Source organism: Cupriavidus sp. 01L43 (assembly GCF_056399925.1).
On the sequence record NZ_JBFTSH010000001.1, the window covers coordinates 223656 to 336628 of the forward strand.

The 112973-nt window shown below is 66.5% G+C and carries 101 protein-coding genes and 2 tRNA genes (2 of these 103 cut by a window edge); 50 read left to right on the plus strand and 53 right to left on the minus strand.

Annotated features, from left to right (window positions below):
- Both ggt and AC1DP9_RS01090 read right to left on the minus strand, forming a co-directional pair.
- Positions 1-1241, minus strand: partial view of a gamma-glutamyltransferase gene (ggt, locus tag AC1DP9_RS01085; protein ID WP_441590593.1) — the 5' portion only. Its footprint begins 385 nt before the window's first position; 1241 of the gene's 1626 nt are visible here — the first part of the coding sequence; it begins with the start codon at positions 1239-1241; the stop codon falls past the left edge of the window.
- Between the two features lie 13 nt (positions 1242-1254).
- Positions 1255-2232, minus strand: a complete 978-nt coding sequence (locus tag AC1DP9_RS01090; RefSeq protein WP_092290426.1) for a Bug family tripartite tricarboxylate transporter substrate binding protein — start codon at positions 2230-2232, stop codon at positions 1255-1257.
- Positions 2233-2379: 147 nt separating this feature from the next.
- On the opposite strand from AC1DP9_RS01090, the gene AC1DP9_RS01095 reads away from it, so the two are divergent.
- Positions 2380-3264, plus strand: coding sequence for a LysR substrate-binding domain-containing protein (locus tag AC1DP9_RS01095; RefSeq protein WP_477106390.1), 885 nt, complete (start codon positions 2380-2382; stop codon positions 3262-3264).
- Between the two features lie 13 nt (positions 3265-3277).
- Here the strand turns inward: AC1DP9_RS01095 and AC1DP9_RS01100 are convergent, their stop codons facing one another.
- The 3 genes from AC1DP9_RS01100 to AC1DP9_RS01110 all read right to left on the minus strand — a co-directional run bounded on the left by AC1DP9_RS01100 (position 3278) and on the right by AC1DP9_RS01110 (position 7126).
- Positions 3278-4915 carry a hypothetical protein gene (locus tag AC1DP9_RS01100; protein WP_477106391.1) on the minus strand — a complete coding sequence of 546 codons (1638 nt, stop codon included), beginning with the start codon at positions 4913-4915 and terminating at the stop codon, positions 3278-3280.
- A 233-nt stretch (positions 4916-5148) separates the two neighbouring features.
- On the minus strand, positions 5149-6651 hold the full coding sequence (locus AC1DP9_RS01105; protein ID WP_092290420.1) for a tripartite tricarboxylate transporter permease: 1503 nt from the start codon (positions 6649-6651) through the stop codon (positions 5149-5151).
- Positions 6652-6664: 13 nt separating this feature from the next.
- Positions 6665-7126, minus strand: coding sequence for a tripartite tricarboxylate transporter TctB family protein (locus AC1DP9_RS01110; RefSeq protein ID WP_092290418.1), 462 nt, complete (start codon positions 7124-7126; stop codon positions 6665-6667).
- Between the two features lie 384 nt (positions 7127-7510).
- On the opposite strand from AC1DP9_RS01110, the gene AC1DP9_RS01115 reads away from it, so the two are divergent.
- Positions 7511-9283: a potassium/proton antiporter gene (locus tag AC1DP9_RS01115; protein ID WP_477106392.1), complete on the plus strand. Its 1773-nt coding sequence runs from the start codon at positions 7511-7513 to the stop codon at positions 9281-9283.
- A gap of 15 nt (positions 9284-9298) precedes the next feature.
- Here the strand turns inward: AC1DP9_RS01115 and AC1DP9_RS01120 are convergent, their stop codons facing one another.
- The 3 genes from AC1DP9_RS01120 to AC1DP9_RS01130 form a co-directional block, all read right to left on the minus strand.
- Entirely contained in the window at positions 9299-10327 is a 1029-nt protein-coding gene (locus AC1DP9_RS01120) for a tripartite tricarboxylate transporter substrate binding protein (protein ID WP_092290414.1), read from the minus strand.
- 31 nt (positions 10328-10358) lie between these two features.
- Entirely contained in the window at positions 10359-10814 is a 456-nt protein-coding gene (locus tag AC1DP9_RS01125) for a DUF2214 family protein (RefSeq protein ID WP_092290412.1), read from the minus strand.
- Positions 10815-10902: 88 nt separating this feature from the next.
- Positions 10903-12123, minus strand: a complete 1221-nt coding sequence (locus tag AC1DP9_RS01130; protein ID WP_477106393.1) for a CaiB/BaiF CoA transferase family protein — start codon at positions 12121-12123, stop codon at positions 10903-10905.
- 251 nt (positions 12124-12374) lie between these two features.
- On the opposite strand from AC1DP9_RS01130, the gene alaS reads away from it, so the two are divergent.
- On the plus strand, positions 12375-14999 hold the full coding sequence (gene alaS / locus AC1DP9_RS01135; RefSeq protein ID WP_092290408.1) for an alanine--tRNA ligase: 2625 nt from the start codon (positions 12375-12377) through the stop codon (positions 14997-14999).
- A 99-nt stretch (positions 15000-15098) separates the two neighbouring features.
- Here the strand turns inward: alaS and AC1DP9_RS01140 are convergent, their stop codons facing one another.
- The 3 genes from AC1DP9_RS01140 to AC1DP9_RS01150 form a co-directional block, all read right to left on the minus strand.
- Positions 15099-15842, minus strand: coding sequence for a slipin family protein (locus AC1DP9_RS01140; RefSeq protein ID WP_092290406.1), 744 nt, complete (start codon positions 15840-15842; stop codon positions 15099-15101).
- A gap of 1 nt (position 15843) precedes the next feature.
- Positions 15844-17271 carry an NfeD family protein gene (locus tag AC1DP9_RS01145; protein ID WP_477106394.1) on the minus strand — a complete coding sequence of 476 codons (1428 nt, stop codon included), beginning with the start codon at positions 17269-17271 and terminating at the stop codon, positions 15844-15846.
- 107 nt (positions 17272-17378) lie between these two features.
- Positions 17379-18257 (minus strand): LysR substrate-binding domain-containing protein, encoded by an 879-nt coding sequence (locus AC1DP9_RS01150; RefSeq protein ID WP_477106395.1) that lies wholly within the window; start codon positions 18255-18257, stop codon positions 17379-17381.
- A gap of 121 nt (positions 18258-18378) precedes the next feature.
- On the opposite strand from AC1DP9_RS01150, the gene AC1DP9_RS01155 reads away from it, so the two are divergent.
- The 6 genes from AC1DP9_RS01155 (at position 18379) to AC1DP9_RS01180 (ending at position 22624) form a co-directional block, all read left to right on the plus strand.
- The gene (locus tag AC1DP9_RS01155; RefSeq protein ID WP_454757233.1) at positions 18379-19626 is read left to right on the plus strand and encodes a YbfB/YjiJ family MFS transporter; all 1248 of its coding nucleotides are present in this window, start codon (positions 18379-18381) and stop codon (positions 19624-19626) included.
- A gap of 101 nt (positions 19627-19727) precedes the next feature.
- Complete coding sequence (locus tag AC1DP9_RS01160; protein ID WP_477106396.1) at positions 19728-20501, plus strand: class II aldolase/adducin family protein; 774 nt, start codon at positions 19728-19730, stop codon at positions 20499-20501.
- Positions 20502-20535: 34 nt separating this feature from the next.
- Positions 20536-20724 carry a 4-oxalocrotonate tautomerase gene (locus tag AC1DP9_RS01165; RefSeq protein ID WP_092290396.1) on the plus strand — a complete coding sequence of 63 codons (189 nt, stop codon included), beginning with the start codon at positions 20536-20538 and terminating at the stop codon, positions 20722-20724.
- 10 nt (positions 20725-20734) lie between these two features.
- Positions 20735-21766 carry a threonine aldolase family protein gene (locus AC1DP9_RS01170; RefSeq protein ID WP_092290394.1) on the plus strand — a complete coding sequence of 344 codons (1032 nt, stop codon included), beginning with the start codon at positions 20735-20737 and terminating at the stop codon, positions 21764-21766.
- Positions 21767-21785: 19 nt separating this feature from the next.
- Positions 21786-22382 carry an NUDIX domain-containing protein gene (locus tag AC1DP9_RS01175; RefSeq protein ID WP_477106397.1) on the plus strand — a complete coding sequence of 199 codons (597 nt, stop codon included), beginning with the start codon at positions 21786-21788 and terminating at the stop codon, positions 22380-22382.
- A 14-nt stretch (positions 22383-22396) separates the two neighbouring features.
- Entirely contained in the window at positions 22397-22624 is a 228-nt protein-coding gene (locus AC1DP9_RS01180; RefSeq protein WP_092134760.1) for a sulfurtransferase TusA family protein, read from the plus strand.
- Positions 22625-22695: 71 nt separating this feature from the next.
- On the opposite strand, the gene galU is transcribed toward AC1DP9_RS01180, so the two are convergent.
- Positions 22696-23565: a UTP--glucose-1-phosphate uridylyltransferase GalU gene (gene galU / locus AC1DP9_RS01185; protein ID WP_092290390.1), complete on the minus strand. Its 870-nt coding sequence runs from the start codon at positions 23563-23565 to the stop codon at positions 22696-22698.
- Positions 23566-23734: 169 nt separating this feature from the next.
- Positions 23735-26602, minus strand: coding sequence for a valine--tRNA ligase (locus tag AC1DP9_RS01190; protein WP_477106398.1), 2868 nt, complete (start codon positions 26600-26602; stop codon positions 23735-23737).
- Positions 26603-26842: 240 nt separating this feature from the next.
- On the opposite strand from AC1DP9_RS01190, the gene AC1DP9_RS01195 reads away from it, so the two are divergent.
- Entirely contained in the window at positions 26843-29239 is a 2397-nt protein-coding gene (locus AC1DP9_RS01195; RefSeq protein ID WP_477106399.1) for a UvrD-helicase domain-containing protein, read from the plus strand.
- A 44-nt stretch (positions 29240-29283) separates the two neighbouring features.
- On the opposite strand, the gene AC1DP9_RS01200 is transcribed toward AC1DP9_RS01195, so the two are convergent.
- From AC1DP9_RS01200 to AC1DP9_RS01215, 4 genes are all read right to left on the minus strand, one after another.
- Positions 29284-30084, minus strand: a complete 801-nt coding sequence (locus AC1DP9_RS01200; RefSeq protein ID WP_477106400.1) for a BPSS1780 family membrane protein — start codon at positions 30082-30084, stop codon at positions 29284-29286.
- A gap of 6 nt (positions 30085-30090) precedes the next feature.
- On the minus strand, positions 30091-31077 hold the full coding sequence (locus tag AC1DP9_RS01205) for a homoserine kinase (RefSeq protein WP_092290382.1): 987 nt from the start codon (positions 31075-31077) through the stop codon (positions 30091-30093).
- A gap of 146 nt (positions 31078-31223) precedes the next feature.
- Positions 31224-31592: a DUF2782 domain-containing protein gene (locus tag AC1DP9_RS01210; RefSeq protein ID WP_092290380.1), complete on the minus strand. Its 369-nt coding sequence runs from the start codon at positions 31590-31592 to the stop codon at positions 31224-31226.
- 196 nt (positions 31593-31788) lie between these two features.
- Entirely contained in the window at positions 31789-32736 is a 948-nt protein-coding gene (locus AC1DP9_RS01215) for an LOG family protein (RefSeq protein WP_441590580.1), read from the minus strand.
- 4 nt (positions 32737-32740) lie between these two features.
- On the opposite strand from AC1DP9_RS01215, the gene polA reads away from it, so the two are divergent.
- The 4 genes from polA to AC1DP9_RS01235 all read left to right on the plus strand — a co-directional run bounded on the left by polA (position 32741) and on the right by AC1DP9_RS01235 (position 39208).
- Complete coding sequence (gene polA / locus AC1DP9_RS01220; protein WP_477106401.1) at positions 32741-35563, plus strand: DNA polymerase I; 2823 nt, start codon at positions 32741-32743, stop codon at positions 35561-35563.
- A gap of 204 nt (positions 35564-35767) precedes the next feature.
- Positions 35768-37240 (plus strand): NAD(P)/FAD-dependent oxidoreductase, encoded by a 1473-nt coding sequence (locus tag AC1DP9_RS01225; RefSeq protein WP_477106402.1) that lies wholly within the window; start codon positions 35768-35770, stop codon positions 37238-37240.
- Positions 37241-37345: 105 nt separating this feature from the next.
- Complete coding sequence (locus AC1DP9_RS01230) at positions 37346-38221, plus strand: dienelactone hydrolase family protein (RefSeq protein ID WP_477106403.1); 876 nt, start codon at positions 37346-37348, stop codon at positions 38219-38221.
- Between the two features lie 177 nt (positions 38222-38398).
- Complete coding sequence (locus AC1DP9_RS01235; protein WP_255370686.1) at positions 38399-39208, plus strand: ZIP family metal transporter; 810 nt, start codon at positions 38399-38401, stop codon at positions 39206-39208.
- Between the two features lie 21 nt (positions 39209-39229).
- Here the strand turns inward: AC1DP9_RS01235 and AC1DP9_RS01240 are convergent, their stop codons facing one another.
- The 6 genes from AC1DP9_RS01240 to AC1DP9_RS01265 form a co-directional block, all read right to left on the minus strand.
- On the minus strand, positions 39230-40105 hold the full coding sequence (locus AC1DP9_RS01240; protein WP_477106404.1) for a sulfurtransferase: 876 nt from the start codon (positions 40103-40105) through the stop codon (positions 39230-39232).
- Between the two features lie 53 nt (positions 40106-40158).
- Positions 40159-40437 (minus strand): hypothetical protein, encoded by a 279-nt coding sequence (locus AC1DP9_RS01245; protein ID WP_477106405.1) that lies wholly within the window; start codon positions 40435-40437, stop codon positions 40159-40161.
- Positions 40438-40442: 5 nt separating this feature from the next.
- The gene (locus AC1DP9_RS01250) at positions 40443-40715 is read right to left on the minus strand and encodes a hypothetical protein (RefSeq protein WP_477106406.1); all 273 of its coding nucleotides are present in this window, start codon (positions 40713-40715) and stop codon (positions 40443-40445) included.
- The gene (locus tag AC1DP9_RS01255) at positions 40712-41170 is read right to left on the minus strand and encodes a DUF2778 domain-containing protein (protein ID WP_477106407.1); all 459 of its coding nucleotides are present in this window, start codon (positions 41168-41170) and stop codon (positions 40712-40714) included. Before AC1DP9_RS01255 ends, AC1DP9_RS01250 begins: the two co-directional genes overlap by 4 nt.
- A gap of 98 nt (positions 41171-41268) precedes the next feature.
- A complete protein-coding gene (locus AC1DP9_RS01260; protein ID WP_092290365.1) occupies positions 41269-42189 on the minus strand; it encodes a DMT family transporter in 921 nt (306 codons plus the stop codon).
- A 199-nt stretch (positions 42190-42388) separates the two neighbouring features.
- Positions 42389-43492 carry an aromatic ring-hydroxylating oxygenase subunit alpha gene (locus AC1DP9_RS01265; protein ID WP_477106408.1) on the minus strand — a complete coding sequence of 368 codons (1104 nt, stop codon included), beginning with the start codon at positions 43490-43492 and terminating at the stop codon, positions 42389-42391.
- Positions 43493-43981: 489 nt separating this feature from the next.
- Between AC1DP9_RS01265 and AC1DP9_RS01270 the strand changes: the two genes are divergently transcribed.
- The 4 genes from AC1DP9_RS01270 to folE2 all read left to right on the plus strand — a co-directional run bounded on the left by AC1DP9_RS01270 (position 43982) and on the right by folE2 (position 48048).
- Positions 43982-44284 carry an exodeoxyribonuclease VII small subunit gene (locus AC1DP9_RS01270; protein ID WP_149135484.1) on the plus strand — a complete coding sequence of 101 codons (303 nt, stop codon included), beginning with the start codon at positions 43982-43984 and terminating at the stop codon, positions 44282-44284.
- Positions 44281-45165 carry a polyprenyl synthetase family protein gene (locus AC1DP9_RS01275; RefSeq protein ID WP_092290358.1) on the plus strand — a complete coding sequence of 295 codons (885 nt, stop codon included), beginning with the start codon at positions 44281-44283 and terminating at the stop codon, positions 45163-45165. The genes AC1DP9_RS01270 and AC1DP9_RS01275 overlap by 4 nt, the downstream gene beginning before the upstream one ends.
- A gap of 44 nt (positions 45166-45209) precedes the next feature.
- Positions 45210-47129, plus strand: coding sequence for a 1-deoxy-D-xylulose-5-phosphate synthase (gene dxs, locus AC1DP9_RS01280; protein WP_092290356.1), 1920 nt, complete (start codon positions 45210-45212; stop codon positions 47127-47129).
- A 112-nt stretch (positions 47130-47241) separates the two neighbouring features.
- Positions 47242-48048, plus strand: a complete 807-nt coding sequence (gene folE2, locus AC1DP9_RS01285) for a GTP cyclohydrolase FolE2 (protein ID WP_092290354.1) — start codon at positions 47242-47244, stop codon at positions 48046-48048.
- A gap of 159 nt (positions 48049-48207) precedes the next feature.
- On the opposite strand, the gene tsaD is transcribed toward folE2, so the two are convergent.
- Entirely contained in the window at positions 48208-49251 is a 1044-nt protein-coding gene (gene tsaD, locus AC1DP9_RS01290) for a tRNA (adenosine(37)-N6)-threonylcarbamoyltransferase complex transferase subunit TsaD (protein ID WP_477106409.1), read from the minus strand.
- Between the two features lie 153 nt (positions 49252-49404).
- Between tsaD and AC1DP9_RS01295 the strand changes: the two genes are divergently transcribed.
- From AC1DP9_RS01295 to dnaG, 4 genes are all read left to right on the plus strand, one after another.
- Complete coding sequence (locus AC1DP9_RS01295) at positions 49405-50658, plus strand: BaiN/RdsA family NAD(P)/FAD-dependent oxidoreductase (RefSeq protein WP_477106410.1); 1254 nt, start codon at positions 49405-49407, stop codon at positions 50656-50658.
- A gap of 125 nt (positions 50659-50783) precedes the next feature.
- The gene (gene rpsU / locus AC1DP9_RS01300; RefSeq protein WP_092290348.1) at positions 50784-50996 is read left to right on the plus strand and encodes a 30S ribosomal protein S21; all 213 of its coding nucleotides are present in this window, start codon (positions 50784-50786) and stop codon (positions 50994-50996) included.
- Positions 50997-51134: 138 nt separating this feature from the next.
- Positions 51135-51584 carry a GatB/YqeY domain-containing protein gene (locus AC1DP9_RS01305; RefSeq protein ID WP_477106411.1) on the plus strand — a complete coding sequence of 150 codons (450 nt, stop codon included), beginning with the start codon at positions 51135-51137 and terminating at the stop codon, positions 51582-51584.
- 216 nt (positions 51585-51800) lie between these two features.
- Positions 51801-53642, plus strand: a complete 1842-nt coding sequence (dnaG, locus tag AC1DP9_RS01310) for a DNA primase (protein ID WP_092290344.1) — start codon at positions 51801-51803, stop codon at positions 53640-53642.
- Between the two features lie 162 nt (positions 53643-53804).
- On the opposite strand, the gene AC1DP9_RS01315 is transcribed toward dnaG, so the two are convergent.
- Positions 53805-54137: a hypothetical protein gene (locus AC1DP9_RS01315; RefSeq protein WP_255370671.1), complete on the minus strand. Its 333-nt coding sequence runs from the start codon at positions 54135-54137 to the stop codon at positions 53805-53807.
- Here AC1DP9_RS01315 and rpoD point away from each other — a divergent pair.
- Positions 54136-56445, plus strand: coding sequence for an RNA polymerase sigma factor RpoD (gene rpoD, locus AC1DP9_RS01320; RefSeq protein WP_477106412.1), 2310 nt, complete (start codon positions 54136-54138; stop codon positions 56443-56445). The two genes, AC1DP9_RS01315 and rpoD, sit on opposite strands and share 2 nt — an antisense overlap.
- A 9-nt stretch (positions 56446-56454) precedes the next feature.
- Positions 56455-56533 (plus strand) — tRNA-Ile (locus AC1DP9_RS01325).
- Positions 56534-56822: 289 nt separating this feature from the next.
- On the opposite strand, the gene AC1DP9_RS01330 is transcribed toward AC1DP9_RS01325, so the two are convergent.
- Positions 56823-58379, minus strand: a complete 1557-nt coding sequence (locus AC1DP9_RS01330) for a methyl-accepting chemotaxis protein (protein ID WP_477106413.1) — start codon at positions 58377-58379, stop codon at positions 56823-56825.
- 195 nt (positions 58380-58574) lie between these two features.
- Between AC1DP9_RS01330 and AC1DP9_RS01335 the strand changes: the two genes are divergently transcribed.
- Positions 58575-59183: a glutathione S-transferase gene (locus AC1DP9_RS01335; RefSeq protein WP_477106414.1), complete on the plus strand. Its 609-nt coding sequence runs from the start codon at positions 58575-58577 to the stop codon at positions 59181-59183.
- 183 nt (positions 59184-59366) lie between these two features.
- Here AC1DP9_RS01335 and AC1DP9_RS01340 read toward each other — a convergent pair whose 3' ends face one another.
- The gene (locus AC1DP9_RS01340; protein ID WP_441590574.1) at positions 59367-60176 is read right to left on the minus strand and encodes an IclR family transcriptional regulator domain-containing protein; all 810 of its coding nucleotides are present in this window, start codon (positions 60174-60176) and stop codon (positions 59367-59369) included.
- 176 nt (positions 60177-60352) lie between these two features.
- On the opposite strand from AC1DP9_RS01340, the gene AC1DP9_RS01345 reads away from it, so the two are divergent.
- Entirely contained in the window at positions 60353-61996 is a 1644-nt protein-coding gene (locus AC1DP9_RS01345; RefSeq protein WP_477106415.1) for an acyl CoA:acetate/3-ketoacid CoA transferase, read from the plus strand.
- A gap of 74 nt (positions 61997-62070) precedes the next feature.
- Positions 62071-63069 (plus strand): Bug family tripartite tricarboxylate transporter substrate binding protein, encoded by a 999-nt coding sequence (locus AC1DP9_RS01350; RefSeq protein WP_092290332.1) that lies wholly within the window; start codon positions 62071-62073, stop codon positions 63067-63069.
- A 167-nt stretch (positions 63070-63236) separates the two neighbouring features.
- Here AC1DP9_RS01350 and AC1DP9_RS01355 read toward each other — a convergent pair whose 3' ends face one another.
- Positions 63237-64850 (minus strand): alkaline phosphatase D family protein, encoded by a 1614-nt coding sequence (locus tag AC1DP9_RS01355; protein WP_477106416.1) that lies wholly within the window; start codon positions 64848-64850, stop codon positions 63237-63239.
- Between the two features lie 260 nt (positions 64851-65110).
- On the opposite strand from AC1DP9_RS01355, the gene AC1DP9_RS01360 reads away from it, so the two are divergent.
- The gene (locus AC1DP9_RS01360) at positions 65111-66625 is read left to right on the plus strand and encodes a DEAD/DEAH box helicase (protein ID WP_092290328.1); all 1515 of its coding nucleotides are present in this window, start codon (positions 65111-65113) and stop codon (positions 66623-66625) included.
- Positions 66626-66703: 78 nt separating this feature from the next.
- Here the strand turns inward: AC1DP9_RS01360 and gluQRS are convergent, their stop codons facing one another.
- Both gluQRS and AC1DP9_RS01370 read right to left on the minus strand, forming a co-directional pair.
- Positions 66704-67573, minus strand: coding sequence for a tRNA glutamyl-Q(34) synthetase GluQRS (gene gluQRS / locus AC1DP9_RS01365; protein ID WP_477106417.1), 870 nt, complete (start codon positions 67571-67573; stop codon positions 66704-66706).
- Positions 67574-67584: 11 nt separating this feature from the next.
- Positions 67585-68511, minus strand: coding sequence for a LysR family transcriptional regulator (locus AC1DP9_RS01370; protein WP_144199677.1), 927 nt, complete (start codon positions 68509-68511; stop codon positions 67585-67587).
- Between the two features lie 155 nt (positions 68512-68666).
- On the opposite strand from AC1DP9_RS01370, the gene AC1DP9_RS01375 reads away from it, so the two are divergent.
- Entirely contained in the window at positions 68667-69365 is a 699-nt protein-coding gene (locus tag AC1DP9_RS01375) for a pirin family protein (RefSeq protein ID WP_441644036.1), read from the plus strand.
- A 192-nt stretch (positions 69366-69557) separates the two neighbouring features.
- Positions 69558-70538, plus strand: coding sequence for a CobD/CbiB family protein (locus tag AC1DP9_RS01380; RefSeq protein WP_092290320.1), 981 nt, complete (start codon positions 69558-69560; stop codon positions 70536-70538).
- 77 nt (positions 70539-70615) lie between these two features.
- Here the strand turns inward: AC1DP9_RS01380 and AC1DP9_RS01385 are convergent, their stop codons facing one another.
- From AC1DP9_RS01385 to AC1DP9_RS01395, 3 genes are read right to left on the minus strand one after another with little or no spacing between them, the layout of a single operon-like run.
- A complete protein-coding gene (locus AC1DP9_RS01385) occupies positions 70616-70921 on the minus strand; it encodes a putative signal transducing protein (RefSeq protein ID WP_441590569.1) in 306 nt (101 codons plus the stop codon).
- A 15-nt stretch (positions 70922-70936) separates the two neighbouring features.
- Entirely contained in the window at positions 70937-71902 is a 966-nt protein-coding gene (gene rsgA / locus AC1DP9_RS01390) for a ribosome small subunit-dependent GTPase A (protein WP_477106418.1), read from the minus strand.
- Positions 71899-73149, minus strand: a complete 1251-nt coding sequence (locus AC1DP9_RS01395; RefSeq protein ID WP_092290865.1) for a M48 family metallopeptidase — start codon at positions 73147-73149, stop codon at positions 71899-71901. The genes rsgA and AC1DP9_RS01395 overlap by 4 nt, the downstream gene beginning before the upstream one ends.
- A 167-nt stretch (positions 73150-73316) precedes the next feature.
- Here AC1DP9_RS01395 and orn point away from each other — a divergent pair, with 167 nt between their 5' ends.
- Entirely contained in the window at positions 73317-73943 is a 627-nt protein-coding gene (gene orn, locus AC1DP9_RS01400; protein WP_092290314.1) for an oligoribonuclease, read from the plus strand.
- Positions 73944-74021: 78 nt separating this feature from the next.
- On the plus strand, positions 74022-74903 hold the full coding sequence (locus AC1DP9_RS01405; protein ID WP_477106419.1) for an AEC family transporter: 882 nt from the start codon (positions 74022-74024) through the stop codon (positions 74901-74903).
- Between the two features lie 25 nt (positions 74904-74928).
- On the opposite strand, the gene mog is transcribed toward AC1DP9_RS01405, so the two are convergent.
- Both mog and yjgA read right to left on the minus strand, forming a co-directional pair.
- On the minus strand, positions 74929-75564 hold the full coding sequence (gene mog / locus AC1DP9_RS01410) for a molybdopterin adenylyltransferase (RefSeq protein WP_477106420.1): 636 nt from the start codon (positions 75562-75564) through the stop codon (positions 74929-74931).
- On the minus strand, positions 75561-76178 hold the full coding sequence (yjgA, locus tag AC1DP9_RS01415) for a ribosome biogenesis factor YjgA (RefSeq protein ID WP_304441446.1): 618 nt from the start codon (positions 76176-76178) through the stop codon (positions 75561-75563). Before yjgA ends, mog begins: the two co-directional genes overlap by 4 nt.
- A gap of 69 nt (positions 76179-76247) precedes the next feature.
- Between yjgA and pmbA the strand changes: the two genes are divergently transcribed.
- Positions 76248-77615, plus strand: a complete 1368-nt coding sequence (gene pmbA / locus AC1DP9_RS01420) for a metalloprotease PmbA (RefSeq protein ID WP_092290863.1) — start codon at positions 76248-76250, stop codon at positions 77613-77615.
- Between the two features lie 78 nt (positions 77616-77693).
- Here the strand turns inward: pmbA and AC1DP9_RS01425 are convergent, their stop codons facing one another.
- The 3 genes from AC1DP9_RS01425 to AC1DP9_RS01435 form a co-directional block, all read right to left on the minus strand.
- Positions 77694-78194 carry a dihydrofolate reductase gene (locus tag AC1DP9_RS01425; protein ID WP_477106421.1) on the minus strand — a complete coding sequence of 167 codons (501 nt, stop codon included), beginning with the start codon at positions 78192-78194 and terminating at the stop codon, positions 77694-77696.
- Entirely contained in the window at positions 78191-78985 is a 795-nt protein-coding gene (locus AC1DP9_RS01430) for a thymidylate synthase (RefSeq protein WP_477106422.1), read from the minus strand. Before AC1DP9_RS01430 ends, AC1DP9_RS01425 begins: the two co-directional genes overlap by 4 nt.
- 148 nt (positions 78986-79133) lie before the next feature.
- A complete protein-coding gene (locus tag AC1DP9_RS01435; RefSeq protein ID WP_092290303.1) occupies positions 79134-79838 on the minus strand; it encodes a TerC family protein in 705 nt (234 codons plus the stop codon).
- 564 nt (positions 79839-80402) lie between these two features.
- Here AC1DP9_RS01435 and egtD point away from each other — a divergent pair.
- Positions 80403-81491, plus strand: a complete 1089-nt coding sequence (egtD, locus tag AC1DP9_RS01440) for an L-histidine N(alpha)-methyltransferase (RefSeq protein ID WP_477106423.1) — start codon at positions 80403-80405, stop codon at positions 81489-81491.
- A 141-nt stretch (positions 81492-81632) separates the two neighbouring features.
- Positions 81633-82889, plus strand: a complete 1257-nt coding sequence (locus tag AC1DP9_RS01445; protein WP_477106424.1) for an SUMF1/EgtB/PvdO family nonheme iron enzyme — start codon at positions 81633-81635, stop codon at positions 82887-82889.
- Positions 82890-82986: 97 nt separating this feature from the next.
- Here the strand turns inward: AC1DP9_RS01445 and AC1DP9_RS01450 are convergent, their stop codons facing one another.
- The 4 genes from AC1DP9_RS01450 to AC1DP9_RS01465 form a co-directional block, all read right to left on the minus strand.
- Positions 82987-84909 (minus strand): DEAD/DEAH box helicase, encoded by a 1923-nt coding sequence (locus AC1DP9_RS01450; protein ID WP_092290300.1) that lies wholly within the window; start codon positions 84907-84909, stop codon positions 82987-82989.
- Between the two features lie 845 nt (positions 84910-85754).
- Positions 85755-85982 (minus strand): hypothetical protein, encoded by a 228-nt coding sequence (locus AC1DP9_RS01455; protein WP_255370669.1) that lies wholly within the window; start codon positions 85980-85982, stop codon positions 85755-85757.
- A gap of 136 nt (positions 85983-86118) precedes the next feature.
- The gene (locus AC1DP9_RS01460; RefSeq protein WP_092290299.1) at positions 86119-86391 is read right to left on the minus strand and encodes a hypothetical protein; all 273 of its coding nucleotides are present in this window, start codon (positions 86389-86391) and stop codon (positions 86119-86121) included.
- 30 nt (positions 86392-86421) lie between these two features.
- A complete protein-coding gene (locus tag AC1DP9_RS01465) occupies positions 86422-86700 on the minus strand; it encodes a hypothetical protein (protein WP_092290298.1) in 279 nt (92 codons plus the stop codon).
- A gap of 370 nt (positions 86701-87070) precedes the next feature.
- Between AC1DP9_RS01465 and AC1DP9_RS01470 the strand changes: the two genes are divergently transcribed.
- Positions 87071-89227 carry a serine/threonine protein kinase gene (locus AC1DP9_RS01470; RefSeq protein ID WP_477106425.1) on the plus strand — a complete coding sequence of 719 codons (2157 nt, stop codon included), beginning with the start codon at positions 87071-87073 and terminating at the stop codon, positions 89225-89227.
- An 18-nt stretch (positions 89228-89245) separates the two neighbouring features.
- Here AC1DP9_RS01470 and AC1DP9_RS01475 read toward each other — a convergent pair whose 3' ends face one another.
- Positions 89246-90496 carry a formylglycine-generating enzyme family protein gene (locus AC1DP9_RS01475; protein ID WP_092290296.1) on the minus strand — a complete coding sequence of 417 codons (1251 nt, stop codon included), beginning with the start codon at positions 90494-90496 and terminating at the stop codon, positions 89246-89248.
- A gap of 286 nt (positions 90497-90782) precedes the next feature.
- Here AC1DP9_RS01475 and AC1DP9_RS01480 point away from each other — a divergent pair, with 286 nt between their 5' ends.
- From AC1DP9_RS01480 to AC1DP9_RS01520, 9 genes are all read left to right on the plus strand, one after another.
- A complete protein-coding gene (locus AC1DP9_RS01480; RefSeq protein WP_477106426.1) occupies positions 90783-91223 on the plus strand; it encodes a DUF4399 domain-containing protein in 441 nt (146 codons plus the stop codon).
- Positions 91224-91263: 40 nt separating this feature from the next.
- On the plus strand, positions 91264-91782 hold the full coding sequence (locus tag AC1DP9_RS01485) for a DUF4399 domain-containing protein (RefSeq protein ID WP_255370667.1): 519 nt from the start codon (positions 91264-91266) through the stop codon (positions 91780-91782).
- Positions 91783-92085: 303 nt separating this feature from the next.
- Positions 92086-92355, plus strand: coding sequence for a hypothetical protein (locus AC1DP9_RS01490; RefSeq protein WP_092290290.1), 270 nt, complete (start codon positions 92086-92088; stop codon positions 92353-92355).
- Positions 92356-92551: 196 nt separating this feature from the next.
- Complete coding sequence (locus tag AC1DP9_RS01495) at positions 92552-94024, plus strand: efflux transporter outer membrane subunit (protein WP_092290288.1); 1473 nt, start codon at positions 92552-92554, stop codon at positions 94022-94024.
- A gap of 198 nt (positions 94025-94222) precedes the next feature.
- Entirely contained in the window at positions 94223-96793 is a 2571-nt protein-coding gene (locus tag AC1DP9_RS01500) for an FHA domain-containing protein (RefSeq protein WP_477106427.1), read from the plus strand.
- The gene (locus AC1DP9_RS01505; RefSeq protein WP_092290284.1) at positions 96790-98172 is read left to right on the plus strand and encodes a beta-barrel domain-containing protein; all 1383 of its coding nucleotides are present in this window, start codon (positions 96790-96792) and stop codon (positions 98170-98172) included. Before AC1DP9_RS01500 ends, AC1DP9_RS01505 begins: the two co-directional genes overlap by 4 nt.
- A gap of 30 nt (positions 98173-98202) precedes the next feature.
- Positions 98203-98955, plus strand: coding sequence for a peptidylprolyl isomerase (locus AC1DP9_RS01510; RefSeq protein ID WP_477106428.1), 753 nt, complete (start codon positions 98203-98205; stop codon positions 98953-98955).
- The gene (locus tag AC1DP9_RS01515) at positions 98936-102061 is read left to right on the plus strand and encodes an ABC transporter transmembrane domain-containing protein (protein ID WP_477106429.1); all 3126 of its coding nucleotides are present in this window, start codon (positions 98936-98938) and stop codon (positions 102059-102061) included. Before AC1DP9_RS01510 ends, AC1DP9_RS01515 begins: the two co-directional genes overlap by 20 nt.
- Positions 102058-103374: a sigma-54 interaction domain-containing protein gene (locus tag AC1DP9_RS01520; protein WP_092290278.1), complete on the plus strand. Its 1317-nt coding sequence runs from the start codon at positions 102058-102060 to the stop codon at positions 103372-103374. The genes AC1DP9_RS01515 and AC1DP9_RS01520 overlap by 4 nt, the downstream gene beginning before the upstream one ends.
- Before the next feature lie 15 nt (positions 103375-103389).
- Here AC1DP9_RS01520 and AC1DP9_RS01525 read toward each other — a convergent pair whose 3' ends face one another.
- Positions 103390-104169: a PP2C family protein-serine/threonine phosphatase gene (locus tag AC1DP9_RS01525; RefSeq protein WP_092290276.1), complete on the minus strand. Its 780-nt coding sequence runs from the start codon at positions 104167-104169 to the stop codon at positions 103390-103392.
- Positions 104170-104272: 103 nt separating this feature from the next.
- Positions 104273-104563 (minus strand): hypothetical protein, encoded by a 291-nt coding sequence (locus tag AC1DP9_RS01530; protein WP_092290275.1) that lies wholly within the window; start codon positions 104561-104563, stop codon positions 104273-104275.
- Between the two features lie 409 nt (positions 104564-104972).
- On the opposite strand from AC1DP9_RS01530, the gene AC1DP9_RS01535 reads away from it, so the two are divergent.
- From AC1DP9_RS01535 to AC1DP9_RS01550, 4 genes are all read left to right on the plus strand, one after another.
- Positions 104973-105434 carry a lecithin retinol acyltransferase family protein gene (locus tag AC1DP9_RS01535; RefSeq protein WP_477106430.1) on the plus strand — a complete coding sequence of 154 codons (462 nt, stop codon included), beginning with the start codon at positions 104973-104975 and terminating at the stop codon, positions 105432-105434.
- A gap of 256 nt (positions 105435-105690) precedes the next feature.
- Positions 105691-105765: transfer RNA gene (locus AC1DP9_RS01540), tRNA-Arg, on the plus strand.
- A 166-nt stretch (positions 105766-105931) separates the two neighbouring features.
- Entirely contained in the window at positions 105932-107128 is a 1197-nt protein-coding gene (locus tag AC1DP9_RS01545; RefSeq protein WP_477106431.1) for a tyrosine-type recombinase/integrase, read from the plus strand.
- Between the two features lie 8 nt (positions 107129-107136).
- Positions 107137-107802: a hypothetical protein gene (locus AC1DP9_RS01550; protein WP_477106432.1), complete on the plus strand. Its 666-nt coding sequence runs from the start codon at positions 107137-107139 to the stop codon at positions 107800-107802.
- Here the strand turns inward: AC1DP9_RS01550 and AC1DP9_RS01555 are convergent, their stop codons facing one another.
- From AC1DP9_RS01555 to AC1DP9_RS01565, 3 genes are read right to left on the minus strand one after another with little or no spacing between them, the layout of a single operon-like run.
- Positions 107803-108015: a Lar family restriction alleviation protein gene (locus AC1DP9_RS01555; RefSeq protein ID WP_477106433.1), complete on the minus strand. Its 213-nt coding sequence runs from the start codon at positions 108013-108015 to the stop codon at positions 107803-107805.
- Positions 108016-108029: 14 nt separating this feature from the next.
- Positions 108030-108557 (minus strand): DUF1643 domain-containing protein, encoded by a 528-nt coding sequence (locus tag AC1DP9_RS01560; protein ID WP_477106434.1) that lies wholly within the window; start codon positions 108555-108557, stop codon positions 108030-108032.
- 5 nt (positions 108558-108562) lie between these two features.
- Complete coding sequence (locus tag AC1DP9_RS01565; protein WP_477106435.1) at positions 108563-108997, minus strand: ASCH domain-containing protein; 435 nt, start codon at positions 108995-108997, stop codon at positions 108563-108565.
- 31 nt (positions 108998-109028) lie between these two features.
- Between AC1DP9_RS01565 and AC1DP9_RS01570 the strand changes: the two genes are divergently transcribed.
- Complete coding sequence (locus tag AC1DP9_RS01570; RefSeq protein ID WP_477106436.1) at positions 109029-109571, plus strand: hypothetical protein; 543 nt, start codon at positions 109029-109031, stop codon at positions 109569-109571.
- Between the two features lie 14 nt (positions 109572-109585).
- Here the strand turns inward: AC1DP9_RS01570 and AC1DP9_RS01575 are convergent, their stop codons facing one another.
- The 5 genes in view from AC1DP9_RS01575 to AC1DP9_RS01595 are tightly spaced (each overlapping or abutting the next) and all read right to left on the minus strand, a layout consistent with a single transcriptional unit that may run on beyond the window.
- Positions 109586-111370 (minus strand): DNA cytosine methyltransferase, encoded by a 1785-nt coding sequence (locus AC1DP9_RS01575; RefSeq protein ID WP_477106437.1) that lies wholly within the window; start codon positions 111368-111370, stop codon positions 109586-109588.
- On the minus strand, positions 111367-112422 hold the full coding sequence (locus AC1DP9_RS01580) for a hypothetical protein (protein WP_477106438.1): 1056 nt from the start codon (positions 112420-112422) through the stop codon (positions 111367-111369). Before AC1DP9_RS01580 ends, AC1DP9_RS01575 begins: the two co-directional genes overlap by 4 nt.
- Complete coding sequence (locus tag AC1DP9_RS01585; RefSeq protein WP_454763319.1) at positions 112419-112553, minus strand: hypothetical protein; 135 nt, start codon at positions 112551-112553, stop codon at positions 112419-112421. Before AC1DP9_RS01585 ends, AC1DP9_RS01580 begins: the two co-directional genes overlap by 4 nt.
- The gene (locus tag AC1DP9_RS01590; protein ID WP_149135672.1) at positions 112553-112756 is read right to left on the minus strand and encodes a helix-turn-helix transcriptional regulator; all 204 of its coding nucleotides are present in this window, start codon (positions 112754-112756) and stop codon (positions 112553-112555) included. Before AC1DP9_RS01590 ends, AC1DP9_RS01585 begins: the two co-directional genes overlap by 1 nt.
- Positions 112753-112973: the 3' portion of an AAA family ATPase gene (locus AC1DP9_RS01595; RefSeq protein WP_454763320.1), read on the minus strand. Its footprint extends 1522 nt past the window's final position; 221 of the gene's 1743 nt are visible here — the last part of the coding sequence; the start codon falls outside the window, past its right edge — the gene reads right to left on this strand; the stop codon is at positions 112753-112755. The genes AC1DP9_RS01590 and AC1DP9_RS01595 overlap by 4 nt, the downstream gene beginning before the upstream one ends.

Consider the following 112973-nt stretch of genomic DNA (forward strand, 5'->3'; position numbering starts at 1 on the left):
TTGCCGCCAGCCACCACGTTGGCGGACTTCGGATCCATCGAGAAACCCACGCCACGGTTCTGCAGGCTGATGCCGGTGTTCGGCACCACCACGCCCGAGCCGAAGCCCATGTAGTTCGACTGGATGAACGAGATCATCATGCCGTTCTCGTCGGCGGCGGTCAGGTAGATCGTGCCGCCGGTCTTCGGCATGCCAGGCGTGAACGGCGTGGCGCGCTGCATGTTGATCAGCTTGGCGCGGGACTTCAGGTAGGCCGGATCCAGCATCTGCTCGGGCGTGACTTCCATCGTGCGCGGGTCGGCCACGTAGCGGTAGAGGTCGGCGAAGGCCAGCTTCATCGCCTCGATCTGCAGATGCTGCGAGTCCACCGAGTCCACCGGCAGCGAGCCGACGTCGAACTGGTCGAGGATGCCCAGCGCGATCAGCGCGGCAATGCCCTGGCCGTTCGGCGGAATCTCGTGCACGTCGTAGCCGCGATAGGACTGGCTGATCGGCTTGACCCAGTCCGGGCGATAGTTGCGCAGGTCGTCCATCGTCATCGCCGCGCCGCATTCCTTGCTGAAGGCGGCGATCTTCTCGGCGATCTCGCCCTCATAGTAGGCGCGGCCCTTGGTGGCGCCGATCTTGCGCAGGGTGTCGGCGGCGGCCTTGAAGACGAACTTCTCGCCCACGTTCGGCGCGCGGCCATGCGGCATGAAGGTGTCGGCGAAGCCCGGCTGGGTCTTCAGGTCCGGCACGGCGGCGGCCCACTTGTGCGCTACCACGGGCGGCACGGCGTAGCCGCGCTCGGCGATCTCGATCGCCGGCTCCATCAGGTCTTCGAACGGCAGCTTGCCGAACTTCTCGTGCAGCGCGGCCCAGCCGGCCACCATGCCCGGCACGGTGACCGCATCCCAGCCGCGGATCGGGCGATTGGCTAGGCCGTTGCCGTCCACGCCGTACTTGTTCTTGAAGTACTCGGGGTTCCAGGCGGCCGGGGCCACGCCCGACGAGTTCAGGCCGTGGAGTTCCTTGCCGTCCCAGAGAATCGCGAAGGCGTCGCTGCCCAGGCCGCACGAGACCGGCTCCACCAGCGTGATGGCGGCGGCAGCGGCGATGGCCGCATCGACGGCATTGCCGCCCTTGAGCAGCATGCGCAGGCCGGCCTGCGCCGCCAGCGGGTGCGAGGTGGAGACCACGTTGCGCGCGAACAGCGGAATGCGCACGGTGGGGTAGGGGTTGGTCCAGTTGAAGTTCTTCATGGTTGTCTCTCTCTTAGTCCACCTGAATCTTGCGATCCTTGATCAGCTTGCCCCAGCGGGCGCTGTCCTTCTTGACCATGGCCGCGAACTGCGCTGGCGTGCCGCCGACCGGTTCGGCGCCGAGCTTGCCCAGGCGGTCGCGCACGTCCTGCGACTGGATCGCCTTGTTGAACTCGGCGTTGAGCCGGGTGACCACGTCAGCCGGCAGCCCCTTGGGGCCGTAGATGCCGAACCACGTGTCCGACTCGAAGCCCGGCAGGCCCGATTCGCTGGCCGTCGGCAGGTCCGGCGCCAGCGGCGAGCGCTTGAGGCTGGTCACGGCCAGCGCCTTGAGCTTGCCGTCCTTCACGTGCGGCATGCCGGAGACGATGCTGTCGAACAGCACCTGCACCTTGTTCGAGATCAGATCCGGCACCGCCAGCGCCGTGCCGCGATACGGGATATGGGTGATGAACACGCCGGCCTGCGCCTTGAACGCCTCGGCGGTCAGGTGCACCACGGTGCCGTTGCCGCTGGAGGCGTAGTTCAGCTCGCCCGGATGCTTCTTGGCGTAGTCGATCAGCTCCTTCACATTCTTCACCGGGAGCTGGTTCGGCACCACCAGCACGTTGGTGGCCACGGCTACCTGGCCGATCGGCGTGAAGTCGGTCTCGGTGTTGTACGGCAGGTGCGTATTGATATAGGGGCCGATCGAGTGCGTGCTGGTCGTGGCGATCAGCAGCGTGTAGCCGTCGGCGGGGGCCTTGGCGGCCATGTCGGAGCCGATGGCGCCACCCGCGCCCGGACGGTTATCCACCACGATCTGCTGGCCCATGTTGGTGCCCACCTTCTGGGCGATCGCGCGCGCCAGCAGGTCGGTGGCGCCGCTGGCCGGGAACGGCACGATCAGCCGGATCGGCTTGGACGGATACGTATCCGCGTGCGACGGCGCGGCAACCAGGGTCAGGCTCGTGGTAAGGCCGATGCCGAGCAGGCGTAGCCAGGAAGTCATTCTTCTTCTCCGATGCGGATAACGGGCAGGCAGGCAGGAAAAACCGAGCCAAATCAAGGCTCGCCCATCATTATTCCGCGCGCCGGGTCACAATGAAAGCTAATATTCCTTTTGTGATCAACAAGAAAACCTTGTGAATCGACTCCCATGAGTACCATCCGATTTCTCCGCACCTTCGTCGCCGTGGCCGAGCAGGGCTCGTTTGCCGCCGCCGCCGGCCGCGTGGCGCTGACGCAGGCGGCGGTCAGCCTGCAGATGCGCTCGCTCGAACAGGAACTGCGTCGTGAACTGTTCGACCGCAGCGGGCGGGTGGCCGTGCTGAACGCGGACGGCCGCGAACTGCTGCCGCAGGCGCGCCGGCTGCTGGCGCTGTACGAGGAAATGCGCCTGCCACAGGGGGGCGCCGAGGATATGGCGGGCGCCGTGGCGGTGGGGGCGGTGGTGTCGGTGATGGGCGGGCTGTCGCACGTGGTGGCGCGGCTCAAGCGGGCCTATCCGGCGCTGGACGTGCGGCTGGTCGGCGCCAAGTCCATCGATCTGGCCGAGCAGGTGGAAAGTGGCGAACTGGACGCCGCGTTCCTGGTGGAGGGCGCGGGCCGGCCCGCCGGCACGCTGCGCTGGACGCCGCTCTACCAGGAGCCGCTGGTGGCGATTGCCGCGCGCGGCAGCCCCGGCGAGACCGCGCGCGAGGCGCTGGCCGCCAATCCCTTCCTTCGGTTCGACCGGGGCCAGCGCACCGGCGCGCTGGTGGAGCGGGCGCTGCGGCGCGCGCACCTGCGCACCAACGAGTTCCTCGAACTGAATTCGATCGAGGCGCTGGTGGAACTGGTGCGGCAGGAGGTGGGGGTGACGGTGGTGCCGCTGCTGCGGCTGGCGCGCTGGCACGAGGATCCCGCGCTGCGCCTGCTGCCGCTGCATGCGGGCGGCGAGCCCGTGGTGCGCACGCTCGGCATGCTTGAGCGGCGCGACCACGGCCGCGCCCATGTCACGGAGGCGATCCGGTCAGCCTGCGAGGCGCTGTTCGCGAGCTAGGCGTAGTGGGCGGCTATGGCCGGTCGGCGCCCGCGCGACGGGATGCCTGATGTGTCGATGGCTGCACATGCGCCGGGGTGGCTGCCATCCCGCGTGGGGATGACCCCGGCCGCCGCGGCGGCGCCGTCGCGGCCAGGATATGCCGTAGCGACAGCAGCATCCCGGCCAGGAACAGCAAGGTCCAGAGCGTGCCCGCCGCCTTGCCGGCCGGGGACAGCTCGACCAGCCGCATCGCGAAGAGGTCCGGGAAGCGCCGCGCGGCATCGGTCATGGCGGTCTTGGGGTCGTTGGTCTTGGGGAAGACCAGCGGCTCGCCGGCCAGGCTCATCTGGATGCCGGTCCAGACGCCGATGTGCTGGTAGGGCAGGGCCGAGTTCTGCGGCCGCGCGCCGGGAAACTCGCCCACGATCACATGCCAGTTGATCAGCGTGGGCGCCAGGTTGAGCAGGAACGAGATGACCAGCAGCGGCACCGCCGTGCGCCGGGCGTGCTGCCACATCCATTGCAGCGCCGGGGCCGCCGCGAAGAACAGCACCGGCAGCAGCGGCACCATGTAGCGGGGGCCCCAGCCGAAATGCCCCCAGTTCTTCATGTGCGCGATCATCAGCAGGTAGCAGACCCCGGACGCCAGCGCCGCGTACAGCAGGTGCTTCTGGCGCGCGGGCAGCGTGTGGCGCATTTTGAACACGAACAGGGCCAGCAGCAGCACCGGCGCGAACAGGAACAGGCCCATGTTGGGGCTGGCCAGCAGGCCGAGCAGGCCGGTCAGCGGGTTGCCGTTGAGCGCGAGGCTGTCCGAGAGGTGCAGGTCGGCGGCGATGGCGGGGCGCAGGAACAGGCCGGTGCGGATGTGGTTGTAGTAGAAGGCGGGCAGCATGGTGATGCCGAGCGCCACCAGCAGCACCGCAAAGCCGGTCTTGTGGCGCGCGCGCTCCATCCACAGCAGCCAGAGCACGCCCATGCCGAAGAACGGCAGCAGTGAGTAGCGGAACGAGCAGGCCAGCCCGAGGGCCACGCCGGCGGCCACGAAGACCCACAGCGACGTGGGCGGCCGTAGCGCGCGGGCCATGAAGTACAGCCAGGCGCAGAGGCTGGCCGCAGCCGGGGTCACATCCCAGGCCGTCTTGGCGTAGGGCATGAAGGTCGTGCCGGCGTAGAACACCAGCGCCAGCCCGAAGGCCGCGCGGGCGGAGCAGAACTCGCGCATCAGCAGGAACATGAAGATCACGCCGAGCGTGTTGTACGCCGCGTAGACGAACGAGGTGATCAGCTTGCCATACGTGCGGCCAACGTAGCGGTCGCGTACCAGGTGGTAGGAGTCGATATCGTCGAGCGCCTCGTCGATCAGGGCGCCGGGCATCATCAGCAGCAGCGCGCCCACGTCGTGGGGTTCGTAGTAGAGGCCGTCAGGGCCCTTGTTCCAGTACGTCAGCAGGGGCGGATTGACCGGACTGCCGAGCTGCCCCGTGGCCGCCAGCAACTGCGCTGAACGGTATTGCTCGCCCGCGTCGCCGCTAGCCAGCCGTCCGCTGGACAGCAGCATGGCGAGGCTGAAGAAAAACACAATGACCAAGGCGGTGACCATCCCGGCGGGCGTCGTACCAGACCCGTGGGACAACCCGTGCGGTCGATGGCTTGCGGTACGCATCATGGCAAGTCCTCTGGGCGCATGTAAGGGAGGGAATACACGCGCATGTTGCCGGGACGCCGGGGCACCTTATGTACGTTCCGACACCAATCGCACCATTGCCATTGCCGCCAACAATGACCATCGCGCATGCCGCATGGCCATTGGCGTTTCAGGAAGAAAGCGCATAAAAAAAGGGCGCCATAAGGCGCCCTGAGCTTGCGTTGTGTGGCCGGTACCCCCGGCCAGGGTAAGCCTTATTCTTCCTGGAACGCTTCTTCGCGCTTGGACTTGATCGACGGCATCGCCACGATCGCCACCAGGATCGCCGCGGCGATCAGCAGGCCCATCGACAGCGGGCGCGTCACGAACACGGTGAAGTCACCACGCGACAGCAGCAGCGAGCGGCGGAAGTTCTCTTCCATCATCGGTCCGAGCACGAAGCCGAGCAGCAGCGGCGCCGGTTCGCACTTGAGCTTGATGAACAGATAGCCGATCACGCCGAAGGCCGCGGTCTGGAACACGTCGAACGTGGTGTTCTGGACCGAGTACACGCCGATGCAGCAGAACGTCAGGATGGCCGGGTACAGGAAGCGGTACGGCACCTTGAGCAGCTTGACCCAGATACCGATCATCGGCAGGTTCAGGATGATCAGGATGAAGTTGCCGATCCACATCGAGGCGATCAGGCCCCAGAACAGCGCCGGGTTGCTGGTCATGACCTGCGGACCGGGCTGGATGTTGTGGATGGTCATCGCGCCCACCATCAGCGCCATCACGGCGTTGGGCGGAATGCCCAGCGTCAGCAGCGGGATGAAGGAGGTCTGTGCCGCGGCGTTGTTGGCCGATTCCGGACCCGCCACGCCTTCGATGGCGCCCTTGCCGAACTCATGCGCGTACTTCGAGGTCTTCTTCTCGAGCGAGTAGGCTGCAAACGAGGCCAGTGCCGCACCGCCGCCCGGGAGGATACCCAGCGCCGAACCCAGTGCCGTGCCACGCAGGATGGCCGGGATCATGCGCTTGAAGTCTTCCTTGGTCGGGAACAGGTTGGTCACATGATCCGTGAACGTCTCGCGGTGTTCCTTCTGCTCCAGGTTCGCGATGATTTCCGCGAAACCGAACACACCCATGGCCACCGACACGAAGTTCAGGCCGTCGGTCAGCTCGGGGACGTCGAACGAGAAGCGCGCCGCGCCCGAGTTCACGTCGGTACCGACCAGGCCCAGCAGCAGGCCCAGCACGATCATCGAGATGGCCTTTACCAGCGAGCCCGAAGCCAGTACCACGGCACCGATCAGGCCGAGCACCATCAGCGAGAAGTATTCGGCGGGACCGAACTTGAACGCCAGTTCCGACAGCGGGGCGGCGAAAGCAGCCAGGATCAGCGTGGCCACGCAACCAGCGAAGAACGAACCGAGACCGGCAGTGGCTAGCGCCACCCCGGCCCTGCCTCGCCTCGCCATCTGATAGCCATCGATGGTGGTCACCACCGACGACGATTCACCCGGCAGGTTCACCAGAATTGCCGTGGTGGAGCCACCGTACTGGGCGCCGTAGTAGATACCGGCCAGCATGATCAGCGCCGCCACCGGGGGCAGCGTGTAGGTCACCGGCAGCAGCATGGCGATCGTGGCCAGGGGCCCGAGGCCCGGCAGCACGCCGATCAGGGTCCCGAGAATACAGCCCGCGAAGGCGTATGCCAGGTTCTGGAAGGTCAGGGCGGTGGAGAAGCCCAGACCAAGGTTGGTCAACAGTTCCATTTCGGCCGTCTCCTCAGTTCGCCAGGAAAGCCGGCCACACCGGCATCTGCAGGTTGATGCCGTACACGAAGGCGCCCAGGCTGATCACCACGAGGATGATCGAGTTGAGGATAGCTCCCTTCCAGCTGAATTCATGGCTGGCCATCGAGGAGACCAGCACCAGTACGAGCACCGACAGCACCATGCCAAGCGGCTTGAGCAGCAGGCCGAACAACACCACGGCACCCAGGATCCACAGCAGGCTCTTGATATCCCAGCGGGCCAGCTGGTCTTCCTCGCCCTTGGACGACAACGATCCCCACAGGACTAGCGCGCCAAGTATGGCGAGCACGATGCCGAGCCAGAACGGGAAGTATCCCGGTCCCATCTTGGCGGCCGTTCCCATGGAATAGCCACGGGCGACGAAGGAAAAGCCGAATCCGACCAGGACAAACATCAGGCCGGAGGCAAAGTCCTTTTGGCTACGTATGCGCAAAATGATTCTCCTCGATATAAAGCTTGAAATCCGCGTGCGGTGATTGGTGTACGCGCGTTGCGCACCGTCCCGAAGGGACAGCTCCCCCCAACCCCGTCACGAGCAGGGTGGAAGTTAAAAGCGCATCCTTTCAGCTACCTTTCATATGTCTGCAATCAGGGTCAACTTCAGGGTATCTCCCTACGCAGACGTCTGAAAGTCAGGCGAAAGTTGTCCGAAAGCCGAACGTAAGTCGTTGACAAGGCAAGGGAAATTGCGCGGAAGGGGTGTCGCGGCGAGGTGCCGCCGCCGGTACCGGGCGGGGCGGCGGGAGGGCGGCGGAGGGGCGTGCGCTATCATCGGTCGCACTCCCCCGGCCCAGCGTGGCGCAATGAAAGGAATCGATTGGAAAGTATCGACCATGCCATCCTGATCGGCGCCGTGGTGATGACGCTGGGCATCCTGCTCGGCGTGTTCTCGGCACGCTTCGGCGTGCCGTTCCTGCTGGTGTTCCTGGCGGTCGGCATGCTGGCCGGCGTGGACGGGCCCGGCGGCATCCGCTTCGCCAATACCTGGCTCAGCTTCCTGGTGGGCAATATCGCGCTGGCCGTGATCCTGCTCGACGGGGGCCTGCGCACGCGCTTCGCCACCTTCCGCGTGGCGTTGCGGCCATCGCTGTCACTGGCGACGGTTGGGGTGGGGATTACGGCGGTGCTGGTCGGGCTGTTCGCGGCGTGGATGCTCGGCATCGACTGGAAGCTCGGCCTGCTGCTCGGCGCCATCGTCGGCTCCACGGACGCCGCGGCGGTGTTCTCGCTGCTCAACGGCAGCGGCATCCGGCTCAAGGAGCGGGTGGCGAGCGTGCTGGAGATCGAGTCGGGCATCAATGACCCCATGGCGATTTTCCTGACCCTGACGCTGATCGAATGGATCACGGCGCCGGACGGCCTGACCGCCAGCGCGCTGGCGTGGCGGCTGGTGGTGCAGTTCGGCGTGGGCGGGGTGCTCGGCGTGGTGCTGGGCCTGGGCGTGGCGCGGGTGATGGAGCGCATCCATGTGGCCGAGGGCCTCCAGGCCATCCTGGTCTGTGCGGCCGGCTGCATGGTCTTCGCGCTGGTCCAGTCGGCGCACGGCAGCGGCTTCCTGGCGGTCTACCTGACCGGGATGATCGTTGGCAATCGCGAACGGGCCGTGACCGACGACACCATGCGCGCCATGGACGGCATGGCGTGGCTGGCGCAATCGGTGATGTTCCTGCTGCTCGGCCTGCTGGTCACGCCGAGCCGGATCTGGGAGGTGGCGCTGCCGGCGGGCGCCGTGGCGCTGTTCCTGATGGTGGTGGCGCGGCCCGTGGCGGTGTGGATCGCGCTGCTGCCGTTCCGCTTCAATGGGCGCGAGAAGGGGTTCCTGGCGTGGATGGGCCTGCGCGGCGCGGTGCCGATCGTACTGTCGCTGTTCCCGCTGCTGAAGGGCATGGAGGACTCGGGGCTGCTATTCCGGGTGGCATTCGCCGTGGTGCTGTTCAGCCTGCTGTGCCAGGGCACGACAGTGGCGCTGGCGGCGCGGCTGGCCCGGGTGCTGCGGCCGGCGTACAACGACCCGGTCTCGCGGGAGCGCCTGCAGGGCACCCGCTCGCCGGCGCTGGAATTGATGCAGTTCTCCGTGGCGGCCAACGCGCCGGTGGTGGACCTCCGCGCCGACCAGCTCGAACTCCCTCCGCGCAGCCGCCTGATGACCGTGGCGCGCGACGGCGCGCTGGTGCCGCTGGAGCAGGTGGTGCTGCGCGCGGGTGATGCGGTCTCGGTACTGGCCCCCGGCGGCTCCGTGCCGCTGCTGTCGCGGCTGTTCCAGAGCGCGGCGCGCGCCCCGGCCTGGGCGCAGCTCTCGCACGACTTCCTGCTGTCCGGCGATGCCCTGCTGCGCGACGTGGCCGCCCTCTACGCCACCCGGCCCCTGACCGCCGACGAAGCGGCGCGCACCCTGGAAGACGCGATGCTTGCCGTCTTCCCCTCGCCCCCAGTGGAGGGCGACGCCCTGGAAATCGCCGGCCTCCGCCTGACCGTGACCCGCATGGAAGGCCCGAAGATCGTCCAGGTCGGCCTGCTCCTGCCACGCGGCCCGGCCACCGAGGACACGATCAAGGACAAGATGTGGCAGTTACGGCGCAAGGCGCCTTGACAGGTCGTCCGCCCCTCAATCCACCTTCGCCCCCGACACCTTCACCACCTGCCCGTACTTCTTCAGTTCGCGCTGGATCAGGGCGCCGAACTGCTCGGGGGTGGTGGGGGCCGGCTGGGCGCCGATGCGGGCCAGGCGGGCTTTCATATCGTCGGTCTTGAGGATGGCCACGATGTCGTGGTTGAGGCGGTCGACGATCTCGCGCGGGGTGCCGGCCGGGGCCAGGACGCCGAACCACGTCGAGATGTCGAACCCTTCCAGCCCGAGGCCCTTGCCGGCTTCGGCGATGGTCGGCAGTTCCGGGAACGCGGCGGCGCGGGCCGGCGTGGTCACGGCGAAGGCCTTGAGCTTGCCGGCCTTGATATTGGCCGATGCCGAGGCGAGGTTGTCGAAGATCAGGTCGGTCTGGCCCGACAGCACCGACAGCTGCGCCGGCGACGCCCCGTTGTACGGGATATGGACCATGCTGACGCGGGCCATGCTCTTGAACAGTTCGCCCGACAGGTGGCCGGCGCTGCCGTTGCCGCCCGAGGCGTAGTCGAGCTTGCCCGGATGCTTGCGCGCGTACTCCACGAGGTCACGCACCGTATTGATATGCAGCTCGGCGGCCTTGCCCGGGTGCATGACCAGCACGTTCGGCACGTCGGCGACCAGCGTGATCGGCGCGAAGTCCTTCACCGGGTCGTACGGCATCTTGGCGAACAGCGTGGGATTGATGGCGTGCGTGGCCACGGCGCCCATGACGATGGTGTAGCCGTCGGCCGGTTGCTTGGCGACGTAGTCCGCGCCGAGGTTGCCGCCCGCGCCGGGTTTGTTCTCGACGACGACCGGCTGGCCCAGGCTTTCGCGGAGCCGTTCGCCGATGGCGCGCGCCACGGTGTCCAGCGGGCCGCCGGCGGGGTAGGGCACCACGAACTTGATCGGCTTGGTCGGCCAGTTTGCCGGGGCCGGGGCAGCGGCATGGGCCGGCGTGGCCAGGGTGGCCGCCGCCAGCGTGGCGGCGGAGGCGGCCATCTTCGTGGCCGTCAGCAGGGTCTTCAGCATCTCAGGAGTCTTCAACGGATCGATGAAAAGGTCAGCGCGCGCCGATGCCGCGCGCCATCATCACGGCGCAGAGCGGCAGCAGGATGAACACATGGGCCTCGATCATGACCCAGCGGCGGGCGCGCTTGATCTCGTCCGGCATCGGCACGAAATCGGGCAGCTTGCGCGCCTGCTTGCGCCAGCGTGCGATGGCGAGCGTCGGCGGCAGCGAGCACAGGGCAATCAGCACGAACACGGTCATCTTGGCGTGGAACCACGGGTTGTGCAGGTAGAAATCCACGCCCTTGGCGCCGTAGAACAGCCGCAGCAGGCCGGTGGCGAGCACCACCATGGCCGACAGGAAGTAGAGCAGGTCGTACAGCGACAGCCGGCGCACGATGGCCGGCGTCATCCCGGGGCGCAGCACCACGGCCTCGGCGGCCAGCAGCGTGACCAGGAGGAAGATCGCCAGAAAATGGAAAAACGCCAGGAAGGCATCAGTCAGCATGCATGCTCCTAATTAGTCAGGGGACGCAAACAGAAAATCTCGCCTTCGGCTGCGGCCGGCGTGGCTCCCGAGTCGGGGGGAATCGGGGTCAGACCACGCCCTTGGCGCGCAGTGCGGCGATGTGCTCCGCACTGTAGCCGAGTGTCTCGCCCAGCACCACCTCCGTGTGCTCTCCGAGCAACGGGGGATGGCGCAGCGCCTCGGGCGGCGTGGCGCTCATCTTCATGGGGCTGCCCACCAGCTTGACCTCGCCGGCCGTCGGGTGCGGCAAATCGACGCGCAGGCCGCGCGCCAGCACCTGCTCGTTCTCGAAGACCTCGTCGAGCGTGTTGATCGGGCCGCAGGGCACGCCGGCCTTTTCCAGATCCAGGATCCACTGCTCGCGGGTGCGCGGCAGGATCATCTCGGCCAGGATCGGCACCAGCACGTCCCGGTGCGCCACGCGCTGCGGGTTGGTGGCGAAGCGCGGGTCGTCGGCCAGTTCCGGCCGGCCGCCGGCCGTCACGAACTTGCGGAACTGCCCGTCGTTGCCTACCGCGACGATGATCCAGCCGTCGGCGGCCTGGAAGGTCTGGTAGGGCACGATGTTCGGGTGGGCGTTGCCCCAGCGGCGCGGCGCCTCGCCGCTGGCGAGGTAGTTGGTATTCATGTTTGCCAGCATCGACACCTGCACGTCCAGCAGCGCCATGTCGATGTACTGGCCCTCGCCGGTCCGGTCGCGGTGGGCCAGGGCAGCCAGCACGGCGATGGTGGCGTACTGGCCGGTCATCAGGTCCGAAATGGCCACGCCGGCCTTCTGCGGGCCGCCGCCGGGCAGGTCGTCCCGCTCGCCGGTCAGGCTCATGAAGCCGCCCATGCCCTGGATGATGAAGTCGTAGCCGGGACGCTGGGCGTACGGGCCGGTCTGGCCGAAGCCGGTGACCGAGCAATAGATGATGTCCGGCTTCACCGCCTTGAGCGATTCGTAGTCGAGGCCATACTTCTTGAGTTGGCCGACCTTGTAGTTCTCGAGCACCACGTCGCTCTGGGCGGCGAGGTCGCGCACCAGCTGCTGGCCCTCGGGCGTGCTGATGTCGCAGGTTACCGAGCGCTTGTTGCGGTTGGCGGCCAGGTAGTAGGCGGCTTCGGCCGTGTCCCGGCCATCCTCGGTCTTGAGCCAGGGCGGACCCCATGTGCGCGTATCGTCACCTGCGCCGGGGCGCTCGATCTTGATCACGTCGGCGCCGAAGTCGGCGAGGTTCTGGGCGCACCATGGCCCGGCGAGGACGCGGGTCAGGTCGAGGACGCGGAGATGGCTCAAGGCTCCCATGGCAGTGGCGGCTCGGTAGATATAGTGGGGGAGCACTCTACCACCGGCCCGCCGCGCCGATGTACCCGCACGGGGCGGCGCCAGGCCAACGGTGGGCGATATTCGGCCATCGCCAGCCCGCCCGGTGCGCGCCGCCGGGCGGCCGCCCGCGAGAATGCCCCGGGAGGGGGCTTGCCCCGTATAATCAACGGTTTGCAAATCCAACCTGACTGACTGCGCCCTGCCACGATGCGGGATGCGCCCGATACAACATGAAAGTCTCCGACATTCGCAGCAAGTTCCTGCAGTACTTCGAGTCGAAGGGCCATTCCGTGGTCCGCTCGTCCAGCCTCGTGCCGGCGAACGACCCGACGCTGCTGTTCACCAATTCGGGCATGGTGCAGTTCAAGGACGTGTTCCTGGGCACCGATAAGCGTCCCTACTCGCGCGCTACATCGTCCCAGCGCTCCGTGCGCGCCGGCGGCAAGCACAACGACCTCGAAAATGTGGGCTATACGGCACGTCACCACACGTTCTTCGAGATGCTGGGCAATTTCTCGTTCGGCGACTACTTCAAGCGCGAAGCCATCCAGTACGCCTGGGAACTGCTGACCAAGACCTACCAGCTGCCGGCCGAGAAGCTCTGGGTCACGGTCTACGCCGAGGACGACGAGGCCTACGACATCTGGGCCAAGGAAGTCGGCGTGCCGGCCGAGCGCATCGTGCGCATCGGCGACAACAAGGGCGCGCGCTACGCCTCGGACAACTTCTGGCAGATGGCCGACACCGGCCCGTGCGGCCCGTGCTCGGAAATCTTCTATGACCACGGCGCCGATGTCTGGGGCGGCCCCCCGGGATCGCCCGAGGAAGACGGCGACCGCTACATCGAGATCTGGAACCTCGTGTTCATGCAGTTCAACCGCGACGAGCAGGGCAACATGACGCCGCTGCCCAAGCCGTGCGTGGACACCGGCATGGGCCTCGAGCGGATTGCCGCCGTGCTCCAGCACGTGCACAGCAACTACGAGATCGACCTGTTCCAGGCGCTGATCAAGGCCGCCGCGCGCGAGACCCATCTGGACGACCTGAACCAGAACTCGCTGAAGGTGATTGCCGACCATATCCGCGCGTGCTCGTTCCTGATCGTCGACGGCGTGATCCCGGGCAACGAAGGCCGCGGCTACGTGCTGCGCCGCATCGTGCGCCGCGCGATCCGCCACGGCTACAAGCTGGGCCAGAAGACGCCGTTCTTCCACAAGCTGGTGCCGGACCTGGTGGCGCAGATGGGCGAGGCCTATCCGGAGCTGGCCGAGGCGCAGTCGCGCGTGGTGGAAGTGCTGAGGGCCGAGGAAGAGCGCTTCTTCGAGACCATCGAGAACGGCATGACCATTCTCGACACCGCCGTGGCCGACCTCAAGGCCAAGGGCGGCAAGGTGCTTGACGGCGAACTGGCGTTCAAGCTGCACGATACCTTCGGCTTCCCGCTCGACCTGACGCAGGACGTGGCGCGCGAGCAGGAGATTGCGGTGGACGAACCCGCGTTCGACGCCGCCATGAACCGCCAGCGCGAGCAGGCCCGTGCGGCCGGCAAGTTCAAGATGGCCGCCGGCCTGGAGTACACGGGCGACAAGACCGTGTTCCACGGCTATGACGAACTGGGCTTCGAACGCGCCCGCGTGACGGCGCTGTACGTCGACGGCGCGTCCGTCGACACCATGCAGCCGGGCCAAACCGGCGTGGTGGTGCTGGACAACACCCCGTTCTACGCGGAGTCCGGCGGCCAGGCGGGCGACCAGGGCACGCTGGTGGCGGGTGCGGCCGTGTTCAACGTGGCCGACACGACCAAGGTGCAGGCCGATGTGTTCGGCCATCAGGGCACGCTGACCAACGGCCCGCTGAAGGTGGGTGACACCGTGGCGGCGCAGGTCGATGCCATCCGCCGTGCACGCACGGTACGTAACCACTCGGCGACCCACCTGATGCACAAGGCGCTGCGCGAGGTGCTGGGCACCCACGTGCAGCAGAAGGGCTCGCTGGTCGATGCCGACAAGACGCGTTTCGACTTCTCGCACAACGCGCCGCTGAGCGACGCCGAGATCCGTCAGGTCGAGGAAATCGTCAACGCCGAGATTTTGGCCAACGCGCCGACGCATGCCGAGATCATGCCGTTCGACGACGCGGTGAAGAGCGGCGCGATGGCGCTGTTCGGCGAGAAGTACGCGGACGATGTGCGCGTGCTGTCGATCGGCACCTCGAAGGAACTCTGCGGCGGCACGCACGTGACGCGCACCGGCGACATCGGCTTGTTCAAGATCGTGGTGGAAGCGGGCGTGGCAGCCGGGATTCGCCGCGTGGAAGCGATTACCGGCGACAACGCGCTGCATTACCTGCAGTCGCTCGACGCCCGCCTGAACGAAGCCGCCGCCGCGCTGCGCGCGCAGCCGTCGGAACTGGTGCCGCGTATCGGCCAGGTGCAGGAGCAGGTGCGGGCGCTCGAGAAGGAACTCGAGAAGCTCAAGAGCAAGCTCGCGGCATCGCAAGGCGACGAACTCGCCGAGCAGGCCATCGACATCAACGGCCTGAAGGTGCTGGCCGCCCAACTCGACGGCGCCGACGTGAAGACGCTGCGCGAGACCATGGACAAGCTCAAGGACAAGCTCAAGAGCGCGGCCATCGTGCTGGGGGCAGTGTCGGATGGGAAGGTTTCGCTGATTGCTGGTGTGACCGCCGATGCGACGGGCAAGGTCAAGGCTGGGGAGCTGGTGAACTTTGTGGCCCAGCAGGTGGGCGGCAAGGGCGGCGGCCGGCCGGATATGGCGCAGGCTGGGGGGACGGAGCCGGCGAATCTGCCGGCGGCGCTGGCTGGGGTTAAGGAGTGGGTGGCTGGTAAGGTTTGAGGGATTTACTAGCTGTTGAGAAGGGCGCTCTGGGGTTTGGGGCGCCCTTTTTGTTTTTGTTGCGCTCAACAGCCAACACCACAGAACCAAACCCAAAACCTACTTCATCAACCCCCTAACCAAATCCATCGGCAACGGAAACACAATAGTAGAACTCTTATCCCCAGCAATCTGCGTCAGCGTCTGGAGATACCGCAGTTGCATGGCCTCAGGCTGCTGCGCCAGCATCTGTGCCGCCTCCAGCAGTTTCACCGAAGCCTGCAATTCCCCTTCCGCGTGGATGATCTTGGCCCGCCGCTCTCGCTCGGCCTCCGCCTGGCGGGCGATGGCCCGGATCATGGTCTCGTTCAAATCCACATGCTTGATCTCGACATTGGACACCTTGATGCCCCACGCGTCGGTCTGGGCGTCGAGCACCTTCTGGATGTCGAGGTTGAGCTTTTCGCGCTCGGCTAGCATTTCGTCCAGTTCATGTTTGCCGAGCACGGACCGCAGCGTGGTCTGGGAGAGCTGGCTGGTGGCCTCGAGGAAGTTGGCCACCTGGATGATGGCCCGCTCGGGGTCCACGACCCGGAAATAGACCACCGCGTTGACCTTGACCGACACATTGTCGTGAGAGATCACGTCCTGTGGTGGCACGTCGAAGACGACCGTGCGCAGGTCCACGCGGACCATCTGCTGTATGCCGGGGATGAGCAGCACCAGCCCGGGCCCCTTGACGCCCCAGAATCGCCCGAGCATGAAGACAACCCCGCGTTCGTATTCGCGCAGCACGCGGATCGCGGCCACCACGAGCAATGCCAGCAGGAAGATCAGCCCACCAAAACTGAATCCGAATGCCATATCACGCTCCGTTGTGTTCCAGGGATGCGGCCATGTCGGCCACGACTTCCAGTACCAGCCCGCGCCGCCCGGTCACGCGTACCCGCTGGCCGCGCGCGAGCGGGCCGTCGCCATGAATTCGCCACTGTTCGCCGTGCACCATCGCCCAGCCGTCGGCGGGCGTATCGTCGATGACCGTGGCAAGGCTGCCGACCAGCGTGTCCGCGCCGCTGACCACGGGGCGCTTGCGCGAGCGCATCAGCATCGCGGACATGCCGACCAGGAACAGCGCCGACACCCCGGCCAGCGCCGCGATCACCGTGAGCGGCACGCCGAAGCCGGGCACGTCGGTATCGATCAGCATGACCGCGCCAAACGCGAAGGCGACGATGCCGCCCACCCCGAGCGCGCCGAACGTCGGCAGGAAGAATTCGGCCACCATGCAGCCGATGCCCAGCGCGATCAGCGCCAGCCCCGCATAGTTGACGGGCAGCATTTGCAGCGCAAACAGGCCGATCAGCAGGCAGATGGCGCCGACGATGCCCGGCACGACCATGCCCGGCGTGGAGAACTCGAACATCAGCGCGTAGATGCCGATCATCATCAGGATCAGCGCCACGCTGGGTTCGGTGATGACGGCGAGCAGCCGCGCTCGCCAGTCCGGCGTGACCGTGACGATGGGCGCATCGGTGGTGTGCAGCACGCGCGATACGCCGGCCGCCTGCAGGCGCTTGCCATCGACCTGCCGCAGCAGTGCTGGCAGGTCCGGCGCGACGAGGTCGGCCACGTGCTGGGCCACTGCCTCGTCGGCGGAGAGGCTCACGGCCTCGCGCACCGCGCGCTCGGCCCAGTCGGCGTTGCGCTGGCGCAGCTGGGCCAGCCCGCGCAGGTAGGCGGAGGCATCGTGCATCTGCTTGCGTGCCATGGTGTCTTCGGTGCCGGGCGCGCTGGCTGGTGCACTGGCGGGGGAAGATCCGGGCGAGGCACCCGGCTTCGGGCCGCCGACACCGATGGCAACCGGACTCGCCGCGCCCACATTGGTCCCGGGCGCCATGGCGGCGATGTGGCTGGCATAGAGGATGTAGGTGCCGGCGCTCGCGGCCCGCGCGCCGCCCGGGTAGACGAAGGTCGCCACGGGTACGGGGGAGGCGAGGATGGCCTGGATGATGTCGCGCATGGCCACGTCGAGCCCGCCGGGCGTGTCCATCTCCAGCACGATCAACTGCGCGTTCTGCTTCTGCGCCTGCGCCATGCCGCGCGTGGCGAAGCTGGCGCTGGCTGGCCCGATGGCGCCCTTGATCGGGATGACATAGACGGGGGCCACGCCAGCCTTGGCGGCTGGGGCCGAGGCGCCTTGGGCGTAGACCATCGCGGGCAGGGCGAGGAGCATGGCCAGCCCCATCGCCATCCGGCAAACCAAAGATCGTAGCGACGCGAAGACGAATGTCATGGCGGGGCGCGGCCCGCGAGTATGCCGTGGCAGCGCCACTTTCAGTGTAGGCGACCGGCCACATCTTGCACGCCGCAGCGCGGGCAAGGAATCCGAAGCGGAAGGGGTCAGGCAGCCTTTTGCGTGATGTCCGATACACCCGGCAGCATGTCGGCCAGCGCTGCCAGCGCCGCGCTGCCCATCGCCGGATGCCACGCCAGCACGGTGGTCACGGCGCCTTCGTCGCCGAGCGGATGGACGCTGATCTGCGGCAGGTCGCGGTATAGCGTCAGCACCGAGCGCGGCATGATCGCCACGCCGATACCGGCCGCCGCGCAGGCGACGATGGCATGGTAGGAGCCCAGTTGGATCACCCGCCCCGCCGCGTGGCCGTCGCGATTGCACCACTGCTCGAAGCGCGTGCGGTAGTTGCAGCCGGCCTCGAACGCGAGCAGCGTGTGGCGCTCCAGGTCGGCGGCGGAGTGGATCGGCGCATGCTGCGCGCTGGCGATGATCACCAGCTCCTCGGTAAAGGCGGGCCGGGTGACCAGTTCGGCATCGCCGAGCGGCTCGGCGACGAAGGCGCAATCGACCTCGAAGCGGCGCAGGGCGTCCAGCGCCTGTCGGGTTGGCAGCGTCACGAGTTCCAGTTCGACGTCCGGCCACGCCTGGTGATAGCGCGCCAGTACCGTCGGCAGCCGGCTGGCCGCCGTGCTTTCCATCGACGCCACCCGCAGCCGCCCGTGCGGCCGCGCCGGCTGCACCGCGTGGCGAGCCTCGTCGGACAGTTGCAGGATGCGCCGCGCGTAGTCGAACAGCGTCTGCCCGGCCGGGGTGAGCACCATGCGCTTGCCGTCGCGCAGGAACAGCTCCACGCCGAGCGACTGCTCCAGTTGCCGGATGCGCGTGGTCACGTTCGACTGCACGCGGTGCAGCCGCGTGGCGGCGCGTGTGATGCCTCCGGCCTCCACCACGGTGCGGAAGATTTCGAGTGCGGCGAGATCCATGATCGGCTTCCTTCTTGAATTGAGATTGATGCTATCTCAATAATTCATTTTATGTGATGGATGAATGCGACTAGGATAGTCAGGAATCCCGCTGGCCGCCAGCCGAACCCGCCCCCCGATCATGTCTCTCGTGAATACCGATGTCTCCGCCGCCCGCGCGGCCCCGCAAACTGCCGGACCCTGGGCGGTGGCCATGGCTGGCTTCGTGTCGCTGGCGCTGGCGATGGGCATCGGTCGGTTCGCCTTCACGCCGCTGCTGCCGATGATGTTGCATGACGGCACCGTCACGCTGGCCGAGGGCGGGGCGCTGGCCACGCTGAACTACATCGGCTACCTGCTGGGGGCGCTGCTGTGCCTGTTCATCCGCCCCGATCCCGTGCGGATGGTGCGCGTGTCGCTGGTGCTCACCGTGGTGCTCACGCTGGCCATGGCGCTGCCGGGCGGCATGCCCGCGTGGCTGGCATGGCGCACGATTGCGGGCATCGCCAGCGCGCTGGTGATGGTCTACGCCACCGCGTGGTGCATGCAGCGACTGGCCGAACTGGGCCATCCCACGCTGGGCGGGCTGATGTTCTGCGGTCCCGGCGTGGGGATCGTCGTGACCGGGCTGTCGGCGTTCGGCATGGTCGGCGCGCACTGGCTGGCGAACTGGGGCTGGATCGCCTTCACGGTGCTCGGCGCGTTGATGCTGGCGCCGGTCTGGCGCGTGTTCGGCGCGCCGCCGCCGGCCCTGCAGGCGCGGGCCGGACAGCCGGGGAGTGCAGGGCATGCGGAGGCAGTCGCCCCGACACCCCGGCTGGACCTCGAAACCTGGGCCCTGACCGTGGCCTACGGCCTCGCCGGCTTCGGCTACATCATCACCGCGACCTTCCTGCCCGTGATCGCCCGCCAGGCCATGCCCGGCACGGTCTGGGCGGACCTGTTCTGGCCGATCCTGGGCGCTGGCGTGGCCATTGGCGCCTTCCTGGCCACGCGCGTGGGCATGCATCACGACAACCGCCGGCTGGCGATGATCCTGTACGCGGTGCAGGCGGTTGGCGTGGCCGTGGCGGCATTCTGGCCGACCGTGCCGGGCTTCGCGCTGAGCAGCCTGCTCGTCGGCCTGCCGTTCACGGCGCTGGTGTCGTTCCTGATGCGCGAGGCGCGCCGGCTGTGGGGCAGCGCCGCCCCGAAGCTGATCGGGCTGATGACGGCCGCCTACGCGCTCGGGCAGATCGCCGGCCCGCCGCTGGCCACCACGCTGGTGGCGCGCACGGGCGGCTTTGCGGCATCCCTGGCCACCGCCGCCGCCGCGCTGCTGGTGGGGGCGGGCATCCTCGGCTGGATGGTCCGCGCCATGCCGTTGCGGGACGCTGCCGCCCCGCGCTGACTGCGCTACAGTTACGCCTGCGCCGCCTACTCGACCGGGACTGAACCCGCACGTGTCTGGAGCACGCCTCGCAGCAGGGCGGCCGCGGAGCGAATGTCCCCATGTCTTTTGCCTTGCAGCCCGCGCGTGCCGCGGGCCCGGCCGTTCCCGTCAGCGCCGAGGAGGCGCGCGTGCGCACCGACCTCGCCGCCGCCTACCGGCTGGCCGCGCTGGAGCGCTGGGACGACCTGATCTACACCCATATCTCGGCCACAGTGCCCGGTGAGCCGGACCACTTCCTGATCAACCCGTTCGGCTTCGCGTTCGACGAGATTCGCGCGTCGGACCTCGTCAAGATCAATGGCCGGGGCGAGGTGGTCGGCGAGACCGTGCACCCGGTCAACGTGACCGGCTTCGCCCTCCACGCCGCCGTGCACGCCGCGCGGGCCGATGCGCACTGCGTCATGCACCTGCACAACACCGCCGGCATCGCGGTCTCGGCGCAGGCGGACGGACTGCTGCCGCTGTCGCAGCACGCCATGCGCTTCCACGGCCGCATCGGCTATCACGACTACGAGGGCCTGGCGTTCACCCCGGCCGAAGGGGCCCGGCTCACGGTGTCGCTGGGCCAGCACCCGGCCATGCTGCTGCGCAACCACGGTACGCTGACGGTGGGCCGCACCGTGGCCGAGGCCTACGTGCTGATGGCCACCCTGATCAAGGCCTGCGAGATCCAGCTCGGCGCGCAGGCGGGCCGCGCCACAGTGCAGCCGCCGGCCGGGGTGGCCGAGCGCACCTCGATGCAGCTGTACGACAACGGCGCCGTCGAGGGCGAGATGGAATGGCCCTCGCTGCTGCGCAAACTCGATAGAATCGATCCCTCTTACCGAGACTGAGTCTCGCAAAATCCCTAAAAACGGAGTCAGCAGCATGCCCACGTTTCACGTCGAGATGTTCGAAGGCCGCACGGTCGAGCAAAAGCGCAAGTTTGTCGAGGAAGTGACGCGCGTCACCTGCGAGACGCTGGGCTGCTCGGTGTCGGCAGTGGACATCATCATCACCGATATCAAGCGCGAGAACTGGGCCACCGGCGGCGCGCTCTGGATCGACAAGAAGTAAAGACCCGCCCATGCAGCACTTCGCCTCCGACAACTACGCCGGCTTCTGCCCGGAATCGCTGAAATACTTCCTCGAGGCCAACGCCAGCGGCCACGAGAAGGCCTATGGCGACGATTCCTGGACCCAGCAGGTCTGCGACCGCATCCGCAACCTGTTCCAGACCGACTGCGAGGTCTTCTTCGTCTTCAACGGGACGGCGGCCAACTCGCTGGCGCTGTCGTCGCTGTGCCAGTCGTACCACTCGGTGATCTGCCATGAACTGGCGCACATCGAGACGGACGAGTGCGGCGGGCCGGAGTTCTTCTCGAACGGCTCCAAGCTGCTCACGGCGCCCGGCGTCAACGGCAAGCTGACCGCCGATGCGGTGGAGGCGCTGGTCACGCGGCGCACCGACATCCACTATCCGAAGCCGCGCGTGGTCTCGCTCACGCAGTCGACGGAAGTCGGCACGGTCTACACGGTGGAGGAGGTGCGCGCCATTGCGGCCATCGCCAAGCGGCGGCAACTGCGCGTGCACATGGACGGCGCGCGCTTCGCCAATGCGGTGGCGGCGCTGGGCGTGCATCCGTCCGAGATCACCTGGCGGGCTGGCGTGGATGTGCTGTGCTTCGGCGGCACCAAGAACGGCCTGCCGGTGGGCGAGGCCGTGGTGTTCTTCGACCGCCGCCTGGCCGAGGACTTCGCCTACCGGGTGAAGCAGGCCGGGCAGTTGGCCTCGAAGATGCGCTTCATTTCCGCGCCGTGGCTGGGCATGCTCGAGAACGATGTCTGGCTGTCCAACGCCCGCCATGCCAACGCGATGGCGCAACTGTTGCACCAGCGCATCGTCGACATTCCCGGCGTGCGCATCATGTTCCCGACCGAATCGAACGCGGTCTTCGCCGAACTGCCGCTGCCGGCCATCGAGGCCTTGCGCGCCAAGGGCTGGCTGTTCTACACCTTCATCGGCGCGGGCGGTTGCCGGCTGATGTGTTCGTGGGACCTGCAGCCCGAGACCGTGGAAGCGTTCGCCGCCGATATCCGCGCGGCCTGCGCCCTCTGAACCCCTGGAGCCCCCTCCGATGCAACCGTACCGTTTCTGCCCCCAATGCGGGGCGCCGCTGGAGCACCTGCCGATGTCCGGCCGCTATCGCCATGCCTGCGTGCAGGACGGCTGCGGCTTCGTGCACTGGAACAACCCGCTGCCGGTGCTGGCGGCGGTGGTCGAGTACGAGGACAAGCTGCTGCTGGCGCGCAACGCGGTATGGCCGGAGGGGATGTTCGCGCTGGTCACCGGCTTCATGGAGCGCGACGAGACGCCCGAGCTGGGCGTGGCGCGCGAACTCAAGGAGGAGACCAATCTCGACACGGAATCCGCGTCGCTGATCGGCGTCTACGAGTTCATGCGCAAGAACGAGCTGATCATCGCCTATCACGTGAAGGCGACGGGGCGCATCGAACTGTCCGAGGAACTGGCCGAATACAAGCTCGTGGCGCCCGAGAAGATGCGGATCTGGAACGCCGGCACCGGCTTTGCCGTGGCCGATTTCCTGGAGCGGCGCGGGATGCCCGTGCGCTTCTTCGACCGCGCCTCGGGCGAGGRCATCCCCGACCCGCGCCGGCCGACGGACTTCAGCCTCGTCGCCGCTTCGTTACAATACGGCATCGACCAAAAATAAGTGGGATGAGAGGAATGGACTTCCAGAAAGAAGTGGACGCGCGCGGCCTGAACTGCCCGCTGCCGATCCTGCGGACCAAGAAGGCGCTGGCGGACATGGCCAGCGGCGACGTGCTCAAGGTGCTGGCCACCGACCCGGGCGCCACGCGCGACTTCCAGGCCTTCGCCAAGCAGACCGGCAACGAGCTGCTGTCGCACGCCGAGGTGGACAAGGTGTTCGTGTTCTACATGAAGCGCCGCTAAGACCGCCTGGCCCCCGGCCATAAAAAAAGCCGCCTCGATCGAGGCGGCTTTTTCATGCCGGGGCGGAACGCTTATCCGCGCTGGGCCAGATAGGCGCTGAACTCGTCGCGCACTTCCGGGTGCTTCAGGGCGAACTCGACAGTGGCCTTCAGGTAGCCGAGCTTGCTGCCGCAGTCGTAGCGCACGCCGTTGTAGCGGTAGGCCAGCACCTGCTCCTGGTCGAGCATCGACTGGATGGCATCGGTCAGTTGGTACTCGCCGCCGGCACCTGGCTTCAGTTCACGGATGTGGTCGAAGATGCGCGGCGTGAGGATGTAGCGACCCACCACGCCAAGGTTCGACGGGGCGTCCTCGGGGGCCGGCTTCTCGACGATGCCGGACATCTTGATCACGCGCTCGTCCCATTCGCGGCCTTCCACCACGCCGTAGGAGCGGCTTTGTTCCGGCGCGATCTCTTCCACGCCCAGGACCGAGCAGTTGTAGTGGTTATAGACGTCGACCATCTGCTTCATGATCGGCACGTCGCCGTCGAGCAAGTCGTCCGCCAGCATGACCGCGAACGGCGTGTCGCCGACCAGCTTGGCCGCGCACAGCACGGCGTGGCCCAGGCCCAGGGCCTCGGGCTGGCGCACGTAGTAGCACTCCACGTGCGCAGGCTTGATCGAACGCACCACATCGAGCAGGGCCTGCTTGTTTTTGGCCTCCAGCTCCATTTCCAGTTCGTACGCCTTGTCGAAATGGTCCTCGATGGCGCGCTTGGAGCGGCCCGTGACAAAGATCATTTCCGTGATGCCGGCGGCCATGGCTTCTTCCACGGCGTACTGGATCAGCGGTTTGTCCACCACTGGCAGCATTTCCTTGGGACTCGCCTTGGTCGCGGGGAGGAATCGGGTACCTAGCCCAGCGACCGGAAAGACGGCCTTGGTGACGCGGTTTTCCATTTCAGCTTTCCTTTTCAATCCGGTGTAACACCGTGCCGTACAGGGAGGGCGCCGTCTGTCCGGCTTCGTCCGACGCTGACGTAACAGTCACATGTCGTTACACATGAACGAGGCCGGATACCAGTCGAGTTGCAACTTTCGTGCCGGTGGCGCAGAAGTGGCGAACCCGTCAGGCGGGCAGACGCTGTAGTTGATCCTGGAGCTTGGCCAGCGTCTGTTCGAAATCCGACAAACGCTGTGTTTCCTGCGCCACAACCGCGGGCGGCGCCTTGGCCACGAAGGCTTCGTTGGTCAGCTTGCCCCGGCATTTGCCGATTTCATTGCTGATCCGGTCGATCTCCTTGCCCAGGCGCACGCGCTCGGCTGCGACGTCGATCTCGATCTTCAGCAGCAGGTGATTGCCGCCGACGATGGCCACCGGCGCCCCGGCGCCTTCCTTCTGGAGGGCGACCTCGTCTTCGAACACCTTCACCTCGGAAAGTTTCGCCAGCGCCTGGATTTGCGCCGCCGCGGCGTTCAGGAAGGTGCTGTCGCCGTGCGTGTAGAGCGGAATGCGCTGGGCCGGCGAGATGTTCATCTCGCCCCGCAGGTTGCGGCAGGCGTCCACCACGGCCTTGAGCTGGGCCACCCAGGCTTCGGCGGCTTCGTCGATCTTGGCGGCGGCCGGCAGCGGGTAGGCCTGCAGCGCGATGGTCTCGCTGCCGTCACCCTTGGCGCGGCCGGCCAGCGGGGCCACCTTCTGCCAGAGTTCCTCGGTAATGAACGGGATGATCGGGTGCGCCAGGCGCAGTACCGTCTCCAGCACGCGCAGCAGCGTGCGGCGCGTGGCGCGTTGCTGGGCCTCGGTGCCAGTCTGGATCTGCACCTTGGCGAGTTCCAGGTACCAGTCGCAATACTCGTCCCAGACGAACTTGTAGATTGCGCTGGCGATATTGTCGAAACGGTATTCGTCAAAGCCCTTTTCGACTTCGCCTTCCACGCGCTGGAGCAGCGAGACGATCCAGCGGTCTGCCTGCGAGAAGTGCAGGTAGCCGTCCGGGCCGCAGTCGTTGCTGCACGGGCCCATGCCGCAATCATGGCCCTCGGTGTTCATCAGCACGAAGCGGGTGGCGTTCCAGAGCTTGTTGCAGAAGTTGCGATAGCCCTCGCAACGGCCCGTGTCGAAGTTGATATTCCGGCCCAGCGTGGCCAGCGAGGCGAAGGTGAAGCGCAGGGCGTCCGCGCCGAACGCGGGAATGCCGTCCGGGAACTCCTTCTTCGTCTTCGATTCGATGCGCGGCGCGTCCTTCGGGCGGCGCAGGCCCGTGGTGCGCTTCTTGAGCAGCGGGGCCAGCTCGATGCCGTCGATCAGGTCCACCGGGTCGAGGGTGTTGCCCTCGGACTTGCTCATCTTCTTGCCTTCGGAGTCACGCACCAGGCCGTGCACGTACACGGTGTGGAACGGCACCTGGCCGGTGAAGTGCTTGGTCATCATGACCATGCGCGCCACCCAGAAGAAGATGATGTCGTAGCCGGTGACCAGCACCGACGACGGCAGGAAGTGCTCCAGTTCCGGCGTCTGCTCGGGCCAGCCGAGTGAAGAGAACGGCACGAGCGCGGACGAGAACCACGTGTCGAGCACGTCTTCCTCGCGGCGCAGCGGGCCGGTGCTGCCGGCCGCCTGCGCCTTGGCGCGGGCGTCTTCCTCGGTGCGGGCGACGAAGCAGTTGCCGGCGTCGTCGTACCAGGCCGGGATCTGGTGGCCCCACCAGAGCTGGCGGCTGATACACCAGTCCTGGATGTTGGCCAGCCACTGGTTGTAGGTGCTGTTCCAGTTCTCGGGCACCAGCTTGATCTCGCCGTTCTGCACGGCGTCCAGCGCCACTTCGGCGATCGAGCGACCCGGATAGAACGTGCCCTCGGGGGCCGGCTTGCTCATGGCGACGAACCACTGGTCGGTCAGCATCGGCTCGATCACGCTGCTGGTGCGCTCGCTGCGCGGCACCATCAGCTTGTGCTTCTTGACCTCGCCCAGCAGGCCCTGTTCCTTCAGGTCGGCCACCATCTTCTCGCGGGCCTCGAAGCGGTCCATGCCGGCGTAGGCGGCCGGCGCGTCGGCGACGATCTTGGCGTCCAGCGTCAGGATCGAGAGCTGCGGCAGGTTGTGGCGCTGGCCCACCGCGTAGTCGTTGAAGTCATGGCCCGGCGTGACCTTGACCACGCCCGTGCCGAAGGCGCGGTCGACGTATTCATCGGCAATGACGGGGATCTGGCGATCGGTCAGCGGCAGGTGCACGAACTTGCCGATCAGGTGCGCGTAGCGCTCGTCCTCGGGGTGGACCATCACGGCGGTGTCGCCGAGCATGGTTTCCGGGCGCGTGGTGGCCACGGTCAGGTGCGTCAGGCCGTGCACGGCGTCCGGCTCGGCCAGCGGGTAGTGGATGTGCCAGAGCGAGCCTTCCTCCTCCACGCTGTCCACTTCGAGGTCGGACACGGCCGTGCCCAGCACCGGGTCCCAGTTGACCAGGCGCTTGCCGCGATAGATCAGGCCCTGTTCGAACAGGCGGACGAATACCTCGGTCACGGCCTGCGACATCTCGGGCGACATCGTGAAGTACTCGCGCGTCCAGTCGATCGACGCGCCCATGCGGCGCACCTGGCGCGTGATGGTGGAGCCCGACTCTTCCTTCCACTCCCAGACCTTCTCGACGAACTTCTCGCGGCCGAGGTCATGGCGCGACACGCCCTGGGCTTCCAGCTGGCGCTCCACCACGATCTGCGTGGCGATACCCGCATGGTCGGTACCCGGCACCCACAGCGTATTGGCGCCGCGCATGCGCGCGTGGCGCGTCAGGCCGTCCATGATGGTCTGGTTGAACGCGTGGCCCATGTGCAGCGTGCCGGTCACATTGGGGGGCGGCAGCTGGATGGCGAAATCGGGACGATTGGCATCCATCGTGGGCTGGGCGATGCCGCGGCGCTCCCATTCGGGGCCCCATTTCTCCTCGATGGCGGCGGGTTCGAAGCTCTTGGCAAGGGACTGGTCTTGGGCGGTCATGCTGGGGATGTCGAGGTATGCGGGTCGGGGCTGGGCGGTGGGCGGACTGATCGAAATCCATCGAAAACAGTCGGCGCGCCACGGCGTCGGGCCGGGAAAACGTCAAATTATAGGGGAGGCGGGGGTGCCGGTGCGCATTTGCCGACGCCGACGGCTGCCGGGTGCCGCTGGCGGCCCCGGTCCCCCCGGTATAATTGCCGCCATTCCCCGGCCCCACGCGGCCAAAAGGCCCCTTCCCCGATGTCCAGCCTGCTTGCCAATCTCAACGCCGAACAACTCGCCGCCGTCACGTTGCCCGATGAACCGGCCCTGATCCTGGCGGGGGCGGGCAGCGGCAAGACCCGCGTGCTGACCACCCGCATCGCCTGGCTGATCCAGAACGGCCGGGTGTCGCCGGCCGGCGTGCTGGCCGTGACATTTACCAATAAGGCGGCCAAGGAGATGCAGACCCGCCTGTCGTCCATGCTGCCCATCAACACGCGCGGCATGTGGATCGGCACCTTCCACGGGCTCTGCAACCGGATGCTGCGCGCGCACTTCAAGGACGCCGGGCTGCCGCAGACCTTCTCGATCCTGGACACCCAGGACCAGCTTTCCGCGCTCAAGCGGCTGCTGAAATCGCTGAATGTCGATGACGAGAAGTATCCGGCCAAGAACGTCCAGTACTTCATCAATAACGCCAAGGAGCAGGGGCTGCGCCCCCGCGACGTGGAGGCGAACGACGATTTCAACCGTCGTTTCGTCGACCTGTACGCCGCCTACGACGAGCAGTGCCAGCGCGAAGGCGTGGTCGATTTCGCCGAGTTGCTACTGCGCTGCTACGAACTGCTGCGCTACAACGACGCCATCCGCCAGCACTACCAGCACCGCTTCCGCCACGTGCTGGTGGACGAGTTCCAGGACACCAACGTGCTCCAGTACCAGTGGCTCAAGCTGCTGGCCGGCTACGGCACGGGTAGCGCGGCAGCCGTGTTCGCCGTGGGCGATGACGACCAGAGCATCTACGCGTTCCGGGGTGCCAACGTCGGCAATATGCGCGACTTCGAGAGCGAATTCCGCGTGCGCCACCTGATCAAGCTGGAGCAGAACTACCGCTCGCATGGCCACATCCTCGATTCGGCCAACCACCTGATCGCCCACAACGCGCGGCGGCTGGGCAAGAACCTGCGCACGGACGCGGGCCACGGCGAGCTGGTGCGGGTGTTCCAGGCCGGCTCGGACGGGCAGGAGGCCTCGTGGATCGTCGAGGAGAGCCGCGACCAGATCGCCCAGGGCATGTCGCGCTCCGAGATCGCCATCCTGTATCGCAGCAATGCGCAGTCGCGGGTGATCGAGCACGCGCTGTTCTCGTCCGGCATCGCCTATCGGGTGTATGGCGGCCTGCGCTTCTTCGAACGGGCCGAAGTGAAGCATGCACTCGCTTATCTGCAGTTGATCGAAAACCCGCGCAACGACGCGGCGTTCGGGCGGGTGGTCAACTTCCCGACGCGCGGCATCGGGGCGCGTTCGCTGGAGCTGCTCCAGGACGCCGCGCGCCAGTACAACGTCTCGCTCTCCGAGGCCGTGGCCTACGTGCCGGGCAAGGCGGGCAGCACGATGGGCGCGTTTATCCGCCTGATCGAGCAGATGCGGGCCGAGACGCGGCGCATGACGCTGCCGGAGACGGTGGAGTATGTGATCAACACCAGCGGTCTGATCCAGCACTTCCAGAACGAGAAGGAAGGGCAGGACCGCATCGAGAACTTGCAGGAACTGGTCACCGCCGCGCAGGCTTTCGTGGTGGAAGAGGGCTATGGGCTCGACGCGCTGGCCAGCGTGCTGCCCGCCAACCGGATCGGCGACGCCGCGCCAGTGCTGGCCGATGGCGACCAGGTGCTCCAGGTGCTCGATCCCGAGCAGTTGCCGGTGGTGATGACGCCGCTCGTGGCCTTCCTGACCCATGCCTCGCTGGAGGCCGGCGACAACCAGGCCCAGGCTGGCCAGGACGCGGTGCAGATGATGACCGTGCACGCGGCCAAGGGCCTCGAATTCAACGTGGTGTTCATTACCGGGCTGGAAGAGGGCCTGTTCCCGCACGAGAACAGCGCGATGGAGGCCGATGGGCTCGAGGAGGAGCGCCGCCTGATGTACGTGGCGATTACCCGGGCGCGCGAGCGGCTCTATATGTCCTTCGCCCAGAGCCGCGTGCTGCACGGCCAGATGCGATATCACATCCGCTCGCGCTTCTTCGAGGAGTTGCCCGAGGCGTCGCTGAAGTGGATCACGCCGCCGGCACAGGCCTACGGTGCGTACGGCGGCGGCGGCGGCGGTGGTGGCGGCTATGGCCGCAACCGCCAGGGCGGCGGGGAGCGGGAAAGCGGCTGGGGCCGCGACTGGTTCAAGAAGCCCGAGGACGTGCCCTACAGCGGCACCCGGCCCACGGGCGGCATGGACACCGGCAAGAACTACGCCGAGGAAAAGCGCGCGGCCGACACCGGCTTCCGGGTCGGCCAGAACGTGTTCCACAACAAGTTCGGGGAAGGCAAGATCACGGCGCTGGAAGGCGAGGGCGCCGATGCGCGCGCCAATATCAACTTCAAGCGCCACGGCGCCAAGTGGCTGGCGCTGGCGGTGGCCAAGCTCGACACCATCGACTAAAGCCGGGCCCTGGCCGGGGTAGCCCCGGCCAAGTGCCTAATACGTCATGGATTGACGTTCTGGGTGTCGGTGGCCTCGGCCGGCACGATGTTGAAGCAGCCGCGATAGGTGGCGTAGAAAGAGCAGTACAGGATCGCCAGCATCAGCAGCGAGTACGGCGTGACCAGGAACGACAGCACCGTCTCCGCGCCGATCGCGGCGAAGATCACCTCCAGGAACAGCGGCAGCGCCACGATCAGGACGGCGAACAGGCCGGCGTAGGCGAAGAACGCGCCCCGGTTGCGCCAGCAGGCCGTCCAGCTGAAGAACAGCGCCTTCACCGGCGGCACGCCGTGCCAGGCAGTCAGCATCGGCGCGAACCAGAACAGCATCGCGATCGGCGTGTAGAGCGCCGCCCCGGCCAGCATCGCCAGGTAGAGCTGGCGCATCGCGTCCGGCGTGGGCTCCTCGCCCTTCAGCACCACCTGCGCCAGCGCGCCGATATCAACCAGCGACGTGGCGATCAGGCTCAGCAGGAACACCAGCGCCGCATAGATGCCGCCCAGCACGAACAGATGCCGCATGGCCTGCTTGCCATTGCTGCGGAACCCCGCCAGTAGCACGGTCGGTAGCACGCGCTTGCTCTGGATGACATCGCGGCAGGCCGTCATCACCCCCACGTTGATGCCCGGCGTGACCACCAGCAGCGCGATGATGCCGAACAGCGGCACGAAGATCGCGAGCTGCGCGGCAATCAGGTAGATGAACAGCAGCATCAGGAACGCGAGCGGGTTCTTGCGGAACAGCCAGATACCCTGGCGGAACCAGACGTAGCCTTCCTTGGCGGGAACTTCCAGTAGTTGCATGGCGAATCAGATCCAGGGGAGCGGTGCGGCGTCGTCGAGACGGCGGCGCAGGATGCGTTCGAAGTGGGTCGGATCGTGCGGCTGGAGCATGTCGGCCTCGCGCGGCAGGAAAAAGTCCCACAGACGCGATACCCAGAAGCGCAGCGCGCCCGCACGGAGCATGTCCTGCCAATGCGCGGCCTCGGTGGCCGTGAGCGGCCTCACCGCATGATAAGCCCGCAGCATGGCCTGCGCCCGGTCAACGTCCAGCGCGCCGGTCGGCAGGTCGATACACCAGTCGTTCACGGTCACGGCCAGGTCGAACAGCCACTTGTCGTTGCCGGCGAAGTAGAAATCGAAGAAACCGCCGAGTTGCGGCGCGCCGCTGGCGTCGGTGTCGAACAGGACGTTGTCGCGGAACAGGTCGCAGTGGCACGGGCCGCCGGCCAGCGCGGCGTAGTCGGCGCTGCCGAAGAACGCGGTCTGGTGGGCGATCTCGCCGGCCAGCAACTGGCGCTGGGCCGGGTCGAGGAACGGCAGGATCTCGGGCTCGGTCTGGCGCCACCAGGCCAGGCTGCGCAGGTTGGGCTGCTGGCGCGGATAGTCCTGCCCGGCCAGGTGCATGCGGGCCAGCATGGTGCCCACCTCGGCGCAGTGGCTGGCCTGCGGGGACAGTTGCGACGCCCCGGAGAGCCGCGTGACGATGGTCGCCGGCTTGCCCTTGAGCGCGCGCAGGATTTCCCCGTCGCGCGCGGCCACGGGCGCCGGCACGCTGATGCCGTGTCGGGCCAGATGGTCCATCAGGTGCAGGTAGTACGGCAGCTGCGCGAAGGTCAGCCGCTCGAAGATGGTCAGCACGTACTCGCGCGTGACGCCATCCTGCTCCATGGTCAGAAAGAAATTGCTGTTCTCGATCCCGGAAGCAATGCCGCGCAACGCGCGGACTTCGCCAAGGTCGTAGTCAAGCAGCCAGCGGGCGATCTCGTCCTGCGAGACCGTGGTGAATACGGCCATACTGTTTTATTGGTGCGAATCGGGCGCGGCAGGCCGGTCTGGACAAAAACCGTCCGCCGCCGCGGCATGACTGCCGGAGGGCCGGCGCGATCCGGTCGGGCGTTGCCGTCCGGCCGGGTCGTGGGTGAAAAGGATCGCTGAGACGCTCAGAACTTCAGGTTGACCGACGGCACGCGGTTCACGTCATGGTCACGAATCTTGGGCGAGCTGTCTTCCGGCTTGCTCATCTCGTACTTCGTGCCCACGCCGGAGCGTACCTGGATATCGGTGGCCTGCCCCTTGTTCCGGTACTCGGTCACCTGGGTCCCATCGCGCTCACGCAGCACGAAACTCGGCTCGCGCGGCTGGTTGAGCTGGCTTTTCGACGCGGGCGCGATCGGCTGATTGTTGATCTGGTTCAGTTCTTGTTGTGTCAGCGCACTGCTTTCCGCGTTGCCCTGTGCGGCGGCCAGGGCCGGCACGAGTGCCAGCACGGTCGCGGCGAGCACGGCAGCCGGGTGCGAGGGGGAGGTCATCTGGGGCTCCTGTGCGTGCGGGCCGGCAGGCCCCGCCACGCGGATTGAGTCTGCGGCCCGGCGGCGCCGGACCTGGCAGACTGACAGGCTTCCATTCTAGCAATTCCTGCCGCCCACGGGCCGCTCTCGTGACCCCCGGGGCACCCCGGCACGTGCTGCCTGCGCCCCCTGGCTGGCCGGGGACGCCGCCAATGCCTTACAGATAGAACATTTCTTCCTTCGGCGGGATGGGGTGATCGCCGCCGCGCTTCTCGTAATAGTCATAGACCGCCTCCAGCACTTCCTGGGGCTCGTCCACGATCTTCATCAGGTCGAGGTCGTGCTCGGCGATCAGGCCCATCGGCAGCAGCGTGAAGCGGAACCAGTCCAGCAGGCCCTTCCAGAACCGGCTGCCGTACATCACCACCGGCACCGAGCGCGACTTGCCGGTCTGCACCAGCGTGAGCACCTCGGCCAGCTCGTCCAGCGTGCCGAAGCCGCCGGGCATGACGATGAAGGCGTCCGAATTCTTCACGAAGGTGACCTTGCGCGTGAAGAAGTGGCGGAAGCGCATGGCGATGTCCTGGTACGGATTGCCCTGCTGCTCGTGCGGAAGCTCGATGTTCAGGCCAACGCTGGCGGACTTGCCGGCGTGCGCGCCCTTGTTGGCCGCTTCCATGATGCCGGGGCCGCCGCCGGAGATCACCGCGAAGCCGGCGTCCGAGAACAGCCGGGCGATCTCGATGGTCTTCTGGTAGTACGGCGAGTCCTCGCGCAGGCGCGCGCTGCCGTAGATCGAGACCGCCGGGCGGATCTCCGAGAGGTACTCGGTCGCCTCGATGAACTCTGCCATAATCGTGAACATTTGCCACGAGGCACGCGCCTTCTTCGCGGTGGCGCGGTCTTCATCCGCCAGCGCGCGCAGGCTCGGAATCATCTTGCGTGGGTTGGCACGCGCTGCCGCTGCCGCGGCGGCCGCATCCTGGGCTTCGGGCGATTTGCCCGCCGCCGCGGCATCGGCTTTCGCGGCGATGGCGGCGGCATGCGCCGAGGCCTTCTCGGGCGGCGGGTTCACGGTATCGCCGGAGATGTCGGAAACGTCCGTATCGGCCAGGGGGCCGGTCGCTGCGCCACCAGCAGGGGCGCCAGTCAATTTAGAGTCCATGGGAATGTCGGATAGTCAAAAAACGCTTTTGCTCGTCGATGGATCGAGCTACTTGTATCGCGCGTATCACGCTCTGCCGGACCTGAGGAATGGCGAAGGGCTGCCTACAGGGGCAATCTACGGCATGATCAACATGTTGCGCAAGCTGCGCAACGACTTCCCGGCAGAGTATATCGCTTGCGTGTTCGACGCCAAGGGCAAGACGTTCCGGGATGCGCTATACCCCGCATATAAGGAACATCGCCCGTCCATGCCCGAGGATCTGGCCAGGCAGATCGAGCCGATCCACGAGGCCGTGCGCGCGCTGGGCTGGCCGATCGTGGTGGTGGAAGGCGTCGAGGCCGACGACGTGATCGGCACGCTGGCCTGCCAGGCCACGGCACAGGGCGTGCGTACCGTGGTATCCACGGGCGACAAGGACCTCGCGCAACTGGTGAACGACCACGTCACGCTGGTCAACACCATGAGCGGCGAAGTGCTCGATCCGCCCGGTGTGGTGGCCAAGTTCGGCGTGCCGCCGGAGCGGATCGTCGACTATCTCTCGCTGATTGGTGATGCGGTGGACAACGTGCCCGGCGTGCCCAAGGTGGGTCCGAAGACCGCCGTGAAATGGCTTGCCGAATACGGCACGCTCGACACCATCATGGCCGGTGCCGATGGCATCAAGGGCGTGGTGGGCGAGAACCTGCGCAACACGCTCGACTGGCTGCCGCGCGCCCGGGAGCTGGTCACGGTCAAGACCGACTGCGACCTCAGCGACGCCGTGGCGGACTTCCACGCGCTGCGCGAACTGGGCGAGGACAACGAGAAGCTGATCGCCTTCTTCTCGCGCTATGGTTTCAAGACCTGGCTGCGCGAGGCCACGGGCGAATCGCTGCCGAACGCCCGTGCCGCCGCCCGCTCTTCGCGTGCCGGCGCCGCGCCGGCGCCTTCGCCGCAGGGCGGGCTGTTCGATGGCCCGGCCGATGTGTCGACCGACCTGCCGGCCCCCGACACCACCCCGGCCGAGATCCGCTACGAGACCGTGACCACCGAGGCCGCACTCGACGCCTGGATCGCCCGGATCGTCGACGCGCCGCTGACCGCCATCGACACGGAAACCACCTCGCTCGACCCGATGCAGGCCCAGCTGGTGGGCCTGTCGCTGTCGGTGGAGCCCGGCGAGGCCGCCTACATCCCGGTCGCCCATCGCGGCCCGGACGTGGCCGGCATGGATAACCACGGCCAGCTCTCGCGCGAATACGTGCTGGAGCGCCTGCGCCCGTGGCTGGAAGACCCGGCGCGGCCGAAGCTCGGCCAGCACCTGAAGTACGACTCGCACGTCTTCGCCAACCACGGCGTCAAGCTGCGCGGCATCGCCCAGGACACGATGCTGGAAAGCTACGTGCTGGCCTCGCACCGCAATCACGGCATGGACAGCCTGGCTGAGCGGTTGCTGAACCTGAAGACGCTGACCTACGAGGAAGTCTGCGGCAAGGGCGCCAGCCAGATCGGCTTCGACCAGATCGACCTCCAGCGCGCCACCGAGTACGCGGCCGAGGATGCCGACGTGACGCTGCGCCTCCATCGCAAGATGCATCCGCAGCTGGACGCGGCAGACGGACTCAAGTACGTGTACGAGAACATCGAGATCCCGGTCTCGGTGGTGCTTCAGAAAATTGAGCGCAATGGCGTGCTGATCGATGCCGCGCGGCTTGGCGCGCAGAGCGCCGAACTCGGCCAGCGCATGATGGAGCTGGAAAAAGCCGCCTTCGAGGCCGCTGGCCAGCCGTTCAATCTCGGTTCGCCGAAGCAGATCGGCGAAATCCTGTTCACGCAGATGAAGCTGCCGGTGGTCAAGAAGACCGCCAGCGGGGCGCCGTCCACCGACGAAGAGGTGCTGCAGAAGCTGGCGGAGGACTATCCGCTGCCCAAGCTGCTGCTCGACTATCGGGGTCTGTCGAAGCTCAAGTCCACCTACACGGACAAGCTGCCGAAGATGGTCAACCCGCAGACCGGGCGCGTGCACACGAGCTACGGCCAGGCCACGGCCGTGACGGGCCGGCTGGCCTCGACCGAGCCGAACCTGCAGAACATCCCGGTGCGGACCGAGGAAGGCCGGCGCATCCGCGAGGCGTTCATCGCCGCGCCGGGCAACGTGATCGTCTCCGCCGACTACTCGCAGATCGAACTGCGCATCATGGCCCATATCTCGGGCGACGAGAACCTGCTGCGCGCGTTCGCCAACGGCGAGGACATCCACCGCGCCACGGCGGGCGAGATCTTCGGCGTGGAGCGCGAGGCGGTGTCCAGCGAGCAGCGCCGCTACGCCAAGGTCATCAACTTCGGTCTGATCTACGGCATGAGCGCGTTCGGGCTGGCCAGCAACCTCGGCATCGAGCGCGAAGCGGCCAAGCACTACATCGACCGCTACTTCATGCGCTACCCGGGCGTGGCCCACTACATGGAAGAGACGCGCCAGACCGCGCGCGAGCAGGGCTACGTGGAAACGGTGTTTGGCCGCCGCCTCTGGCTGCCCGACATCAACGGCGGCAACGGCCCGCGCCGCCAGGGCGCCGAGCGCGCCGCCATCAACGCGCCGATGCAGGGCACGGCGGCGGACCTGATCAAGCTGTCGATGATCGCCGTGCAGGACTGGCTCGAGCGCGACAACCTCGGCACGCGCCAGATCATGCAGGTGCACGATGAACTGGTCCTCGAAGTGCCGCAGGCCGAACTCGAGCTGGTGAAGACGCGCCTGCCCGAGCTGATGTGCTCCGTGGCGACGCTGCGCGTGCCATTGGTGGCCGAGGTGGGCAGCGGCAGCAACTGGGAAGAGGCGCATTGAAGGTGACGCCTCTCCTGCATGCGGATGCGTACAGGAGAGGCGTTGCGGTGAATGCGCGACATCATCGCGTGGAGGCTTGCCAGTTCTATTGCCGTGCAGCAAACTGGCAGCAACGAACATGATCCGCGCGACGCCACAACGACAACATAATCCTCGCCGACGCGGGTCGACACCGGTTTCCAAATAGAGAAGATCGGGTAGACCATGAGCACCACGGATGGCAGTACAACCGGTAGCGAAGTAGCGGCAGGCACGGCGGCACACATCGGTACGCAAGCCGATACACGCGGCGAGACATCGCCCAATCCATCGCCCACCCCATCGCCCAACGCCCAGCGCGACGCGCTGCGCGCGACGCAGGCATCCACCCATCGCATCATCGTCGTTGGCGGCGGGGCCGGCGGGCTCGAGCTCGTGACCCGGCTCGGCGACAAGCTGGGCAAGCGCGGCCAGGCCCAGGTGGTGCTGGTGGACCGCTCGCCCACGCACATCTGGAAGCCGCTGCTGCACGAAGTCGCCGCCGGCAGCATGGATCCCAACACCCACCAGCTCGAGTACGTCGCGCAGGCGCGGTGGCACCACTTCGAGTTCCAGCAGGGCGAACTGACGGGCGTCGATCGGGCGCGCAAGGTCATCCAGGTGGCCGCGTGCGTCGATCTGGATGGCACGGAACTGCTGCCCGCACGCGAACTCCCCTATGACACGTTAGTCCTGGCCATCGGCTGCGTCACGCATTTCTTCAACGTGCCCGGCGCGGCCGAGCATGCGATCGCGCTCGATACCGTCGAGCAGGCGGAGCGCTTCCGCCGCAAGCTGATTGCCGCGTGCGTGCGCGCCCAGAACGGGCGGGGCCGCACCGGCGAGGACGGCCGGCCGCGGGTGGACGTGGCGATCATCGGCGCCGGCGCCACGGGCGTGGAACTGTCCGCCGAGCTGCGCAACACCGCGCACGTGCTCAACGCCTACGGCCTGCACCAGCTGGACCCGCGCCGCGACGTGCGCATCCACGTGATCGAAGCCGGCCCGCGCATCCTGCCGGCGCTGTCCGAGCGCGTTTCCGCCGAGACCACCAAGCTGCTGCGCAAGCTCGACGTGGACGTGCTGACCGCCGAGCGCGTGACGCAGGTCACCGACGACGCCGTGCTCACCGCCAGCGACAAGCGCATCGACGCCGACCTGACGGTCTGGGCGGCCGGCATCACCGCGCCGGGTGTCCTCCGCACGCTCGGCCTGCCGGTCAGCAAGCAGGGCCAGATCGTGGTCGGTCCCACGCTGCAAACCGAGGCCGATCCGGACATCTTCGCGTTCGGCGACTGCGCCAGCTGCCCGTGGCCGGAGAAGCAGACCGCCGTGCCGCCGCGCGCGCAGGCGGCGCACCAGCAGGCCACCTTCCTCTATGACGCGATCGGCGCACGCATGGACGGCAAGCCGCTGCCGAAGTTCGGGTTCAAGGACTTCGGCTCGCTGGTGTCCCTGGGGCACTTCAGCGCGGTCGGCAGCCTGATGGGTGGGCTGATTGGTGGGTCGATGTTTATCGAGGGGCTGATGGCACGCTTCATGTACACCTCGCTGTACCGGATGCACGTGCTGGCGCTCCACGGCGCCATCGGCATGGGGCTCGATACGGTGACGCACTGGCTGCGCAGCAAGACCAGCCCGCGCGTGAAGCTGCACTGAGGCACTGAGGGGAGGGGGCGCACGGGGCGGCAAAGTGCGCTTAGAATCGCTGGCGTTGCGTGAGCATCGTATGCGTCACGCCAGCGAACCCAAGGAGCCCGCCCCATGCTGCAGCCTGAAGTGGAAAGCCTCGTCCCCGGCCAGACGTTCGATCGCCGGCGTTTCGTCAAGACCGCGCTGGGCTCCGCCTTTGCGGCGGCGGCCCTGCCGGTGGCGGCCGAAACCATCAAGACCGACTTCAATGGCCTGACCACCGGCGAAGTGACCATCCCGTCCGGCGGCTTCAACATGCCCGCCTACCGTGCCCAGCCCGAAGGCAAGACCAACCTGCCCGTGGTGCTCGTGATCAGCGAGATCTTCGGGGTGCATGAACACATTGCAGACATTTGCCGACGCTTCGCCAAGCTCGGCTACCTGGCCATCGCGCCGGAACTGTTCGCGCGGCAGGGCGATCCGGGCAGCTTCGGCACGATCCAGGAATTGCAGACCAACGTCATCGCCAAGGTGCCGGACGCGCAGGTCATGGGCGACCTGGACGCCGCCAGCACCTGGGCCGGGGCCCATGGCGGCGACCTGAACCGGCTCGGCATCACCGGTTTCTGCTGGGGTGGACGCGTCACATGGCTCTACACCGCCCACAGCCCCCGGGTGAAGGCCGGCGTGGCCTGGTACGGCCAACTGGTGGGTGAGCCGACGCCGCTCAAGCCGCGCAGCGCGCTGGAGAGCGTCAACCAGCTCCACGCGCCCGTGCTGGGACTGTACGGCGGCAAGGACACCGGCATCACGCAGGAGCACGTCGCGAAGATGAAGGCCGCGCTGGCAGCATCGCCCGATGCCAATGCGAAGGCCTCGACCTTCGTGGTCTATCCCGAGGCCGGCCATGCCTTCAATGCCGATTACCGATCCAGCTACGTGGAAGCCGCCGCCAAGGATGGCTGGCAGCGCTGCCTGGCCTGGCTGAAGGCGAACAAGGTCGCCTGAGCCGGGGAGGGCGATTGACCCCGCGCTGAGTCGGACCATTGCGGACATTGCAAAGTCGGTGCGGACATACGTACAATGCGGCTTTCCAGTTTTTGCAACCTTGTTGCGTTAATCGGTATGCGGGCGGCCTGACCGTCGCATACCGGGCGCCGGGAGCCCATCATCCATTCCACGCTTCTGTACATCCTGCTGGCGGCGACCATTTCGGGCGTCGGGAGCATTCTCGGGGCGGCGCTGCTGTCGCTGACCGTGGCCTCGCGCGTGGTCGACCGCATGGTGAGCTTCTCGGTAGGGGTGCTGCTGGCCACGGCGCTGCTTCACTCGCTGCCCGAGGCGTTCGAGTCCGGCGCAGACCCGCGTGCGCTGTTCGGCACATTACTGGCTGGCCTGCTGGGCTTCTTCCTGCTGGAGAAGATCTCGCTGCTGCGCCACTCGCACCACCATGAGGGCGATGGACACCACCATCATCACGGCCACGACCGCGAAGAAGCGGGCCGCAGCGGCCTGACCATCCTCGTCGGCGACACCTTCCACAACTTTGCCGATGGCATCGTGATTGCCGCTGCCTTCCTGGCCGATCCCAAGATCGGCGTGGTGACGGCGCTGGCGATCGCCGCGCATGAGATTCCGCAGGAAGTCGGCGATTTCATCGTGCTGCTCAACGCGGGGTTCTCGAAGGCGCGCGCCTTTGCATTCAACCTGTTGTCGAGCCTGGCGGCCGTGGTCGGCGGCGTGGTGGGATATTTCCTGCTGGACCAGCTGAGCGGCTGGATTCCGTACGTGCTCGTGATTGCATCGAGCAGCTTCGTCTACATCGCCGTGAGCGACCTGATGCCGCAGATGCAGCGCCGGCCGCGCCTCAAGGAATCGGCGGTGCAGGTGGTGCTGGTGGCGGCGGGCATCGCGGCGATCGTGTTCATCACGAACGGCGTGCGCGAGGAACACGACCACCACCGTGGGGCGAAGACGGAGGCGGCGTCGCGCTGACGCCGCTTCGCGCCTGGGGATTCAGGCCCCAGTCGCCACCGGCCGCTTCGGGTCGGCGCACCACTCGCTCCACGACCCCGGATAGAGCGCCGCGCCGGTCAGCCCGGCCACTTCCATCGCCAGCAGGTTGTGGCAGGCGGTCACGCCGGAGCCGCACTGCATCACCGTATCGGCCGGCGCCTTGCCGGCAAACACCTGGCCGAACTCCGCACGCAGCGTCTCCGCCGGCTTGAAATGGCCGTCCGCGGCGAGGTTGTCCTTGAAGAAGCGATTCACCGCACCGGGAATATGGCCGCCGACCGGGTCGAGCGTCTCGTTCTCGCCGCGGAAGCGGTCGGCGGCGCGGGCATCCACGACCAGCCGCGCGGGGCTGGCGAGATTGGCCAGCAGCGCCTCGGCATCGACGGTCGGGACCAGCGACGCCTTGCGCGACAGGTCGCCGCCAGTGCCGTTATCAGTGTCCGTATCGGGCTCCGGGGTTGCCCCGCGCTCGAGCGGCAGCCCAGCCGCCACCCAGGCATTCTTCCCGCCATCGAGCACCGTCACGGCCCCATGGCCAATCCAGCGCATCAGCCACCAGAGCCGGGCCGCGAACATGCCGCCCTGGGCGTCATAGGCCACGACCAGCGAACCATCGTTCACGCCAAGCGCCCGCAGCCGCGCGGCGAACAGTTCCGCATCGGGCAGTGGATGCCGGCCGTTGAACCCGGTCTTGGGGCCGGACAGTTCGTTATCGAGATGGAGGTAGTAGGCCCCCGGCAGGTGCCCTTGGTGATAGGCCTCACGCCCGGCGGCCGGGTCGGCGAGATCGAACGAGCAGTCGAACAGCACGACGTCTTGGTTGCCCCGGCTAAGCAGTGCGTCCAGTTCCGTCGCGGTAATCAGTGGGTTCGGCATTGGCGATAAGCATCAGGTTGAGCAATGCTGTCAATGCTACACCGCAGGACCGATCAGCGCAGTTTCGTGCGTCGGCGGAACTTGTGCCGGAGGAACAGGCCAAGGGCCGTCAGGATGGCCACGGGCGGTAATGAGAGGATCAGGTAGTGGTAGGTCGTCAGGGACTCGATGCCCCTCGACTGATAATCCCTCGTCAGCCAGTCGATGAAATGGCCCACCGACTCAGGGTATTCAGGAAAATAGTCGGGATAGCGGCTCCATACGAGCCCATAGATGTGGGTGGCTACGATCAGCCAGATCACCAGCAGGAGGCAGTTGCGGAGCCGCCTCACTTGATTTATCTGGCACGCCGGCGCAGCAGGTGCCGGATAGACAAGACGAGAGCCGTGGCGGCGGCCACGGGGAGGAAGGACAGGATCAGGTAGTAGTAGGTGGCGAGGGACTCGACATCGTCCATCTGTGGATCCGTTGTCAGCTGTCCGATGACATCAGCCACCCACTCCGGGTAGTCAGGGAAGAGGTCCGGGTAGTGGCTCCACGCCATGGCATACAAAAACGTGGCGAACACCAGCCAGATTGTTAGTAGCACGGCATTGGCGAGCCATTTCATTTGACCACCACTTTTCCATAGGCGCGGAAATCCGCGCCCGGGACAGTACTTTGTCTGGATCGTTTCAACAAGCTGTGGATGACGTGGAAGTCGGCTGCCCGGTGGACGGTGATGCATCCCTCACTGATGCCCCTCTCGCCCATGGGATGAAGCCTGAAGTTGCCACGCTTCACCTCGTTGCAGAAAGTCCAGTCGTCAATGCGGCCGTCTTCGGCATACAGGGCGAACCAGTTCTTTTTGTTGGCCACCAAGTCGCGCAGCCAGCCAAATCTGCCGCCTGTCTCGCGGTCTATGACGTAGTAGGTGCCGGGTGGAATTGGCCCGAGCTTTACCAGGCAACTGTTCGCCCGCTTGTTGATATAAGGTGTCTTTCCCGAGAAGGCCGGGAATGAAGCGCCGCCAACACTAAATGCGCTCATCGGCTGGTCGTTCAACACAAAACTGCACTGCTGCATGGCAAGGCTCCGTCGTCGCGTTCAGACGGGAGACTCTATCCATTCATCATCCGACGGATCTGACCCGCATCAAGGCGGGTCGGCCTTTCGGCGTTCTGCTACACCTCGGGATGGACTTCCGCCTCCGCCGATTTCACTGGCGTGGCCGGGGTCGGGTGCTTGTCGGTGTCACGGGCGCGGGTGAGGGTGGTGGCGATGCCGCTGGCGATGATCAGCACCATGCCGAGCCACGAGATCCAGTTGAGCTTGTCGTCCCAGACCAGGATGCCCCAGAGGCTGGAGAACACGATGCCCGCGTACTGGAGGTTGGCGGTCAGCAGGGTGTTGCCGCGCTTGTAGGCGCGTGTCATCGAGGTTTGGCCCAGCGTGGCCAGGATGCCGATGGCGAGCAGCAGGCCGGCGCCGTGCCAGGTGTGGTGGCTGACGCCCGAGTAGAGCATCCAGACCAGCCCGCAGACCATGCCCACGCTCGAGAAGTAGAAGACGATGCGGCCTTCGGGCTCGCCGAGCTGGCCGAGCTGGCGCACCTCCACATAGGCCAGCGCCGTGAACACGCCAGAGATCAGTCCGATGAGGCCGCCGGTCAGCTGGTCCTTGCCGACCGATGGCTGCAGCAGGCACAGCACCCCGGCGAACGACAGCAGGATTGCGCCGATCAGCTTGCGGTCCGCGCCGCCCGCCGTGCCGGCCAGCGCCGCGCTGGCGCCCAGGATCAGGGCGATCCAGACCGGCGACATGTAGTTCAGCGTCATGGCCGTGGCCAGCGGCAGCAGCGTGATCGAGGTGAACCAGAGCAGCAGGGCGGTCACGCCGAACAGGCTGCGCTTGATGTGCGTGGCCATGTGCGGCGTGCGCACGGAGATGCCTTGCGAGCGCAGCATGATCCACATGATCGTCACGCCGATGATGCTGCGGTAGAAGACGATCTCGCCTGTGGTGTAGAACTCGGATGCCAGCTTGACGCCCACCCCCATCAAGGAAAAGGCGAAGGCGGCGAACAGCATCCAGAGCGATTGCATGGCGGGGGCGAGAGAGGTGGAGCGAAGGCTGGCCGGGCTTCGTGGTGGCCGGCGCAGCGCGGGAAAACCCCGATTCTAACAGTGGCCAGATGGCCACTCCAACGCAAAACGGACCGTTTTCACGGTCCGTTTCTGGCTGGCTACAGGGCTTGGGCGAATAGCGGGCGATAACCGACCACGGTGGTGGCCCGCCGGCGCCTCAGCCGGTGTACTGCATGGCTCCCCGATACCACTCGTGGAAGTGCTGCATGCCGTCTTCCATCGGCGACTGGTACGGACCGGTCTCGCTGACGCCGCGCTTCATCAGCGCCCGGCGGCCGGCGTCCATGCGCTCGGCGATCTCGTCGTCCTCGATGCACGTCTCCATATAGGCGGCGCGCTCGGCCTCGACGAACTCGCGCTCGAACAGCGCGATTTCCTCGGGGTAGTAGAACTCCACCACATTGCGGGTCTTGCGCGGACCCACCGGGTGCAGCGTCGAGATGACCAGCACGTTGGGGTACCACTCCACCATCACGTTGGGGTAGTAAGTCAGCCAGATCGCGCCGTGCTTGGGCAGCTTGCCGTTGTTGAAGCGCAACACCGCGTCGTGCCACTTTTGGTACGTCGGGCTACCCGGCCGCTTCAGGCCCTGGTGCAGGCCCACGGTCTGCACGCTGTGCCATTCGCCGAACTCCCAGGTCAGGTCGTCGCACGAGACAAAGCTGCCCAGTCCCGGGTGGAACGGCACGACGTGGTAGTCCTCCAGATAGACCTCGATGAAGGTCTTCCAGTTGTAGTCGCACTCGTGCACTTCCACGTGGTCGAGCATGTAGCCGTCGAAGTTCAGGTCCTCGGCCACGCCCATGCGCGCGAGGTCCGCGCGCACGTCGCGGGCGCCCTCGAACAGCAGGCCGTTCCAGTTCTGGAGCGGCGACCGGTTCAGGTGGACGCACGGCTGCTGCGCGAAATGCGGCGCGCCGAGCAGGTCACCCTTGAGGTCGTAGGTCCAGCGATGGAGCGGGCAGACGATGTTCTTGGCGTTGCCGCGGCCGTTCAGCATGATGGCCTGGCGGTGGCGGCAGACATTCGACAGCAGCTCGATACCTTCCGGATTGCGGACCAGCATGCGGCCCTCGTCCTCGGCGGCGAGCGTGTGGAAATCGCCCGTCTCCGGGACCATCAGCGTATGGCCGACGTATCCCGGGCCCTTCTTGAACAGCAGTTCCAGTTCTTGTTGATGCAGCGCCTCGTCAAAGTAGACATCCACGGGCAACTGCGAATCAGCCGGCGCCAGCTTGAGCGCGGTGCTGAGATTGGACATTATCCCCACTCCCTAGTAACAGGCGAAAGCAGTGAACAACCCAACCATCGAAATATGAGAAATCGATTTGGGAAACCCTGTCAGACGAGCCGGGCGCGGTCCGGTTCCCCGGCGGGACTGGCCGAAACTGAGTTCGGTGCAGGCGGGCACAGGGCGGGAGCGGCGTTACCACAAAGACACGCAAAAGCTGGCAACGGGCGGCCCTTGGCACGGCGTCGCCGATCTCGCTGACGAGGGCGGAATTGTACCCGAGCCAAAAACTTAAGGGTCTGATTATTTTGCCTTTTTAGCGAAAAAGTCGACCCGGGTCGTCATGGAGGTGCCCTTTGGATCGCATTCGGAATGACGACCATAGCGCACAGGTCACTTCCATGAAATGAGGTGATCGATGGATAACATTTCGTGCGTGTACGCCACGTTGACGATACGTATCTGCGGCCAAGTCCGGGATTGGCGTAAAATCCCTAATTCCCCTGAACAAGGCCCGACATGCCAAAACCCACGACCACACCGGTCCAGCCTGACGACGCGCCCGCAGCCGGCGCGCAGCCAGCCTCTTACGAGGCCGCCATGGCGGAGCTGGAAACCCTAGTGGCCAGCATGGAAAGCGGCGAACTGCCCCTCGAGGCCTCTCTCACCGCGTACCGTCGCGGTGCCGAACTGGTGCGCTACTGCCAGCAGAGCCTGGAGCGGGTGGCGCAGCAGGTCAAAGTACTGGAGGGCGACGCGCTGAAGCCGCTGGCTGGCGAGTCCCGTCCCGATAACAACAGCAACGGCACAGATTTCGAATGAGCGATTTCGCTACCTGGATGCGGGCGCAGGGCGCCCGGACCGAGGCCGCCCTGGACTCGGCACTGCCGTCCACGGACACAATTCCACACACCTTGCACGAGGCCATGCGCTATGCTGTCCTCGGCGGTGGCAAGCGGGTACGCCCGCTGCTGGTACACGCGGCTGGTGAAGTGGCCGGTGCCACACCCGAGGCATGTGACGCGGCGGCCTGCGCGGTGGAGATGATCCACGCTTACTCGCTGGTCCACGACGACATGCCCTGCATGGACGATGACGACCTGCGGCGCGGGCGCCCCACAGTGCACAAGGCCTATGACGAGGCCACCGCGCTGCTCGTGGGTGACGCATTGCAGACCCAGGCGTTCATCCTGCTGGCCCGCACCCCGGCGCTGGCGCCCGAAGCGCGCCTGAAGCTGGTGGACGAGCTGGCCGTGGCCTCGGGCTCGGTCGGCATGGCCGGCGGGCAGGCCATCGACCTGCAGAACGTGGGCCTGGCGATGTCGCGCGACGCGCTGGAAGCCATGCACCGGATGAAGACCGGCGCCCTGCTGCGCGCGAGTGTGCGCATGGGAGCGTTGTGCGGAAGTATCGATCCCGCCGGCCTGGCCGCGCTGGACCGCTACGCGGCTGCCGTGGGATTGGCGTTCCAGGTGGTTGACGATATTCTGGACGTCACGGCCGATACGGCAACCCTCGGCAAGACCGCCGGCAAGGACGCCGCCAATGACAAGCCGACCTATGTGTCGCTGATGGGCCTCGATGCCGCGCGCGCGCTGGCTGCCCAGTTGCGCACCGATGCCCACGAGGCATTGGCGGGATTCGGCACCCGGGCAGGCCGGCTGGCCGAACTGGCCGACCTGATCGTGCTGCGCTCCAATTGAACTGACAAGCCGGACATAGAGAATCCGGCGGCCGAACGGACATCATGACCTACACGCTGCTCAACAAAATCGACGAACCCGCAGACCTGCGCAAGCTGGATCGACGCCAGCTCGACACGCTGGCTGACGAACTGCGCGCCTATGTGCTGGAATCGGTCTCCCAGACCGGCGGGCACCTGTCGTCCAACCTCGGCACGGTGGAGCTGACCATTGCGCTCCACTATGTGTTCGATACCCCGTCCGACCGCGTGGTCTGGGACGTGGGCCACCAGAGCTACCCCCACAAGATCCTGACCGGCCGCCGCGACCGCATGTCCACGCTGCGCCAGTACGGCGGCATCTCGGGCTTCCCGCGCCGCGCGGAGAGCGAGTTCGACACCTTTGGCACCGCCCACTCGTCCACCTCGATCTCGGCCGCGCTGGGCATGGCCCTGGGCGCCCGCACCAAGGGCGAGAAGCGCGTCGGCATCGCCGTGATCGGCGACGGCGCGATGACCGCCGGCATGGCCTTCGAAGCGATGAACAACGCCGGCGTCTACAAGGACCTGCCCCTGCTGGTGGTGCTGAACGACAACGACATGTCGATCTCGCCGCCGGTGGGCATGCTGAACCGCCACCTCGCGCGCCTGCTCTCCGGCCAGTTCTACGCGGCCACCAAGAAGGGCATCGAACGCGTGCTGTCGGTGGCCCCGCCGGTGCTGGAATTCGCAAAACGGCTGGAAGAACATGCCAAGGGCATGGTCGTGCCGGCCACGCTGTTCGAGGAATTCGGCTTCGACTACATCGGCCCGATCGATGGTCACGACCTGAACTCGCTGGTGCCGACGCTGCAGAACATTCGCCAGCGCGCGCTGGAAGGCCACGGCCCGCAGTTCCTGCACGTGGTGACCAAGAAGGGCCAGGGCTACAAGCTGGCCGAGGCCGACCCGATCCTGTATCACGGCCCCGGCAAGTTCAATCCGGCCGAGGGCATCCGCCCGTCTGCCAAGCCGTCGCGCAAGACCTACACGCAGGTTTTCGGCGAATGGCTGTGCGACATGGCCGCCGCCGACAAGCGTGTGATCGGCGTGACGCCGGCCATGCGCGAGGGCTCGGGCATGGTCGAGTTCGAGAAGCGCTTCCCGGACCGCTACTACGACGTGGGCATCGCCGAGCAGCACGCGGTGACCTTTGCCGGTGGTCTGGCCTGCGAGGGACTGAAGCCGGTCGTGGCGATCTACTCGACCTTCCTGCAACGCGGCTATGACCAGCTGATCCACGACGTGGCGCTGCAGAACCTGCCCGTGGTGTTCGCGCTGGACCGCGCCGGCCTGGTGGGCGCCGATGGCGCCACGCACGCCGGTGCCTACGACATCGCCTACCTGCGCTGCATCCCCAACATGATGGTGATGACGCCGGCCGATGAGAACGAGTGCCGCCAGTTGCTGACCACGGCGTTCCAGCAGGATTGCCCGACCGCCGTGCGCTATCCGCGCGGCGCCGGCGCCGGCGTGGCTACCGAGGCCGCGCTGACCGCGCTGCCGGTAGGCAAGGGCGAGATGCGCCGCGAGGGCCATGCCCGCGCGGGCCAGCGCGTGGCGTTCCTGGCGTTTGGCTCGATGCTGCACCCGGCACTGGGCGCGGCCGAGGCGCTGGACGCCTCCGTGGCCAACATGCGCTTCGTCAAGCCGCTGGACGTGGAGCTGGTGAAGTCGCTGGCCGCGAACCACGACTACCTCGTGACTGTGGAAGAGGGCAGCACGATGGGCGGCGCTGGCAGCGCGGTCCTGGAGGCGCTGGCCGAGGCTGGCATCGACATTCCAGTGCTGGTGCTGGGCCTGCCCGACAAGTTCATCGATCATGGCGATCCGGCGTTCCTGCTGTCGCAGTGCGGCCTCGACGCCGCCGGCATCGAGCGTTCGGTGCGCGAGCGTTTCGCCATCGCCGAGGCGCCCGTCAAGGTCGCCACGCCGCGCGTGGCCTGATCCGCACGGCAGTTCCAGGCAGTAAAAGCCGGCGCGGCCCATCCCGCGCCGGCTTCTTTTTTCACACTCGTTGCGCGGGGGATGACCGCCGCGACCGTAAAGGAAACCGTAGATGAACGACATCAATCCCGCCTTCGTCATGCCCGACGTGCAGTCGAGCGTGGACACCCGCCAGATCGTGATCCAGCGCGTGGGCGTCAAGGGCGTGCGCTATCCGCTCTCGCTGAAGACCCCGGCCGGCGTAGTGGCCACCGTGGGCACCTTCGATCTCGATGTACGCCTGCCGGCGGACCAGAAGGGCACGCATATGTCGCGCTTCGTGGCGCTGCTGGAGGACCACCGCGCCCCGCTCGACCTGGCCGCGTTCCGCACGCTGCTGGACGACATGCTGGTGCGCCTGGAAGCCGACGCCGGCCGCATCGAGGTCACGTTCCCGTATTTCATCTCGAAGACCGCGCCGGTGTCCGGCGTGGAATCGCTGATGGACTACGCGGTCACGCTGACGGGTGAGGTCCGCGACGGCCAATCGCGCCTGTGGTTGACCGCGCTGGTGCCGGTGACCAGCCTGTGCCCGTGCTCGAAGAAGATCTCGCAGTACGGCGCGCACAACCAGCGCTCGCATATCACGATGCGCGTGGAACTGGTCGGCGACCTGCCCGTGGAAGCGCTGGTGCGCATGGCCGAGGAAGAGGCGTCGTGCGAACTGTGGGGTCTGCTCAAGCGCCCGGACGAGAAGTTCGTGACCGAGCGCGCTTACGAGAACCCGAAGTTCGTCGAAGACCTCGTGCGAGACATCGCGATGCGGCTCAACGCCGATGCGCGGATCGTCGCGTACACGCTGGAAGCGGAGAATTTCGAGTCCATCCACAATCACAGCGCCTACGCCGTGATCGAGCACGACAAGCGGCAGCCCGCCTGAGCGCGTCGTCGCCAAGAAAAAAGCCACCCTCGGGTGGCTTTTTTACTCGTTGCACGGCGGATCAGAGGAGGTTCACCGCCGGCGTGCCTGCCAGCACCTCCACCACCTTCGTGCTGGCCGTAGCCGGCTGCCGATCGGACCTGGAGGATTCCCTCGACCTTAGGCCTCAGGCGGGCAAGCGGGCAGGCGGATGTCGGCCAGATCCCAGCGCGGCGTGACGCCGTAGTCGTAGCCGTGACGGGCCACCTGCGGCGCCGCCTGGAGCCGCATGGCGCCGGCAAACGCGATCATCGCACCGTTATCGGTGCAGAAGGCGAGGTCGGGGTAGTAGACGTCCACCTTGCGGCGGCGGCCCATCTCGTTCAGGCGCTCGCGCAGTTGCTGGTTGGCGCCCACGCCGCCGGCCACCACCAGGCGCTTGTGCCCGGTCTGCTTGAGCGCGGCGAACGACTTGGCCGAAAGCACGTCGACGATGGCATCGACAAAGGCGCGCGCGAGGTTGGCACGATCCTGCTCGCACGGATTCGAAAGCTTGCGGGTTTGTGTCAATACGGCGGTCTTGAGCCCCGCGAACGAGAAATCGAGATTGCCCGAATGGAGCATCGGCCGGGGCAGGTCGAACGCGCCCGGCGAGCCGAACGCGGCCATCCGCGACACTTCCGGGCCACCCGGATAGCCGAGGCCGAGCAGCTTGGCGGTCTTGTCGAAGGCTTCGCCGGCGGCATCGTCGAGGGTCTCGCCCAGCAGCGTGTAGTCGCCCACGCCCTTGACCTCCATCAACTGCGTATGGCCGCCCGAGACCAGCAGCGCGATGAACGGGAAGGGCGGCGGCGCGTCGGTCAGCAGCGGCGAGAGCAGGTGGCCTTCCAGATGATGGACGCCCACCATGGGCACGTTCAGCGCGAATCCGAGTGCGTTGGCGACGGAAGCCCCCACCAGCAGCGCGCCGGCGAGCCCCGGCCCCTGGGTGTAGGCGATGGCGTCGATGTCCTGGCGCGTGCGGCCGGCGTCGTCCAGCACCTGGCGCAGCAGGGGCAGCACGCGGCGGATATGGTCGCGCGAGGCCAGTTCGGGCACCACGCCGCCGTATTCGCGGTGCATGGCGATCTGCGAATGCAGCGCGTGCGCGAGCAGGCCGGCCTCGGTGTCATAGAGGGCCAGCCCGGTTTCATCGCAGGAGGATTCGATACCGAGGACGAGCATGGAAAACAGGAACGGCCAGTGCGATAAACGCTGAATTGGCGTCGATCGTGCCGGCAAGTGCGCATAAATAGGGAAGGACAGCAGGGTAGCACAGCGGCAGGCGGTGCGCCGGCGCGGCTTTTCGCTACAATCCACGCTTCTTGAAAGGCAGGTATGACAACAGGGGCGATGAAGGGCAAGGCCGAGCGGTTCGACGTGGCAGTGCTGGGCGCGGGTGCGGCCGGCATGATGTGTGCCGCCGTGGCCGGGCAGCGCGGGGCGCGTGTGGTGCTGATCGACCACGCGACGCGGCTCGCTGAGAAAATTCGCATCTCGGGCGGCGGTCGCTGCAATTTCACCAATCTCCAGGCAGGCCCGGCCAATTACCTGTCATCGAACCCGCATTTCTGCCGGTCGGCGCTGGCGCGCTACACCCCGCAGGACTTCCTGGCGCTGATGCGCCGGTATGACATCGGCTGGCATGAGAAACATCGCGGCCAGCTGTTCTGTAATAACAGCGCCGAGGACGTGATCCAGATGCTGCGCGCCGAATGTGACGCGGGCAGCGTGCACTGGCGCACCGGCTGCACCATCGATGAGATTCGCCGCGAAGGCGATGACTATCTGCTGCTGACCACGCAGGGCACGGTCCGCGCCGGTGCGGTGGTCGTGGCGACGGGTGGTTTGTCGATCCCGAAGATCGGCGCCACCGATTTTGGCTATCGCATCGCCCGCCAGTTCGGGCTCAAGATGATCGATACGCGGCCCGCCCTGGTGCCGCTGACGTTCGATGGTCAGGCGTGGCAGCCCTTCGTGCCGCTTGCGGGAGTGTCGATGGAAGTCGACATCAGCACCGGCAGCGGCAAGGCGGCCGGCGCGTTCAAGGAAGATCTGCTGTGGACGCACCGCGGGCTGTCCGGCCCGGCCGTGCTGCAGATTTCCAGCTTCTGGCGCCCCGGCACGCCGATCGCGATCGATCTGTTCGATGGCGAGGATGCCGCCGACTGGCTGATCGGACATAAAAAGGGCAGCCGCAAGCATCTGGCGAACCTGCTCGGCGAACGCCTGCCGTCGCGGCTGGCCGACGCATGGTGCGCGGCGGCCGGCCTGCCGGGCGCCCAGCCGGTGGCGGACCTGCCGGACAAGGCGCTGCGCCAGCTTGGCGACGCGCTGAACCGCTGGCAACTGGTGCCCTCGGGCACCGAGGGCTACAAGAAGGCCGAAGTGACGATCGGCGGCGTGGACACGCGCGGGCTGTCCTCCGCCACGATGATGGCGCGCGAGGTGGACGGGCTCTACTTCATCGGCGAGGTGGTCGACGTKACCGGCTGGCTGGGCGGCTACAACTTCCAGTGGGCCTGGGCATCGGCCGTCGCGGTCGGCGAAGCAGTGGCGGAAGCGTCACGTGGCGCGAGCGCTGTGGCGTAGCCGGCACGGTCCGTCCAGGCGGGGCCGATGCGCGTGCAGCGTCACAGGCCTTGCGCTACAATCGGCGCTCTCATCACGCTGGCAAGGGCTGGCAGCCGGCAGTCTCTTCTTTCCTTTTTGGCCAAATGACGACGATTCGCCTCAAAGAAAATGAACCGTTCGAAGTCGCGATGCGCCGCTTCAAGCGCACCATCGAGAAGAACGGGCTGATTACCGAACTGCGCGCGCGAGAGTTTTACGAGAAGCCGACCGCCGAGCGCAAGCGTAAGCGGGATGCCGCAGTGAAGCGCCATTACAAGCGCATCCGCAGCCAGACGCTGCCCAAGAAGCTCTACTGATCGCGCCTTGCGTCAGCTCCGAACCCGCTGCGGGCATGGCTCCGGCGGGTTTTTGCGTTAAGGTCCAATTATCGGTCCGGGCGACGCCGCGCTGGCGCGCGCCTGGTTGCTGTCCATCCATTCTTTCGGAAATCTGCCATGTCCCTCAAAGCCCGCATCAACGACGACATGAAGGCCGCCATGCGCGCCCGTGAATCCGAGCGGCTCGGCACCATCCGTCTGCTCATGGCCGCTATCAAGCAGCGCGAGGTGGATGATCGTGTGGAGCTGGATGACGCCGGGATCACCGCCGTCGTGGACAAGATGCTCAAGCAGCGCAAGGACTCCATCTCGCAGTTCGAGCAGGCCGGCCGTACCGACCTCGCTGACAAGGAGAAGGCCGAGGTGGAAGTGCTGACCGCCTATATGCCGGCCCAGCTGTCCGAGGCCGAAGTGGCTGCCGAAGTCCAGAAGGCCGTGACCGAGTCCGGCGCGGCCGGTCCGCAGGACATGGGCAAGGTCATGGGCTTGGTCAAGGCGCGCCTGGCAGGCCGCGCCGACATGACGGCCGTCTCGGCGCTGGTCAAGGCGGCGCTGGCGGGCAAGTGATCGACTGGCAATCGGCAAATTTTGGGTGTTGGCGTGGCGTTGGGCGAAGAAGCCGTCAGGTTGACGGGGCTTGGCGATGAAAGCCCGGTTTTTCGGGCGCCACGTTGCATCTGCACTACAATGATTCGATAGCCACCGGGCGACGTTCCGGTCACGCATTCACAGAAAAGCGGTCGCCAACGCGGCAGGCCGCCCTCCATCAGGACGGTCAGTCGGGTGATTCCGCAATCCTTTATTCAGGACCTGCTCAACCGTGTCGACATTGTCGATGTGGTGGGCAAGTATGTGCAGCTGAAGAAGGGCGGCGCCAATTTCATGGGCCTCTGCCCGTTCCATAACGAGAAATCCCCGTCGTTCACGGTGTCGCCGACGAAGCAGTTCTATCACTGCTTTGGCTGCGGCGCACATGGCTCGGCCATCGGCTTCCTGATGGAGTATTCGGGCCAGTCCTATCCCGATGCGGTGCGCGAGCTGGCGCAGTCCGTGGGGGTGACGGTGCCCGAGGAGCGCGACCGCCTGCCGCCGGCCCAGCGTGCCGAGCAGCAGGCCAAGACCGTGGCGTTGTCCGATGCCATGACGCGCGCCACCGAGTTCTATCGCAAGCAACTGCGCGGGGCGCCGCAGGCCATCCAGTACCTCAAGGGGCGGGGCCTGACCGGCGAGATCGCGGCGAATTTTGGCCTGGGCTACGCGCCGGACGACTGGCAGGGCCTGGAAGCCGTCTTCGGCAGCTACCGGGACGACAATGTGGCTGCCCCGTTGGTCGAGGGCGGGTTGCTGATCGAGTCGAGCGAGAAGCGCGATGCCGACGGCAAGCCGCGCCGCTATGACCGCTTCCGCGACCGCATCATGTTCCCCATCCGCAACACCAAGGGGAATGTGATCGGCTTTGGGGGCCGGGTAATGGGTCAGGGTGAGCCAAAATACCTGAACTCCCCGGAAACGCCGCTTTTCAGCAAGGGAACGGAGCTGTACGGCTTGTTCGAGGCCCGGCACGCCATCCGCGAAAATGGCTACGTGTTGGTGGTGGAAGGCTATATGGATGTGGTGGCGTTGGCCCAGTTGGGCTTCGCCAATGCCGTGGCCACGCTTGGCACCGCGTGCACGACCGTGCACGTGCAGAAGCTGTTGCGCCAGACCGACGCAGTGGTGTTCTCGTTCGATGGCGACTCTGCGGGCCGGCGCGCGGCGAGGCGGGCGTTGGAAGCGTGTTTGCCGCACGTTGCCGACAACAAGACGATCCGTTTCCTGTTTTTACCGTCAGAACACGATCCTGACAGCTATGTACGGGAAGAGGGCACCGATGCCTTCGCCCGGCAAGTGCAGACCGCGATGCCGCTGTCGCGCTTCCTGCTCCAGGTGGTCACCGAGGAACAGGACCTGCGCCAGCCCGAGGGCCGCGCCCGTGCCCAGTACGAGGCCAAGCCGCTGCTCCAGTCGATGCCGGCCGGCGGATTGCGCCTACAGATCGTGCGCGAACTTGCCGATGCTACCGGTACGACACCTGCCGAGATCGAGGCCGTGTGCGGATTGGGCAGCGATTCGTCGCGGGTGGGGCGTTTCGCCCAGCCCAGGCCGCGCGCGCGCCGTCAGGCGCCGACCGGGCTGGAGCAGCGCGTGATTCAGTTGCTGATGAGCTATCCGTCGCTCGCTGGACGTCTCGATGCCGATACGCGGGCGCTGCTGCTAGACAGTACAAGGCCGGAGGCCGAAGTACTCGCTCACTTGGTGGATGCCTGTGATGGCCTCCAGGGGGCGGTGAACTTCGCGGCATTCAGCGAGCATCTGGCGCAAACGCCCTATGCCGAGGTCTACGCGGGAGCCCGGACGGCGGTGCTCAAGGAAGAAATCGAGGAAGAGCCGGCGACGATGGAATTCGACGGCGCCATCCACAAATTATTGGCAGAACCCCTGCAGCGCGAGTTGGAAGCGCTCCAAAAGGCAGTTTCGGCCGGTGGGGCCAGCGACGCGGAAAAAACCCGCATGGTCTGGCTGGTGGCCGAGGTGCAGCGCCGCCGCCAGCTTGGCTTGCGGCCCGCCACGGCCGATGGAGCCTGAGCTGGCGGGGTGTTGGACAGGGTGCAGTGGAAAGGTGAAATGGGGGCTTGAGTGCACAACGGTAGGTGTCCAGACGGGGATATCTGGCGCTTGTCCGGTGCTTAAGCCTTGATTTTTCAGGTGAAAACCTTACCTGAGTGGAAGCCGGGTGTTGGTGACGTGCTACAATGCCCGGTTTGGATTGCGAAATCTCTCTCCAGTACTGGCGAAAGTGAGCGTGCCAATGGCAAAGGCCAAAGCAACCGAAAGGGTAGCCGATAAGGCGCCCTCCAAAGCTCCCCAATCAGGGAGCGGCAAGGCGTCCGTGAATACAACGGCGGCGAAGACTTCGACCGCGACAGTCAGGACGACAACAGCCCGGTCTGCGCCAGCAAAGCCCGCGCACGGTGCAACTGCACCGGCAGGGACCACTTCCGCCAGGAATCGCATATCCGAAAAGACAAAGCCCTCGACTTCGGCACGCGAGAGCGGCGATAGCGCCAATACGAGCGGCATGCATGCCGCTTCTGCACCCGTGAAAGGCAAGAGTATCACCGTGGCGAAACAGCAGAATACCGAAGTCGAGAGCAAGCGTGCGGCAACGACGGCCAGCACCCGGAACGGAGCCGCCAAGACTGGCGCTGCCGCCGTGGCGCCAAAGGCCCGTGCCGCGACTCCCGCACCCGTTGCATCCGAGCCTCCCGCTGCCCCGGCCGTCAAGCCGGAGCCCAAGAAGCGTGGCCGCAAGCCCAAGGCCGAGATGCAGCAAGACGACAGCACCCCTGAAGACGTGACTGAAGAGTTTTACGAAAAAGACGCGCCAGCGGCCGCCGCACCCGCCGCCACCGCTGCGCCCAAGACCGAGAAGCAGAAGGCCAAGGACCGCAAGGCCAAGGAAAAGGCGCTGCTCAAGGAGTTCGCCTCGACCCAGCAGGGCACGGAGGAGGAACTCGAGGTCCGCCGCCAGAAGCTCAAGGCGCTGATCAAGCTCGGTAAGTCGCGCGGCTACCTGACCTACGCGGAAATCAACGATCACCTGCCGGACGACATGGTCGATTCGGAAACGATCGACACGCTGGTCGCCACGCTGAACGACATCGGCATCGCCGTCTACGAGCAGGCGCCGGACGCCGAAACGCTGCTGCTCAACGACAACGCGCCGTCCGCCACGAGCGAGGAAGAGGCCGAGGAAGAGRCGGAAGCCGCACTTTCGACCGTCGATTCCGAATTCGGCCGCACCACCGACCCGGTCCGCATGTACATGCGCGAAATGGGCACGGTGGAGCTGCTGACGCGCGAGGGCGAAATCGAGATCGCCAAGCGGATCGAAGCGGGCCTGAAGGACATGGTCATGGCCATCTCGGCCTGCCCGGTCACGATTTCCGAGATCCTGGCGCACGCCGAGCGCGTGGCGAACGACGAGATCAAGATCGACGAGTTCGTCGATGGCCTGATCGACCCGAACGCCGACGACGTGGCGGTAGCAGCCCCGGCTGCGGCCGCAGCGGCAGCCGAGGAGGAAGATGTCGAGTCCGACGAGGAAAGCGACGGCGACGAGGAAGACGAGGACGACAGCGCTGCTGGCGGCGCGGCTTCCGCACGTCAACTGGAAGAACTGAAGCAGAACGCGCTGGAGAAATTCCGCGTGATCGCCGAGCAGTTCGACAAGATGCGCCGTGCCTTCGAGAAGGAAGGCTACAAGTCCAAGCCGTACGTGAAGGCGCAGGAAGCGATCCAGGCCGAACTGATGGGCATCCGCTTCACCGCGCGTAACGTGGAGCGCCTGTGCGACACGCTGCGTGGCCAGGTGGATGAGGTGCGCAAGCTCGAACGCGCGATCCTGAACATCGTCGTGGACAAGTGCGGCATGCCGCGCTCGGACTTCGTCGCCCGCTTCCCGGGCAACGAGACGAACCTGGACTGGATCGAGACCGTGGTGGCCGACCACAAGGGCTACAGCACGATCGTCGAGCGTAACGTGCCGGCCGTGCACGAACTGCAGCAGAAGCTGATCGACCTGCAGGCGCGCGTGGTGCTGCCGCTGAAGGAGCTGAAGGACGTCAACCGCAAGATGTCCGAGGGCGAGAAGCGCGCCCGCGAGGCCAAGCGCGAGATGACCGAGGCCAACCTGCGTCTGGTGATCTCGATCGCCAAGAAGTACACGAACCGTGGCCTGCAGTTCCTGGATCTGATCCAGGAAGGCAACATCGGCCTGATGAAGGCGGTGGACAAGTTCGAATACCGTCGCGGCTACAAGTTCTCCACGTACGCCACGTGGTGGATCCGCCAGGCCATTACGCGTTCGATCGCGGATCAGGCACGCACGATCCGGATTCCGGTGCACATGATCGAAACGATCAACAAGATGAACCGGATTTCGCGTCAGATCCTGCAGGAAACGGGCAACGAGCCCGATCCGGCAACGCTGGCCGAAAAGATGGAGATGCCGGAGGACAAGATCCGCAAGATCATGAAGATCGCGAAGGAGCCGATCTCCATGGAAACGCCGATCGGTGACGACGACGACTCGCATCTGGGCGACTTCATCGAAGACACGAACACGCTGGCGCCGGCCGAGGCCGCGCTGCATGGTTCGATGCGCGACGTGGTGAAGGACGTGCTGGACAGCCTGACGCCGCGCGAGGCCAAGGTGCTGCGGATGCGTTTCGGCATCGAAATGAGCACGGACCACACGCTGGAAGAAGTGGGCAAGCAGTTCGACGTGACGCGTGAACGGATTCGCCAGATCGAGGCCAAGGCACTGCGCAAGCTGCGCCACCCGAGCCGCTCCGACAAGCTGAAGAGCTTCCTGGAAGGCAACTAAGCCCTCCAAGGGCCTCTAGCTCATGCCTGGTTAGAGCAGCGGACTCATAATCCGTTGGTGCCGTGTTCGACTCACGGGAGGCCCACCAACTTACGTGGTAGTAAAAAAGGGGTTACGGTTGATGCCGTAACCCCTTTTTTATTGCGGATGCAACCGACGGATAAACATACGGCGGAAACTCCTGCTCCCCGCAGCCAAAACTCACGGCTGGCGCCATGGCGGCGGCAATCAGGAGAAGCGTCTTCACATTGCTAAACGGCCTGGAAAGTGTCATCGCGCTCTGAGTGTGAATGGAAAAAACGCGGACGCTATCACGCCGCAAATGCGGCGCCTATCGCACATCTACGAAAGCGCGCCGCCGAGCCGCCAAACCACCCTTAACCCGCCACGGCCGGCAGCCGGAACGATGCCACCGTCGTGCGCAGCACCCCGGCCTGTTCCTCCAGCGCCTGCGCCGCCGAGGCGGCTTCTTCCACCAGTGCGGCGTTTTGCTGCGTGACCTGGTCCATCTGGGTCACGGCCAGACTGACTTGCTCGATGCCGGCGCTCTGTTCGGTCGATGCCGCGCTGATCTCGCCCATGATGTCCGTCACGCGGCGCACGGCCTGGACCACGTCGCTCATCGTCGCGCCGGCCTGGTCGACCTGGCGTGTGCCGGCTTCGACCTCGCTCACCGTTTCATTAATCAGCTGCACGATTTCCTTGGCGGCGGTAGCCGAGCGCTGCGCCAGCGCGCGCACCTCGCCCGCCACGACGGCGAAGCCGCGGCCCTGTTCACCGGCGCGCGCCGCTTCCACGGCGGCGTTGAGCGCCAGGATGTTGGTCTGGAAGGCGATGCCTTCGATCACTCCCGTAATATCGCCAATTTTGCGCGAGGCGAGCTGGATATCGCGCATGGTGTCCACCACCCGGCGTACGTCCTCGCCGCCGCGCGAGGCGGTGTCGGACGCCTGCGTGGCCAGCGCATTGGCCTGCCGCGCGTTGTCCGCGTTCTGCTTCACGATGGACGTCAGTTCTTCCATGCTGGCGGCGGTCTGCTCGAGCGCGCTCGCCTGTTCCTCGGTCCGTTGCGAGAGGTCGAGGTTGCCGGCGGCAATCTGCTGCGTGGCGCTGGCGATGGCATCGCTGCCGCCACGCATGGTCTGGATGGCGCTTACGAGGCCGCGCTGCATCTCCTGCAGGCCGCGCGTCAGGGCGCCCATCTCGTCCTCGCTGGTTACGCGGATGGTCTGGGTCAGGTTGCCCCGAGAAATTTCGCTGAAGTTCTCAAGCATGCGGCCCAGCGGCGCCGAGATCGCGCGTTGCAGGCCGACCGCACAACCCAGTGCGGCGATGATGCCCAGGCCGATGGCACCGGCCACCATCCATTGGAAGCGCTGCGCGCGGGCCGTGGCGTGCTCGTACATCGCCTTGGCCTGGTCGCTCTGGTTGCGCTCGAGGGCGTCCACGGCGGCGGTCAGTGCGACGAACAGCGGCGGAATCGTCACCATCACCGCCTTGTCGGCGCCGGCGGCGTCGTTGGCGCGCAGCGCGGCGATCAGCGGCTCCACGCCATCGCGCAGGAAGGTCGCCCGCTTGCCTTCCACCTCGGCGGTCAGGCGCTTTTCCTCTTCCGTTTTCGGAAGTGCCTGATATTTGCTCCACGCGGCCTCGGACTTCTGCCGATAGGTCAGCGCCTTCTCGATGGTGACCGGCACGTCGGCGGCATCCGGGTGGAACACGGCGCGATCCAGTGTGGTGCGGATCACGGCGGCGTTGAGCTGGGACTTGGCCACCAGCGCCGTGGAGGCCAGCTGGTTGGTGTAGATCTCGTGGATATCGGCGCGGGAATCGCGCATGCCCACCGCGCCGATGACGCCGATGACTGTGAGCAGGGTCCCAAGCAGGGCAAGCGCGGCGTTGAGACGTAGGCGGATGGAGAGCTTGTTGAACATGGCACGGCCAGGTTGATGACGATGACGCCTTTAACGGTCGCCAACCTGATCCGCTGAAGCCCCGATTGACAATGTCGACAAAGGTCGACAGGAATCCAGCAGCGCCCCACAAAACCGTTGGCATCCGTACGTGCCCAACGCATCATATGGGGATCGGAATTTCCCTATGACTGTCCTTCCACGGAGCGCAGAAACATGAGACTGATTGGTATGCTCGATTCCCCGTACGTGCGGCGCGCGGCCATCTCGCTGGCCTTGCTCGACGTGCCCTTCCGGCATGAATCGGTATCGGTGTTCAGCACCTTCGAGCAGTTCCGGGCGATCAATCCGGTGGTCAAGGCGCCTTCGCTGGTCTGCGACGACGGCACCGTGCTGATGGATTCCACGCTGATCATCGACTACGCGGAAGCGGTGGCACGGCACAGTCTCATGCCGTCTGAGTTGGGCGCGCGCCAGCGGGCGCTGCGCATCATCGGCCTGGCGCTGGCCGCGTGCGAAAAGGCCGTGCAGGATGTCTACGAGCACAACCTGCGCCCGGCCGAGAAGCAGCACCAGCCCTGGCTGGACCGCGTGGACGGGCAGCTCGCTCGCGCCTATGCGCTGCTGGAACAGGAAATTTCAACCTGCGCCGTGCCGGCCGATGCCAGCACGCTGACCCAGGCGGACGTGACCACCGCTGTGGTCTGGACCTTCACCCAGGCGCTGCTGCCGGGAAAGGTGACGCCGGCGCAACATCCGTTGCTCGCGGCATTCACCGCCGCCTTAGAGCAATTCGACGTTTTCCGCAATTGGCCACACGCCTGAAGGTGCGCCCGTTCGGAGGTGCGATACCCCACCAATTTCCCCACAAATGGGTGATGTCGGCGGAGGGACCTTCGCGCAAGATAGTCCCGGGGCAACAGGATCCTTGCCCCGCTACCACTTCAGCCCCGCGACCTCCCCGGCCTGCGGGGCTCTTTCATTCCGGGGCCCGGTTTCGGATGCTTCCTATCGGGCGCGCAGGATCGCCTCGATCTTCTCCGCCGCCGCGCGCAGTGGGGGCAAGTAGTGCGATTCCAGATAGGCCTGGTTGCGGCTGCCCAGCACCATGCTGAGCCCCAGGCCGGCCACGGTCTTGCCGGTCTGGTCGCGTAGCGGCACGGAGATCCCGGCGAAGCCATCGACCAGTTCACTGATCAGCGTGCAGAAGCCATCCGCTCGAACTTGTTCGAGCTTGCGCGCCAGCGCCGCCCGCGAGTCGATCGTGAACGGCGTCAGCTTGCGCAGTTCGGCGGATTCCAGATAGGTCACCAGCGCCGCGTCGTCCAGCCCCGCCAGCAGCACGCGGCCCAGCGAGTGGGCGTAGGCGGGCATGCGGCGGCCGATGGCCATATCCACGCGCAGCATCTGGCTCGGCTCCTCGCGCGCCACCAGCACCACCGAGTCGCGGTCGAACATGCCGATCGAGCAGCTTTCGCCCGCCTCGGCACAGAGCGCCTGCAAATAGGGCCGGGCCAGTTGCGGCAGGTTCATCGAGGCAAAGTAGGCATAGCCGAGGTCCATCACCTTGGGCGTCAGCGCAAAGTAACGGCCGTCCTGCGCCAGGTAGCCGTTGTGCTCGAGCGTCAGCAGCAGCCGGCGCGCGGCGGCGCGGGTCACGTCAAGTTGCTCGGCCACTTCCTGCATGGTCAGCCGTTCCACGCCGCTCGCGTACAGGCGCAGCAGCGCCAGCCCCTTGGTGAGCGAATCGAGCAGCTCGTCCTTTTTCGGGGCGTCGTGGGGAACGTCGTTGGCAGCGGTGGCGTCGGAGCGCGTCATGCGAGGGTCGGGAAGGGCCGATAAAGGGCCAGATGAAGGGGAAAGTCAGGGTTTGTCGGGATGCGGCGCACACTTGCGTCCGGGCGTCCGATCCGTATGATAGGCGTTTTGCGAACATTTGTTCGGGAATCGTGGGTCAGTAGAAACCACGACACAAGAAGAACCAGGAGACAGCAATGAAGGTGATCACCACCCGGCAGGCGGCCGAGCTTGTCCAGAGCGGCTGGACCGTGGCCAGCGCGGGCTTCGTGGGCGCTGGGCATGCCGAGGGCGTGACCGAGGCGCTGGAGTCGCGCTTCCTGCAGGACGGCCTGCCGCGAGACCTGACGCTGGTCTATTCGGCCGGCCAGGGCGACCGCGGCGCGCGCGGGGTGAATCACTTCGGCAATGCCGGCATGACCCGGACCATCGTCGGCGGCCACTGGCGCTCGGCCACGCGGCTGGCCACGCTTGCCATGAACGAGGACTGCGAGGGCTTCAACCTGCCGCAGGGCGTGCTGACCCACTTGTATCGGGCCATCGCCGGCGGCAAGCCGGGCGTGATGACGAAGGTCGGCCTCCATACCTTCGTCGATCCGCGCACCGCGCAGGATGCGCGCTACCACGGCGGCGCCATCAACCAGCGCGCGCACGACGTCATCGCGGCAGGCCGCGCCAACTGGGTCGAAGCGGTCGATTTCCGGGGCGACGAATACCTGTTCTATCCGAGCTTTCCGATTCATTGCGCGCTGATCCGCTGCACCGCCTCGGACACGCGCGGCAACCTGAGCACGCATCGCGAGGCGTTCCACCACGAGCTGCTGGCGATGGCGCAGGCCGCGCACAACTCGGGCGGCATCGTGATCGCGCAGGTGGAGTCGATCGTCGATTACCACGAGAACCTCCAGGCCATTCACGTGCCGGGCATCCTCGTCGATTACGTGGTGGTCAGCGAGGAGCCGGCGCACCATCAGATGACGTTCGCCGAGACCTATAACGCCGCCTATGTCACGCCGTGGCGCGGGGAGGCCGCTGCGGCGGCCGAAGCGGCCCGCGAGGCCGAGGCGCTGCCGGCCACCGCCGCGCCGCTCGACGCCCGCACCATCGTCCAGCGCCGCGCCGCGATGGAGATCGCGCGCCGCCAGCCGCGCGTGGTCAACCTCGGCGTGGGCATGCCCGCCGCCGTGGGCGCGCTCGCGCACCAGGCCGGGCTCGGCGGCTTCACGCTGACCGTGGAGGCGGGCCCCATCGGCGGCACGCCGGCGGATGGCCTGAGCTTCGGCGCCTCCGCCTACCCCGAGGCCGTGGTGGACCAGCCAGCCCAGTTCGATTTCTACGAGGGCGGCGGCATCGACCTGGCCATCCTCGGCCTGGCCGAACTCGACGGCCACGGCAACGTCAACGTGAGCAAGTTTGGCGAAGGCGAGGGCGCGCTGATCGCGGGCGTGGGCGGCTTTATCAACATCACCCAGAGCGCCCGCGCGCTGGTCTTCATGGGCACGCTGACGGCGGGCGGACTCGAGATCCGCGTCGAGGACGACCAGCTGCGCATCGTGCGCGAAGGCCGCGTCAAGAAGATCGTGCCCGAGGTGTCTCACCTGAGCTTCAACGGCCCGTACGTGGCCTCGCTCGGCGTGCCGGTGCTGTACGTGACCGAGCGCGCGGTGTTCGAGATGCGCGCCGACGCAAATGGCGAAGCGCGCCTGACGCTGGTGGAGATCGCCCCGGGCATGGACCTGCAGCGCGATGTGCTCGACCAGTGCGCCACCCCCGTGGCCGTGGCCGATGACCTGCGCCAGATGGACCCGCGCCTGTTCCGCCCGGGCGTGATGACGCTCTGAATCTCGCGCGGTATCTATTAGTTAGTCAGTCGAAGAAGCAAGCCGGCCACGACCGGCCCATTGGAGGAAACACCGTGCATTACCAACGTCGTCGTTTTACGATTTCCGCGCTCGCGCTGTCCGTCGCCGCCACGCTGCCGCTGCTCGCCGCGCCCGCGCTGGCCCAGCAGGGCTACCCGGACAAGCCGATCCGCCTGATCGTGCCGTTCCCGGCCGGCGGCCCGACCGACACCGCCGCGCGCATCATCGGCCAGAAGATGGGCGAGAGCCTGAAACAGACCGTGGTGATCGACAACCGCCCGGGCGCCTCGGGCACCATCGGCGCCGAGGCCGTGGCCAAGGCCGCGCCTGATGGCTACACGCTGCTGATGCTGGCCACGCCGACGCTGCTGGCCCCGCACCTGATCCCGCGCAAGAGCTACGACCTGTTCAAGGACCTCACGCCGGTGGGCGCGGCCTATGAGCTGCCGATCGTAATGGTGGTCAATCCGCAGTCGATGCCCGATGTGACCGACCTGCAGCAGTACATCGCCAAGGTCAAGGCCAAGCCCGGCGAGTTCAACTACACCAGCGCCGGTAATGGCAGCTTCGGCCATCTGTCGACGGAACTGCTGAAGAACCTCGGCCATTTCGACGTCCAGCACGTGCCGTACAAGGGCAGCGCGCCGGCGATTTCCGACCTGCTGGCCGGCCAGGTGCCGATGATGTTCGCGGACATGATCGCGGCGCTGCCGCACATCAAGGCCGGCAAGCTGCGGCCGATCGCGGTGGGCTCGGCCAAGCGCGTCAGCTTCACGCCCGATGTGAAGACGGTGGCGGAGCAGGGCTTCCCGGGCTTCGATGCGTCGTCGTGGGGCGGGCTGCTGGTGCCGGCCGGCACGCCGAAGGAGATCGTCGCCAAGCTCTCCGCTGAACTGAAGGCTGCGCTGGCCGATCCGACCGTCCAGCAGAAGATGCTGGGCGCCGGCACGGTGGCGTCCTACATGCCGCCCGATCAGCTCGCCACGCGCATGCGCAACGACTATGCGAAATGGGGCAAGGTGATCAAGGACAACAATATCAAGAGCGACTGAGGCTGGCCGTCGATTCAGACGGCCGTTTGGCGGTTCCTCGCCTATACCGGAGCGGAGCGGGGCGGGGGATGGGGCGGACCTTTGCCGATCAACATGTCGAACTTCGTTGATATTCCGGCCCTATCCTCCAACCCCTCTCCCTCCGGGAGCGGGGCGCCGCCAGTTGTTCAGCCCTGTGCCTGCAAGGTCTGCGCGTACTGCGACACGCCGTTCAGGTCGCGCAGATCCACGGTCAGCGCGCGCGAGGCCGGATCGATATTGATCTCGCCGAAAAACTGGAAACCGGCCAGCGGCGACAGGTTCTGCGCGGTCGGCGCCTTCTGAAACACCACGCGCGGCCCGAAGGTGTTGTCGAGCGGATTGGGACCGAAGCTGCCCGCGTTGAGCGGCCCCGCCACGAATTCCCAGAACGGATCGAAATCCTGGTAGACGGCCCGCTCGGGCGCGTAGTGGTGCGCGGCGCAGTAGTGCACGTCGGCGGTGATCCACACCACGTTCTTCAGGCCGGCCTGGCGCATCCGCGTCAGCAGCCGCGCGGTTTCCAGTTCGCGGCCCAGCGCCGGGCCGTCGCCATTGGCGATGGCCTCCCAGCGCGCGCGGCCCTGTGCATCCTTGCCATCGGGCACGCCGAGGCCGATCGGCATATCTGCTGCAATCACCTTCCACGTGGCGCGCGATGCCACCAGTTCCGCCATCAGCCATTCCAGCTGCGCGTTGCCGAGGAAAGGCGTGTCCTTGCCTTCCACGGTTTCGCGGTTGTAGCCGTTCGGGCCCCGGAAGCTGCGCATGTCGAGCACAAACACATCGAGCAGGGGGCCCTGGGCGATGCGGCGATGCACGCGCTCGTCCAGCCCCTGGCGGTGCCAGCGCATCGGCGCGTTCTCGAGGAAGGCACGCTGGCCGCGCGCCACCAGCACGCTGACGTCCTTCTCGGTGTAGCGCGCATCGCCGGACAGATCCTTCGACGCGGACCAGTTGTTGGTCACCTCGTGGTCATCCCACTGCCAGATCTGCGGCACCTGCCGGGCGAAGCGGCGCACGTTCTCGTCGAGCATGTTGTAGCGATGGCGGCCCCGGAATTCCTTCAGGGTCTCGGCCACCTTGCTGACTTCCTCGGTCACGACGTTCTTCCAGATCCGGCCGCCCTCGGCCTTCTGCTCGGCCTGGATGGGGCTGTCGGCGTAGATCGTGTCGCCGCTGTGAATAAAGAAGTCAGGGTTGCGCTGGCGCATGGCGTCGTAGATGCGCATGCCGCCCAGTTCCGGATTGATGCCCCAGCCCTGGCCGACCGTATCGCCGGACCAGACGAAGCGCACGGGGCGGTCGGCGGCCAGCGAGGGGGTGCGGAAGCTGCCGTCCAGCCACGGACCCAGTCCGCGCCGCTCGCCCGGGGTCTCGAACGCCACGCGCACGAAATACGGCTGGCCCGGCGCCAGGCCGGTCAGCAGCGTGCGGGCGGTGAGGTCGGTCTCGGCGCTGGCCAGCGGCCCGGAGAGGCGGGCGGCGTTGCGGAACGACGGGTCGGTGCTGTATTCGACGACCATCCGCGCCGGGCGGTCGGCGCGGGCCCAGACCACGAGGCCGTCATCCGAGGGATCGCCCAGCTGAATGCCTGCCGGCGCACTGGGCCGGGCCGAGGACACCACGGCCGGCGCGGCGATCAATGTGCTGCTCAGTGCACTCAAGCTGACACCCAGACCCAGAAAGCGGCTCGATGTGCGCAGGAAGCGCCGACGGGCCAGATCGGTCGGGTAGGGCGCAAGTTGTGGCGTATTCGGCATGAATGGGTCTGGAATCGGGGTCAGGTGGGCCGCTGTCGGCACATCGTCGGGCCAGTATCGTCGCCGCGCCATGTGACACGGCGTTGACATGACATCTGGCGATACTCACGATGCACCGGGCACTGATGGTAGAATCCAAGTCTTTGATTTTCTGGGCAATTGCCGATCGTGACCCAACGCCCCGCGTTGGCGCAGCCCGGTATGCCTTTCTCGAGACGCGTGTCAGTTGGCGCGGGCCTCGCCCGCCAGACACCGAAACCATGACGATGACGACCACCCCAGACCAGACCCCAGCCGCAGAGCAAACGTTCGAAAGCTTCGGGCTGGATTCGCGCATCCTGCGCGCCTTGACCGAACAGGGCTACACCACGCCGACGCCGATCCAGGCGCAGGCCATTCCGGTGGTCCTCCTCGGCAAGGACGTGATGGGCGCCGCGCAGACCGGCACCGGCAAGACGGCAGGCTTCGCGCTGCCGATCATCCAGAGCCTGCTGCCGATGTCGAACGCGAGTGCCTCGCCCGCGCGCCACCCGGTGCGTGCGCTGATGCTGACGCCGACGCGCGAACTGGCCGATCAGGTCTACGACAACGTGGCGCGCTACGCCAAGCATACCGACCTGCGCAGCACCGTGGTGTTCGGCGGCGTAGACATGAACCCGCAGACCGATGCGCTGCGCCGTGGCGTGGAAATCCTCGTCGCCACGCCGGGCCGCCTGCTGGACCACGTGCAGCAGAAGTCGGTGAACCTGTCGCAGGTGCAGATGCTGGTGCTGGACGAAGCCGACCGCATGCTCGACATGGGCTTCCTGCCGGACCTGCAGCGCATCATCAACCTGCTGCCGGCCCAACGCCAGACGCTGCTGTTCTCGGCCACGTTCTCGCCGGAAATCAAGCGGCTGGCCTCGAGCTACCTGAAGCAGCCGGTGACCATCGAAGTGGCGCGCAGCAACTCGACCAACGAGAACGTGCGCCAGATGGTCTACCGCGTGGAAGACGGCCACAAGCAGGCCGCCGTGGTGCACCTGCTCAAGCAGCGCGCGTCGGAAACCGATTCGCGCCAGTGCATCGTGTTCGTCAACAGCAAGATCGGCTGCTCGCGCCTGGCGCGTCACCTGGAGCGCGAGGGCATCAACGCCGCCGCCATCCACGGCGACAAGACCCAGACCGAACGCATGCAGACGCTGGAAGGCTTCAAGACCGGCACGATCGACGCCCTGGTGGCTACCGACGTGGCCGCCCGTGGCCTGGACATCCCGGCCATGCCGTGCGTGATCAACTTCGACCTGCCGTACAGCGCGGAAGACTATGTGCACCGCATCGGCCGTACGGGCCGGGCTGGCGCCAGCGGCGATGCGCTCTCGATCTACGTGCAGGGCGGCGATGACCGCCTGCTGGCCGATATCGAGAAACTGATCAAGCGCAGCATTCCGCGCGGCGAGCTGAATGGCTTCGACCCGACCGGCGAGCGTGCGCGCACAGAGGAAACGGACCGTCGTCGCCAGCGTGCCGATGTGCGCCGCACCCGTGACAACGGCGGTGAAGCGGCGGCGGAGGCGGAAGCCGTGCCGGGCCGTCGTCGCCGCACCGAAAGCGGTGGCCGTCAGGCGTTCCGTCCGTCGGACGATCCGTTCTTCTCGCGCCCGTACGAGCCGTCGAACCATCACGCCAACGCGCAGCCGGCCGACGAGCAACTGGCTGCCGCGCTGAGCCGTGGCCGCCCGGCGCCGAAGCGTCCCGTGGCCGCGCTGCTGGGCGGCGCGCCGCGCAAGTCGTAACAGACTGCCCGGGCAACAAAAAATGGCACCTTCGGGTGCCATTTTTGTTTGGTGCGCGAGGTTCGGAAGAGCGCCCGGTCAGCGCTGCATCACCGCCCACTGCCCGGTGGCCGCCGCCAGCCAGCCCGGCACGCTAGTCTCGCCATTGGCGATGCCGAGATGCGTCCCGGCCATGCGCAGCGCTTCCAGCGGCGCGGCCGTGTCGATGGCCTGCGCGCCGCTCTGCTTACTGAGTTTCTCGCCATCGGCATTCACCACCACGGGCACGTGCAGGTAGGACGGCGTGGGCAGGCCCAGCAGATGTTGCAGATGGATCTGGCGCGGCGTGGAGTCGAGCAGATCGGACCCGCGCACGATATGGGTGATGCCTTGCGCGGCGTCGTCGACCACCACGGCGAGCTGGTAGGCCCACAGGCCGTCCGCGCGGCGTAGGACGAAATCGCCGAGTTCCGTTTCCAGGTCCTGGCACTGGCGACCCTGCCAGCGGTCATCGAAGCAGACGGTCGCGGCCGGGCCGTCCGGCACGCGCACCCGCCACGCGCGTGGCAGCTTGCCGTGCAGGCCGTTGCGGCAGGTGCCGGGGTAGCCGAGCGTCTGGTGGCGCTCGCGCACATGGATCAGCGAGTCGGCGATCTCCTTGCGCGAGCAGCCGCAGGGGTAGAGCTGGCCGCTGGCGTCGAGGCGGCGCAGCGCGTCGCCGTACAGCGACTCGCGGCGGCTCTGCCATTCGGGCGCCTCGTCGGCGTGCAGCCCGAGGCGTTCCAGGGTCTGCAGGATGTCGAAATCGGCGCCCTTCACGCAGCGCGGATAGTCGATGTCCTCGATGCGGACCAGCCAGTCGCCACCATGGGCGCGGGCGTCGAGCCAGCTGGCCAGCGCCGTGACCAGCGAGCCCAGGTGCAACGGGCCGGTGGGCGAGGGCGCAAAGCGCCCGCGATAGCGGGGCATCGGCAACTCCCTCAGGCCGGCTGGCTGGCTAGCGGCTGCTGCATCAGCGCCTGCGCAAGGCGGGGGTCTTCGAGCTTGCTGGTCCACCATTGCAGCGCCTTGCCGCGCGAGCTGGTGCGCCACGCCACCTTGAAATTGCCGGGCGCGCGCACTTCCACGGTCTCACGGGCCAGCAGCACGCCGCTTTCGATATGGGGCGCGGCCATCGGGGCCGGCAGCCAGCCGCAGCCGAGGCCACGGATCTGCGCCTCGAGCTTGTCACGCATGGTCGGCACCACCAGGACATCCTGCCCGGCCAGCACGCCGTGCGTACGCGCCGGCAGGTTGCGCGAGGTATCGCCCACGGCCACGATGCGGTGCTTGGCGATCTGCATCGTCGTCAGCGGTCCTTCCTCGGTGGCCAGCGGATGGTGCGAGGCCACCGCGAACACGAACGGCACCGACCCGAGCGGCCGCACCTGGAAGCCCTGCGTGCTGGGCGCCTCGTAGGCCCCGCCGATGACCAGATCGACCCGGTTGCTGACCAGCGCATCCCAGGCGCCGCCTAGCACTTCCTTCGAAAAGCGCAGCCGCGTGGCGGTGTTCTCGGCATAGAAATCCTGGATCACCGGCAGCAGCGCGCGAAAGTTGACGAGGTCGTCCAGGGCGATGCTGAGGTTGGCCTCCCAGCCCGTGGCGAGGCGCTTGACGCGCCGCGCGAGGTCGTCGGCCGCGTGGAGCAGGTGGCGGCCTTCGTCCAGCAGGGCGCGGCCGGCCGGGGTCAGTTCGGCGCGGTGACGGCGGCGGTCGAACAGCAGGACGTCCAGATCCTCCTCCAGCTTGCGGACCACATAGGTCAGCGCCGAGGGCACCTTGCCCATTTCGTGGGCGGCGGCGGCAAAGCTGCCCTTGCGCTCGATGGCGTCCAGGACTTCGAGGGATTCGAGGGAGAGTGGCATGTTCAGAAAATCTGAATGAATTCTTCTAACTGGGTGCCCGCCAATATACGCCGACTCCCCTAAACTGCCTAGCATCGAAACGCCGCTGACCCAAGCCAGTCCGATTGTGACAGGCAATTTTGGGAACCTCGGAGGCCACAAGGAGGGCCATCAAAATGATTGAAATCCGTAAGTCAGACGAACGCGGTTATGCGGACCATGGCTGGCTCAAGTCGTATCACAGCTTCTCCTTCGCAGATTACTACGACCCACGCCATGTTCAGTTCGGGCCGCTGCGTGTGATCAATGAGGATCGCGTGGCGCCGGGCATGGGCTTTGGCACGCACGGCCACCGGGACATGGAAATCATCAGTTATGTGCTCGATGGCGAACTTGCGCACAAGGACAGCATCGGCAATGGCAGCGTTATCCGCCCGGGCGATGTGCAGCGAATGAGCGCCGGTACCGGCGTGCGGCACTCGGAATACAACCACGCCGCGCACGACACCACGCACTTCCTGCAGATCTGGGTGATTCCTGCCGAGAACGGCATTGAGCCGGGCTACGAGGAGCGCAATTTCCCGGTCGAGGAAAAGCGCGGCAAGCTGCGCCTCGTCGTCAGCCCGGATGGTGCTGAGGGCTCGGTGGTGATCCATCAGGACGCGCGGCTCTACGCCGGGTTGTTCGATGGGGACGAGGCCGCCACGCTGGCCATCGCCCCGGGCCGCCGTGCCTATGTGCACGTGGCGCGTGGTGCGATCACGGTGAATGGGCAGGCGCTCGGGGCCGGCGATGCTGCGAAGCTCGAAGCGGTCGAGGCCATCACCCTGACCCAGGGCAGCGAGGCCGAAGTGCTGGTCTTCGACCTGCCCTGAACGCGACGTTAGGCTGTCGTCGTCCGCCCGCCGGTGCCCCCGGCGGGCTTTTTCATGGATGCGTTTAACACCTGCTTACAGGTCTTTCCCATTGACGGTGCGGCGTGACGCTATGCTATCGTCTGGCTATACCGCAATGCGACCGGACCGGCACTTCGCCGTCGCGCCAACGTCCGTCGCCACCGTCACGCGATGACCTTTGTTTCCATTCTTCTGGCGCTGATCGCCGAACAGTTCCGAGCCTTGGGCCGGAATAACCCTATTTACGACATCGTGCGCGTACTGGGGGAGCGGGCCGAACACGCCTTCGACACGGGCCGCCCGCGCGACGCCGCGCTGGCATGGCTGACCGCGGTGCTGCCGCTCACGCTGGCTGCCGTGCTGGTCCACTACCTGCTGGCGTCGATCAGCGTGGCGCTGACCTTGGCCTGGAACGTCCTGCTGCTCTATCTGACCCTCGGCTTCCGCCAGTTCAGCCACTTCTTCACCGATATCCACGAGGCGCTGAATCGCGACGACCCGCATACCGCGCGCACGCTGCTGCATGAGTGGACCGGGCTGGACACGGTCGACATGCCGGTCAGCGAGATCGTGCGTCACACGCTTGAGGCGGCCATCATCGCCGTCCATCGCCATGTATTTGGGGTGTTTTTCTGGTTTCTGGTGCCGATTGGCCCGGGCGGTGTCGTGCTGTACCGCACCGCCGAGTTCCTCAGCCGGCAGTGGAACCAGCCGTCGAACGAGCGCAGCCCGGCGCTGGGGCGTTTTGCCTCGCAGGCGTTCTATGTGCTGGACTGGGTACCTTCGCGGCTGACGGCGATCGGGTTTGCCATCGTCGGCAATTTCGAGGATGCCGTGTACGCGTGGCGCAACCACGCGCGCAAGTGGAATGATGCGATCAACGGCATCCTGCTCGCCAGCGGCGGCGGGGCGCTCGGCGTGCGGCTTGGCGCGCCGCTGGCCGAGGACGACTCCAGCGTGATGCTGCGCACGAGTCTGGCCGGTGTGGACTACGCGCCGGGCATGGAAGACACCGCCGAGCCGGTGCCGCCCGAGTACGGCGCCGACCCCGGCGTGCGCACGCTGCAATCGGCGGTGGGGCTGGTCTGGCGCGCGGTCATCCTGTGGATGCTGTTGCTGGCGATGGTGTCGCTAGCGCTCTGGGTGGGCTGACCGCAGGCCTTCGACCAAGATCCACCAAGAAAAAACGCCACGATCGTGGCGTTTTTTTATTCCCTTGGTTTTCCCGATTACTCTCGATGCGCCCCGCAGCGCCAGCACGACGCAAACTGCGCCTCGTGCCATTCCGCGCAGCCCGTGCATTGCCAGCGTGGCCCCGGCGGCGGGTTGGCGGCGGCGTTGAGCACGGCCCAGGCGTCGGCTTCTGCCGCATCGTCGAGAATCCAGACCTGCGGCGCGCTCTCCTGGAACGGGATGTCCCCGGCCGCACCGCCCAGCCACGTGTTGCGGACCTCGGCGCGAATGCCCGCCGCCCGCAGCACGTTTTCGCAGTGCGCGGCATGAACCAGCGATGTGGACCGCAATAGCAGCTTCATCGGGCTACTCCACGGTTACCACGGCTTCTGCTGCCGGGACTCGTGCAGCAACTGCGTGTAGAGCTGATGGCGGCGCTCGGAGATCTCGCCGCCGTCGATGGCCGCCAGCACGCCGCAGCCGGGCTCGTTGATGTGATGGCAGTTATAGAACCGGCATTCGGTGAGCCTGGGCCGGAACTCGGGGAACGCGCGCTCCAGCATGCCTTCGCTGAGGTGGTGGAGGCCGAATTCCTGGAAGCCCGGCGAGTCGATCAGGTAGCCGGGCCGGTCCTCGACCGTGCCCCAGTCCGCTGGCAGGTGATAGAGCCGCGTGAACGTGGTGGTGTGCTTGCCGGAATCGAGCTTGGCCGAAATTTCACGCGTCTGCGCTTCCACGCCGGGAATCAGCAGGTTCAGCAGCGACGACTTGCCCATGCCCGACTGGCCGATCAGGATGCTCGACACCCCGGCCGTGCGCGGCTGGAGTGTCGCCAACGCCTCTCCCGGGCGGCCATGGACGGACAGCTCGACGGTGTCGTAGCCCAGGTCCTGGTAGAGCTTCAGGCGCCGCCGGGCGTCGTCCAGCCGTGCGGTCAGGTCGGTCTTGTTCAGGATGACGAGGGGACGAATCGCCAGCGCCTCCGCCGACACCAGCGCGCGGCCCAGCAGATCCTCGGAAAAACTCGGCTCCGTGGCCAGCACGATGACCACCTGGTCGATATTGGCGGCCAGCATCTTGGACTTGAACTGGTCCGAGCGATGCAGCAGGTTCTTGCGTGGCGAGACGGCGGTGATCACGCACTGGTCCGCCGCGGCCATGTCCACGGCCACGTGGTCGCCCACGGCGCAGTCGCTCTTCTTGCCGCGCGGGAATGCGTGGATCCGCGATCCGTCGCCCAGCTCCACCACATAGTGGCGGCCATGGGCGGCGATGATCAGTGCAGTCTCGGAAGCTTGGCCGGTGCCCTTGCCGGCGTTGTGATGGCGCGCGTGACGGTTCATGCGTGCGCCAGCAGGCGGTCGATCCGCTGCGCCGCCGGCGGGTGCGAATAGTAGAACGCGCTATAGATGGGGTCGGGCGTCAGCGTGGACGCGTTGTCCTTGTACAGCTTGACCAGCGCGGACACGAGGTGACCGGCATTGGTCTGATGGGCCGCGAACTCGTCGGCCTCGAACTCGTGCTTGCGCGACGACTGGCTGGCCAGCGGCCCGAGCACGAAGGTGAACACCGGCAGCGCCAGGAAGAACAGCACCAGCGCCAGCGCGTGGTTGCTGGTGCCGAAGTTCGGCAGCACCCCCAGCCCCGTGTAGAACCACGCCCGCGTGGACAGCCAGCCCAGCAGCGCCAGGAACACCAGCGAGAGCGCGAAGGTCACAGCAATCATCTTGGCCACGTGGCGGCGCTTGAAGTGACCCAGCTCGTGCGCCAGCACGGCTTCCACTTCCTCGCCGTCCAGGCGGGAGAGCAGGGTGTCGAAGAAGACGATGCGCTTGGCCGCGCCGAAGCCGGTGAAGTAGGCGTTGCCGTGCGCGCTGCGCTTGCTGCCATCCATGACGAACAGGCCCTTGCTGGCGAAGCCGCACTTGCGCAGCAGCGCCTCGATGCGCTGGCGCAGGCCCTCGTCGGCCAGCGGCTCGAACTTGTTGAAGAGCGGGGCGATGAAGGTCGGCACGATCACCTGCAGCAGCAGGCTGAAGGCCATCCACAGCAGCCAGGTCCAGACCCACCAGTAGGTGCCGGCGCGCTCCATCAGCCACAACACGGCCAGCAGCAGCGGCAGGCCCAGCACGCAGGCGACCAGCGTCATTTTGGCGAGGTCGAGCAGCCACAGGCCAAACGTCATCTTGTTGAAGCCGAAGCGCTGCTCGATGCCGAACTGGCCATATAGCGAAAACGGCAGGTCGACCAGGCCGCCGATCAGCGCCACGCTGGCAATCAGCGCCACCCCGTACAGGTAACCGCCGCCGTCGAACACACCGAGCCAGAAGTGGTTCAGCGCGTGCAGCCCGCCCAGCATGGTGAAGCCGATCAGAACGGCGGCGCCGGCCAGCACCTCCAGCATCGACAGCCGCGTGCGGGCGATGGTGTAGTCGGCGGCCTTCTGGTGGGCGGAGAGCGTGATGGTGTCGGCGAAGCGGGCCGGCACGGCGCCGCGATGGCGGCCGACATGGCGCACCTGGCGCGCGGCCAGCCAGAGCTTGGTCAGCACCATGACGACCAGCGCGGCCAGGAAAATCAACGTGAACATCGGCAAGGCCATAGTAGTTTCGCGAAAGTCGCTCGGTGAGACTGCCGACCGGCGGCGAGGGTACGCAGCCGGGCAATTGTGGCGGATATGCGAGAATTATAAATTGTTCGCGCCGGACGCCTGTCCGGCCGGTTTTCTTCCTGTCCCCAATATCGAGCCGTACCCAGATGACTAGCCCAGCCGCCACCTCCGTCAAAAGTGAAAACAACCTCATCTGGTTGGATATGGAAATGACCGGCCTGCAGCCGGATTCCGACCGGATTATCGAGGTTGCCGTGGTGGTGACCGACTCCGAACTCAATATCCTGGCCGAAGGGCCGGTGCTGGTGATCCATCAGGCCGACGCCGTGCTCGACGGCATGGACAACTGGAACAAGGGCACGCACGGCCGCTCGGGCCTGATCGACAAGGTCAAGGCGTCCACGCTCACCGAGGCGCAGGCCGAAGCCGAACTGCTGGCGTTCCTGAAGCGCTGGGTGCCGGCCGGCAAGTCGCCGATGTGCGGCAATTCGATCTGCCAGGACCGCCGCTTCATGGCGCGTTACATGCCGAAGCTGGAATCGTTCTTCCACTACCGGAACCTCGATGTTTCCACGCTGAAGGAACTCTGCAAGCGCTGGGAGCCGGCCATCCACAAGGGTTTCGCCAAGCGCCAGCTGCACACGGCGCTGGCCGATATCCTCGAGTCGGTGGAGGAACTGCGCTACTACCGCACGCACTTTATCAAGGCGTCCACGCCGGCCGCCACGGAAACCCCGGCGGCGCCCGCTGCGCCCACCGCCCCGGCAGCCTAAGACAGAACAAGAACCCCGCGGGCCGGTCAGTCCTTCCGCTTGACGGGGAGGGGCCCCGGCTACGCCGCCCCTTCCGCCATGTTCACCCGTATCGTTTCGATCATTACGCCGGTCATCCTGATCATCCTGGTCGGATGGCTCTACGGCCGGCGCGCCCACCCAGACATGACCGGCATCAACCGCGCCACGCTCGACGTGATCGCGCCGCTGCTGGTGGTCTCGGCCTTCGTCAGCAAGGATTTCGTGCTGGCGGACCAGTTGGCGCTGCTTGGCTGCGCGGTGGCGGTGGTGATCGGCTCCGGCATCCTTGCGTGGATCGTCGCCCGGCTGATCAAGGCCGATCCGCGCACCTTCGTGCCGCCGATGATGTTCAACAACAGCGGCAACATGGGCCTGCCGCTGTCGGTCTTCGCGTTCGGCCCGGCCGGGCTGGCGCCGGCGGTGGCGCTGTTCGCGGCGTCGAACCTGATGCACTTTACGCTGGGGCTCAAGATCGTCAACCGGCATGCCTCGCTGACGCAGATCGCCCGCAACCCGATGGTGCTGGCCACCGTGGCCGGCGTGGCGCTGTCGCTGGCGCGGCCGTGGTTCACGCTGCCCGAGCCGGTTTTCGAGTCGATCAAGCTGCTGGGCGATGCCACGGTGCCGCTGATGCTGTTCGCGCTCGGCGTGCGGATGAAGGACGTCAGCCTGCGGAACTGGGGGATGGGGTTGCTGGGCGCGGCGGTGTGCCCGCTGGTGGGCATTGCGGTGGCGCTGCCGCTGGCGCTGTGGGTGCCGCTGACCGATCTCCAGCGCGGGCTGCTGTTCGTCTTCGCGGCCCTGCCGCCGGCGGTGCTCAATTTCCTGGTGGCCGACCATTTCCGGCAGGAGCCGGATCAGGTGGCCTCCATCGTGCTGCTCGGCAACATCGGGGCCGTGGTGTTCGTGCCCCTCGGGCTCTACCTCGGCCTGAAGTAGCCGTTCTCTCTCTGTATATATCTAGTCAGGACTTCGCGCGGATGGCGTGCTTCGGGCGCCATGCCTTGACCACGGCCTCGTCGGTTTCCACGTAGGGGCCGCCGATCAGGTCGATGCAATATGGCACCGCCGCGAACACGCCCTGGACCACGGACTTGCCGTCGGCATCGCGCAGACCTTCCAGCGTCTCGCGGATGGCGCGCGGCTGCCCGGGGAGGTTGATGATCAGCGCGGCACGGCCCGGCGTCTCGCGGATCACGGCCACCTGCCGCGACAGGATCGCGGTCGGCACGAAATGCAGGCTGACCTGCCGCATCTGCTCGCCAAATCCTGGCATTTCCTTGGTACCGACCGCCAGAGTTGCCTCCGGCGTCACATCGCGCCGTGCCGGGCCGGTGCCGCCCGTGGTCAGCACGAGGTCGCAGCCCGCCACATCCACCAGGTCGATCAGCGTGCGCGAGATCAGCGCCTGCTCGTCCGGAATCAGCCGTTCCACCCCTTGCCACGGCGAGGTCAGGGTGCGGCCGAACCAGTCCCGCAGGGCGGGGATGCCCTCGTCCTGGTAGGTGCCGGACGACGCCCGGTCAGAAATCGACACGAAACCGACGATCAGCTCGTCGGGATGCTTTCGAGATACGGGCGTAGTCAGGGGAGCGGTCATGCCTCGGGCTCCTGTGCGGGCGGGGTGGCGGCGTCGGCTGCGGCGCCAGTGGCGGCATCCTTCTCTTCCAGCGCGGTCTTCACGGCCTGGAACAGCTCGCGGAAGTACTTGGGCGGCTTGCTCATTTCGCGCTCCTTGCGGGCATTGCGGATGATATTGCGCACGGCCTGCACGTCCACGGTGGGGTGCTCGCCGAGGAACTTGGTCAGCATCGCGTCGTCGGCCAGCAGCAGTTCGCGCCAGCGTTCGATCAGGTGCAGCCGGGCCGTCTCGGCCTTGCTGGTGCCCTTGAAGCCTTCCAGCGCTGCGCGGATGGCGTCGAGTTCGTCGTCGTCCAGCCCGCGCATGACCTTGCCGACGAACTGCATCTGGCGGCGCTTGCCTTCGTGGCTGTTGATCTTGCGGGCGGCGTGGATGGCGTCCGCCAGCGACTCAGGCATCGGCACGCGCGCCAGGCGGTCCTTGGCCAGGGCTTCGAGCTCGACGCCCAGGTCTTGCAGCGCGGTCATGTCGCGCTTGCGCTGCGACTTGCTCTTGGGCAGGTCGTCGTCCGGCTCGGGGGCAAAGCCACCGGGGAAACGGGAATTGGAGGGGCTACGGGTATTTCGCGTCATAGCCGGCATTTTATCTTGCTATGATTCCCGTTTGGACTTTTGATCACGCTTGCCCACATGGACCACCGCATGGACCAGATTGCCGACAAAACCTCGCATTTCACCTATTCCCAGGACCAGCTCAAGGCCATGGCGGCCGATGTGCTGCGCGTGGCACGCGAGCTTGGGGCTACCGACGCCGCTACCGAGATCTCGGAGGGCAGCGGCCTGTCGGTGACGGTGCGCAAGGGCCAGGTGGAGACGATCGAGCAGAACCGCGACAAGGTGGTTGGCGTTACGGTGATGATCGGCCAGCGGCGCGGCAACGCCAGCACGTCCGATTTCTCGCCGGCGGCGCTGCGCGCCACGGCCGAGGCCGCCTACAACATCGCCCGCTTCACCGCCGAGGACGATTGCGCCGGGCTGGCCGAGGAAGACCTGCTCGAGAAGAATCCGCAGAACCTGGACCTGTTCCACCCGTGGACGGTGGACGCCGAGGGCGCCATCGACATCGCCCGTCGCGCCGAAGCGGCCGCGTTCGCGGTCTCGCCGAAAATCCGCAACAGCGACGGCGCGAGCGTTTCCGCGCAGCATTCGCAATTCGTGCTGGCCACCTCGCGCGGTTTTTCGGGCGGCTACCCGTATTCCCGCCATTTCATCTCGTGCGCGCCCATCGCCGGCTCGGGTGGCGGCATGCAGCGCGACGACTGGTATTCGTCCAAGCGCTCCCCGCTGACGCTGGCCGCGCCCGAGGACATCGGCCGCTACGCCGCCGAGCGTGCGCTGGCTCGCCTGAATGCCCGCAAGCTGACCACGCGCAAGTGCCCGGTGCTGTTCGAAGCGCCGCTGGCCGCTGGCCTGCTCGGCGCGTTCGTCCAGGCGGTGTCCGGTGGCGCGCTGTATCGTAAATCGACGTTTTTGTACGACACGCTGGGCAAGGCCGTGTTCGGTCCGGACATCCAGATCCATGAAACGCCGCACGTGCCGGGCGCGATGGGCAGCGCCCCGTTCGACGAGGAAGGCGTGCGCACGCGCGAGCGCGACGTGGTGCGCGACGGTGTGGTGGAAGGCTATTTCCTCTCCACCTACTCGGCGCGCAAGCTGGGCATGAAGACCACCGGCAACGCCGGCGGCTCGCACAACCTGAAGCTGACCAGCACCCTGACCCAGCCGGGCGACGACTTCGCCGGCATGCTCAAGAAAATGGGCACCGGCCTGCTGGTGACGGAGCTGATGGGGCAGGGCGTGAACTACGTGACGGGCGATTACTCGCGCGGCGCGTCGGGCTACTGGGTGGAAAACGGCGTGATCCAGTATCCGGTGGAAGAAATCACGATTGCCGGCAGCATGGTCGAGATGTTCAAGCAGATCGTGGCCATCGGCGCGGACTCGCTGGTGCGCGGCACCAAGGAAACCGGCTCGATCCTGATCGAACAGATGACGATCGCCGGGAACTGACCGGCTGGGGACTGGGGCTGGATCGCCCAACGAAAAACGGCAGGGTTTGAACCCTGCCGTTTTTTTTGCAGCCTCGGCTTACTCTTCGCCGGAAGGCGGCCGTTCGTACGTCACGAACGCGTAGTCGAACTGGTTGGCCTCGGAGTGATGCGTCTCGCGGGTCAGTTCGATCCAGCGGGTCCGGTCCACGGCCGGGAAGAACGCGTCGCCGGCTACGTCGGCGTCGATCTCGGTAACGATCAGCCGGTCCGCGCTGGGCAGCGCCTCGGCGTAGAGCTGCGCGCCGCCAATCAGGAAGACCTGCTCCACGCCCACGCAGAGCCGCTGGGCGTCTTCGAGCGATGCCACCACCTCGGCGCCTTCCAGCTTCAGGTCCCGGTTCCGGCTCACCACGATATTGCGGCGCCMCGGCAGCGGTCGGCCGATGGAATCCCACGTCTTGCGGCCCATGACGACCGGCGCGCCCATCGTCGTACGCTTGAAATGCTGGAGGTCTTCCGGCAGGCGCCACGGCAGCGTGTTGTCGCGGCCGATGGTGCCGTTGCGTGCCCGGGCGACGATCAGGGTCAGCAGCGTCATACGGCCACCGGCGCCTTGATCGCGGGGTGCGATTCATAGCCCACCAGCGCGAAATCCTCGTACTTGTAGTCGAAGATGCTGTCCGGCTTGCGCTGGATCTGGAGCGTCGGCAGCTTCATCGGCGCGCGCGCGAACTGGGTTTCCACCTGCTCGAAATGATTGTTGTAGATGTGGCAGTCGCCGCCGGTCCAGACGAAGTCGCCCACGGCCAGGCCGGCCTGCTGCGCGATCATGTGCGTCAGCAGCGCGTAGCTGGCGATGTTGAACGGCACGCCGAGGAAGATGTCGGCGCTGCGCTGGTAGAGCTGGCAGGACAGCTTGCCGTCGGCCACGTAGAACTGGAAGAACGCGTGGCAGGGGGGCAGCTTCATCTGCGGGATCTCGCCGACGTTCCAGGCCGAGACGATCAGGCGGCGCGAGTCCGGGTTGTTGCGGATCTGCTGCATCAGGTCGGCGATCTGGTCCACGTGGCGGCCGTCCGGCGTCGGCCAGGCGCGCCACTGGTAGCCGTAGATCGGGCCGAGTTCGCCGTTCTGGTCGGCCCACTCGTCCCAGATCGTCACGCCGTGTTCCTTCAGGTAGGCGATGTTGGTCGAGCCCTGGAGGAACCACAGCAGTTCGTGGATGATGGACTTCAGGTGCAGCTTCTTGGTGGTGACCACCGGGAAGCCCTCGTTCAGGTCGAAGCGCATCTGGTAGCCGAACACCGAGCGGGTGCCCGTGCCGGTGCGGTCGGCCTTGTCGGTGCCATGCTCGTAAACATGGCGCATGAAGTCGAGATACTGTTTCATCGGCTTGGAAGCGAGGGCGGGGAGAAAGTGATGTCGGCGCCCGGGGGCGCCCGAGCGGGGATTTTACCCGCAAAGCAAAAGACCGCCCGGAGGCGGTCTTTTGCTGCGCCGCGGCAGGGGGCTGCCGCGCGCCGGGGTCTGACTGGCGTCAGTGGCTTTCGGCCGGGGTAGTGCGCACGCGACGCTTCTGCGTCAGGTAGCCCGCGCCCAGCACGCCGCCGATGATCAGCACATAGAGGCCAAGCTGCACGATCGAATGCGTCTCGAAGTACGTCTTGATCAGCGGCTCCTTGACGATCATGTGCACAGCCGTGAAGGCCAGCACGCCGGCGCCCAGGTAGATGATGATCGGGAAGCGCGACATCAGCTTCAGCACCAGCGTCGAGCCCCAGACCACGATCGGGATGCTGATCAGCAGGCCCAGCACCACCAGCAGGAAGCTGCCGTGCGCGGCGCCGGCTACGGCCAGCACGTTGTCCACGCCCATCACCGCGTCGGCGATGATGATGGTCTTCATCGCGCCCACCAGCGTGGTGGCGCCGCCGCCGTGCTCGTCGCCATCTTCCTCGGCGGCCAGCAGCTTGTAGGCAATCCAGACCAGCGCCAGGCCACCCACCAGCATCAGGCCAGGGATCTTGAGCAGCCAGACCACGCCGATGGTCATGGCCGAACGGACCACTACGGCGCCGACGGTACCCCAGACAATGGCCTTCTTCTGCAGATGCGGCGGCAGGTTGCGCGCCGCCAGGGCGATCACGATGGCATTGTCCCCGGCCAGCACCAGGTCAATGACGACGATGGACAGCAGCGCCGTCAGAAACTGCATCGTGAACAAATCGGTGAACCACTCCATGAACTCTCCTCGGGTACGAACGAATAGCTGCAAGCCAATTTGGCCCGCAAGGGTTTTTGTTCACCTGAGATCACGAAGCACGGGAGTTGGAAACGCCTTTGCAACGTGAAACCAGGTTGCAAAGGTCTTGCTCGACACACAGACGCGGAATGCGCGGCAGGGTCAGCACAACCGGAGACGGGTCGCGTCTCGGAATGACGATTGTGCTAAGGGCAATGGCCCCCAAGCTACTCCCCTTTGAAGGGACGCGTCCGCAGATACTGCATGAGCGGTCGCGCTGGGCGGGATTATAAGCGAAATGCGAGGAAAAATGTTGTGCAGCCTACATGCCATTTGAATGTATCTAACATGAGGCTTTTGGGTGGAGATTTCGACATTGTCAGCGGATGTAAGTCGATGCAAGGCATCCTGCACGCATATCGATATGCACCTATCCTATTGGGACTGGCTTCGGCCGGTGCGCGTCAGACTGCACAGGCGCGGACTCCGATGACGGTCGCCTGGCGCTAGCCATGGCGGTTTTGAGGGATTCACGTAGTGCCCCATCGACAACAAGGAAGCGTCATGCCGGCTGTTACGACACCACTGAACCCAACTCGACCTCTCTCCAAAGCCAATCACAACCACCACGCCCCCGCCCCCACACTCGCGCCCGAGCCATCCCCGGTCATCGTCAATGGCAATGGCCATGCCCCGGCGGCGCTCCAGCCCGAATTCGTCCAGCAGTACCACGAGGACAGCGGCGCCCTGCGCGCCGAGATCGTCGCTGGCCTGACCCGGCATCCGGCCAGCATCAGTCCGAAGTTTTTCTACGATGTGCTCGGTTCCCGGCTGTTCGAGGCGATTACCGACCTGCCCGAGTACTACCCCACGCGCACCGAAGCATCGATCTTCGCCACCTCGGCGCCCGCCATTGCGGCGCGCGCCGGCAGCGGCTGCGTGCTGATCGACCTCGGTGCGGGCAACTGCGAGAAGGCCGCGCGGCTGTTCCCCAGCCTCCAGCCAGCGCAGTACGTGGCGCTCGATATTTCCGTGGAGTTCCTGCGCGGCACGCTGACCGGCCTGCAACAGCAGAATCCGCATATTCCGATGCTGGGCCTGGGCGCGGACCTCTGCGGCCCGCTCGACCTGCCCAGCGGCGTCCGGCGCGGGCGGCGGCTGTTCTTCTATCCCGGCTCCAGCATTGGCAACTTCGCCCCGATCGAGGCGCTCGCGCTGCTCCAGCGCCTGCGCGCGGCGGCCGGGCGCGGCGACGGCGTACTGATCGGCGTGGATCTGTTCAAGGATTCTGCGACGCTGGTGTCGGCCTATGACGACGCCCTCGGCGTGACCGCCGCGTTCAATCGCAACGTGCTGCGCAACCTGAACCGCATCRTTGGCAGCGACTTCGCGCTTGACGACTGGCGCCATGCGGCCAGCTTCGACGCCCGGTCCTCGCGCGTGCAGATGCATCTGGAGGCCACGCGCGACGTAACCGTGCGCTGGGCCGACGGCGAGCGGCGCTTCGCGGCCGGGGAGCAGATCCATACGGAGGATTCCTATAAGTATCGTCCGGAGGACTTCTCGATCCTGCTCGAGTCGGCCGGCTTCACCGATCCGGTGTGCTGGACCGACCCGAACGGCTGGTTCGCGGTGTTCCACGCGCGCGGCTGACCGTCGCGGCCGGGTCCGCGACAGAAGCCGCAGCCCAAGCAGGGGATTGAATGCCCGGGAAGGGCCATCGTCGCGCCAGTGTCATAATGCGCGCAGCCGGTGGCCCCGGCATCCCTTTTACCTTCTGTCACGGATCTGTCGATGAGCGGCTTCTCCATGCTTCCCGATCTTCACTTCACTGGCGGCAAGGCGACGTGGGCTGACGCGCGCCGGCTGCCGCGCGAAGGGCTGGCGCAGGCGCTGGTGGAGTCGCGCAATCGCACGCTGGCGTGGCTGGCAGCCTTCGGCCAGACCCGCAAGGGCTGGATGGTCACGCGCCAGTACGACTGCAATCCGCCGCTGTGGACCCTCGGTCACATCGCCTGGCATGCCGAATGGTGGTGCCTGCGCGGCGTGCGCCATCTCGAACGGGGTGGGGTGCGGCTGCCGGTGGCCAGTGAGCCGTCGCTGCTCGACGGCGCCGATGAATGGTTCGACCCGGACCGCATCGGCCCGGACGAGCGCTGGGAAATCGTGCTGCCCGATGTCGCACGCGTGAAGCAGTACGCCACGCAGGTGCTGGACGGCCTGCTGCGCCGCATCGCCCTGTTGCCCGACGACGAAGATGTCACGCTCTATCCGTTTCGCCGGGCGCTGTTCCATGAGGATGCCCAGGGCGAGACCATCGCCGCGCTGCTTCAGGCGCTGGGCATGGCGCCGGCCGAGCCGGCTGCCGTGGGCCCGTCGATCTCCGTCTCGCACAACGGCACGCTGCACTTCCCGGGCGGCCGCTTCACGCAGGGCTGGCATGACCCGGACGGCCTCGCGCTGCCGGACGAGCTGCCGGCCCAGCAGACCTATGTGCCCGCGTTCGATATGGACGGCGCGCTGGTCACCAATGCGCAATTTCTTGAGTTTGTCGAAGACCACGGCTACGAGCACCCGTCGTGGTGGTCGGCGGCGGGGCGGCAATGGCTGATGACGCAGGAGCGCTCGGCGCCGCGTTACTGGTCGCGCCACTTGGTCACGCGGGCGTGGATGGTGTCGCGCTTCGGCGCGGAGCGCACGCTCAATCCCGACGAGCCGGTGCGCCACGTCACGCTGTTCGAGGCGCAGGCATGGTGCGTCTGGGCCGGCCGGCGGCTGCCGCAGGAAGTGGAGTGGGAGCTGGCAGCCACGCAGAATCGTGGCCTGCAATGGGGCGCGCTGCGCGAGTGGACGGCCACACCCTACGAGCCCTACTCGGGCTTTGTGGCGCAGCCGGCTGACCTGGAGTTGGTGGGACGCTTCGGCACGCACCAGGCCGTGCGCGGCGTCTCGTTCGCGAGCCCGGCGCGCCAGCGCCATACCCGGGCGCGCACGGCGCTGCTGCCCGAGGACGATGTCTCCTTCGTCGGCTTCCGGTCCTGCGCGGTGTAGGCCCGGACGTCGATTCCATCGCACGCAGGCAAAAAAAAACGGCACCCGAGGGTGCCGTTCTTCATGGATCGTAGCGACCGGTCACCCGGTCAGCCGATCAACGCTCGTAGCGCGAGCGGGTGTTGCCGTTGCGCTGGCCGCCGAAGCCGCCGCGATCGCCGAAGCCGCGGTTGCCGTCGCGCGGAGCGCCGCCTTCACGGTTGCCGCCGAAGCCGCCACGGTTCGCGCCTTCGCGGTTACCGAAACCTTCGCGGTTGCCGAAGCTGCGGTCGCCGAACGAGCGCTCGCCGCCGAAGCTGCGTTGCTGCTCGCCGCCGAACGGACGCTGTTGCGGCTGGCCACGGTCGCCGAAGCCACGGTTGCCGTCGCGCGGTGCCGCCGCAGCGCCTTCACGGTTGCCGAAGCCTTCGCGATTACCAAAGCCTTCACGGTTGCCGAAGCCGCCGCGATCGCCGAAGCCACGGCTTTCGCCGCCGCCGAACTTGCGGTCGCCGAAGCTGCGCTCGCCGCCGGTGCCGCCATTGCCGCGGTAGCCACCGCCGCTACCGCTGTTGCCGCCGCGATAACCGCCGCCGGTGCCACTGTTACCACGGTAGCCGCCGCCGCTGCCGCCCGGCTTGCCGCCGAAGTTCGAACGCGGCTTGGGCTGGCGACGCGGCTCGAGGCCTTCGATCACCGACGCGTCGATGCGGTGGTTGGTGAAGCGCTCGATGCGCTTCCACTGGAACATGTCGCCATGGTTCACGAGGTTGATCGCGATACCCGAGCGGCCGGCACGGCCGGTACGGCCGATACGGTGCACGTAGTCTTCCGCCTGCTTGGGCAGGTCGAAGTTCACCACGTGGGTGATGTCGGGCACGTCGATACCGCGTGCGGCCACATCGGTCGCCACCAGCACGCGGATGTTGCCGCGGCGCAGGGCGGTCAGCGTGCGGTTACGCGCACCCTGGGTCATGTCGCCATGCAGGGCGCCGGCCGAGAAACCGGTGTCCGAAAGACGTTCGGCCAGTGAATCGGCATCGCGCTTGGTCGCCGTGAAGACGATGGCTTGCTTGAGCGAGGCGTCGCGCAGCAGGTGATCCAGCAGGCGCTCCTTGTGCGACATGTCGTCGGTGAAGTGCAGGCGCTGCTCGATGTTGCTCTGGTCGGCGCGGACGGCGGCGATCTCGATGCGCTGCGGGTCGCGCAGCTGGCGCGAGGCCAGTTGGGCGATGCGGGCGTCGAGCGTGGCCGAGAACATCAGCGTCTGGCGCGTGGACGGCGTGGCCGCGACGATGGCGTCGATGTCATCGGCAAAGCCCATGTCCAGCATGCGGTCGGCTTCGTCGAACACGAGCATGTCGAGTGCGGACAGGTCGATACGGCCGGCCTCGATGTGATCGAGCAGGCGGCCCGGCGTGGCCACGAGGATGTCAGGCATCTTCGACAGCATGGCCAGCTGCTTCGGGTAGGGCATGCCGCCCAGGATGCTGGCGCAGACGATGCGGCGCAGATGGCGGCCGTACTTGGCGGCAGCCTCGGTCACCTGCAGGGCCAGTTCACGTGTCGGCGTGAGCACCAGCAGCGACGGCTGGGCCGGCGACGGACGGGGGCGCTTGCCCTTCATGCGCTTGACGGGTTCGTCGCTGCGCGGACGATTCGGGGCCGCCTTCTCGCTGATGCGCTGGATGGCGGGCAGCATGAACGCGGCGGTCTTGCCCGAGCCGGTCTGGCTCGAGACCAGCAGGTCACGGCCGGCCAGGAACTGGGGAATGGCCTGGGCCTGCACCGGCGTCGGCGTGAGGTAGTTCAGTTCGGAGAGGGCGCGCAGGATGGCTTCGTCCAGACCGAGCTTGGCAAAGCCGTTTTCGGCGATGTCGACGGGCTGGGCTGCCTGGGCGGGTGCTGCGGACGCTTCGGGCGCGTCACCGGCGGTCAGCATGGCGTCGAGCTTGTCGAGCGGGCTGATGTCGGCGGGCGTGGCGGATGCGTCGGTGGCGGAGGCAAAAGATTGCTCCGCACGGAAATCGTGCTGGGTCATGTCGTGCTTATTAAATATGCATGGCACCCCCGCGGTCATGCGCAAAGGGGTGGGCGCAGTGCAAAGTCTTAAAAAAGGCTTCGGCGCCAATCGGTAGGCCGTTCGACAGACTCAGCTGGCAACACGGCGGCAGGCAGGGTGGGCGGCTGGTTTTTTAAATAAACCGGCTACTAATCCCTGGCAGGCAAACAGCGCAGGCAAACAGGCTGTTCATCAGGATCGGAGACGAGGCGACGTCTGGTGAGCGGTGCGTTCTGGCCAACACCTGTCACGGAACATCTGGAGGACAGAGGCGGGGTGCAGAGCTTGGGAGGTAGCGGGTACGCCATGGCAGGATTGCCGGGCGTTTTGCGGAACTCACAGTGCGAAACTCACGGCGCGCAGTATAGCAGAACAATTAAATTTTTGTTGCAGTGCGAAACGTAACGAGATGTGTCGCGCACATATGGATCACGGCAATCATCCGGCGCCACTTGCGAATGCGTCTCGCTTGAAAGCGGGGGCGTCCTGCCTATACTCAGAGCGCGAGCAATCCATGCCCGCATGGGGCGGACACCCATCGTTCCCGATGATTCGCCTTCGGCAAGGTTAGCTTGCCGCTCGCCCCCGGCATTGCGGTCATTGATGCCACTGCCAGGTTTTCTTCGACTATCCGGGTGGTCCGGATGGACGTCCGCGTCATGGGCGGAACCATGGGAAAACATGCTTGGCTCAGGAATGACCGGAATTCGCCGGCGACGTTGACCCAGGTGGTCCGGGCCCGTCCGCAACCAAAGCCCGCCAGTTGTCTGGCGGGCTTTTCTTTGCAGCGACTGCCTTGCTTTGTCTGCCGGGGCGTATCGCGCCTATTTGCGCGACAGCTTCCCGGTCACCCGTTCCTGCCCTGCATGCTGTCCGGACGCTTCGGGCTGGCCCGGGAAGCCTTCCGGATACTGGATCAGGCGCGCCTGCGCACGTCGGTGGGCCTGCCAGTGGCGGCCGCCTCCGGTGCGGGCACCGCCCGTGATGGCGGTCATGGCCTCGCGGTCGAGGTCCATGTTCTCCGTCAAATCCTTGATGACGATTACTGCCATGGCGTTCTCCAGCTTTTGGGCCTGGCCATGGCCGGTCTGTTTGGGGCCGGCCGGGCGGCGCCGGGGCAGGCGCGGGCCCGATTCAGTATAGGCCAGCGGTGCCGCCGTGGCGGCACCGCCACTGGAGGGTGGCCGGTCAGGCCGCCGCCCAGTTGCCGCCCCACTGCGACGGGTTGACGCCGAGCTTGATGTTGCCCAGGTCCACGCCGACCAGCGTGTTGTTGTTGAACGCAGCCACGTTCACCTGCTGCAGCTGCTGCACGCTTTGGTTGATGTTGATGTTGACGTTGGCCAGCGGGCCCATGTTGCCGGCCTTGGCGAGCCAGCTATTGCCGCCACGGATGGCGCACAGGGACTTGCGGTCGAGTTCCTTGCTGGCGGCAAGGTCGCGCACGATGATCGAAGACATGATGGACTCCTTGATCCGGGACCGTTGGGCTCAGACCGGGCCGTACACGTTGTTGCTGGCCGTCTGCGAGGTCGTCACGGTGTTCTTCATGTGGTCCTGGAAGGCCGAGCCGTTGCCGAACGCGCTCGTCACGCTTTGCATTTGCTGGTTTTGCTGGTTGATCTCGGTGTGCTTGTCGATGGACAGCTTGAACGGGCTGTAGACCGAGGTGTAGGGGGCGAAGAGGCCGAGGCCGCCGGATACGGCGCTCATCTTCTTGGCGTCGAGGGTTGCGGTCGAGGACAGGTCTTGGATGGTCAGCGTGGTCATTTCAGTTCTCCTAGAGAGGAAGGGTGAAGCTTGGTGGTTGGTTGAGCATCGGGTTGGTGTCGCGCTCGGTTGTCATATCGCAGCAAGCGTGCCAGCGCAGGCCCGGCACATCGAAAAAAGTTGGGAAACCGCGTGGGATAAGGCGTTGCGGGGAGGTCGGGGCTGGCACGGTGCCGGCGCGCGGTGCCGCTGGCAGGGGAGAGTGGTGGATTGCCGCCAACAGATCGGCCGTGCCTGTCGGGGCGGGGCCAACGACCCGGGCAGTACCGGGTTTGCGGTTGGACAGAGTGCGCACTAGTATCCATCGTGGGCGATGGTTCGTGACGTAGCGGCATCGCCGGTCCGCAACCACTCGTCGGGATCGCATTTGATGTCTAGCCTGACCGACCTGATACGCAACTTCCAGCGCGGTGGCCTCTCGCGTGACGAGTTCCTTGCGTCAGTCGACCTGGCCCTCCAGGACGACCAGACACAGCCGACCCAGCTCGCCCGCGTGCTCAGTGAAGAACACACGCGCGCGCCGCTGCCGCCTGGCGTCTATGCCGAGGTGATGCGCCGCATCGAGTCGCGCGTGGCCACGCAGTTCGACCCGATCGGGGACGCCATGCGTGAGCCGCTGGGCGAGGAAACCCGCATGGCGCCCGATCCGATGGACCGCAGCGCGCCCCCATCGCCATCGTCCTCGTCTTCGTCTTCGCCCACGTCGCCTTCCGCCTCCTCCCATCCCTCCGCGGGCCACAGCGGCAACACCGGCAGCACGGGCAACACCGGTGGCTATGTCACCGCCGGGGCCAGCAAGGGCGTTGGCGATACCCTCAACGGCCGCTTCGTGCTCGAGGAATGCCTGGGCATCGGCGGCATGGGCACGGTCTACAAGGCGCTCGACCTGCGCAAGCTCGAGGCGTCGGACCGCAAGCCCTATATCGCCATCAAGGTGCTGAACCTCCAGTTCAGCGGGCACCCCAAGTCCCTGATGGCCTTGCAGCGGGAGGCGCGCAAGGCGCAGACGCTGGCGCACCGGAATATCGTCACCGTCTACGACTTCGACCGCGATGGCCCGACAGTCTTCCTGACCATGGAATATCTGTCCGGGAAGTCCMTCAACCGCGTGCTGCGCGCGCCGGATTTCGCCGGCCTGCCGTACGCCAAGGCGCTGCCGATCATCGTCGGCATGGGCCGGGCGCTGGCCTATGCACACGAGCGCGGCTTCGTGCATTGCGATTTCAAGCCGGCCAATGTGTTCCTGACCGATCGTGGCGAGGTCAAGGTGATCGACTTCGGCATCGCGCGCGGCTTCCAGCAGCCGACCGATGACGCGGACCAGACCGTGTTCGATCCCGGCTCGCTGGGCGGCATGACGCCGGCCTACGCCAGCCCGGAGATGTTCGAGCACCGCGAGCCCGATCCGCGTGACGATATCTACGCGCTGGGTTGCGTGACCTATGAGCTGCTGACCGGCAAGCATCCGTACGAGCGGATGTCGGCCAACCAGGCGCGCGCCTCGCACATGAAGCCGACGCCGCCGAAGGTGCTCAGCCGCAACCAGTGGAAGACGCTGCGCCAGGCGCTCTCGCTGGACCGGGCCACGCGCACGCCCACCGTGAAGCGCTTCCTGGAAGGGCTGGGCGCCGAGCCGGCGCGGCCGACGTCGAGCGTGCCGATGGCGATAGGCGGCGTGCTGGCGGGCGCCGCGTTCGTGGCGGGACTGGGCTACTACGTGTGGCGCATGGGGGCCCAGCCGAAGGAACCGACGGAAGCCACCCAGGCCAGCACGACCGAGCCGGCCGCTGTCGAGCCGCCGAAAGCCGAGCCGCCGAAAACCGCTGCACCCCCGAAAGCTGCCGAGGCACCAAAAGCCCCCGAACCCAAGCTCACGCTGCAGGCCGTCACCCCCGTGCTGGCAGCCGCGCCTTGCTCGCTGCTCACGGCTGCCGTCGATGGCGGCACGCTGCGTGTGGAGGGCTACGTCGCGGATACGGTCACGCGCAAACTGCGAGACCAGTTGAACGCCATCCCCGGTGTGAAATCCCTGAAATTCGATGCCCAGCCGCTTGCCGCCGACAAGTGCGATGTGGTGCGCCTGGTGGCGCCGTACTGGTCCGGGCACAAGCCTGGCGGTGCCGTGGTGCGCACCCGGGGCAGCGACAAGCTGACCGAAGGCACGCCGCTGATCATGGACCTGAACACGCCGGGGCAGGAGACCTATGTCTACGTCGATTACTTCGTCGTCGATGGCAAGGTGGCTCACCTTGTGCCCAGCAAGCGCATTCCGGGGCACCAGGCGCCGGCCAGTTATAGCGCCACGATCGGGGAGGCGGGGGAGTGGGTGGTCTCGCGGCCATTCGGCACGGAACTGGTGGTGCTGCTGACCACCCCGGCGCCGCTGTTCGAGTCGCGCCGGCCCGAGTTCGAGACCCGGCAGGAATACCTGCGGGCGCTCGACAAGCCGCTCGCGCAGATGGCCGGCAAGTACGGCCGGGACCGCATCAGCGCGGACCTCGTGCAGATTTCGACCAGCGCCCGCTAGCCCGCTACTTCAAGTCCACTACTTCATGTCCCGCGCCACGCGGAAGCCGTTCTGCGACTGGCGCACGCTGGTGCTGTACTTGAAGCGCGTGGAAGACACCATGTAGGTCGCCCCCTCCCGCCAGGAGCCGCCGCGGATCACACGCGCGGTGCAGGCCGCCTCGTCCCAGGCGCGGCCATCGACCGGTGCGTTCTTGTACGAACTGTGCCAGCAGTCGCCCACCCATTCCCAGACGCTGCCGTTCATGTCATGCAGGCCGTACGGATTGGCCGCGAACGAGCCGACGTTGGCCGGCGCGGCATCGCTCCACGGCTCGCCGCAGTCCTTGCAGTTGGCGTTGCCCTTGCGCATCTGGTCGCCCCACCAGTAGGCGGAGCTGGTGCCGCCGCGCGCTGCGTACTCCCATTCGGCCTCGGTGGGCAGGCGATAGGTCTTGCCGGTGGTCTTCGTGAGCCAGGCGAGGTACTGCTGGGTGTCATCCCAGCTCACGTCGCGCACCGGGGCGGCCTTCGCTTCGGCAGGATTGGTGGCGATGCGCGGGCAGCCGTTGGCATCGGCACAGGCATTCCATTGCTCGACGGTCACCTCGAACTTGCCGATGGCGAACGGCTGGCTGATGGTCACGCGGTGCGGCGGACGCTCGGCGGGGTCGCTGGTGCTGCTGCCCATCGTGAAGCCGCCCGGGCTGACGCTGACGAGTACCGGGCAGGCCGGGCAGTCACGGATCTCGCCGCCCTTGGCTTCGGCCGGCTTGGCCGGCGCGGTGGCGGGGGCGCCTTCCTTGCCTTCGTTCGCATAGGTCACGGTGCCCTGCGCGATGGGCCCGCCGCTGCGCGAGCGCGGCTGGTTGGCGGTGGGTGGCGTGGCGGGCGGTGTGGCGGGTGTGGCCGGGGCGCGTGCGGCAGGCGGCGGGGCGGGTGTCGGCGCCGGGGTGGGCGTCGGGGCCGGCTTGGCTTCCACCTTCGGCTCGGGCTTGGCGGGCTGGGCGGGAGACGTGGCCTTGATGCGCTCGATGCGAGACTTGGCGAGCGCCGCGAATCGCCCGTTCGGGTATTGCTTCAGATACGCCTCGTAGTCGCTCGCGTAGTTACTGTTCTTGATGGAGTCCCAGAACGACAGTTCGTACTGCTCGTCACTGTTCTTCGGCAGGATGCCGGCGCTGGCCGACGTGGCGAACATCGTACCCGCCACACCGAGGGCGCCACAGAACGCGCCGCCCCCGAGCAAAGCACTGCCAATCCATGACACGACAAGAGTTTTCCGCCACATATTCAGGCCCCGTGGGTGCTGCGCAGCGCGCGGTGTGGAGTTGCCGTGACGCAATCCGGCTCGTTTCAAGATAGCACAGCAGGTGTGGCGTGAAAGGTCGCCGCGCCGTGCCAGGCCGCCCGGTTAGCTTCCGTTCGCTTTTTCCGATCTTCCGACCTACGCTTGAGGACACATCGCCGAGCGCACTGCCGCCACAACACTAATCAAGATCCGCTGCCCGCTCGCCTCGCCGGTGTCCCCGCGCGGGCACCGTGTGAAGCGGACAGATCTCCGGGAGGAGCCGCGTATGTCCAGACGATCCCCGCTCCGCGTGCTCGCGGCCGCCGTGCTTGCCACGGGACTGGCTGCCTACGCCACCATTGCCACGCCGCTGACCCCCGCCCCGAAGAACGCCGAGACGTACATCATCTGGCCCGGCGACGGCGCCGTCATCGACGGCGGCAAGCTCTGGGTCCGCATGGGCCTGAAGGGTATGGGCGTCTGTCCGAAGGGTGTCGAGCGCCCCAACTGCGGCCACCATCACCTGCTGATCGACGCCGAATTGCCGCCGATGGACAAGGAAATTCCCAACGACCGCAACCACCTGCATTTCGGCGCGGGCGAGACCGACGCGCGCATCGAACTGCCGCCAGGCAAGCACACGCTGCAGCTGCTGCTGGGCGACAGCAAGCACGTGCCGTTCGATCCGCCGATTTATTCGAAGAAGATCACGATCACCGTGCGGTGAGCGCACATTCGCGATGATCGCCGCGCAGGGGAGGGAAGCCATGACGAAGCCAGTCGCCGCAGTGATCGTTCTTGCCGCCGGCTGTCTGTGGGCAGGCAGTGCCATGGCCGCCGATGCCTCGGCGCCCGCCGGCTCGGCCGGCCATGCCGCGCATGGCGGCACGGCGGCATCGGCCGCGGGGGCCACCCCGGCCAGCGGCCCCACGCCGGCGCCGAAGAACGCCTATCTCTATATCGGCTATCCGAACAACAACCAGACCCTGCCAGCCGGAAAGCCGGTCAAGGTCTGGTTCGGGCTGCGCAACATGGGCGTGGCGCCCAAGGACGTCAAGTTCCCGAACACCGGCCACCACCATCTATTGATCGATGTGGACCTGCCGCCGATGGACAAGGAGATTCCGAACGACCGCAACCACCTGCACTTCGGCGCGGGCGAGACCGAGACCACGGTGGAGCTGGCGCCGGGCAAGCACACGCTGCAACTGCTGATGGGCGACGAGAAGCACATCCCGACCAGTCCGCCGGTGTACTCGAAGAAGATCACGATCTATGTGAAGTAGGCGGGCGGAACGCCTGCTCCACGGGGCGCGCAGCGATGCGCGCCTTTTTTTCGTCCGCGATGTTGGCGCCAGCCAGACAGTTGGCCCGCATCCGTTGTGCCGCCACCAACAGGCCGGGGCCCCGCCACCCCCCATGCCGTGTGACGCGCTCATCTGCAAAGCCTTGACCCGCCGGCGCTGGCGGGTTTTTTTCGGTCTTCTGGCACGGGCTGGCACGCTTGCTGCGATATGACAACCGAGCGCGACACCAACCCGATGCTCAACCCAACCAAGCCTTACCTCTTCCTCTCTAGGAGAATTGAAATGACCACGCTGACCATCCAAGACCTGTCCTCGACCGAAACCCTTGACGCCAAGAAGATGAGCGCCGTATCTGGCGGCCTCGGCCTCTTCGCCCCCTACACCTCGATCTATCACCCGGTGAAGATCGACTTCGACAAGACCACGACGATCAACCAGAGCAACCAGCAAATGCAGGAAGTCAACAACCTGTTCGGCAACGGCTCGGCCTTCCAGGAGCACCTGAAGAACACGGTGACGACCTCGCAGACCGCCTCGAACAACGTGTTCTGATTTATCGCCGGTTCAGATCGGCAGGGCACCGCGAACGACGGTGCCCCAAGCCGCACGGGGAGCATTGCGCCGGGGACCCCTCCGTCCCGGCGCCTTTTTTTTCGCCCCGCACACATGTCGAGGTTGGAGCTGGCTCCGCTTCGCACCACAATACAGTCGAGCGCCACGGCAGGCAGCACGAGTCCGACGGCGTTCCATGCAGGAAGTCATCGTGTTCGCTTTCGCCCCGGCCCCCGCACTGGCCAAACCTGTTGCCGCCGCGCTCTGCGCGCTGCTGATGGCGGGTTGCGCCGATTTTCGCCCCCCCGAGTACAAGCGCCCGGAAACGCCGGCCAAGGCGGACTGGTCGCGCACGGAGTCGATCACCGTATCGCCGGCCGAGACCATCGTGCCGAACTGGTGGCAAGGCTTCGGCGACCCCTATCTCGATGAACTGGTGGCCAAGGCGCTGGCCGGCAACTACGACATCCGCGTGCTGGCCGCACGTATCCGCGTGGCGAGCGCGCAGATTGGCGAAGCCCGTGCCGGCGCGCTGCCCGTGTTCGATATCGGCGCCGGCGCGAGTTTCGACAAGACCACCGGCCAGGCCATGACGCGCACCTTCAACCTGGGCGCCACGGTCAACTGGGACATCGATATCTGGGGCAAGGTGGAAAAGGGCGTGCAGGCCCAGACCGCCGAGTACCGCGCCTCCGAGGCGGACTGGCGCGCAGGCTACCTGGCGCTGGTGTCCGATGTGTCGATCACGTACTTCACGCTGCTCCAGCTCGACGAGCAGATCGCCCAGCAGCGGCTCACCGTGTCGCGCAACAACGACATCCTGACCACCTACAAGGCGATGCTCGCCAACGGGCTGCTGCCGCAGATCCGCGTGATGCAGCAGCAGGCGGAAATCAACCGTCTCAACAAGGATTTGATCGAGCTGCGCCGCTCGCGCGACGTGGCCGAGAACGCACTGGGCACGCTGGTCGGCGTGCCCGCCGGCGACTTCAAGGTGCCGGCCGGCCGATTGCAGGATCGGGTCAAGCTGCCCGTCGTGCCGGCCGGGCTGCCGTCGCAGTTGCTGGCACGCCGCCCGGACATCGTCGCCGCCGAGTACCGCGTGCTGTCCGCGTACAACGTCGTCGGCCAGGCCCGGCTCGCCCAGCTGCCCAGCATCAGCCTCACGGCGCGCGGCGGCACGGCCAGTTTCGCGCTGTCCGACCTGCTCAAGTCCTTCACTTTCGGCTTCATGCCGAGCATCAACCTGCCGATGCTCGACCCCAACGTGCGCGCCCGCGTGAAGACCACTGAAGCCAATATCGGCGTGGTGGAGAACGAGTACGGCCGCACGGTCATGACGGCGTTCGAGGAAGTGGAGAGTGCGCTGGTCAATGTGGATGCCCACAAGCGGCAGCGCATCGAACTCCAGCAGCAGGTGGATCAGCTGCGCGTGGTCTCCACCCAGATCGAGGCACAGGCCAAGGAAGGGATTGCGTCACAGCTGGAGGTCTTCGAGACCGAGCGTTCGCTGCTCCAGGCGCAACTGGCGTTGTTGGGGGCGCACCAACAAATCCTGGCCGATACCGTCACGCTGTACAAGGCACTCGGTGGCGGCTGGCCGAGCACCACCGTCAGCAATGCCGCGCCATCCAACGGTGCGAATACGACAGCGAACGTAGCGCCTTAGCCGCACGCGCGCACAAAGCGTTTCAACCTTGAAACCCGCCTGCCGCGTGCGTTCGCGCAACGCTGCACCGCAGCGGATTGACTCCCGAAAAGCGTGGCCTACTATGTTCATACGCGTGACCTCCCGTACCCCCATGGCCGGCCCATCCGGCCATGCGCGGCACAGCGCCACCGGCCCGACTGTTGGTTCCGTTGAAACATGACGCGCGACGATGCCCTGATCATGGAAATGCCGGTGAGAACGGGGCAGGCGTTCGACGTCCTGCTGATGCCCGTGTCCCGGCCCGAACTCGGCGAGATCCGGATCGGGGAGGATTTGTTCGCCATCGGCCGCGGCGAGGCGCCGTTCGTCGCCTATCCGGCGGAGACGGTCTCGGTACTTTCGCGCCGCCATGCGCGCATCTTTGCCGAGGACGGCGCGGTCTACGTGGCGGACCTCGGCAGCAAGAACGGCACGCGCGTGAATGGCGATGCGGTGGTCAAGCAGCCGGCACTGCTGCGCGATGGCGACGAGGTGAGCTTTGGCGCGGCGCTGTCGTACCGCGTGCGCGTCTATCCCCGCCCGCCGACCCCGGAGCCGCCGCGCCTGGCAGTCACGCTCGCGCCGATCCGGCCGGAAATCGGCCTGCAGCCGGTGGTCGTCGCGGGTTTCCCGTTCCTGGTCAGCAAGGCCGATGACACGTTTGCACGCTATCGCGACGACTATCCGCATCAGGTCAACTACCTCTCGCGCCGCCACGCGCACCTGTTCCTGAAGGCGGGGTCGCCGTGGCTGGAGGACCTGGGCAGCACCAACGGCACCTTCGTCAACGGCGTGCGGCTCGAGGACCAGGCTGTGCGGCTGGAGCCCGGCGATGTGATTGCATTCGGCGGCAGCCACTTCGTCTACCGCGTGGACATCGAGCGCGAGGACGATGCCGACGCCACGGCCACGCGCACCGTGGTGTACGAGGCGCCGCCGCCTGCCCTGGAGGCCGCCGCCGTTCCCGCCGCCGTTGACCCGCTGGGCGTCGACCCCGACAAGACCACCTTCGTCGGCGCCGCTGATTCCTTCCTCGACATCTTCTGCGTGGACTACGCCGCCGCGCAGGAGGACGAGGTGAACCCGGAGCCGATGCCAGACGGCGGGCACGCCCCGGCCCACAAGCCGGCGCCGCGCGGCAAGGTGGCCATGCTGCTGGCCGAGGCGGCGCGCACCTTCGGCATCGATGACCGGCGCAAGCAGGCGCGCATGGCACGCTGGGGCGCGGTGGCGCTGCTGCTGGCGGCCATCGGCGGCGGCTACCTGTACTGGCGCGGCGCGCCGGACCGCTCGCTGACCGCGCTGATGGATAAGGGCGAGTACGCCCGTGCCGCCGCGCTGGCGGACGATTACCTGACGCGGCAACCGGACAACCCCCAGTATCAGGCGACCGGCACCGAGGCGCTGATGCGTGCCTGGGTGCCGCCGTGGACCGCCCGGGTGCGCGCAAAGGACTTCAGCGGCGCCGATGCCGTGCTGGCCGAGATGCGCACCCACAGCCGCCATAACGCCGATGGCCGCGCGCTCATCGACGAACTGGAGTGGGTCACCAGCGTGGCGCGGCTGATGGCGGCACGCGGCGGCCCCGACGCCCCGATCCGCATGTATGCCGACGAAGCGCGCATCCGCGCGCTGGTCGCCCGCTGGGGTACCGACACGGTGGCGCACCAGCGCGCGCTGGGCCGCATCGCCAACCAGGTGCCGGTGTTCCGCGACGCCTATGCGGAGGGCCTGAGCAACCTGCGCAGGCTCCAGAACGAGGACTCGGTGTATCTGACTGCCATCGATCGTCTCAATGCCGCCATCGCCACCGAACTGGCCCGCGAGCAACCCGAGGCACTGCAGGCGATGCTGGCCGACTACAAGGACAAGTACCCGCGCCTGGCCGGGCTGGGCACCGTGGAGAGCGACCTGAAGCAGTACACGGCGCTGATCGAGGCGCTGCGCCAGCGCGCCACGGGGCCGCTCGTCGCCCAGATGCGGCAGGTCAGCTTCGCCACGCCGCCGTTCAAGATGCAGTACGAGACGCTGCGCGCGGAGAAGCTGCCACCGGCCGATGTGCAGCGCCAGTACGCGCTGGCCGACGATGCCTGGCGGCGCGGCGACAGCGCGGCGGCCATCGACGCCCTGCGCCAGATTAACAGCGGACCGTGGGCGGCCGATGTGGCGAAGGACGTGGCGCACAAGCAGCAGGTGGCCGCGCAGTTCGCCAAGGTGAAGGAGGGCCGGGCGGGCAGCAGCGGCTATGAGGACGCCTTGCTGGCCTTCTACGCCGCGCTCGACCCGGATGCCGATGCGTATTACGTGAAGGCCATCGACGCCGACGTCAACACGATCCGCGAGGCCGCGCTGCGGCGCGCCAACCAGCTGCTGAACCGCGCCGCCACGCAGTGGCGCCAGTACCGCAACAACGGGCTGATCGCGGGCGAACAGCGGCTGGAGGCCGGTATCTCGCCGAAGTTCCGCGCGCAGGCCCGCCTGCTGGCCGAGGCGCAGGGCGATGCCCGCCAGGGCTTGCGCATCTACACCCAGCTCAAGGCCGGCGATATGGCCGAGTGGACCAAGGTGCGCGACGAGATCCAGGCCGAGGTGGACCTCCAGCGGCGCTCGCTCAACGACCTGCGCATGGTGCTGGACCCGGCCGTGCTGCGCGCCAAGCTAGAACTGGTGGGCGAGGGCAGCAAGGAGGCCGCGTCGGCCGGTGCCAGCGCCCCCGCCAGCACCACCGCATCCGGAGGCGCGCGATGAGCGAGGATCCCCGCGACAACAAGCTGCGCCCCCTCAACGAGGCGCTCGAGGACCACAGCGCCGAAGGCATCGCCATCCTGAGTTCGGAGCCGTGGCGGCTGTCGATGCTGACCGTGGTCATCACCGGCGCGCTGGTGATCTGCGCGCTGATCTGGTCCTTCTTCGGCCATGCCGATGTCATCGTGACGGCCCACGGCACGCTTGCGCCGGAGTCGGAAGTCCGCCGCTTCTACGCCCCCGTCGATGGCGAGCTGGCCGACCTCTACGTGGCCGAAGGCCAGCCGGTGTCGAAAGATGACGTGCTGGCGCGGCTCAACGCGCGCGGCGCGATCGAGGCGGCGGCCAGTGCGCTGGAGGCGCAGCTCAAGCTGGAGGACTCCGAGCGCGAATGGAAGCAGTTTCCCGAGCGCAAGGTGCTGATGGAGCGCCGCGCGCAGGCGCTCAAGCAGCAGATCGAGCTGGGCACGCGCCAGCACGAGAACCGCATGGCCGAGGGCACGACGCGGCTGGCCGAGCAGCAGCGCGCGCAGTTGCAGGAGGCGCGCAGCAATCTCGAAAACGCCCGCCGGGCGCGCGACTTCGCCCGGCAGGAGCAGGACCGCTACGCGCGCCTGTTCGCGCTGCCGGCTGGCGGCGGCGTGTCGCAGTCGCAGGTGGAAGGCAAGCGCGCCATCACCCAGGATGCCGAGAACAACCTGCGCGTGGCGCAGTCGCGGCTGAGCGAGCTGGACGCGCGGCTGTCGCAGCAATACACGCAGGCCAGCGCGCAGTTGGAGGGCAGCGGGCAGGAGCTGGCGAACCTGCGTATCCAGTACGACGCGGCGATGCGCGAGATCAGCAACACCGAGGACAAGCTGCGCCTGCAGGTGCAGACTGCCCGCCTGGTGGCCGAGGCCGCCGCGCGCATCAAGTTCGAGAACATCGACAAGGACAACTTCCTGCTGATCGTGGCGCCGGTGTCGGGCGTGATTACCGACGTCACCTCCACCCAGCGCGGCGACAAGGTGCAGGCCAACGCGCCGCTCGGGGGCATCGCCCCGAAGGATGCCCGGCCGATGCTGCGCATCGAGATTGCCGAGCGCGACCGCGCCTTCCTGCGCGAGGGGCTGCCGGTCAAGCTCAAGTTCAACGCATTTCCGTATCAGCGCTACGGGCTGATCGCGGGCACGCTGGAGTACATCTCGCCGGCCACCAAGCCGTCGGGGCCGGACAAGCAGCCCGTGTACGAGGGGCGTGTGCGGCTGGCGCAGGACTACTACGCCGTGGCCAGCAGCCGCTACCCGCTGCGCTACGGCATGACCGCCACGGCCGAGATCGTGGTGCGCGAGCGCCGCCTGATCGACCTCGGGCTAGACCCGTTCCGGCAGGTGGCGGGCTGAACAGATTCCAGCAAGAAAAAGGAGAGGGCGATGACAGCCATCGTGCGGATCGACGAGGAAGTGATCGGCGTCGACGAATTCGTGAGGGTACTCAAGCTGACCGGCCAGTTCGAGGGGCTGGTGGAACAGCTCGTGCGTGACAAGCTGACCGCCCACGCGGCGCGGCGGCACGGCATCAAGCTGGCGCCGGAGGAGATCCAGGAGCGCGCCGACCAGTTCCGCCGCGTGCAGGGGCTGCATCGGGCGGCGGACATGAACCACTATCTCGACGCGCTCGGCATCACGCTGGACGAGTTCGAGGCGTTCATCACCGACAGCCTCTACCAGGAGAAGATGCTGGCCGAGGTCTGCAACGACACGGCGATGGAGACCTACTTCCAGCTCAACTCGCCGAAGTTCGACAGCATCGAGGTCAGCCATATCGTGGTGGATACCGAGGGCAAGGCGCGCGAGCTGGTCTCCTACCTCCAGGACGACCCGGACAGCTTCGGCGAGATGGCGCGCGAGCACTCGATTGCCGATACGCGCGAGCAGGGCGGCGACATCGGCAAGGTGCTGCGCGGCTCGCTCAAGAGCGACATCGAGGCCAAGGTGTTCAATGCCGAGCCGGGCGCCCTGCTGGGGCCGTTCCCGGCGGCGGACCGCTCGTTCTTCGAGGTGTTCCTGGTGCGGGCCAAGCATCCGGCGCGGCTCGATGCCGACGTGGCCGTGGAAGTGCGCCGGCTGCTGCGCGAGGAATGGCTGATGGCCAGGGCTCAGGAACATGTCATCCAAGCCCGCTAGCGATGCCGCCGCCGAGGCGCCCCCGCCAGGGGCCGCCCCTACGTTGGCCGCCCCTACGTTGGCCGCCCCTACGTTGGCCGATTTCCTGGCCACGGTGGAGATCCTCTCGCCGCTCTCGCGCGAGGAACTCGAACGGCTGGCCGCCAGCGCCCGCACGCTGACTTTCGGCTTCGGCGACACGGTCTGCAACGCGGGCGATCCGGCCGACGGCATCTTCATCGTCCGGGCCGGCTCGGTGCGCGTGTTCAACGAGGAGCACGGCAAGGAAATCAGCATGGGCGTGCGCAAGGCAGGCGAGGTCTTTGCCGATATCGCCCTGCTGCGCGAGTACCGGCACGAGTCCTCGGTGCGGGCGTCGGGCAAGACCGAGCTGATCACGATTCCGCGCAGCGTGTCGGAGCCGGTGGTGGGCGGCAACCCGTCCGCGCTGGCCTTCATCACGAGCTATGTGGCGATCAGCTCGGCCGGCGGCTTCGTCGCACGACTGTTCGACCTGCGCGGCAAGCTGGACAAGAGCGAACTGGAGGACGCGGTGCGCAGCGTGGGCGTGAAGCGCGTGGCGGCCGGCAAGCCCATCCTCCAGCAGGACGGCCGCGACGACCGCCGCCTCTACGTGGTGCGGCAGGGCACGGTGCGGATCGTGCGCGAGGAGGACGGCGATACCTTCCCGCTCGCCACGCTCGGCCAGGGCGAGATCTTCGGCGAACGGGCCTGCGTGATGCGGCAGGAGCAGATCGCCTCGGCCATCGCCGAAACCGACACGCGGCTGCTGGTGATTCCCGAGAAGACGGTCCAGCTGATCCTGGAGCGCAACGTGCGGCTGCGCGAGGTGCTGGAGGAACGCATCCGCGCCGTGGACCGCGAACTGCATCGCCAGAAGAAGCTGGCCGAGCGGCGCAAGCGGCCGGTGCTGCTCGATCTCCACTCCAAGCCGGAGTTCGGCGAGCGGGTCATCCGCCGTTTCGCGATGGTGGAGCAGGCCGAGGAGATGGATTGCGGCGCGGCGTGCCTGGCGATGATTTGCCGGCACCACGGCATTCCGATGACGCTGGGCAAGCTGCGCGAGCTGGCCAACGTGACCACGTCCGGCGCCACGCTGGACAGCCTGGCGCGCGCCGGTGAGTCGCTGGGCTTTACCACGCGCGGCGTGCAATGCACGCGTGACGCGTTGCTCGGTTTCGAGCTGCCGTTCATCGTGCACTGGGAGGGCTACCACTACGTGGTGGTGTACGGCATCTCGGCGCGCCATGTCTGGGTGGCCGATCCGGCCATCGGCTTCCGCAAGATGAGCACAGAGGAGTTCGAGCGCGGCTGGAGCGGCACCTGCCTGCTGTTCACGGCCGGCGAGACTATGACCGAGCTGGCCGTGGCGCGCTCGCCGTGGCTGCGCTTCATCGGCTACCTGTCGCCCTACAAGCGCATCCTCGCGCACCTGTTCCTGGCGACCTTCGTGATCCAGATGCTCGGAGTGGTGCCGCCGCTGATCATCCAGAACATCCTCGACGGCGTGGTGGTGCACCAGAACGTCGGCCTGCTCCACCTGCTGATCCTGGGGCTGGTGATCTCCAACATCTTCACCCAGCTGATGGCAACCGTCCGCGCGTACCTGGCCAATTTCATGGTGCGCAACATGGACTTCGCGATGATGTCGCACTTCTTCAAGCACACGCTGTCGCTGCCGCTGTCGTTCTTTGCCAAGCGCAAGACCGGCGACATCTTCGCGCGCTTCCAGGAGAACCAGACGATCCGGGCCTTCCTGACCGAGTCCACGGTGACCACGGCGCTGAACCTGCTGATGGTGTTCATCTACTTCACCATCATGTTCTTCTACAACGTCAAGCTGACGCTGCTGCTGATCGCCTTCATCATCCCGATTGCCGCCCTGACCGTCATCGTCACGCCGAAGGTGAAGACCTACGCGCGCGACGTGTTTTCGGCCTCGACCGACGCCAAGTCCTACCTGATGGAGACGCTGGGCGGCGCGGAGACGGTGAAGGGCATGGGCATCGAGCGGCCCGTGCGGCTGCGCTGGGAGCGCAAGTACGCCAAGGCGCTGGAGAAGCAGTACCAGGCCCAGTCCTTCCACATCCTGGTCGGGCTGGTCAGCCAGGTCCTGAACGCGGCCACGACCATCGCGGTGCTGTGGGTGGGCGCCACGCTGGTGCTGGAGCGCGAGCTGACCATCGGCCAGCTGATCGCCTTCAACGCCTTCATGGGCAGCGTGCTGGCCCCGGTGATGGGGCTGGTGGCGCTGTGGAGCCAGTTGAACGACGCCGGTGTGGCGATGGAGCGCCTCGGCGACGTGCTCGACCTCGAACCCGAGCAGAAGCCTCAGGACGTCCTCTCGCGCGTGATGCTGCCGGACCTCCAGGGCGAGATCCGCTTCGAGGGCGTGTATTTCCGCTATGGCGGCGAGGACACCCCCTACGTGCTCGAAAACATCAGCTTCCACATGCGGCCGGGCGAGATGGTGGCCATCGTGGGCCGCAGCGGCTCCGGCAAGACCACGCTGGCCAAGATGCTGGTGGGCTTCTACAAGCCGAGCGAGGGGTCGATGTCGGTGGATGGCTACGACCTCAACGTGATCGATGCCGGCTTCTATCGCGCCCAGGTGGGCTATGTGATGCAGACCAACCTGCTGTTCTCGGGCACGATTGCCGAGAACATTGCCTGCGGCGACGACAGCCCGGACCGCCGCCGCATCGAGGAAGTCGCCAAGATGGCGGACGCGCACGCCTTCATCTCCAAGCTGCCGCTCGGCTACGAGCAGGTGGTGGGCGAGCGCGGCATCGGCCTGTCGGGCGGGCAGATCCAGCGGCTGTGCATCGCCCGGGCGCTGTACCACGACCCGCGCCTGCTGGTGTTCGACGAAGCCACTTCGGCGCTGGACACGCAATCCGAGAGCAACATCCTCGCCAATATGCAGGAGATCCTGCGCGGGCGCACGGCCGTCATCATCGCGCACCGGCTCAGCACAATCATGCAGGCAGACAAGATCCTCGTGCTGTACGAAGGCGGCATCGTGGAGCAGGGGCGGCACGAGGAACTGCTCGCGCGCCGCGGCATGTACTACCAGTTGGTCCAGAAACAGTTGAGCGCGGCATGAAGCTATTCAACCAGGGCACGCCTGTTACCTCCGCGGTGTCGTTTGCCGGGCTGATCGAGAAGATCGAGATCCTGCGCTCGACGCTGCGCTGGTCGTCGCGGCTGGAGCGGCCCGAGATCGAGAAGCTGCTCAAGCAGGCCACCACGCTGCGCGACGAGGTGATGGGGCTGTCACACAAGGAGCGCTTCGTGGCGGCCGCCTCGGCCGAGCCCGAGGCCGTGACCGAGGTGGAGCCGGTGGACCTGTCCTCGCGCGAGCGGCGCCAGGCGCTGATGGAGCGCAGCTTCATCTTCGAGGGCACCTTCGGCGACAACCCCAAGCTGCTGGAGGCACTGGAGATTGCCGAGAAAGCCTCCCCGACCGACCTCCCGGTGCTGATCGACGGCGAAAGCGGCACCGGCAAGGAGCTGATGGCGAAGGTGATCCACGCCAACGGCTCGCGCACGGACAAACCGTTCATCTCGGTCAACTGCGGGGCGATTCCGGACAGCCTGCTCGAATCGGAACTGTTCGGCCACAAGAAGGGCGCGTTCACGGGCGCCGCCAACGACCGGCGCGGCAAGTTCGAGAGCGCCCACACCGGCACGATCTTCCTCGACGAAATCGGCGAACTGCCTCTGGTCGGGCAGGTCAAGCTGCTGCGCGTGCTGGAGGCGCACGAGATCCAGCGCGTGGGTTCGGACGAGGTGATCTCGGTGGACGCCCGCATCGTGGCGGCGACCAACAAGGATCTACGGCGGATGAGCCAGGAAGGCACCTTCCGCGAAGACCTGTTCTACCGGCTCAGCGTGATTCATGTGACGTTGCCGGCACTGCGTGAGCGGCGCGACGAGATCGCGCTGCTGGTGGCCTATTTTGGCGATGAGTCCGCTGGGCAGCTCAAGCGCCGTCCGGTCAAGCTGACGCCCCGCCTGCGCGACTTCCTGATGCACTACGACTACCCCGGCAATATCCGCGAACTGCGCAACATCATGTACCGGATCTCCTGCCTGGCCGGCGATACGGCCGATCTGGCCCACCTGCCGCAGGACATCCGCCCCCGGCCGGCGGGGCTGTCCGTGGTGGCGGGGGCAGGGAAGGCCGGCGTGGCGGACGTGACCACGGCGACCTCGCTCGCCGAGGCCAAGCGCGCCGCCAGCGACGAGGCCGAACGGGCCTTCCTCGAACGGGGCCTGCAGGAAGTGGGCGGCACGGTGGCGGAGCTGGCGCGGCGCTTCGAGATGAATCGCTCGCACGTGCAGATGCTGCTCAAGAAGCACGGCATCCATTCGAAGGATTTCCGGGGCAACCGGGCGGCGGAGGGCGGGAAGTAGGGCCCCTCGCTTCGCTCAGACTTCCGGATTGAGCAGCGTCATGTCGGAGCCGCCGCCGATGTCCTCGGCGCGCAGTACGACGACCGACACGTTGTCGTGTCCGCCATTCACCAGCGCGCGCTGCACCAACTCGTTTGCCGCCGCCGCGCAGTCCCCCGCGCTGGCTGCCAGCACCGCCGCGATGCCGGCATCCTCCACCTCGTTGCTCAGGCCGTCGCTGCAGAGCAGGAACATATCGCCATCGCCCACCTCTAGCGTCAGCACGTCGAGGTCGAGCCGGGTGGCGGCGCCCACGGCGCGCGTGATGGTGTTGTGGGCGGGATGGTGCTTGGCTTCCTCGGCCGTGATCAGCCCCCGGGCGCGCAGCCGCTCCACCTGGCTGTGGTCGCGCGTGAGCTGTTTCAGATGGCCGGCCCGGAAAAGATAGAGCCGGCTGTCGCCGGCCCAGAGGCACCCGCATCGCCGCTCGCAGGCCAGCATCGCCACGACGGTGCTGCCGATCACCCGGACCTTCATCCGCACGGCTTCGTCGATCAGCGCCTGGTTCACGGTCAGCAGCGTCGTGCGGGCGTCGTCCAGCGCGCCATCGAGGCTGCCGGGCGGCCCCAGGCCGGAGAGGGCCTGGACGATGGCCCGGCTGGCGAAGTCCCCCACGGCATGGCCGCCCATGCCGTCGGCCACCGCCCAGATGCCGCGTTCGGTCAGGTCCAGGCAGGCGTCCTCGTTGCGTTCCCGCACCCGGCCGACGTCCGTGGCGGCGGCCGAGCTCCAGCGGAATTCCGTTGCGCAGGTCACGGTGTGCTCCGGCGCGGAAGAAAGCGGCTCCGCGCAAGCGCCGCCCCCCGGGGCAGCATCAAAGGGTGGCCGGTGGGAGTGCCCCCCGGCTACCGGGCAGGACTCAGATCAACCGACCCTTGTTCCGGGCGTCCAGCGCGGCGTCCACGGTGATGGTCGAATTGGGCGCGTTGTTCTGGACGTCGATGTTCTGGAACTGGTTGTTCATCTGATCAGCATAGAAGCTGTAGTTGATCTCGTAAAAGTTCACGACAGGAGACGCGCTCGGGCGGGAGGCCACATAGGGCTGGATCCAGCCGAACACCCACGGCGCGCCGCCGCCGCGAATGCAGGACATGGCGCGGAAATCCAACACGTGGTGGGTGTCGAGGTCCTTGACGATGAGGGTGGCCATGATGGTCTCCAGAGTCGGGGGGCGGCGCGTGGCGCCATGCCTGTATAGAGCAATCGGTGTGCCACAGGGGCTTTGTGATGCCGGGGGCGCATGGCGGGCGCGACGTGGCGTTGGGACGGCCTGCGGCGTTGGCACCGGCCCAACACCGGGCACGAGGGGTGTCGGCTGGCACCCGCCACAGCTATCCGGCTCTGGATGGGCAAGGTGGAAGCTCGGTTGATGGCCGCCAGCCAACACATCGCTCACAAAACTGTTGGATGGCCGCGCACGGTTTCTGGCCGGGAAGGGGTGCCGATCGCCCGCAACCCCTTGTCCTGCCGTGGTTCGATGGCATTGGCACGCTTGATGCGGATGGTTGGCATCGACACAGCACTGGCTGCCTCCCACCGACACCGAACCGAGAACCGCCATGAACACCCAAAACCAACAACAAGACGACTACCTGCCCGGCGCCCATCTGGTTACGGAACGCAACGGCTACGTCCATCATGGCATCTACGCCGGCAACGGCCGCGTCATCCACTACGCAGGCTTCTGCCACGCCCTGCACGCCGCCCCGGTCGAGGAAACCTCGCTCGCCCAGTTCGCCCACGGTCACACAGTGGCGGTGAAGGTTGAACCCTGCGCCCGCTACCTCGGCATGGAAGCCGTCGCCCGTGCCCGCACCCGCCTCGGCGAAGACCACTACCACCTGCTGACCAACAACTGCGAACACTTCTGCACCTGGTGCCTGCTCGGCCAGGCCCGCAGCGAACAGGTGGACGCCTGCCTGCGCCAGCCCCGCGCCGCCGCGCACACCGTCATGGCGATGGTGCGCGCCCTGCTGGCATCGATCGGCACCGGTACCGGCACCGGCCTGACCGCCGCCTGAGCGGACCATCCAACCAACAGGGAGCAAGCCATGAGCGGACTGATCGATTGGGTAGGCTGCGAAAGCCGCCAGGCAAGGGCCTGCCACCGGCGCGCAGCCCGAGCCACCGCCAGCGGACGGCGTGACCAGCAAGGCGCGCGCCGTCGAACCAGCACCCGCCGCCGGCCATGGGCCGAACTTGCCGAGTTTGCTATACTCCGCCCCGTCTTCCGGCTCGGCCGGCCCATGGCGGCTGGCGCACCGTGCAGACGGTCCGCTCGCCGTAGTTCAATGGATAGAACGAGCGCCTCCTAAGCGCTAGATACAGGTTCGATTCCTGTCGGCGGGACCATAATCAAGTCCGCAGCAGTTCTCCAAAGTCCTCCGCTCCCCGATAAATCAAGGCTTACCGGCCTTTCGACGTTCGTCAAAGTTCGTGACGAATCGTTGGCATCCGGCATTTTTCGAGGCATCATTCGTGGCACCAGTAATGCCACGATTTTCGGTGCCACGAAAAAATGCCCATCCGCGTCGAGCCGCTTTCAGACACCAAACTCCGTAACGCCAAAGCCAAAGAGAAACCGTACAAGCTGGCGGACGGTGGTGGCCTGTTTCTAGAGGTAATGCCCGACGGCCGCAAGCTTTGGCGCTTTCGTTATTTCAGGCCGTCAGGTAGCGAGAATCGCCTCGGATTCGGCGTGTACCCCGAAGTCACTCTCGCCCAGGCGCGCGCGCAGCGAGATTCGGCTCGCACCCTGCTGGCCGCCGGTACCGACCCCGGCACTGCGAAACAGGATCAGCGCCTCGCGGCCAAGATCGCCGCCGGCAATTCCTTCGAGGCGGTCGCCCGTGACTGGCATGCCACCCAAAAGGAGGGCTGGAACGAGGTCTATGCCGGAAAGGTTCTGGCCTCGCTCGAAAACGACGTCTTCCCCGTCTTGGGTGGCACGCCCATCTCCGACATCCGCGCGCCGGCCATCCTGGCGCTGCTGAAGAAGGTCGAGGCGCGCGGCGTCCGCGACACCACGAAGCGCGTGCTGCAGCGCATGCGCGCAGTGTTCCAGTACGGCATCGTCTATGGCCTGTGCGATCGGAACCCGGCCACCGACATCGACAGTGAGGTCGTGCTCAAAACGGTGCCGGTCCAGCACATGGCCAGGGTGCCGCTGGCCGAGCTGCCGCAGCTGCTACGCGACATCGATGGCTACGAAGGCGACAAGGTCACGCGCCTGGCGCTGCAGCTCATGACGCTGACGTTCGTGCGCACCACGGAAATGATCCAGGCGAAGTGGGAAGAGATCGACGAGGGCAAAGCCGAATGGCTGGTGCCGGCCGAACGCATGAAGATGCGCGATCCGCATGTGGTGCCGCTATCCACGCAGGCGCTGGCCGTGCTGAAGGAACTGCGGGAGATCACGGGGCACCGCACCTACCTGTTCTACAGCCCGCGCGGCAAGACAGGGCACATCAGCAACAACACGATGCTGTATGCGCTGTACCGGATGGGATACCACTCGCGGATGACKGGCCACGGGTTCCGGGGTCTAGCGTCGACAGCCCTAAACGAATTGGGATTTCGTGCCGATGTTATCGAAAGGCAGCTCGCTCACGTCGAGCGCAACAAGGTTCGTGCCGCGTATAACCATGCACAGTATTTGCCCGAGCGCCGAAAAATGATGCAGGCGTGGGCCGATCATCTCGACTCAATACTCTGACTTCTGAAATGCCCTTCAACCTTTTCACCAAACTCAGCGTCAACGATCGGTCATTTTTTGGCGCGCTGATCGGAGGCTTTGTCGGTGGAGTCGTCGTATTCATGAGCTTCCAGGCGTCCTTCAAGAAGGACGGCTGGGACATCGCCACGGCGCTCGGTACCATTGCTGCTGCAGTCGCGGCAGTGGGCATTGCTGTTTGGCAGGACGTGGTCCGGAGGAGGGATGCAGTATTGAGGGCGCGATTGACAGCCACTCTTCTTGTAAAGCCGCTGGCGCTACGTATCGACGGCTATAGGAGATCCAGTGCAAAGCTTGCTGAGGCTCTTGCTCGTGTCGACGCCGATACCGTAGGGATTTTCACGTGGCCCCAAGTGAAGAACTATGTATTCGCTTCGGTCATTCCCGATGTTTTAGCGATTCTCAAGGAATCTGACGACATCCCATTTGAGCAACTGGTCATCGTATCGGCCATTAGTCGTGAACATGCTGAAACGGTTGCAAAAGTGAATACGAATGTTCGGTACATCGTAAGTGCACTGAGTGCGAAAGACGCGCATCAAAGCATAACGGCGGATGGAGTGAAATCGTATGCGCGACAGCTGCAAGAAGCAGCTGCACAGCTCATCGGCCCATGGAAGGCGTATCAGGACGTGACATTTGGAAGGCAGGGATAACTAGCTTCCAGGGCACCTCACTTGCGTCTGCAGCCACGATTGCCGTTGGTTCCACGCTGCCGCCGCACTTGTCTCGCTCTTATGCGTCAGCGCAATCTGGTGCCCACAGCATGCGACGTCGGTGCAGCTGGCGGCCGCCCAGCCCTGGGACGTCTTCTTCATCTGGCCGGGTAGCCCGCAGAACGGGCAGGGCAGTAGCATGAGCGATTTCATGGTGCCTCGTCCTTTCAGGCGGTGAATCGTTGCGGCCTGGTGCTGGCCGCGATGTAGAGAGGGTGCTTCGGGCTGCCATCCTTATTCAGACCGAGATGGTGGAGCAACGACCCGCGGCCGCACATTCGGATGATCCTCAGTACTTCGGCGGCTTGGGCCGGCGCCGCCTTGTGCGCGCCCCCTGCGCATATCACCATCGAGCATCGCTCGATCGCATCCATGATTGCACCAGTGTTCCGGTCGGGGCGGTCGCCCAGCGGTGCTGAATGCCTCAGCAGCCCGTCCGGATCCGTCGACCGCAGCGGGAACAGGTTGGCCACTTCCAACCCGCCGAACTTGCCGCCGGCCAGCGCACGCTGCCGGCATCTCGTGATGGTCGGGTCGTTCACCTGGTGGTCAGCAGTCGACGGGTTCAGCATGATGAAGCCGAGGGATGGCAGTTTGCGGTCCCATTGGCGCCAGAGCCGGTACCGGTACTGCTCGCAGTCGGACAGCACGCAGCCTGTTTCGCCGCCGAGGTTGGTCTCGATCAGGTGTTTCATGGAAATTATTGATTCTGAATAATTTGGGATAAAACGTCGGCCGGCACGTCGAAGAAGCCCAAGCGGCCCGCCATCGAGGTGAAGGGCAGAGGCTGGGCGCCGCGCAAGGCGAAGCCGTTGCAGCCTTCCATATGCCAGCGCGACGTCCGGCGTTCGGCGGGCACGCAGTCCACGACGGTGGCCATACCGACGATCCCGCCGCGCTGCATCTGCTCGAAGGTGGGCATCTGGTGGACGCCGCAACCAAAGTAGGCGAAATCGGCCGCGTCTTCGTATTCCTGTCGCGTCATGCCCTTGGCGGCGTGGATGAGCACCGGGCCACGGAAGCGCGTGGCCCACGACCGGTTCTCGATGTCCTTGTGGCCGTTCACGATCAGCCAGGCCCATGGTTGGCGGATGGACAGGGCCTTCGTGGGCAGGGAGCGGGTTAGGATCGTCATGCTAGGATGCCTCCAAAAAATGGAGGGTTGAATGCCTTGGTGGCTGATCTGTTACGTGGGTGCTGTCATCACCGCGATGGCGATTGCGACGGTTCAGAATTTGTACTGTCTTGACGCTTCTGCGTGGGCCGCGTGGGTTCAAGCAATTGGGTCGATGCTGGCGTTGGGGGCCGGCTTGCTGTACATCCGCTATCAAGCCGGTATGTCGCATCGGGCTCAGCGGAACGCGGTTATCGGCCTTCTCGATGTGGCTATCCTCAGCTTCAAAGGGCGCGAATTCGCTCACATGACCACCGAGCAGAAGTATGGGCACTACGAAACGATGAACATGAATCCGGTCATTTACGCCCGGGACAAGCTGTTCGACATTCAGCCTTCTGAGCTGCGTTCTCCGGCGACTGTCATGGCGCTCGCTGATGCGATTGAGTCGCTGAGTCAACTCATCGCTCTTCAGCGAACGGAGACGCAGAATCCTCAAGTTAATGAGGCGCGTATGAGCATCACTACTGATTTCGTGGACGGGAATCTTACTGTCGTCACGGAATCGCGGGACAAGATCGCGTCGGACAGATGAAACGCTAAAACGAATCACAGCGCGTCTCCCTGTTGGACCACAGAAAGAGCAACAGCCACCGGTCGCACCCACACCGGCGTCGACGACAGCATGAAGGTCTCGCCCGTCTCCGCCAGCATCAGCGTGGTGCCCATGACCTCTGCAATGGCCACGGCCGCATCCGGCGGCACGGCATTGCCGATGCGCTCGCGCCAGGCCTGATCGCTCAGGCCGTCCAATTCCAGGTATTCCTCAGGCTCGATCAGCGATTGCAGCGCCGCCAGCTCGAGCGTGGTGAACGGGCGGTGCCACGTGCCGTCCAGTGCGCGGATGATCGCCACCAGCTTGTCATTTGGCGCCGGCATGCGCGGATCTGCCACCGACCACCGGCCGTTGTCATGGCCTGCAGCTGCTGACACGGCGCCGCTCGACTGGTCCCACGCGACCACGCCATAGTGGCCGCCGGTCAGGTAGGCATCGCCGCGCTCGCGCCGCATGCTGGTGCGCGGGTCCGCGACGGCGAATGCGCCCTGGCCGGTGGTGCTGCCGCTGATCACGGTACCCGCCGGCGCGTCGAAGGGCGTCACCGCGTACTTGCCAAAGGTGGGGCCGGTGCGCCGTGGATCCTGCACGCACTGGCCCGTTCCGTGCGCGCTTGTGACGGCGCCGGCGGCCTGGTCCCACGGCACAATGCGGAATTCGTTGTTGTGCTTGGCCGGGCCGGCGTGACGCGGGTCGGCCACGCTGAACGTGCCCTGGCCGGGATTCGTTCCGGCCGTGATGGCGCCTGACGCTTCTCCCCAGCGCAGAACCCCGTACTGCTGGTACTGGGCCGCGCCCGCCGCGTGACGCGGATCCGCCACGGAGAACGCGCCATTGCTGGGAAGCGACTCGCCAGCGACGGCGCCGACATGCTCTTCCCAGTCCAGAACTCCCAGATAGCCGTTGCGCCGCTCGGGGATGATCAGGTAGTCCCGCAGGTGGCCATTCTCGACGGCCAGCTTGTTCAGGCTGCGCCAGTCGCTGCCAGCCTCCACGAACGCCAACCGTACCCACGTCTTCCACTGCAGCGACGGGACACGGTGCATCGGCCCGCCGGCGGCATCGCCTGGCTGCGGCATCCTGCCGAGCACGGTGCCGACGCCCTGCAGGCGCCGCAGCTCGGGCTCGTACAGGAAGGCCGGCACCTTTTCCATGTGCCGCGCCACCAGGAGGAAGCGCTTGCGGCTCTGGGCCAGCCCGCCCAGCTCGCCGCAGTCGTGAGTCGTCTCGTTCACCGCGTAGCCGTAGTGCCGCAGGATCTGGGCAATCTGGTCGAGCAGGTGCCGGCCGCGCGTGGCCAGACGCGGCACGTTCTCGAAGACGATCAGCTCTACCGGGTCATCCTTCCAGGCTTCGCACATCAGCCAGACGCAGCGCAGCGTCAACTCGTTCAGGGCCTGGTACTTGGGCGTGCGGCTCAGTGTCTCCGACAACAGGCCGGACGCACCCTTGCACGGGCTGGAGATGAACACGCAGTGCGGGTGCTGGTGGCCAGCAGCTCGGACTATGTCGTTCGGTGTGGCCTCGCGCCAACCCGCGGGCGGTTCAGCGCCGTGGAAAGCGGTGTACTGCTCGCGGGTGAACAGGTCCATCACCGTACAGGGCACACCCACCAGTGTCTCGAAGTCGCGCGCAGCGGCCGGATCGTTGTCGATACCGCCGATGCACTTCCAGGTGCCGACCATGTTGCCGACCCGGGAAACCGCCTTCTTGAATCCCTTGGCGCCCCCGCCGAGGCCGCAGCAGAAGCCGAAGGTACGATATTCGCGGCGGATCATGCGCGCACCTCGCTGGCGGCCTGCGTCGCCGCCTGCAGTTCTTCGATGCTCTTCCGCGCGCGCTCGCGCCAGTCCGTGCCGTGCTGCAGCGCCAGCTGGATCAGCCAGTGCAGCACGTGCGCCTGCTCTTCTTCACAGCGTTTCGGAATGTCGGTGCCGGCCGCGCGCAGGGCATACGCGATGGGCGTGGTGGTGTAGAGCATCAGGCCGAGCACCTCAAGCAGCGCGTCGGTCGGCTCGGTCGGGTAGGGCAGGGTGCCTGGCGTAATCGCCGCAGAATGTGCGGAGATTGGGGCCGTATTCTCCGCATGCGTGTCCCCGCGTGTATGCACGGGGAGCGGCGAGTGCTTCGGCTTGGCCGCCTGCTTGGCGCGGATCTGGTCCACCTTCGTCCAGATCCGGGTCAGCTCAATCTCGCCCGCCTCGTGCATGTCCAGCGACTGCGCCAGGCACAGCGCGGCCAGCGTCACCATGACGCCGCCGATCTCCTGCCGCTTCTCGCCCGCCGGCCGGTCGAACACGTAGTCGACGAGTTGGTGCGCCTCGCTGCTGGTGCAGCCGCACGCCTGGACCAGCTCCAGCGCCTCTTCGAGGAATCGGTGGTTTCGCTCTTCGGCGTCTGCGGCGATCTCGGCGCCGAAGCATTCGAGCATCCACGGCTTGACGCGCGCCTGGAATGCCACGCTCGCTGGCGCAGGGGCGGCACATTCCGGGCACGGTACGCCGCCCTCGTCGGGCGAGTAGTAGCTCGGGCCGCCGATCATCCCGTGGTCATTGCACGTCGCACACAGCGGCGTCGGGGCACCCGGCGCCGTGGCTTCAAGGCTCTCACGCAGGCGCTCTCCCGCTCGGATAGCCTCGTCGCGGATCTTCTTGTTGCTCGCGGACAGGCGCAGCTCAGGATTGGCGACGGTGGTGTTATAGAAATCACGCGCGACGGCGCGCAGGCGCATCAGCTGGCGCGCCAATGATACGAGCGCATGGGCATCACGCCATTTCATCGTGCCGGCCACGGCTGCCCGCTCAAGCGCATCAAGGTTCATGGTCATCATTTCTTCCCGTTCTTGATTCGTTCTTCCATCTCGGCCATCCACTTCGCCTGGCGGCGTGCCGCCCACACGCTCGCGGCGATGTAGGCGATCACGGCGACGATGCTGATGGCCAGCGCGGTGGTGGTGGACATCAGTGCTTCCCGCGCGAGGCCTCGATCTGCTCGTCGACCCACTGCTGCACCTCTTCCTCGACCCAGCCGCTGGCGCGGCCGAGCTTGATCGGGGAGGGGAACGTGTGGTCCTTGATGCGGCCGTAGATGGCCGTCTTGCCCAGGCCTACGCGCTCGCACACTTCGGGCAGCCGGATGATCCGGCGTTGCGGTTGGGTGTTCATGCTGCCTCCCGTACCGTGCCGACCTCGTGGTCTTCGATCCAGAACGACGTGATATTTGGCGGCAAAGACGTCGGCGCGGTCTTGAGGCTCATGAACACCAGGGCGGTGTCGATGGCGCCGTCGGCGGCCAGGTCGTCGAGCCACCAGAACAGCCGGTCGCGCTCGGCGCCGATCAGCACGTCAGCCCGGTCCAGCACCAGCAGGCGCAGGCCCGTCA

What these genes read in the sequence shown, in the direction of transcription:
- AC1DP9_RS01090 (WP_092290426.1), bottom strand. Translation starts at nt 2,232, where the DNA reads ATGACTTCCTGGCTACGCCTGCTCGGCATCGGCCTTACCACGAGCCTG.
- AC1DP9_RS01095 (WP_477106390.1), top strand. Translation starts at nt 2,380, where the DNA reads ATGAGTACCATCCGATTTCTCCGCACCTTCGTCGCCGTGGCCGAGCAG.
- AC1DP9_RS01100 (WP_477106391.1), bottom strand. Translation starts at nt 4,915, where the DNA reads ATGATGCGTACCGCAAGCCATCGACCGCACGGGTTGTCCCACGGGTCT.
- AC1DP9_RS01105 (WP_092290420.1), bottom strand. Translation starts at nt 6,651, where the DNA reads ATGGAACTGTTGACCAACCTTGGTCTGGGCTTCTCCACCGCCCTGACC.
- AC1DP9_RS01120 (WP_092290414.1), bottom strand. Translation starts at nt 10,327, where the DNA reads ATGCTGAAGACCCTGCTGACGGCCACGAAGATGGCCGCCTCCGCCGCC.
- AC1DP9_RS01125 (WP_092290412.1), bottom strand. Translation starts at nt 10,814, where the DNA reads ATGCTGACTGATGCCTTCCTGGCGTTTTTCCATTTTCTGGCGATCTTC.
- AC1DP9_RS01130 (WP_477106393.1), bottom strand. Translation starts at nt 12,123, where the DNA reads ATGGGAGCCTTGAGCCATCTCCGCGTCCTCGACCTGACCCGCGTCCTC.
- alaS (WP_092290408.1), top strand. Translation starts at nt 12,375, where the DNA reads ATGAAAGTCTCCGACATTCGCAGCAAGTTCCTGCAGTACTTCGAGTCG.
- AC1DP9_RS01140 (WP_092290406.1), bottom strand. Translation starts at nt 15,842, where the DNA reads ATGGCATTCGGATTCAGTTTTGGTGGGCTGATCTTCCTGCTGGCATTG.
- AC1DP9_RS01145 (WP_477106394.1), bottom strand. Translation starts at nt 17,271, where the DNA reads ATGACATTCGTCTTCGCGTCGCTACGATCTTTGGTTTGCCGGATGGCG.
- AC1DP9_RS01150 (WP_477106395.1), bottom strand. Translation starts at nt 18,257, where the DNA reads ATGGATCTCGCCGCACTCGAAATCTTCCGCACCGTGGTGGAGGCCGGA.
- AC1DP9_RS01155 (WP_454757233.1), top strand. Translation starts at nt 18,379, where the DNA reads ATGTCTCTCGTGAATACCGATGTCTCCGCCGCCCGCGCGGCCCCGCAA.
- AC1DP9_RS01160 (WP_477106396.1), top strand. Translation starts at nt 19,728, where the DNA reads ATGTCTTTTGCCTTGCAGCCCGCGCGTGCCGCGGGCCCGGCCGTTCCC.
- AC1DP9_RS01165 (WP_092290396.1), top strand. Translation starts at nt 20,536, where the DNA reads ATGCCCACGTTTCACGTCGAGATGTTCGAAGGCCGCACGGTCGAGCAA.
- AC1DP9_RS01170 (WP_092290394.1), top strand. Translation starts at nt 20,735, where the DNA reads ATGCAGCACTTCGCCTCCGACAACTACGCCGGCTTCTGCCCGGAATCG.
- AC1DP9_RS01180 (WP_092134760.1), top strand. Translation starts at nt 22,397, where the DNA reads ATGGACTTCCAGAAAGAAGTGGACGCGCGCGGCCTGAACTGCCCGCTG.
- galU (WP_092290390.1), bottom strand. Translation starts at nt 23,565, where the DNA reads ATGGAAAACCGCGTCACCAAGGCCGTCTTTCCGGTCGCTGGGCTAGGT.
- AC1DP9_RS01190 (WP_477106398.1), bottom strand. Translation starts at nt 26,602, where the DNA reads ATGACCGCCCAAGACCAGTCCCTTGCCAAGAGCTTCGAACCCGCCGCC.
- AC1DP9_RS01195 (WP_477106399.1), top strand. Translation starts at nt 26,843, where the DNA reads ATGTCCAGCCTGCTTGCCAATCTCAACGCCGAACAACTCGCCGCCGTC.
- AC1DP9_RS01200 (WP_477106400.1), bottom strand. Translation starts at nt 30,084, where the DNA reads ATGCAACTACTGGAAGTTCCCGCCAAGGAAGGCTACGTCTGGTTCCGC.
- AC1DP9_RS01205 (WP_092290382.1), bottom strand. Translation starts at nt 31,077, where the DNA reads ATGGCCGTATTCACCACGGTCTCGCAGGACGAGATCGCCCGCTGGCTG.
- AC1DP9_RS01210 (WP_092290380.1), bottom strand. Translation starts at nt 31,592, where the DNA reads ATGACCTCCCCCTCGCACCCGGCTGCCGTGCTCGCCGCGACCGTGCTG.
- AC1DP9_RS01215 (WP_441590580.1), bottom strand. Translation starts at nt 32,736, where the DNA reads ATGGACTCTAAATTGACTGGCGCCCCTGCTGGTGGCGCAGCGACCGGC.
- polA (WP_477106401.1), top strand. Translation starts at nt 32,741, where the DNA reads ATGTCGGATAGTCAAAAAACGCTTTTGCTCGTCGATGGATCGAGCTAC.
- AC1DP9_RS01225 (WP_477106402.1), top strand. Translation starts at nt 35,768, where the DNA reads ATGAGCACCACGGATGGCAGTACAACCGGTAGCGAAGTAGCGGCAGGC.
- AC1DP9_RS01230 (WP_477106403.1), top strand. Translation starts at nt 37,346, where the DNA reads ATGCTGCAGCCTGAAGTGGAAAGCCTCGTCCCCGGCCAGACGTTCGAT.
- AC1DP9_RS01240 (WP_477106404.1), bottom strand. Translation starts at nt 40,105, where the DNA reads ATGCCGAACCCACTGATTACCGCGACGGAACTGGACGCACTGCTTAGC.
- AC1DP9_RS01250 (WP_477106406.1), bottom strand. Translation starts at nt 40,715, where the DNA reads ATGAAATGGCTCGCCAATGCCGTGCTACTAACAATCTGGCTGGTGTTC.
- AC1DP9_RS01255 (WP_477106407.1), bottom strand. Translation starts at nt 41,170, where the DNA reads ATGCAGCAGTGCAGTTTTGTGTTGAACGACCAGCCGATGAGCGCATTT.
- AC1DP9_RS01260 (WP_092290365.1), bottom strand. Translation starts at nt 42,189, where the DNA reads ATGCAATCGCTCTGGATGCTGTTCGCCGCCTTCGCCTTTTCCTTGATG.
- AC1DP9_RS01265 (WP_477106408.1), bottom strand. Translation starts at nt 43,492, where the DNA reads ATGTCCAATCTCAGCACCGCGCTCAAGCTGGCGCCGGCTGATTCGCAG.
- AC1DP9_RS01270 (WP_149135484.1), top strand. Translation starts at nt 43,982, where the DNA reads ATGCCAAAACCCACGACCACACCGGTCCAGCCTGACGACGCGCCCGCA.
- AC1DP9_RS01275 (WP_092290358.1), top strand. Translation starts at nt 44,281, where the DNA reads ATGAGCGATTTCGCTACCTGGATGCGGGCGCAGGGCGCCCGGACCGAG.
- dxs (WP_092290356.1), top strand. Translation starts at nt 45,210, where the DNA reads ATGACCTACACGCTGCTCAACAAAATCGACGAACCCGCAGACCTGCGC.
- folE2 (WP_092290354.1), top strand. Translation starts at nt 47,242, where the DNA reads ATGAACGACATCAATCCCGCCTTCGTCATGCCCGACGTGCAGTCGAGC.
- tsaD (WP_477106409.1), bottom strand. Translation starts at nt 49,251, where the DNA reads ATGCTCGTCCTCGGTATCGAATCCTCCTGCGATGAAACCGGGCTGGCC.
- rpsU (WP_092290348.1), top strand. Translation starts at nt 50,784, where the DNA reads ATGACGACGATTCGCCTCAAAGAAAATGAACCGTTCGAAGTCGCGATG.
- AC1DP9_RS01305 (WP_477106411.1), top strand. Translation starts at nt 51,135, where the DNA reads ATGTCCCTCAAAGCCCGCATCAACGACGACATGAAGGCCGCCATGCGC.
- AC1DP9_RS01315 (WP_255370671.1), bottom strand. Translation starts at nt 54,137, where the DNA reads ATGCCGCTCGTATTGGCGCTATCGCCGCTCTCGCGTGCCGAAGTCGAG.
- AC1DP9_RS01330 (WP_477106413.1), bottom strand. Translation starts at nt 58,379, where the DNA reads ATGTTCAACAAGCTCTCCATCCGCCTACGTCTCAACGCCGCGCTTGCC.
- AC1DP9_RS01335 (WP_477106414.1), top strand. Translation starts at nt 58,575, where the DNA reads ATGAGACTGATTGGTATGCTCGATTCCCCGTACGTGCGGCGCGCGGCC.
- AC1DP9_RS01340 (WP_441590574.1), bottom strand. Translation starts at nt 60,176, where the DNA reads ATGACGCGCTCCGACGCCACCGCTGCCAACGACGTTCCCCACGACGCC.
- AC1DP9_RS01345 (WP_477106415.1), top strand. Translation starts at nt 60,353, where the DNA reads ATGAAGGTGATCACCACCCGGCAGGCGGCCGAGCTTGTCCAGAGCGGC.
- AC1DP9_RS01355 (WP_477106416.1), bottom strand. Translation starts at nt 64,850, where the DNA reads ATGCCGAATACGCCACAACTTGCGCCCTACCCGACCGATCTGGCCCGT.
- AC1DP9_RS01360 (WP_092290328.1), top strand. Translation starts at nt 65,111, where the DNA reads ATGACGATGACGACCACCCCAGACCAGACCCCAGCCGCAGAGCAAACG.
- gluQRS (WP_477106417.1), bottom strand. Translation starts at nt 67,573, where the DNA reads ATGCCCCGCTATCGCGGGCGCTTTGCGCCCTCGCCCACCGGCCCGTTG.
- AC1DP9_RS01370 (WP_144199677.1), bottom strand. Translation starts at nt 68,511, where the DNA reads ATGCCACTCTCCCTCGAATCCCTCGAAGTCCTGGACGCCATCGAGCGC.
- AC1DP9_RS01375 (WP_441644036.1), top strand. Translation starts at nt 68,667, where the DNA reads ATGATTGAAATCCGTAAGTCAGACGAACGCGGTTATGCGGACCATGGC.
- AC1DP9_RS01380 (WP_092290320.1), top strand. Translation starts at nt 69,558, where the DNA reads ATGACCTTTGTTTCCATTCTTCTGGCGCTGATCGCCGAACAGTTCCGA.
- AC1DP9_RS01385 (WP_441590569.1), bottom strand. Translation starts at nt 70,921, where the DNA reads ATGAAGCTGCTATTGCGGTCCACATCGCTGGTTCATGCCGCGCACTGC.
- rsgA (WP_477106418.1), bottom strand. Translation starts at nt 71,902, where the DNA reads ATGAACCGTCACGCGCGCCATCACAACGCCGGCAAGGGCACCGGCCAA.
- AC1DP9_RS01395 (WP_092290865.1), bottom strand. Translation starts at nt 73,149, where the DNA reads ATGTTCACGTTGATTTTCCTGGCCGCGCTGGTCGTCATGGTGCTGACC.
- orn (WP_092290314.1), top strand. Translation starts at nt 73,317, where the DNA reads ATGACTAGCCCAGCCGCCACCTCCGTCAAAAGTGAAAACAACCTCATC.
- AC1DP9_RS01405 (WP_477106419.1), top strand. Translation starts at nt 74,022, where the DNA reads ATGTTCACCCGTATCGTTTCGATCATTACGCCGGTCATCCTGATCATC.
- mog (WP_477106420.1), bottom strand. Translation starts at nt 75,564, where the DNA reads ATGACCGCTCCCCTGACTACGCCCGTATCTCGAAAGCATCCCGACGAG.
- yjgA (WP_304441446.1), bottom strand. Translation starts at nt 76,178, where the DNA reads ATGACGCGAAATACCCGTAGCCCCTCCAATTCCCGTTTCCCCGGTGGC.
- pmbA (WP_092290863.1), top strand. Translation starts at nt 76,248, where the DNA reads ATGGACCAGATTGCCGACAAAACCTCGCATTTCACCTATTCCCAGGAC.
- AC1DP9_RS01430 (WP_477106422.1), bottom strand. Translation starts at nt 78,985, where the DNA reads ATGAAACAGTATCTCGACTTCATGCGCCATGTTTACGAGCATGGCACC.
- AC1DP9_RS01435 (WP_092290303.1), bottom strand. Translation starts at nt 79,838, where the DNA reads ATGGAGTGGTTCACCGATTTGTTCACGATGCAGTTTCTGACGGCGCTG.
- AC1DP9_RS01445 (WP_477106424.1), top strand. Translation starts at nt 81,633, where the DNA reads ATGAGCGGCTTCTCCATGCTTCCCGATCTTCACTTCACTGGCGGCAAG.
- AC1DP9_RS01450 (WP_092290300.1), bottom strand. Translation starts at nt 84,909, where the DNA reads ATGACCCAGCACGATTTCCGTGCGGAGCAATCTTTTGCCTCCGCCACC.
- AC1DP9_RS01455 (WP_255370669.1), bottom strand. Translation starts at nt 85,982, where the DNA reads ATGGCAGTAATCGTCATCAAGGATTTGACGGAGAACATGGACCTCGAC.
- AC1DP9_RS01460 (WP_092290299.1), bottom strand. Translation starts at nt 86,391, where the DNA reads ATGTCTTCGATCATCGTGCGCGACCTTGCCGCCAGCAAGGAACTCGAC.
- AC1DP9_RS01465 (WP_092290298.1), bottom strand. Translation starts at nt 86,700, where the DNA reads ATGACCACGCTGACCATCCAAGACCTGTCCTCGACCGCAACCCTCGAC.
- AC1DP9_RS01475 (WP_092290296.1), bottom strand. Translation starts at nt 90,496, where the DNA reads ATGTGGCGGAAAACTCTTGTCGTGTCATGGATTGGCAGTGCTTTGCTC.
- AC1DP9_RS01480 (WP_477106426.1), top strand. Translation starts at nt 90,783, where the DNA reads ATGTCCAGACGATCCCCGCTCCGCGTGCTCGCGGCCGCCGTGCTTGCC.
- AC1DP9_RS01485 (WP_255370667.1), top strand. Translation starts at nt 91,264, where the DNA reads ATGACGAAGCCAGTCGCCGCAGTGATCGTTCTTGCCGCCGGCTGTCTG.
- AC1DP9_RS01490 (WP_092290290.1), top strand. Translation starts at nt 92,086, where the DNA reads ATGACCACGCTGACCATCCAAGACCTGTCCTCGACCGAAACCCTTGAC.
- AC1DP9_RS01495 (WP_092290288.1), top strand. Translation starts at nt 92,552, where the DNA reads ATGCAGGAAGTCATCGTGTTCGCTTTCGCCCCGGCCCCCGCACTGGCC.
- AC1DP9_RS01500 (WP_477106427.1), top strand. Translation starts at nt 94,223, where the DNA reads ATGACGCGCGACGATGCCCTGATCATGGAAATGCCGGTGAGAACGGGG.
- AC1DP9_RS01505 (WP_092290284.1), top strand. Translation starts at nt 96,790, where the DNA reads ATGAGCGAGGATCCCCGCGACAACAAGCTGCGCCCCCTCAACGAGGCG.
- AC1DP9_RS01510 (WP_477106428.1), top strand. Translation starts at nt 98,203, where the DNA reads ATGACAGCCATCGTGCGGATCGACGAGGAAGTGATCGGCGTCGACGAA.
- AC1DP9_RS01515 (WP_477106429.1), top strand. Translation starts at nt 98,936, where the DNA reads ATGTCATCCAAGCCCGCTAGCGATGCCGCCGCCGAGGCGCCCCCGCCA.
- AC1DP9_RS01520 (WP_092290278.1), top strand. Translation starts at nt 102,058, where the DNA reads ATGAAGCTATTCAACCAGGGCACGCCTGTTACCTCCGCGGTGTCGTTT.
- AC1DP9_RS01530 (WP_092290275.1), bottom strand. Translation starts at nt 104,563, where the DNA reads ATGGCCACCCTCATCGTCAAGGACCTCGACACCCACCACGTGTTGGAT.
- AC1DP9_RS01535 (WP_477106430.1), top strand. Translation starts at nt 104,973, where the DNA reads ATGAACACCCAAAACCAACAACAAGACGACTACCTGCCCGGCGCCCAT.
- AC1DP9_RS01550 (WP_477106432.1), top strand. Translation starts at nt 107,137, where the DNA reads ATGCCCTTCAACCTTTTCACCAAACTCAGCGTCAACGATCGGTCATTT.
- AC1DP9_RS01555 (WP_477106433.1), bottom strand. Translation starts at nt 108,015, where the DNA reads ATGAAATCGCTCATGCTACTGCCCTGCCCGTTCTGCGGGCTACCCGGC.
- AC1DP9_RS01560 (WP_477106434.1), bottom strand. Translation starts at nt 108,557, where the DNA reads ATGAAACACCTGATCGAGACCAACCTCGGCGGCGAAACAGGCTGCGTG.
- AC1DP9_RS01565 (WP_477106435.1), bottom strand. Translation starts at nt 108,997, where the DNA reads ATGACGATCCTAACCCGCTCCCTGCCCACGAAGGCCCTGTCCATCCGC.
- AC1DP9_RS01570 (WP_477106436.1), top strand. Translation starts at nt 109,029, where the DNA reads ATGCCTTGGTGGCTGATCTGTTACGTGGGTGCTGTCATCACCGCGATG.
- AC1DP9_RS01575 (WP_477106437.1), bottom strand. Translation starts at nt 111,370, where the DNA reads ATGATCCGCCGCGAATATCGTACCTTCGGCTTCTGCTGCGGCCTCGGC.
- AC1DP9_RS01580 (WP_477106438.1), bottom strand. Translation starts at nt 112,422, where the DNA reads ATGATGACCATGAACCTTGATGCGCTTGAGCGGGCAGCCGTGGCCGGC.
- AC1DP9_RS01585 (WP_454763319.1), bottom strand. Translation starts at nt 112,553, where the DNA reads ATGTCCACCACCACCGCGCTGGCCATCAGCATCGTCGCCGTGATCGCC.
- AC1DP9_RS01590 (WP_149135672.1), bottom strand. Translation starts at nt 112,756, where the DNA reads ATGAACACCCAACCGCAACGCCGGATCATCCGGCTGCCCGAAGTGTGC.